107 protein-coding genes and 2 tRNA genes (2 of these 109 running past the window's edge) are annotated in these 114,412 nt (G+C 62.2%); 76 read left to right on the forward strand and 33 right to left on the reverse strand.

Annotation, left to right across the window (positions count from 1 at the left end; translation table 11 throughout):
• Positions 1-243, reverse strand: partial view of an HAD family hydrolase gene (locus Q1B16_RS01140; RefSeq protein WP_299784103.1) — the beginning only. 456 nt of this gene lie to the left of the window's left edge; only the first 243 of its 699 coding nucleotides appear in the window; the start codon lies at positions 241-243; the stop codon falls past the left edge of the window.
• An 85-nt stretch (positions 244-328) separates the two neighbouring features.
• On the opposite strand from Q1B16_RS01140, the gene clpS reads away from it, so the two are divergent.
• The 4 genes from clpS to hemF all read left to right on the forward strand — a co-directional run bounded on the left by clpS (position 329) and on the right by hemF (position 3,531).
• Positions 329-688 (forward strand): ATP-dependent Clp protease adapter ClpS, encoded by a 360-nt coding sequence (gene clpS, locus Q1B16_RS01145; protein ID WP_299784105.1) that lies wholly within the window; start codon positions 329-331, stop codon positions 686-688.
• Positions 689-709: 21 nt separating this feature from the next.
• A complete protein-coding gene (locus Q1B16_RS01150; RefSeq protein WP_299784107.1) occupies positions 710-1,732 on the forward strand; it encodes a methyltransferase in 1,023 nt (340 codons plus the stop codon).
• Between the two features lie 12 nt (positions 1,733-1,744).
• Positions 1,745-2,548, forward strand: a complete 804-nt coding sequence (locus tag Q1B16_RS01155) for an SDR family oxidoreductase (protein ID WP_299784109.1) — start codon at positions 1,745-1,747, stop codon at positions 2,546-2,548.
• An 89-nt stretch (positions 2,549-2,637) separates the two neighbouring features.
• Complete coding sequence (gene hemF, locus Q1B16_RS01160; RefSeq protein WP_299784111.1) at positions 2,638-3,531, forward strand: oxygen-dependent coproporphyrinogen oxidase; 894 nt, start codon at positions 2,638-2,640, stop codon at positions 3,529-3,531.
• Between the two features lie 3 nt (positions 3,532-3,534).
• On the opposite strand, the gene Q1B16_RS01165 is transcribed toward hemF, so the two are convergent.
• Both Q1B16_RS01165 and Q1B16_RS01170 read right to left on the reverse strand, forming a co-directional pair.
• On the reverse strand, positions 3,535-4,080 hold the full coding sequence (locus tag Q1B16_RS01165; protein WP_299784113.1) for a pseudouridine synthase: 546 nt from the start codon (positions 4,078-4,080) through the stop codon (positions 3,535-3,537).
• The gene (locus Q1B16_RS01170; RefSeq protein WP_299784115.1) at positions 4,077-4,535 is read right to left on the reverse strand and encodes a nucleoside deaminase; all 459 of its coding nucleotides are present in this window, start codon (positions 4,533-4,535) and stop codon (positions 4,077-4,079) included. Before Q1B16_RS01170 ends, Q1B16_RS01165 begins: the two co-directional genes overlap by 4 nt.
• Positions 4,536-4,598: 63 nt before the next feature.
• Here Q1B16_RS01170 and Q1B16_RS01175 point away from each other — a divergent pair, with 63 nt between their 5' ends.
• The 8 genes from Q1B16_RS01175 to Q1B16_RS01210 all read left to right on the forward strand — a co-directional run bounded on the left by Q1B16_RS01175 (position 4,599) and on the right by Q1B16_RS01210 (position 12,103).
• The gene (locus Q1B16_RS01175) at positions 4,599-5,423 is read left to right on the forward strand and encodes a pseudouridine synthase (RefSeq protein WP_299784117.1); all 825 of its coding nucleotides are present in this window, start codon (positions 4,599-4,601) and stop codon (positions 5,421-5,423) included.
• 53 nt (positions 5,424-5,476) lie between these two features.
• Positions 5,477-5,674 (forward strand): hypothetical protein, encoded by a 198-nt coding sequence (locus Q1B16_RS01180; RefSeq protein WP_299784118.1) that lies wholly within the window; start codon positions 5,477-5,479, stop codon positions 5,672-5,674.
• An 11-nt stretch (positions 5,675-5,685) separates the two neighbouring features.
• Positions 5,686-6,528: a hypothetical protein gene (locus Q1B16_RS01185; protein WP_299784119.1), complete on the forward strand. Its 843-nt coding sequence runs from the start codon at positions 5,686-5,688 to the stop codon at positions 6,526-6,528.
• A 172-nt stretch (positions 6,529-6,700) separates the two neighbouring features.
• Entirely contained in the window at positions 6,701-7,603 is a 903-nt protein-coding gene (locus Q1B16_RS01190; protein WP_299784120.1) for a 5-bromo-4-chloroindolyl phosphate hydrolysis family protein, read from the forward strand.
• Positions 7,604-7,632: 29 nt separating this feature from the next.
• Positions 7,633-8,832, forward strand: coding sequence for a toxic anion resistance protein (locus Q1B16_RS01195; protein ID WP_299784121.1), 1,200 nt, complete (start codon positions 7,633-7,635; stop codon positions 8,830-8,832).
• Between the two features lie 7 nt (positions 8,833-8,839).
• Positions 8,840-9,808, forward strand: coding sequence for a DUF2927 domain-containing protein (locus tag Q1B16_RS01200; RefSeq protein WP_299784122.1), 969 nt, complete (start codon positions 8,840-8,842; stop codon positions 9,806-9,808).
• 17 nt (positions 9,809-9,825) lie between these two features.
• Positions 9,826-10,947, forward strand: coding sequence for an SPFH domain-containing protein (locus tag Q1B16_RS01205; RefSeq protein ID WP_299784124.1), 1,122 nt, complete (start codon positions 9,826-9,828; stop codon positions 10,945-10,947).
• Positions 10,948-10,990: 43 nt separating this feature from the next.
• On the forward strand, positions 10,991-12,103 hold the full coding sequence (locus Q1B16_RS01210; RefSeq protein WP_299784126.1) for a TFIIB-type zinc finger domain-containing protein: 1,113 nt from the start codon (positions 10,991-10,993) through the stop codon (positions 12,101-12,103).
• A 3-nt stretch (positions 12,104-12,106) separates the two neighbouring features.
• Here the strand turns inward: Q1B16_RS01210 and fnrL are convergent, their stop codons facing one another.
• Entirely contained in the window at positions 12,107-12,853 is a 747-nt protein-coding gene (fnrL, locus tag Q1B16_RS01215; protein ID WP_299784128.1) for a transcriptional regulator FnrL, read from the reverse strand.
• 59 nt (positions 12,854-12,912) lie between these two features.
• Between fnrL and hemN (Q1B16_RS01220) the strand changes: the two genes are divergently transcribed.
• The gene (gene hemN, locus Q1B16_RS01220; protein ID WP_299784130.1) at positions 12,913-14,268 is read left to right on the forward strand and encodes an oxygen-independent coproporphyrinogen III oxidase; all 1,356 of its coding nucleotides are present in this window, start codon (positions 12,913-12,915) and stop codon (positions 14,266-14,268) included.
• Here the strand turns inward: hemN (Q1B16_RS01220) and Q1B16_RS01225 are convergent.
• The 5 genes from Q1B16_RS01225 to Q1B16_RS01245 all read right to left on the reverse strand — a co-directional run bounded on the left by Q1B16_RS01225 (position 14,265) and on the right by Q1B16_RS01245 (position 20,864).
• Complete coding sequence (locus Q1B16_RS01225) at positions 14,265-15,857, reverse strand: ABC transporter ATP-binding protein (protein ID WP_299784132.1); 1,593 nt, start codon at positions 15,855-15,857, stop codon at positions 14,265-14,267. The genes hemN (Q1B16_RS01220) and Q1B16_RS01225 overlap by 4 nt on opposite strands.
• Entirely contained in the window at positions 15,854-17,044 is a 1,191-nt protein-coding gene (locus tag Q1B16_RS01230; RefSeq protein WP_299784134.1) for an ABC transporter permease, read from the reverse strand. The genes Q1B16_RS01225 and Q1B16_RS01230 overlap by 4 nt, the downstream gene beginning before the upstream one ends.
• A 3-nt stretch (positions 17,045-17,047) precedes the next feature.
• Positions 17,048-18,205, reverse strand: coding sequence for an ABC transporter permease subunit (locus Q1B16_RS01235; RefSeq protein WP_299784136.1), 1,158 nt, complete (start codon positions 18,203-18,205; stop codon positions 17,048-17,050).
• Between the two features lie 7 nt (positions 18,206-18,212).
• Positions 18,213-20,162: an extracellular solute-binding protein gene (locus Q1B16_RS01240; RefSeq protein ID WP_299784138.1), complete on the reverse strand. Its 1,950-nt coding sequence runs from the start codon at positions 20,160-20,162 to the stop codon at positions 18,213-18,215.
• A gap of 186 nt (positions 20,163-20,348) precedes the next feature.
• The gene (locus tag Q1B16_RS01245; RefSeq protein WP_299784141.1) at positions 20,349-20,864 is read right to left on the reverse strand and encodes a c-type cytochrome; all 516 of its coding nucleotides are present in this window, start codon (positions 20,862-20,864) and stop codon (positions 20,349-20,351) included.
• Between the two features lie 125 nt (positions 20,865-20,989).
• Here Q1B16_RS01245 and Q1B16_RS01250 point away from each other — a divergent pair, with 125 nt between their 5' ends.
• Complete coding sequence (locus tag Q1B16_RS01250; RefSeq protein ID WP_299784143.1) at positions 20,990-21,823, forward strand: prephenate dehydratase; 834 nt, start codon at positions 20,990-20,992, stop codon at positions 21,821-21,823.
• 131 nt (positions 21,824-21,954) lie between these two features.
• On the forward strand, positions 21,955-22,584 hold the full coding sequence (locus tag Q1B16_RS01255; RefSeq protein WP_299784145.1) for a LysE family translocator: 630 nt from the start codon (positions 21,955-21,957) through the stop codon (positions 22,582-22,584).
• Between the two features lie 290 nt (positions 22,585-22,874).
• On the opposite strand, the gene Q1B16_RS01260 is transcribed toward Q1B16_RS01255, so the two are convergent.
• From Q1B16_RS01260 to ileS, 3 genes are read right to left on the reverse strand one after another with little or no spacing between them, the layout of a single operon-like run.
• A complete protein-coding gene (locus Q1B16_RS01260; protein WP_299784147.1) occupies positions 22,875-23,333 on the reverse strand; it encodes a methylated-DNA--[protein]-cysteine S-methyltransferase in 459 nt (152 codons plus the stop codon).
• Positions 23,330-23,566 (reverse strand): DUF3253 domain-containing protein, encoded by a 237-nt coding sequence (locus Q1B16_RS01265; protein WP_299784149.1) that lies wholly within the window; start codon positions 23,564-23,566, stop codon positions 23,330-23,332. The genes Q1B16_RS01260 and Q1B16_RS01265 overlap by 4 nt, the downstream gene beginning before the upstream one ends.
• Positions 23,550-26,549, reverse strand: a complete 3,000-nt coding sequence (ileS, locus tag Q1B16_RS01270; RefSeq protein ID WP_299784151.1) for an isoleucine--tRNA ligase — start codon at positions 26,547-26,549, stop codon at positions 23,550-23,552. The genes Q1B16_RS01265 and ileS overlap by 17 nt, the downstream gene beginning before the upstream one ends.
• 429 nt (positions 26,550-26,978) lie before the next feature.
• Between ileS and Q1B16_RS01275 the strand changes: the two genes are divergently transcribed.
• Positions 26,979-27,266: a hypothetical protein gene (locus Q1B16_RS01275; protein ID WP_299784153.1), complete on the forward strand. Its 288-nt coding sequence runs from the start codon at positions 26,979-26,981 to the stop codon at positions 27,264-27,266.
• Between the two features lie 50 nt (positions 27,267-27,316).
• Here Q1B16_RS01275 and Q1B16_RS01280 read toward each other — a convergent pair whose 3' ends face one another.
• From Q1B16_RS01280 to Q1B16_RS01295, 4 genes are read right to left on the reverse strand one after another with little or no spacing between them, the layout of a single operon-like run.
• Positions 27,317-28,039, reverse strand: a complete 723-nt coding sequence (locus tag Q1B16_RS01280) for a VIT1/CCC1 transporter family protein (RefSeq protein WP_299784155.1) — start codon at positions 28,037-28,039, stop codon at positions 27,317-27,319.
• 58 nt (positions 28,040-28,097) lie between these two features.
• Positions 28,098-29,105, reverse strand: a complete 1,008-nt coding sequence (locus Q1B16_RS01285) for a TIGR01620 family protein (protein WP_299784156.1) — start codon at positions 29,103-29,105, stop codon at positions 28,098-28,100.
• Entirely contained in the window at positions 29,102-29,545 is a 444-nt protein-coding gene (locus Q1B16_RS01290; protein WP_299784158.1) for a GNAT family N-acetyltransferase, read from the reverse strand. The genes Q1B16_RS01285 and Q1B16_RS01290 overlap by 4 nt, the downstream gene beginning before the upstream one ends.
• Positions 29,542-30,957, reverse strand: coding sequence for a YcjX family protein (locus tag Q1B16_RS01295; RefSeq protein WP_299784160.1), 1,416 nt, complete (start codon positions 30,955-30,957; stop codon positions 29,542-29,544). Before Q1B16_RS01295 ends, Q1B16_RS01290 begins: the two co-directional genes overlap by 4 nt.
• A gap of 111 nt (positions 30,958-31,068) precedes the next feature.
• Between Q1B16_RS01295 and truA the strand changes: the two genes are divergently transcribed.
• The 3 genes from truA (at position 31,069) to argF (ending at position 34,261) form a co-directional block, all read left to right on the forward strand.
• On the forward strand, positions 31,069-31,839 hold the full coding sequence (truA, locus tag Q1B16_RS01300; protein ID WP_299784163.1) for a tRNA pseudouridine(38-40) synthase TruA: 771 nt from the start codon (positions 31,069-31,071) through the stop codon (positions 31,837-31,839).
• A 304-nt stretch (positions 31,840-32,143) separates the two neighbouring features.
• Positions 32,144-33,325, forward strand: coding sequence for an aspartate aminotransferase family protein (locus Q1B16_RS01305; RefSeq protein ID WP_299784165.1), 1,182 nt, complete (start codon positions 32,144-32,146; stop codon positions 33,323-33,325).
• 9 nt (positions 33,326-33,334) lie between these two features.
• The gene (gene argF, locus Q1B16_RS01310) at positions 33,335-34,261 is read left to right on the forward strand and encodes an ornithine carbamoyltransferase (protein ID WP_299784166.1); all 927 of its coding nucleotides are present in this window, start codon (positions 33,335-33,337) and stop codon (positions 34,259-34,261) included.
• Here argF and Q1B16_RS01315 read toward each other — a convergent pair.
• The 4 genes from Q1B16_RS01315 to rpmH form a co-directional block, all read right to left on the reverse strand.
• Entirely contained in the window at positions 34,243-35,376 is a 1,134-nt protein-coding gene (locus Q1B16_RS01315; RefSeq protein WP_299784168.1) for a Hint domain-containing protein, read from the reverse strand. The two genes, argF and Q1B16_RS01315, sit on opposite strands and share 19 nt — an antisense overlap.
• Positions 35,377-35,451: 75 nt before the next feature.
• The gene (gene yidD / locus Q1B16_RS01320) at positions 35,452-35,670 is read right to left on the reverse strand and encodes a membrane protein insertion efficiency factor YidD (protein WP_299784170.1); all 219 of its coding nucleotides are present in this window, start codon (positions 35,668-35,670) and stop codon (positions 35,452-35,454) included.
• Positions 35,667-36,071: a ribonuclease P protein component gene (gene rnpA / locus Q1B16_RS01325; RefSeq protein WP_299784172.1), complete on the reverse strand. Its 405-nt coding sequence runs from the start codon at positions 36,069-36,071 to the stop codon at positions 35,667-35,669. Before rnpA ends, yidD begins: the two co-directional genes overlap by 4 nt.
• 28 nt (positions 36,072-36,099) lie before the next feature.
• Positions 36,100-36,234, reverse strand: a complete 135-nt coding sequence (rpmH, locus tag Q1B16_RS01330) for a 50S ribosomal protein L34 (RefSeq protein ID WP_005980833.1) — start codon at positions 36,232-36,234, stop codon at positions 36,100-36,102.
• A 498-nt stretch (positions 36,235-36,732) separates the two neighbouring features.
• On the opposite strand from rpmH, the gene Q1B16_RS01335 reads away from it, so the two are divergent.
• The 4 genes from Q1B16_RS01335 (at position 36,733) to Q1B16_RS01350 (ending at position 40,451) form a co-directional block, all read left to right on the forward strand.
• A complete protein-coding gene (locus tag Q1B16_RS01335; RefSeq protein ID WP_299784174.1) occupies positions 36,733-37,467 on the forward strand; it encodes a TVP38/TMEM64 family protein in 735 nt (244 codons plus the stop codon).
• A gap of 2 nt (positions 37,468-37,469) precedes the next feature.
• Entirely contained in the window at positions 37,470-38,888 is a 1,419-nt protein-coding gene (locus tag Q1B16_RS01340) for an FAD-dependent oxidoreductase (protein ID WP_299784176.1), read from the forward strand.
• 24 nt (positions 38,889-38,912) lie between these two features.
• Positions 38,913-40,304 (forward strand): HAMP domain-containing sensor histidine kinase, encoded by a 1,392-nt coding sequence (locus Q1B16_RS01345; protein WP_299784178.1) that lies wholly within the window; start codon positions 38,913-38,915, stop codon positions 40,302-40,304.
• 70 nt (positions 40,305-40,374) lie between these two features.
• Positions 40,375-40,451 (forward strand) — tRNA-Arg (locus Q1B16_RS01350).
• Between the two features lie 97 nt (positions 40,452-40,548).
• Here the strand turns inward: Q1B16_RS01350 and Q1B16_RS01355 are convergent.
• Genes Q1B16_RS01355 through Q1B16_RS01365 form a run of 3 tightly spaced genes read right to left on the reverse strand, consistent with a single transcriptional unit; the run spans position 40,549 to position 44,939 of the window.
• Positions 40,549-41,325, reverse strand: coding sequence for an enoyl-CoA hydratase/isomerase family protein (locus tag Q1B16_RS01355; protein WP_299784180.1), 777 nt, complete (start codon positions 41,323-41,325; stop codon positions 40,549-40,551).
• A 53-nt stretch (positions 41,326-41,378) separates the two neighbouring features.
• A complete protein-coding gene (locus Q1B16_RS01360) occupies positions 41,379-42,056 on the reverse strand; it encodes a GntR family transcriptional regulator (protein ID WP_299784181.1) in 678 nt (225 codons plus the stop codon).
• A 9-nt stretch (positions 42,057-42,065) separates the two neighbouring features.
• On the reverse strand, positions 42,066-44,939 hold the full coding sequence (locus Q1B16_RS01365; protein WP_299784183.1) for an FAD-binding and (Fe-S)-binding domain-containing protein: 2,874 nt from the start codon (positions 44,937-44,939) through the stop codon (positions 42,066-42,068).
• Positions 44,940-45,077: 138 nt separating this feature from the next.
• Between Q1B16_RS01365 and Q1B16_RS01370 the strand changes: the two genes are divergently transcribed.
• From Q1B16_RS01370 to Q1B16_RS01390, 5 genes are all read left to right on the forward strand, one after another.
• Complete coding sequence (locus tag Q1B16_RS01370) at positions 45,078-46,265, forward strand: aminotransferase class V-fold PLP-dependent enzyme (RefSeq protein ID WP_299784185.1); 1,188 nt, start codon at positions 45,078-45,080, stop codon at positions 46,263-46,265.
• Positions 46,266-46,300: 35 nt separating this feature from the next.
• Positions 46,301-47,281 (forward strand): TRAP transporter substrate-binding protein, encoded by a 981-nt coding sequence (locus tag Q1B16_RS01375; protein WP_299784187.1) that lies wholly within the window; start codon positions 46,301-46,303, stop codon positions 47,279-47,281.
• A 108-nt stretch (positions 47,282-47,389) separates the two neighbouring features.
• On the forward strand, positions 47,390-47,932 hold the full coding sequence (locus Q1B16_RS01380) for a TRAP transporter small permease subunit (protein WP_299784189.1): 543 nt from the start codon (positions 47,390-47,392) through the stop codon (positions 47,930-47,932).
• Positions 47,932-49,212, forward strand: a complete 1,281-nt coding sequence (locus Q1B16_RS01385; RefSeq protein WP_299784191.1) for a TRAP transporter large permease — start codon at positions 47,932-47,934, stop codon at positions 49,210-49,212. The genes Q1B16_RS01380 and Q1B16_RS01385 overlap by 1 nt, the downstream gene beginning before the upstream one ends.
• A gap of 200 nt (positions 49,213-49,412) precedes the next feature.
• Positions 49,413-50,567 carry a cation:proton antiporter gene (locus Q1B16_RS01390; RefSeq protein WP_299784194.1) on the forward strand — a complete coding sequence of 385 codons (1,155 nt, stop codon included), beginning with the start codon at positions 49,413-49,415 and terminating at the stop codon, positions 50,565-50,567.
• Between the two features lie 30 nt (positions 50,568-50,597).
• Here Q1B16_RS01390 and Q1B16_RS01395 read toward each other — a convergent pair whose 3' ends face one another.
• Entirely contained in the window at positions 50,598-51,776 is a 1,179-nt protein-coding gene (locus Q1B16_RS01395; protein ID WP_299784196.1) for a cytochrome c3 family protein, read from the reverse strand.
• A 188-nt stretch (positions 51,777-51,964) separates the two neighbouring features.
• Here Q1B16_RS01395 and Q1B16_RS01400 point away from each other — a divergent pair, with 188 nt between their 5' ends.
• The 14 genes from Q1B16_RS01400 to Q1B16_RS01465 all read left to right on the forward strand — a co-directional run bounded on the left by Q1B16_RS01400 (position 51,965) and on the right by Q1B16_RS01465 (position 64,009).
• Positions 51,965-53,164, forward strand: coding sequence for a Na(+)-translocating NADH-quinone reductase subunit A (locus Q1B16_RS01400; RefSeq protein WP_299784198.1), 1,200 nt, complete (start codon positions 51,965-51,967; stop codon positions 53,162-53,164).
• Entirely contained in the window at positions 53,161-53,943 is a 783-nt protein-coding gene (locus Q1B16_RS01405) for an RnfABCDGE type electron transport complex subunit D (protein ID WP_299784200.1), read from the forward strand. Before Q1B16_RS01400 ends, Q1B16_RS01405 begins: the two co-directional genes overlap by 4 nt.
• Positions 53,930-54,724 carry an FMN-binding protein gene (locus Q1B16_RS01410; RefSeq protein WP_299784202.1) on the forward strand — a complete coding sequence of 265 codons (795 nt, stop codon included), beginning with the start codon at positions 53,930-53,932 and terminating at the stop codon, positions 54,722-54,724. The genes Q1B16_RS01405 and Q1B16_RS01410 overlap by 14 nt, the downstream gene beginning before the upstream one ends.
• Before the next feature lies 1 nt (position 54,725).
• Positions 54,726-55,391 (forward strand): NADH:ubiquinone reductase (Na(+)-transporting) subunit D, encoded by a 666-nt coding sequence (locus Q1B16_RS01415; protein WP_299784204.1) that lies wholly within the window; start codon positions 54,726-54,728, stop codon positions 55,389-55,391.
• On the forward strand, positions 55,388-56,002 hold the full coding sequence (nqrE, locus tag Q1B16_RS01420; RefSeq protein ID WP_299784206.1) for an NADH:ubiquinone reductase (Na(+)-transporting) subunit E: 615 nt from the start codon (positions 55,388-55,390) through the stop codon (positions 56,000-56,002). The genes Q1B16_RS01415 and nqrE overlap by 4 nt, the downstream gene beginning before the upstream one ends.
• On the forward strand, positions 55,999-57,222 hold the full coding sequence (gene nqrF / locus Q1B16_RS01425) for an NADH:ubiquinone reductase (Na(+)-transporting) subunit F (protein ID WP_299784208.1): 1,224 nt from the start codon (positions 55,999-56,001) through the stop codon (positions 57,220-57,222). Before nqrE ends, nqrF begins: the two co-directional genes overlap by 4 nt.
• A 3-nt stretch (positions 57,223-57,225) precedes the next feature.
• Positions 57,226-58,194 carry an FAD:protein FMN transferase gene (locus Q1B16_RS01430; RefSeq protein WP_299784210.1) on the forward strand — a complete coding sequence of 323 codons (969 nt, stop codon included), beginning with the start codon at positions 57,226-57,228 and terminating at the stop codon, positions 58,192-58,194.
• A 13-nt stretch (positions 58,195-58,207) separates the two neighbouring features.
• Positions 58,208-58,387 (forward strand): hypothetical protein, encoded by a 180-nt coding sequence (locus tag Q1B16_RS01435; RefSeq protein WP_299784212.1) that lies wholly within the window; start codon positions 58,208-58,210, stop codon positions 58,385-58,387.
• The gene (locus Q1B16_RS01440) at positions 58,384-58,776 is read left to right on the forward strand and encodes a CBS domain-containing protein (protein ID WP_299784214.1); all 393 of its coding nucleotides are present in this window, start codon (positions 58,384-58,386) and stop codon (positions 58,774-58,776) included. Before Q1B16_RS01435 ends, Q1B16_RS01440 begins: the two co-directional genes overlap by 4 nt.
• 102 nt (positions 58,777-58,878) lie before the next feature.
• Positions 58,879-59,550 carry a DUF1045 domain-containing protein gene (locus Q1B16_RS01445; protein WP_299784216.1) on the forward strand — a complete coding sequence of 224 codons (672 nt, stop codon included), beginning with the start codon at positions 58,879-58,881 and terminating at the stop codon, positions 59,548-59,550.
• 170 nt (positions 59,551-59,720) lie between these two features.
• Complete coding sequence (locus Q1B16_RS01450) at positions 59,721-60,851, forward strand: MlaE family lipid ABC transporter permease subunit (RefSeq protein ID WP_299784218.1); 1,131 nt, start codon at positions 59,721-59,723, stop codon at positions 60,849-60,851.
• Positions 60,848-61,645: an ABC transporter ATP-binding protein gene (locus Q1B16_RS01455; RefSeq protein ID WP_299784220.1), complete on the forward strand. Its 798-nt coding sequence runs from the start codon at positions 60,848-60,850 to the stop codon at positions 61,643-61,645. The genes Q1B16_RS01450 and Q1B16_RS01455 overlap by 4 nt, the downstream gene beginning before the upstream one ends.
• A gap of 1 nt (position 61,646) precedes the next feature.
• The gene (locus Q1B16_RS01460; RefSeq protein WP_299784222.1) at positions 61,647-63,386 is read left to right on the forward strand and encodes an MlaD family protein; all 1,740 of its coding nucleotides are present in this window, start codon (positions 61,647-61,649) and stop codon (positions 63,384-63,386) included.
• Complete coding sequence (locus Q1B16_RS01465) at positions 63,383-64,009, forward strand: ABC-type transport auxiliary lipoprotein family protein (protein WP_299784223.1); 627 nt, start codon at positions 63,383-63,385, stop codon at positions 64,007-64,009. Before Q1B16_RS01460 ends, Q1B16_RS01465 begins: the two co-directional genes overlap by 4 nt.
• A 25-nt stretch (positions 64,010-64,034) precedes the next feature.
• Here Q1B16_RS01465 and gdhA read toward each other — a convergent pair whose 3' ends face one another.
• The 3 genes from gdhA to Q1B16_RS01480 all read right to left on the reverse strand — a co-directional run bounded on the left by gdhA (position 64,035) and on the right by Q1B16_RS01480 (position 68,817).
• Positions 64,035-65,381 (reverse strand): NADP-specific glutamate dehydrogenase, encoded by a 1,347-nt coding sequence (gdhA, locus tag Q1B16_RS01470; RefSeq protein ID WP_299784224.1) that lies wholly within the window; start codon positions 65,379-65,381, stop codon positions 64,035-64,037.
• A gap of 19 nt (positions 65,382-65,400) precedes the next feature.
• The gene (locus Q1B16_RS01475; RefSeq protein ID WP_299784225.1) at positions 65,401-67,050 is read right to left on the reverse strand and encodes an acetolactate synthase large subunit; all 1,650 of its coding nucleotides are present in this window, start codon (positions 67,048-67,050) and stop codon (positions 65,401-65,403) included.
• 114 nt (positions 67,051-67,164) lie between these two features.
• Positions 67,165-68,817, reverse strand: a complete 1,653-nt coding sequence (locus tag Q1B16_RS01480) for a thiamine pyrophosphate-dependent enzyme (RefSeq protein WP_299784226.1) — start codon at positions 68,815-68,817, stop codon at positions 67,165-67,167.
• Between the two features lie 136 nt (positions 68,818-68,953).
• Between Q1B16_RS01480 and Q1B16_RS01485 the strand changes: the two genes are divergently transcribed.
• From Q1B16_RS01485 to Q1B16_RS01570, 18 genes are all read left to right on the forward strand, one after another.
• The gene (locus Q1B16_RS01485) at positions 68,954-69,997 is read left to right on the forward strand and encodes a pyridoxal-phosphate dependent enzyme (RefSeq protein WP_299784227.1); all 1,044 of its coding nucleotides are present in this window, start codon (positions 68,954-68,956) and stop codon (positions 69,995-69,997) included.
• Entirely contained in the window at positions 69,994-71,154 is a 1,161-nt protein-coding gene (locus tag Q1B16_RS01490; protein WP_299784228.1) for a Xaa-Pro peptidase family protein, read from the forward strand. The genes Q1B16_RS01485 and Q1B16_RS01490 overlap by 4 nt, the downstream gene beginning before the upstream one ends.
• Positions 71,154-71,891, forward strand: a complete 738-nt coding sequence (locus Q1B16_RS01495; protein ID WP_299784229.1) for an Asp/Glu racemase — start codon at positions 71,154-71,156, stop codon at positions 71,889-71,891. Before Q1B16_RS01490 ends, Q1B16_RS01495 begins: the two co-directional genes overlap by 1 nt.
• 140 nt (positions 71,892-72,031) lie before the next feature.
• A complete protein-coding gene (locus tag Q1B16_RS01500) occupies positions 72,032-73,612 on the forward strand; it encodes an ABC transporter substrate-binding protein (RefSeq protein WP_299784230.1) in 1,581 nt (526 codons plus the stop codon).
• Between the two features lie 117 nt (positions 73,613-73,729).
• The gene (locus Q1B16_RS01505; RefSeq protein WP_299784231.1) at positions 73,730-75,295 is read left to right on the forward strand and encodes an ABC transporter substrate-binding protein; all 1,566 of its coding nucleotides are present in this window, start codon (positions 73,730-73,732) and stop codon (positions 75,293-75,295) included.
• Positions 75,296-75,345: 50 nt separating this feature from the next.
• A complete protein-coding gene (locus tag Q1B16_RS01510; RefSeq protein WP_299784232.1) occupies positions 75,346-76,326 on the forward strand; it encodes an ABC transporter permease in 981 nt (326 codons plus the stop codon).
• Entirely contained in the window at positions 76,326-77,270 is a 945-nt protein-coding gene (locus Q1B16_RS01515) for an ABC transporter permease (RefSeq protein WP_299784233.1), read from the forward strand. Before Q1B16_RS01510 ends, Q1B16_RS01515 begins: the two co-directional genes overlap by 1 nt.
• On the forward strand, positions 77,270-78,244 hold the full coding sequence (locus tag Q1B16_RS01520) for an ABC transporter ATP-binding protein (protein ID WP_299784234.1): 975 nt from the start codon (positions 77,270-77,272) through the stop codon (positions 78,242-78,244). The genes Q1B16_RS01515 and Q1B16_RS01520 overlap by 1 nt, the downstream gene beginning before the upstream one ends.
• Positions 78,244-79,206, forward strand: coding sequence for an oligopeptide/dipeptide ABC transporter ATP-binding protein (locus tag Q1B16_RS01525; RefSeq protein ID WP_299784235.1), 963 nt, complete (start codon positions 78,244-78,246; stop codon positions 79,204-79,206). The genes Q1B16_RS01520 and Q1B16_RS01525 overlap by 1 nt, the downstream gene beginning before the upstream one ends.
• A 260-nt stretch (positions 79,207-79,466) precedes the next feature.
• Positions 79,467-81,902, forward strand: a complete 2,436-nt coding sequence (locus Q1B16_RS01530) for an FAD-dependent oxidoreductase (protein WP_299784236.1) — start codon at positions 79,467-79,469, stop codon at positions 81,900-81,902.
• A 97-nt stretch (positions 81,903-81,999) separates the two neighbouring features.
• Entirely contained in the window at positions 82,000-83,139 is a 1,140-nt protein-coding gene (locus Q1B16_RS01535; protein WP_299784237.1) for an MHYT domain-containing protein, read from the forward strand.
• 111 nt (positions 83,140-83,250) lie between these two features.
• Positions 83,251-84,105 carry a xanthine dehydrogenase family protein subunit M gene (locus Q1B16_RS01540; protein WP_299784238.1) on the forward strand — a complete coding sequence of 285 codons (855 nt, stop codon included), beginning with the start codon at positions 83,251-83,253 and terminating at the stop codon, positions 84,103-84,105.
• A gap of 12 nt (positions 84,106-84,117) precedes the next feature.
• Positions 84,118-84,612: a (2Fe-2S)-binding protein gene (locus Q1B16_RS01545; protein WP_299784239.1), complete on the forward strand. Its 495-nt coding sequence runs from the start codon at positions 84,118-84,120 to the stop codon at positions 84,610-84,612.
• Entirely contained in the window at positions 84,609-87,035 is a 2,427-nt protein-coding gene (locus Q1B16_RS01550; RefSeq protein WP_299784240.1) for an aerobic carbon-monoxide dehydrogenase large subunit, read from the forward strand. Before Q1B16_RS01545 ends, Q1B16_RS01550 begins: the two co-directional genes overlap by 4 nt.
• Positions 87,036-87,102: 67 nt before the next feature.
• Positions 87,103-87,978 carry a MoxR family ATPase gene (locus tag Q1B16_RS01555; protein ID WP_299784241.1) on the forward strand — a complete coding sequence of 292 codons (876 nt, stop codon included), beginning with the start codon at positions 87,103-87,105 and terminating at the stop codon, positions 87,976-87,978.
• Positions 87,975-89,156 carry a VWA domain-containing protein gene (locus tag Q1B16_RS01560; RefSeq protein ID WP_299784242.1) on the forward strand — a complete coding sequence of 394 codons (1,182 nt, stop codon included), beginning with the start codon at positions 87,975-87,977 and terminating at the stop codon, positions 89,154-89,156. The genes Q1B16_RS01555 and Q1B16_RS01560 overlap by 4 nt, the downstream gene beginning before the upstream one ends.
• Complete coding sequence (locus tag Q1B16_RS01565) at positions 89,153-89,938, forward strand: XdhC family protein (protein WP_299784243.1); 786 nt, start codon at positions 89,153-89,155, stop codon at positions 89,936-89,938. The genes Q1B16_RS01560 and Q1B16_RS01565 overlap by 4 nt, the downstream gene beginning before the upstream one ends.
• Before the next feature lie 204 nt (positions 89,939-90,142).
• Positions 90,143-90,595, forward strand: coding sequence for a carbon monoxide dehydrogenase subunit G (locus tag Q1B16_RS01570; protein WP_299784245.1), 453 nt, complete (start codon positions 90,143-90,145; stop codon positions 90,593-90,595).
• A gap of 36 nt (positions 90,596-90,631) precedes the next feature.
• On the opposite strand, the gene Q1B16_RS01575 is transcribed toward Q1B16_RS01570, so the two are convergent.
• The 3 genes from Q1B16_RS01575 to Q1B16_RS01585 form a co-directional block, all read right to left on the reverse strand.
• Complete coding sequence (locus tag Q1B16_RS01575) at positions 90,632-91,039, reverse strand: cupin domain-containing protein (RefSeq protein WP_299784247.1); 408 nt, start codon at positions 91,037-91,039, stop codon at positions 90,632-90,634.
• A 144-nt stretch (positions 91,040-91,183) separates the two neighbouring features.
• On the reverse strand, positions 91,184-92,539 hold the full coding sequence (gene hemN / locus Q1B16_RS01580) for an oxygen-independent coproporphyrinogen III oxidase (protein ID WP_299785958.1): 1,356 nt from the start codon (positions 92,537-92,539) through the stop codon (positions 91,184-91,186).
• A gap of 374 nt (positions 92,540-92,913) precedes the next feature.
• On the reverse strand, positions 92,914-93,192 hold the full coding sequence (locus Q1B16_RS01585; RefSeq protein ID WP_299784250.1) for a hypothetical protein: 279 nt from the start codon (positions 93,190-93,192) through the stop codon (positions 92,914-92,916).
• Here Q1B16_RS01585 and Q1B16_RS01590 point away from each other — a divergent pair.
• From Q1B16_RS01590 to Q1B16_RS01645, 12 genes are all read left to right on the forward strand, one after another.
• Positions 93,191-93,502 carry a hypothetical protein gene (locus Q1B16_RS01590; RefSeq protein WP_299784252.1) on the forward strand — a complete coding sequence of 104 codons (312 nt, stop codon included), beginning with the start codon at positions 93,191-93,193 and terminating at the stop codon, positions 93,500-93,502. The genes Q1B16_RS01585 and Q1B16_RS01590 overlap by 2 nt on opposite strands.
• Positions 93,499-95,700, forward strand: coding sequence for a NosR/NirI family protein (locus Q1B16_RS01595; RefSeq protein ID WP_299784254.1), 2,202 nt, complete (start codon positions 93,499-93,501; stop codon positions 95,698-95,700). Before Q1B16_RS01590 ends, Q1B16_RS01595 begins: the two co-directional genes overlap by 4 nt.
• An 11-nt stretch (positions 95,701-95,711) precedes the next feature.
• A complete protein-coding gene (nosZ, locus tag Q1B16_RS01600; protein WP_299784256.1) occupies positions 95,712-97,652 on the forward strand; it encodes a TAT-dependent nitrous-oxide reductase in 1,941 nt (646 codons plus the stop codon).
• A 3-nt stretch (positions 97,653-97,655) separates the two neighbouring features.
• Positions 97,656-98,987, forward strand: a complete 1,332-nt coding sequence (locus Q1B16_RS01605) for a nitrous oxide reductase family maturation protein NosD (protein WP_299784257.1) — start codon at positions 97,656-97,658, stop codon at positions 98,985-98,987.
• On the forward strand, positions 98,953-99,849 hold the full coding sequence (locus tag Q1B16_RS01610) for an ABC transporter ATP-binding protein (RefSeq protein ID WP_299784258.1): 897 nt from the start codon (positions 98,953-98,955) through the stop codon (positions 99,847-99,849). Before Q1B16_RS01605 ends, Q1B16_RS01610 begins: the two co-directional genes overlap by 35 nt.
• Positions 99,846-100,670: an ABC transporter permease subunit gene (locus tag Q1B16_RS01615; protein ID WP_299784260.1), complete on the forward strand. Its 825-nt coding sequence runs from the start codon at positions 99,846-99,848 to the stop codon at positions 100,668-100,670. The genes Q1B16_RS01610 and Q1B16_RS01615 overlap by 4 nt, the downstream gene beginning before the upstream one ends.
• Entirely contained in the window at positions 100,667-101,233 is a 567-nt protein-coding gene (locus Q1B16_RS01620) for a nitrous oxide reductase accessory protein NosL (RefSeq protein WP_299784262.1), read from the forward strand. The genes Q1B16_RS01615 and Q1B16_RS01620 overlap by 4 nt, the downstream gene beginning before the upstream one ends.
• A 1-nt stretch (position 101,234) precedes the next feature.
• Positions 101,235-102,149 carry an FAD:protein FMN transferase gene (locus Q1B16_RS01625; RefSeq protein WP_299784272.1) on the forward strand — a complete coding sequence of 305 codons (915 nt, stop codon included), beginning with the start codon at positions 101,235-101,237 and terminating at the stop codon, positions 102,147-102,149.
• A 155-nt stretch (positions 102,150-102,304) separates the two neighbouring features.
• Positions 102,305-102,378 (forward strand) — tRNA-Gly (locus Q1B16_RS01630).
• A gap of 136 nt (positions 102,379-102,514) precedes the next feature.
• On the forward strand, positions 102,515-104,317 hold the full coding sequence (locus Q1B16_RS01635; protein WP_299784274.1) for an ABC transporter transmembrane domain-containing protein: 1,803 nt from the start codon (positions 102,515-102,517) through the stop codon (positions 104,315-104,317).
• Positions 104,318-104,418: 101 nt separating this feature from the next.
• Complete coding sequence (locus tag Q1B16_RS01640; protein WP_299784276.1) at positions 104,419-105,369, forward strand: NAD(P)-dependent oxidoreductase; 951 nt, start codon at positions 104,419-104,421, stop codon at positions 105,367-105,369.
• 46 nt (positions 105,370-105,415) lie between these two features.
• Entirely contained in the window at positions 105,416-105,901 is a 486-nt protein-coding gene (locus Q1B16_RS01645; RefSeq protein ID WP_299784278.1) for a hypothetical protein, read from the forward strand.
• Here the strand turns inward: Q1B16_RS01645 and Q1B16_RS01650 are convergent.
• Genes Q1B16_RS01650 through Q1B16_RS01660 form a run of 3 tightly spaced genes read right to left on the reverse strand, consistent with a single transcriptional unit; the run spans position 105,898 to position 108,835 of the window.
• Positions 105,898-106,629 (reverse strand): hypothetical protein, encoded by a 732-nt coding sequence (locus Q1B16_RS01650; protein ID WP_299784280.1) that lies wholly within the window; start codon positions 106,627-106,629, stop codon positions 105,898-105,900. The two genes, Q1B16_RS01645 and Q1B16_RS01650, sit on opposite strands and share 4 nt — an antisense overlap.
• Positions 106,629-107,168 (reverse strand): pilus assembly protein, encoded by a 540-nt coding sequence (locus Q1B16_RS01655; protein WP_299784282.1) that lies wholly within the window; start codon positions 107,166-107,168, stop codon positions 106,629-106,631. The genes Q1B16_RS01650 and Q1B16_RS01655 overlap by 1 nt, the downstream gene beginning before the upstream one ends.
• Positions 107,165-108,835 (reverse strand): TadE/TadG family type IV pilus assembly protein, encoded by a 1,671-nt coding sequence (locus Q1B16_RS01660; protein ID WP_299784284.1) that lies wholly within the window; start codon positions 108,833-108,835, stop codon positions 107,165-107,167. The genes Q1B16_RS01655 and Q1B16_RS01660 overlap by 4 nt, the downstream gene beginning before the upstream one ends.
• A 296-nt stretch (positions 108,836-109,131) precedes the next feature.
• Here Q1B16_RS01660 and Q1B16_RS01665 point away from each other — a divergent pair, with 296 nt between their 5' ends.
• The 4 genes from Q1B16_RS01665 to rpoD all read left to right on the forward strand — a co-directional run.
• The gene (locus Q1B16_RS01665) at positions 109,132-110,568 is read left to right on the forward strand and encodes a Glu/Leu/Phe/Val dehydrogenase (protein WP_299784286.1); all 1,437 of its coding nucleotides are present in this window, start codon (positions 109,132-109,134) and stop codon (positions 110,566-110,568) included.
• Between the two features lie 71 nt (positions 110,569-110,639).
• Positions 110,640-110,942: a hypothetical protein gene (locus tag Q1B16_RS01670; protein ID WP_299784287.1), complete on the forward strand. Its 303-nt coding sequence runs from the start codon at positions 110,640-110,642 to the stop codon at positions 110,940-110,942.
• Between the two features lie 75 nt (positions 110,943-111,017).
• Positions 111,018-112,964, forward strand: a complete 1,947-nt coding sequence (gene dnaG, locus Q1B16_RS01675; RefSeq protein ID WP_299784289.1) for a DNA primase — start codon at positions 111,018-111,020, stop codon at positions 112,962-112,964.
• 112 nt (positions 112,965-113,076) lie between these two features.
• Positions 113,077-114,412: the 5' portion of an RNA polymerase sigma factor RpoD gene (gene rpoD, locus Q1B16_RS01680; protein ID WP_299784291.1), read on the forward strand. Its footprint extends 650 nt past the window's final position; only the first 1,336 of its 1,986 coding nucleotides appear in the window; its start codon is at positions 113,077-113,079; the stop codon falls past the right edge of the window.

The raw sequence follows: 114,412 nt of genomic DNA on the forward strand, positions 1-114,412 counted from the left end.
GACGGCCCCCTCCGTGACGTCAATCGCGGTTTCGATCATCGAAAGGACAAAGCCTTTCACGCCATATCCATAATGACCGATATTGCGCCGCTCGGCTGCGATCAGCCGGTCGTGCAGAAGGGATTTGTCCGTATAATCAGATAGTAGCTCTTCAAAACGGTCCTGCGTCAGCTTGAAAAACCGTTCGTTGTGCCAGAGCGTGTCGTCGGCATCGAACCCGATTGTTTGCAGCTTTCGCGTCATGGCGTGGCACGCGCCTCTTTTCTCGCAGTCAGGACAGGTTATATAGAGCCATCAAGGATATGGAACCCGAGGTACAGTCCCACAGATGACACACGCGTTGGCCAAATTCACGTTATCCCGCCCTGTGGCAGGACCTCCGTCGAAAGAGGACAACGACACCGGAGTCGTCGTTGAAACACGTCCCAAGACGAAGCGCCCGCCGCTCTACAAGGTCATGCTTCTGAATGACGACTACACCCCGATGGAATTCGTGGTGCATGTGCTCGAACGGTTCTTCGGCATGACACACGCGCAGGCGTTCGAGATCATGCTGACCGTTCACAAGAAAGGTGTTGCGGTCGTCGGTGTCTTCAGCCACGAAATTGCAGAGACCAAGGTTGGACAGGTGATGGATTTTGCCCGCAGGCATCAGCACCCGCTGCAATGCACCATGGAAAAGGAATAACCGGGGAAACCCGGAACATTCATGACGTTAGCCCGACTTGCCCACGCCCTCGAGACAGGCGCCATCGACCTGTCATCGGACGCGCGTATCGTTCTACTGGAACCCGCGCCGGATGCCGATCTGGGCGTCATCCCCGCACGGGACGTGACGGTTCAGCACAGTTTCAAACCGACTTACGATCTTTTTGACACGCAAGGCGTTCCCGTCACGACCGATGCGACGGGCCCTGCCGATATCGTCCATGTCACCCTGCCACGCAGCCGTGAACTGGCGCGGGGTCTGATTGCTCAGGCCGAAGCGATTGCACCGGACGGGCAGATCATCGTCGACGGGGCCAAGACCGATGGCATCGACGCCATGTTGAAGTTCGCCAAGGACCGGGTCGCCATCGATGGTCAGCTCTCCAAAGCCCACGGCAAAATCTTCTGGTTCGGCGCCAGTGGTGCCTTCGCAGACTGTGCCTTGCCCGACCCGGCGCCGGTGACCGACGCTTGGATCACGCAACCCGGCGTGTTCTCGGCCGACGGGCCGGACGCGGGATCGGAAGCCCTGATCGCGGCTTTGCCGAAATCCCTCAAGGGCCGAGGGGCCGATCTTGGCGGCGGTTGGGGTTATCTCACGAAACACCTGCTCGATAATCCGTCGATCACCCATGTCGATCTGGTCGAAGCGGACCACCGCGCGCTGACCTGCGCCGGACTCAATTTGAAGAATTCTGCCGACGATCGGGTCGCGCTGCATTGGGCCGATGCGACGACTTGGGGTGTGGCGGGCAGTCTGGAATGGGTTGTCATGAACCCACCCTTCCATACCAGCCGCACACCAGACGCATCGCTGGGACAACAATTCATTCAATCCGCCGCGCGATTGCTCAAGCCGAAGGGCACGCTGATCCTGGTTGCGAACCGGCACTTGCCCTACGAAACCACGCTCTCCGCGAGCTTTTCGCAGGTGCAGGAACTGGCCGGAGACCCGCGCTTCAAGATCCTGCAAGCCGATCAACCGAAGTCGTCAGACAAACCCGGCCGCGCCAAGCGACGCTGAAGGAGACATCCGATGTCATTCTCTATCGAAGGTAAGACGGCCATCGTCACAGGCGCCGCCAATGGAGTCGGTTTGGCCATCGCCCGGCATTTCGTCGATCAGGGCGCGAATGTCATGTTCGCGGATATGGACGAGGCGCGTCTCGCCCACGAATGCGGCGAAATCCCCGAAGACGATGGCAACATCCGCTATTTCGCGGGGGATCTGCGGGAACGCCTGACGCTCGCGAATCTGCTTTCGGCCACGATCGACGCCTTCGATCGCGTGGACATACTGATCAATGGCAGCCGTCAGGTTCTTAGGTCAGACCCGTTGGACCTTGACGATACGACGCTCGACTCGCTCATGGTTCAGAACGTCACCAACACGTTCCGCCTGTCCCAGATGGTCGCCAAGCGCATGATCAAACAGGCCGCCGACAAGGAAGAGGGGCAGGCCGGTGCGATCGTCAACCTGTCGTCCATCGCGGCTCGGCGGACGCAACCGGAACTGCTCGCGTTTTCGGTTTCGATGTCGGCACTCGACCAACTGACGCGCTCAATGGCTGTGTCTTTGGCCGAGCACCGCATCCGGGTGAATTCGGTCGCCTTGGGTTCTGTGATGTCCGCAAGCCTCAAACAGGCGCTCAAGGATCACGACGGCTACCGCGAAGAGATCGAGGAAAACACCCCGCTTGCACGCATCGCCAGCCCCGCAGAACTTGCACAGGCGGTGCAATTCCTTGCCTCGGAAAGCGCGGGCTTCATCACCGGTGAGATCATTACGATCGACGGCGGGCGGACCTTGGTCGATCCGGTGAACGCGCCCGCGCATTGATCCAGCCCAACGGCTTCATCAAGCCTTTGGAGCGGCTTGTGATTCCCGTGTCGCGTTGTAGTGTCCTGCCACAAAGATAGGACAGTGACATGACGGACACCTTTGACACCGAAAAAGCCCGCGCCTCAGCGTGGTTCCGCGATTTGCGCGATCAGATCGTGGCAGCCTTCGAGGGGCTCGAAGACAGCCACGACACCGGTCCGCTCAGCGATGCGGCACCGGGACGGTTCGACGTGTCCGAAACCAAGCGGACCTCCGATGATGGCTCCGACGCGGGCGGCGGTTTGATGAGCGTCATGCGCGGCGGCCGCGTGTTCGAAAAGATCGGTGTCAATGTCTCGACCGTCTACGGCACACTTGGCGAACGCGCCCAGAACGCCATGGCGGCGCGCAAGGGTATTCCGGGGATGAAGGACGACCCGCGTTTCTGGGCCTCGGGGATCAGCCTTGTTGCGCATATGCAGAACCCGCATTGTCCGGCGGTTCACATGAACACGCGGATGTTTTGGACCCCTCATGCGTGGTGGTTCGGGGGTGGGTCCGACCTCAATCCGTGTATCGAATACGCCGAAGACACGCAGCATTTCCACGACACGCAGAAACAGCACCTCGATCCGCATGGAGCAGAGCATTACCCGCGCCTCAAGGAATGGGCGGACGAGTATTTCTATATTCCGCACCGCAATCGCGCACGGGGTGTCGGTGGCATCTTCATGGACGACCACAACACCGGCGATTGGGAAACCGACTTCGCCCTGACGCAGGATATCGGCCGCGCGTTCCTTCCCGCCTTCGTGCCGCTGGTCGAAAAGCGGCGCGTGCAGGAATGGTCGGACGCCGACAAGGAGGCGCAATTGGTCCATCGCGGTCTCTATGCCGAATACAATCTCGTCTACGATCGGGGCACCAAGTTCGGGTTGGAAACCGGACACGACGCAAATGCCGTTCTGATGAGCTTGCCGCCACTGGCCAAGTGGATCTGAACGTCAGGCGTCGCGCCAGTCACCCGGCGCGATCCCGTCCAGCGTCCATTCCCCCACCGACCAGCGCACCAGCCGCAAGCAGGGCAAACCGACATGCGCCGTCATGCGGCGGACCTGCCTGTTGCGGCCTTCGGTGATGGTCAGGCGGAGCCACGCGTCGGGAACCGTCTTGCGGTAGCGCACCGGCGGATCGCGGGGCCAAAGGTCGGGCGGGTCGATCTGGTCGACCTGCGCGGGCCGCGTCGGACCGTCCTTGAGCGTCACACCCGCTTGCAGAAGCTCAAGCTGATCCTCGGTCGGGGTCCCTTCGACCTGCGCCAGATAGGTTTTCGGAGACCGAAATTTCGGGTTGCTGATCTTGGCTTGCAGCTTCCCGTTGTCGGTAAGAACCATAAGCCCCTCGCTGTCCCGGTCCAACCGACCGGCGGGATAGACGCCCGGCACGTCGATAAACTCGGATAGGGTGCGGCGCGCGGTGCCTTCGGTCCCTTTGTCGGTGAATTGCGACAGAACATCGAACGGCTTGTTGAACAGGATGATGCGGGTCATGCGCCCTCCCGTTTTGCTGCGAAAAACGTGGTCAGGAGCGTTTCAGCTTCGCGCGCATTCACGCCGTCGTAGATCTCGGGCGCATGGTGGCATTGCGGGTGCGAAAACACACGCGCGCCATGAGCGACCCCGCCGGATTTGGCATCCTGCGCGCCGTAATAAAGCCGCCTGATCCGCGCGTTCGAAATCGCGCCCGCACACATCGGGCAGGGCTCCAGCGTGACGTAAAGATCATGGTTGGTCAGGCGTTCGGCGCCCAACCGCGCGCAAGCCTCGCGGATTGCCAGCATCTCGGCATGGGCGGTTGGGTCGTTGCGCTCCCGCGTGCGGTTACCAGCGGCAGCGACCACGGTCCCATCGGGGGCGACCACCACCGCGCCTACGGGGACCTCGCCCCGGGCGGCAGCATCGCGCGCCTCGTCCAGAGCGCGCGCCATATGGGAACGGAAGACCATAGACCCCTCATAGACCGCGCAATCGGCTTTCCCAAGAGCCTGAATTGGACTAAGCCGCAAGGCATGACACAGAACACGCCTCCCGGTGATCGCATCGCCAAAGTCATCGCCCGCGCGGGTCTCGCCAGCCGTCGCGAGGCCGAGCAGATGATCCTGCAAGGCCGTGTGTCGGTGAACGGCAAGACCATCGACAGTCCGGCGCTGAACGTGACGCCGTCCGACAAGGTGGTGGTCAACGGCAAGGTCGTGGGCACGCCCGACGAGCCGCGCATCTGGCTCTATCACAAGCCCGTTGGCCTCGTGACGACCACCAAGGACGAACAGGGGCGCGCGACGATCTTCGACAAGCTGCCCGAGGACATGCCCCGCGTGATGAGCGTGGGGCGTCTCGACCTCAATTCCGAAGGGTTGCTGCTTCTGACCAACGACGGTGGCATCAAGCGCAAGCTGGAATTGCCCTCTACCGGTTGGCTGCGCAGATACCGCGTGCGGGTGAAGGGGCAGCCCACCGACGAAAGCCTGGAGCCCTTGCGCAAGGGATTGGTGATCGACGGCGAGCGGTTCCAACCGATGATTGTGAACCTCGACCGGCAGCAGGGCGCAAATGCCTGGCTGACAATTGGCCTGCGCGAAGGCAAGAATCGCGAGATCCGCCGTGCATTGGCGGACCTCGGTCTGACGGTGAACCGTCTGATCCGAATCTCCTACGGTCCCTTCCAGCTGGGTCAGTTGAAGGCCGGTGCCGTTGAAGAGCTGCGTCGCAAGGTCGTGCGAGACCAGTTGGGCCTTGAAACCGTGCCCGATGCCAAGCCCGCCAAGCCCAAGACTGCAAAGGGAAATTCCCTCCGGCGCAAGCCGCGGCCGAACAAGGCGAAAAAGAGTCCCTGAACTTTCCTCTTGAGCGCCCATTTTCCGCCCGGATTCGCACCGAACGTGGCGGCATGTTGATCACATTCTTCACATCAGCCATCCTTGTGACCTCGGTCCTGCTTGTCCTGTCGAACCTGGGCACGGTTGCAGATGACACGTCCAAGGCGCTGCGCGGCGCGGTTCAGCGTATCCGTACGCAGGGGGGCGCGGCATCCTGGGTCGCCTTCGCGGTCATGTGGTTGACGATCTTCGCGTTGGGGTTGCTGTGATGGACATGCAGATGGACAACGTCATCGACATGAACCGCAGCGCCGCTCTTGGCCAGTCTGCGCCCGTCGATGACGTGCCGGTTGGTTTCATGGTTCTTGCCACCTGCCCATTGATCCTGTGGCTTCTCGACGGAACCGTTGCGGGCATCGCGTCAGCTCTTCTGATCATCACGCTTTTCGCGGTGGGTCTCGTCTTTCTGTCGTTCGGTCAGAAAAACCACCTGGCCTACGACGCGGCCGAGATTGCACCCCGCCCGAAAATTCCGTTCAAGCTGATCGGAAGCTGCATCGTGGCGCTCGTCATCGGGCTTCTGGCATCGACGAAAATTTCGGTTCCCGCGATTCCGCTCGTGATCGGAATGTCGATCTTTATTCTGTGCCTCGTGTCCTTCGGCCTCGATCCGATGCGCGACAAGGGTACGGACAACCCCGCGTTGCGGATGCGCTTCGTGAACCAGCGCGTTTATCAGGATTTCGACGACCGGTTCGAACGTCTTGCGATCACCCTGAGCGATCTCGACGATGACGAACTGTCCGAACGCACGCGGATCGCCACGAACAAGGTGATGGGTCTGCTTGGAACCGTTGATCTGAAAACACCGACGTTGCAAAAGATCGCGCCGTCCGTCTCCAAGATGCTGACCAAGATGGAGGCCGAAGTCGCCACCCTTGTGGACCGGACCGATGGCCTGCCAAGCCGCTTTGAACGCCGCAAGTTTCACATGAAGATGGTGGCGCTTGTCGACGCGTTCGAGGTCCGTGCACGGAAAAGCGGCATCGCCCGCGGGCGCAACAATTTCGAGCTTCAGACCGATGTCCTTTTCCAGCGGATGAACCGTAAAGACTCGGTCTGAGCGGATCTGCGCCGACTTCCCCCTAGTAAGCCTCTGACACATCCCCTAAGTTTCGAAGGACACTTGGGAAAGGGGTTTTCATGTCCGGTGCCGGCCTGCAACGAATAAGCTACGCGTTGCTTCTCGTCGTCCTGTTCGGGGTCACCAGCGGCTTGCTCGGAGGGCTCTGAGCATGGCCCAGCGCTATGGTGGCAAATACAGCCCGGATGGATCGTCGTCCGACCGCACGGAAACGCCCACCCCGAAAGGCTTTAAAGGGGCGACCGTTGATCCGGTTGGCGCACGCTCGAACATCCTGTTCATTCCGCCCATCATCCTCGCCTTCACGTCGATCAACGAAGGGGCCATCGGAATGGGTCTCGGGCTGGTTGGCGCGGGCGTCCTGCTGCTCGGGGCGTGGCTCCTGCGCGGAGGTTTGACTGCCGAAGCGGCCTACAACGCCCGCAAGGTGGCGCGTCGCCCGGCATTCCCGCGCAAGATGGCAGCGGCCCTGATGACCGGGGCTGGCGTGGGCATCGCGGCCTTTGCGAATGAACCGGGCTTGATCGCTCCCGTCATCTACGGCGTGGCCGCAGGCGCGCTTCATATCGGCGCTTTCGGCATCGACCCTTTGCGGAACAAGGGCATGGAGGGCATCGACACCTTCCAGCAGGACCGCGTTGCGCGTGCCGTGGACGAGGCCGAGGCGCATCTGGCCGCCATGCGCGATGCGATTGCGCGCTCGGGTGACCGCCGGATGATCGCACGGGTCGAACAGTTCCAGACCACAGCCAAAGACCTGTTCCGCACGGTCGAAGACGACCCCCGCGATCTGACCGGCGCCAAGAAATATTTGAGCGTCTATTTGATGGGCGCGCGCGATGCCACGATCAAGTTCGCCGATGTCTACGCCCGCACAAACGACCCGCAGGCGCGCGCGGATTACGAATCCTTGCTCGACGATCTGGAAAAGAACTTCTCGGCCAGGACCCGCAAGATGCTGCTCGATGACCGTTCGGACCTGACGGTCGAAATCGATGTGCTGCGCGACAGGTTGAAACGCGAGGGCGTTCGAATTGATCGCGACATGAAATAGAGTAGAAATGAGTTTTAGAGGGAACCTCGATGTCTGAAACAGTCCGTGCCAAAGCCCAGGATGCGCTTGCCTTGGTTGAAGAAGTCAACGCCGTCATCCTGCCCGAACCCAAGGCAGCCGACGCGGTCGTGCCGCTGGCAAAAGCCGACCCGGCCCTGAGCGAGGAGATCCGGTCCCGCATGGCCGAAATCGACATGAGCGATACGCAATCCATCGTGTCCTTCGGATCGAACGCCCAGGCGGAGCTTCAGGAAATCTCGCAAGCCATGCTGGCGGATGTGCGCAACAAGGACGTCGGCCCGGCAGGAGACAGCCTCCGTGGTATCGTGAGCACGATCCGGGGCTTCTCGGTATCCGAGTTGGATGTGCGCCGCGAACGCAGCTGGTGGGAAAAATTGCTGGGGCGCGCCGCCCCGTTTGCCAAGTTCACCGCGAAGTTCGAGCAGGTGCAAGGCCAGATCGACCGGATCACCGATGACCTTCTCAAGCACGAACACACGCTGCTCAAGGACATCAAATCGCTGGACTTGCTCTACGACAAGACGCTCCAGTTCTACGACGAGCTTGCGCTGTATATCGCTGCGGGCGAAGAAAAGCTGAGCGTCCTCGACAACACCGACATCCCGGCGAAAGAGGCCGAGGTGCAGGCGGCCGCCGAAGACGATCAGATGATGAAGGCACAGGAACTGCGCGATCTGAGGGCCGCGCGTGACGATCTGGAACGTCGCGTGCACGACCTGAAGCTCACGCGGCAGGTCACGATGCAGTCTCTGCCGTCGATCCGGTTGGTGCAGGAAAACGACAAGTCGCTGGTCACCAAGATCAACTCGACCCTGGTGAACACCGTCCCGCTTTGGGAAACGCAACTGGCGCAAGCCGTCACGATCCAACGCTCTGCCGAAGCCGCAGCGGCCGTCCGCGATGCGAACGATCTGACCAACGAACTGCTTACCTCGAACGCCAAGAACCTGCGCGACAGCAACAAGCTGATCCGCGAGGAAATGGAGCGCGGGGTCTTCGATATCGAAGCGGTCAAGCAGGCCAACGCGGATCTGATCGGCACCATACAGGAAAGCCTCCAGATCGCCGATGAAGGCAAGGCCAAGCGGGCTGCGGCGGAGGTCGAACTCAAGAAGATGGAGGCCGAACTCCGCGATACGCTGGCTTCCGCCAAGGCACGCAAGGATGGTCTGGGCGACACGACCGCTGCGTCCATGCCGGACCAGTAAAGCCGACATGCGGCGCTGGCGGCATATCCTGTGGTCCTGCGCCGCTCTTGCGGCCCTGTCGGCATGCGATCCGCTCTCCACCGATAACGTTCCGGCGGACACCAAACCGCAGGCACGGCCGGATCGTCCGGTCGCCGTGGCGGAACCGAAGCCGAAAGAACCTTCGGCTGAATCGATGTCGCTGCGCCGCTATTATGCCCGCGTTCAGGAAGACCTCTTGGCGCGTGGTCTCCTGCGGGTCGATGGTGGCGGCATCGACACGCCGTTTACCGACCAGATGCTTGCCCGCAACTTTGAACGCATCGCGTTGGCCGAGGAATACACCCGCGGGGCCGGGCTCCAACCGTCAAGCGGTGCGTTGGGCGAAATCAAGAAATGGGTGATTCCGGTCCGCGTCGAAGTGATCTTCGGTGACAGTCTGTCAGAAACCGATCAGGTGCAGGATCGCCAGAGCCTGACAAGCTACACGCGTCGCTTGTCGCGCGTCTCCGGGCATCCGATCTCGATGGTCTCGTCGCAGGCTAATTTCCACGTTTTGGTGATGGGCGAAGACGACAAAGATCAACTGCGCGCAACACTCGACCGCATCGCCCCCGGCATGGAGGCGTCCAGCCGTGCGATCTTCCTCAACCTGCCACGCTCCATTCATTGCCTTGTCGTCGCGTTCGCCGATTCCGCATCCGGCAGCGCCTATCGTCAGGCGGTCGCTCTGGTGCGGACGGAACACCCCGACCTGACGCGACGCGCCTGCTATCACGAGGAACTGGCGCAGGGCCTTGGTCTCGCCAATGACGATCAGAACGCACGCCCGTCGATTTTCAACGATGACGAGGAATTCGCGCTTCTGACCAGCCACGACGAGATGCTGCTGAAAATGCTCTACGATCCCCGCCTCACCCCCGGCATGACCGCCGACCAGGCCCGCCCCATCGTGCGGGCGCTCGCGCAGGAACTGACGGGCGGCGGACCAAGCTGACTTAACGGAGACTTCTGATGCCCATTTTCGACTTTCTCAGTGGCCAATTCATCGACGTCATCCAGTGGACCGACGACACGCGCGATACGATGGTGTGGCGGTTCGAACGCGAAGGCCACGAGATCAAGTACGGCGCGAAACTCACCGTGCGCGAAGGGCAGGCGGCCGTGTTCGTGCACGAAGGACAGTTGGCGGACGTGTTCACGCCCGGGCTCTACATGCTTGAAACCAACAACATGCCGATCCTGACATCGTTGCAGCACTGGGATCACGGCTTCCGGTCACCCTTCAAATCCGAGATCTACTACGTCAACACGACCCGGTTTCAGGATCTGAAATGGGGCACCAAGAACCCGATCATCTGCCGCGATCCTGAATTCGGCCCGGTTCGCCTTCGCGCCTTCGGCACCTATTCGGTGCGCGTCATCGACCCCGCGAAATTCCTGGTCGAGATCGTGGGCACCGACGGCGAATTCACGATGGACGAGATCAGCTACCAGATTCGCAACATCATCGTGCAGGAATTCTCCCGTACCATCGCGCGTGCCGGGATCCCGGTGCTCGACATGGCGGCGAACACACGCGAGTTGGGTATGCTTTTGGCCAAGGAAATCGCGCCGACTTTGGCAGAGTACGGTCTGGAACTGCCCGAGCTCTATATCGAGAACATCTCTCTGCCCCCCGCAGTCGAAGAGGTGCTGGACAAGCGGTCCTCGATGGGCGTGATCGGCAACCTCAATCAATACATGCAGTTTCAGGCCGCGGAGGCTTTGGGCAAGGACGGGGCAGGGGCCGCGGCCATTCAGGCGGGGCTTGGCGCCGGGCTTGGTATGCAGATCGGTCACGCCGCGGCCCAGTCGGGCCCGTGGGGCGGCACGCAGCACGTGCAGGGCGCTGCCCCCACCTCGCGCCAGATGCCGCCACCGCCCCCCGTCGAGCATGTGTGGCACGTAGCCGAAAACGGCGAAACCAAGGGGCCGTTTTCCAAGGCCGCGCTGGGACGCATGGCGACCGAAGGGGCGCTGACCCGCGAAAGCTATGTCTGGACCGCAGGGCAGGACGGTTGGAAGAAGGCCGAGGACGTGATGGAGCTCGCGCAGCTATTCACGGTCCTGCCACCACCCCCGCCGGGTGCGTGATCGCAGTGTGCATTTGAAAAGAGAAGAAGCAGGGGACACGGCCTTGTCCGAGCAGACGCGAACCGCACCCGTGGAAGAGCACCGCTTTCCCTGCGATCAATGCGGTGCCGATTTCCGCTTTGATCCGGAGCGCGGGCTATTGCTGTGCGACCATTGCGGCAACACAAGCGAGATCGCGGGCTCTGGCCCCTGGGCCGCAGGCGGCATCCGCGAGATCGATTTCGAAACCGCGATCGCGAACCGGCTTCCCGCACAGGAAATGGAAGAGACGCGAGTTTCGAAATGCCCCAACTGCGCTGCGCAGGTGGAATTCGATCCGGGCGTTCACGCCGCCGAATGCCCGTTTTGCGCGACGCCCGTGGTCGCCGACACGGGCAGCAACCGACATATCAAACCCAAGGGCGTCGTTCCCTTTACCCTCGACGAAAAAGCGGCGCGCGCCGCGATGACCGACTGGCTCGGTCGTTTATGGTTCGCGCCGAACGGTTTGCAGAACTACGCGCGCAAGGGCCGGCGGATGACGGGCATCTATGTTCCCTACTGGACGTTCGACGCGGACACGAAATCGACCTACCGAGGCGAGCACGGAACCGTCTACTACGAAACCCGCCGTGTCGTCCGCAATGGGAAGTCCGAAACCGTGCGCGTGGCGAAGGTCCGTTGGCGTCCCGCCTCTGGCCGCGTGGCGCGGTTTTTCGACGATGTGCTTGTCCTTGCGTCGCGGTCCCTGCCCAAGCGGCAGACCGATGCGCTCGAGCCTTGGGACCTGTCGCGGCTTGAGCCCTACCACCCGGAATACTTGGCGGGCTTTCGGGCCGAGGCGTACGGCGTCGAGCTGCGCGAAGGGTTCGTCGAAGCGCGGAGCTATATGGATCGCGTGATCCTACGAGACGTCAAGTTCGACATCGGCGGTGATCGTCAGCGCGTTCACAATGTCGACACGCGGATTTCGGATGTGACCTTCAAGCACATCCTGCTGCCGGTCTGGCTGGCCGCGTACAAGTACCGGGGCAAAAGCTATCGCTTCGTGGTCAACGGTCAAACCGGCGCGGTGCAGGGTGAACGTCCGTGGTCGGCGTGGAAAATCGCGTTTGCCGTGGTCATTGGTCTGATCCTCGCGGCTGTCGTGGGATACGTCGCCGCGATGAGTCAGTAGCGATCAGACCAGCATCCCGCCATCGGTGTCGTCGCCGGCCTCTTCGAGAAGAACGCTCATGTCCGGCACGGTGATGTGGCGCTTGCCTTCAAGCGTGATGACACCGTCCTTCTTGAGCGCCGATACCTGCCGCGACACGGTTTCGAGCGTCAGGCCAAGGTAGTCCGCCATCGCTTCGCGCGTGAGGGGCAGGTCAAAGGTCACCGGCCCGTCAAGCCCGCCAAGGTTCAGCGTCGCATCGCGGCGCGCGATGATTGACAGCAGCGACGCGATCTTTTCCCGCGCGGTCTTGCGCCCCAGAACGAGCATCCATTCGCGGGCGGCATCCAGTTCGTCCAGAGTCATCTGCAACAGGCGCTGCGCGATATGCGGGGTGCGCTCCATCAGGTCCTCGAACGGGGCCTTGCGGAAGCAGCACATGACCATGTCGGTGGTCGCGACCACGTCATAGGCTGCCGTGTTGCGACCGGGGCGGCCCACAAAATCGCTGGGAAGAAGCAGACCGACCATCTGCGTGCGCCCGTCTTCCATCGTCTGGGTCAGCGTCGCGATCCCCGAAACGACAGAGCCGACGAAATCCATCCGGTCGCCAGACCAGATCACGGTCTGACCGGCTTCGAATCGGCGGTAGTATTTGATGTCCTCGAGCCGATCGAGTTCATCGGCTTCGCACCGTGCGCAGACGGCCCGGTGGCGAATGGGGCAATCGGCGCAGTCTTGCGTGACGTTGAGGCTGGTTTCTTTCAACATGGGTCCGGTCTTGATCTGTATCAATGCTGCTCCCTCGCAACATACATAATGCTATGCATATGGTAGCGAGAACACAACTTTCCCGCTTGGGACTATTCGACGCGAAGGTGCCTCGATATACGAGTTACCCCACGTCGCCGCATTTCAAAAATGACGTGAAACCGGTGGATTTCTCGGGTTGGATCGAAGCGATCCCCGAAAATGCCAACATATCTCTCTATCTGCATGTGCCGTTTTGTCGCCGCCTGTGCTGGTTCTGTGCCTGCCGTACGCAAGGAACCGCGAGCGCTGAGCCAGTTACCGCCTATGTCGAAACGCTCAAGGACGAACTTTCGCTGCTCAAGCGGCATCTGCCGCGCGGCGTGCGGCTGTCGCGGCTGCACTGGGGGGGTGGAACGCCCACGCTGCTGACACCCGATCACATGCGCGATCTGACGGCCACGGTCCGCGAAGTGGCGGATTTCGCCGAAGACTACGAATTTTCCGTCGAGATCGATCCGAACGAGATCGACGCGGCACGGCTTGATGTGCTGTTCGAAGGCGGGATGAACCGTGCTTCCATCGGTGTTCAGGACTTCGACCCCGGCATTCAAAAGACCATCGGCCGCGAACAAAGCTTCGAAACCACGAAACGCGCCGTCGATATGATCCGCGAGCGCAGCATTCAAAGCCTCAACGCCGATATTCTCTATGGCCTGCCGGACCAGACACGCAGCAAGATCGTTGATTCGGTGCAGAAACTTCTGTCGCTTTCACCGGACCGTGTTGCGCTTTATGGCTACGCCCACGTCCCGTGGATGGCAAAGCGCCAACAGATGATTCCGTCCGACGCGCTGCCGCGACCGGATGAACGGCTCGATCTGTTCGAGACCGCGCGCAAGCTGTTCGTGTGGGACAATTACGACGAGATCGGCATCGACCACTTCGCGACCAAATCCGATGGCCTGTCGGTCGCTGCGCGCAACGGGACGCTGCGCCGCAATTTTCAGGGCTACACCGACGATACATCCGATGTGCTTGTCGGCCTCGGCGCCTCCTCGATATCGCGTTTCCCGCAGGGCTACGCGCAGAACGCCCCCGGGACATCGGCCTATACCAAGGCGATCCGCGCGCACGAGTTCTCGACGGTGCGGGGCCACAGCTTCACCGCGCAAGACAAGCTGCGCGCGCGCATGATCGAAATGCTTATGTGCGATTTCCGCGTCGATGTGGCCGAGCTTGTGGCCGGTTACGATACTACAGAAACCGAGATGCGGGACCTGCTCAAGCGGACGAACGATGCGTTCGAGAACATTCTGGTTTTGGATGACCGGGGTCTTTTCGTACCGCGTGAGGCCCGCCCGCTGACCCGCATCATCGCGCGCAGCTTTGATACCTACGAGCTGTCCTCAGCCGGGCACAGTTCAGCGATCTAGCTCGCCAGATCAAAGGCCGCGGCCATCAGCGTCTTGGTGTATTCCGTCTGCGGGTTCGTGAACACGTCCTGCGCCGATCCGTATTCCACAACGTCACCCGCCTTCATCACGATCACCTTGTGAGACATCGCCCGCACCACCTTCAGGTCATGGCTGATGAACAGATACGCCAGGTCGTATTTCTGTTGCAGATCGCGCAAGAGGTTCACGATCTGCACCTGCACGGTCATATCAAGCGCCGATGTCGGCTCGTCCAGCACCACCAGCTTGGGGCGCAGCACCATTGCGCGGGCAATCGCAATGCGCTGCCTCTGGCCGCCGGAAAACTCGTGTGGATACCGGTGCATCGTTGCGGGGTCGAGCCCGACCTCTGTCATCACCTCGGTGACCAGATCCCGCTCTGTCCGGCCATCGGGCGATCCGTGTACGCCAAGACCCTCCGCGATGATCTGCTCGCAGGTCATGCGTGGGCTCAGGGATCCGTAGGGGTCCTGGAACACAATCTGCATCTCGCTCCGCAGCTTCCGCAGCCGCTTGGTCGACCAGTCGCGCACGTTCTGACCGCGATAGGTGATCCCGCCCTCGGACTGGATCAGCCGCATGATCGCCAGCGCCAGCGTCGTCTTGCCCGACCCGGATTCGCCCACAATCCCCACGGTTTCACCCGCCCGCACCGCGATCGACGCGTCATTCACCGCCTTCACATAGCCGACGGTCCGCTTGAGAAAGCCTTTCTGAATCGGGAACCAGATCTTGACGTTGTCGGTCCGCGCAATCTCTTCCGCGTCGGCCTTGACCGGGTCAGGCGATCCGGTCGACTCCGCGCTCAGCAGCATCTGCGTGTAGGGGTGTTGCGGGTTGGCGAAGATCTCGTGCGTCGGGCCGGTTTCCACGATCTGCCCATCCTTCATCACGCAAACCCGGTCGGCGATCTTGCGCACGATGGCAAGGTCATGGGTTATGAACAGCAGGCTCATGTCCTCGGCCTCTTTCAGATCGGCCAGGAGTTGCAGGATCTGCGCCTGGATCGTCACGTCGAGCGCCGTTGTCGGCTCGTCCGCGATCAGCAGTTCCGGCCCGTTCGCCAGCGCCATCGCGATCATCACGCGCTGTCTCTGGCCGCCCGACAATTGGTGCGGATAGGCACCAAGCCGACTTTCGGGATCGCGGATCCCCACCTTGTTCAAGAGCTCGATAATCCGCGTCCGCGCCGCGGCACCGGTGAGGCCCTGATGCAGGGCCATGGATTCCTCCAACTGCTTTTCCAGCGTGTGCAGCGGATTGAGCGAGGTCATTGGTTCCTGGAAGATGAAGCTGATGTCGTTGCCCCGGATACGCCGAAGCTGCGCATCATCCGCGCCGACCATCTCTTCGCCATTGTAGAGGACCGATCCGTCCACCCGCGCGGAATCGCCCAAGAGCGACACGGTGGACAATGCCGTGACCGATTTGCCCGAACCGGATTCCCCAACCAGTGCGACAGTCTCACCCCGTTCGATGTGGAACGACACGCCGCGAACCGCTGGCACGGTCTGCCCGTCCTGCCTGAACCCAACGGTCAGGTTCTTCACCTCGAGGATGTGGCTCATGTAAACGTCTTTCTCGGATCAAACGCGTCGCGGACGCCTTCAAAGATGAACACCAGCAGCGACAGCATCAGCGCGAACACGAAGAACGCGGTGAAGCCCAGCCACGGCGCCTGAAGGTTCTGTTTCGCCTGAAGCGTCAACTCCCCCAGCGACGGGGCCGAGGACGGTAAGCCGAACCCGAGGAAATCCAGCCCCGCCAGCGTGCTGATCGTGCCGGTCACGATGAAGGGCAGCATGGTGAGCGTCGCCACCATCGCGTTGGGCAACATGTGCCGGAACATGATCGTCGCGTTCGACACGCCCAATGCCTTGGCCGCCCGCACGTATTCGAGGTTCCGTGCCCGCAGGAATTCGGCGCGTACCACACCCACCAGCGCGGTCCAGCCGAACAGCACTGTGAGAAACACAAGAAGCCAGAAACTTCGCCCCAAGATCGCGAACAAAATGATGATGATGTAAAGCGACGGGGTCGATGACCAGATCTCGATGACCCGCTGGAAGATCAGGTCCAACCAACCGCCGAAATAGCCCTGCAAGGCGCCGGCCACGATGCCGACAACGCTGGCCAGAACGGTGACGATCAACGTAAACAGGATCGACAATCGGAACCCGTAGATCACCCGCGCCATCACATCGCGCTTGGTGTCGTCCGTGCCCAGCCAGTTCTGTTCGTTGGGCGGCAGGGGGGCCGCACCGGGCCGGTCCACCGGCGTCTGGTAGTCGTAGGGGATCGGCGGCCAAAGCGCCCAGCCCCTGTAGAAATCGCCCTCCAGAACCATGCCCGCATCGACCTGTTCAACCAGGCCCTCGGGATCGTCGAAACACTCCTCCAGACCGCCCGTACGGATCAGGCACTGCACCTCGGGATCGCGATAGGCGGCCTCGGTTCGGAAGTCGCCGCCAAATTCGGTTTCGGCGTAAAAGTTGAAGATCGGCGTGTAATACTCACCGCGATACTGCACGAGGATCGGTTTGTCGTTGGCGATGAACTCGGCCAGCAACGACAACCCGAACAGCACGCAGAAGATCCAAAGCGACCAGAACGCGCGGCGATTGCGTTTGAAGTTGTTCCAACGCCGTTGGTTCAAGGGCGAAAGCGTGAACCGTTTTCGCACCGGCGCGACTGGCACCGCCGGGCTGGGTTCGGTCACGATATCGCGGTCGTTCGGTTCTGGATTGGCCGCCATGCGTCAGCCCTCCCGCCGCTCGAAATCGATGCGCGGATCGACCAGAACGTACATCAGGTCAGACAGAATCCCCACGAGCAGCCCGATAAGCCCGAACACGAACAGCGTTCCGAAGATCACCGGGTAATCCCGCGCCACCGCAGCCTCGAAGCCGAGCCGCCCCAGACCATCCAGCGAAAAGATCGTTTCGATGATGAGAGAGCCGGAAAAGAACACGCCGATGAACACGGCAGGAAAGCCTGCGATGACGATCAGCATCGCGTTGCGGAAGACATGACCGTACAGCACCTGCCGTTCCGAAAGACCCTTGGCCCGCGCGGTGATCACGTACTGTTTCTTGATCTCGTCCAGAAAGCTGTTTTTCGTCAGCAGTGTTAGCGTCGCAAAGGCCGAAATTGTCGAGGCGATCACCGGCAGTGCGATGTGCCAGAAATAGTCGGCCACCTTGCCCAGAAGGGAAAGGTCCTCGAAATTATCCGATGTCAGCCCGCGCAACGGGAATATCTGAAAATACGACCCGCCGGCGAACAACACCAGCAACAGGATCGCGAACAGGAACCCCGGGATCGCATAGGCCACGATGATCGCCGCCGAGGTGTAGGTATCGAACGGCGTGCCGTCCTTGACCGCCTTTCGGATGCCTAGCGGGATCGACACGATATAGGCGATGATGGTGGACCAAAGGCCCAGCGAAATGGACACCGGCATCTTTTCCAGCACCAGCTCCATCACCCCGATCGACCTGAAATAGCTTTCCCCGAAATCGAGCCGCAGGTAGTTCCACATCATGATGCCGAACCGTTCGATCGCGCCGATTTCTTCCTTGGTGCAGGCCGGATCGTCGAGATCGGGCTCTCCGACATAGCCGTCCTCACAGACGATCCGCGCGAAGCCGAACTCGATCTCCAGCGTCTCGATGAATTCCTTGGGCAGGCCGCGCGCGCCGATATAGTCGCTGTCCGATCCGAACGTCTCTTCCGCGTTCTGCCCGCCGCCATCGCCCGAGAACCCGGCAAATACGTCACCTTCGCCCTGAAAACGGGCAAGGGTTTGTTCGATCGGGCCGCCGGGCACGAACTGAGTCAGGGCGAAGTTGATGATCATGATTCCGAACAGTGTCGGAATGATCAGCAACAGGCGTCGAAGAATATAGGCTCCCAAGGGTCAATTACCTCAGCGCGCCAGCGGCCCTCAGGGCCTCGTACTTCTCTTCGTTGAACCACCAGAAATCCAGGATGCCCAGGCCGAGCGGCGGCAGGTTTTCAGGATGTTCGAACATATCGTAATAGGCGATCCAGTATTCGGGCACATAACCCGCATGGGCAATGACCCGTTCATAGCGCAGCGCGCGGTCAAGGGCCGTCATCGCAACCAGTTCTTCCTCGCGCGATTCCGCATCCAAGGCCGCTTCGATGATTGCGTCGACCATCGGGCTGCGCAGCGCAGAGGGGTTCCACGACGACACTTCGGCGGTCTCGGATCCGAACAGTTGCTTCAACCCAGTGCCGATGGTGGCGAAAGTCTGAATCGACGTCTGGATCATGTCGTAATCCTTGTCGAGGAACCGCTGTTGCCCTTGCGCAGAGTCCACAGCGTTCGCGTTCACCCGGATGCCCCAGTCGCGCAACGTGTTCACGTAGGTCTCGATCGTGGCCTGCCGCGTGTCGTCCCAGGTCGACAGGACAAGAAAATCAATCGTCATCTGCTCGCCGTTCTCGTTCACGAGACGGCCCTGATCGTCCACAGTCCAACCTTCATCGGCCAGAATGCGCAGCGCGGTCCGCTTGTTGCGGCGATCGACAGGAGAGTCCTTGTCCGAGGTATGCGCCATGACGACCGGTTCGGTCAGCATCTCTTCCGGCACCACGTCACCCAGGGACTGCAAAAATGCCAGCTCTTCGCCCTCCGGCGCGCCCTTGGCTTCCCATTCCTGCCCCTCGGCAAAGGAGTTCCGCTGCGTCGTCAGATCGAATTCCAGCGATTCCCGCGTCCATTCGAAATTGAAGGCCAGTGACAGCGCGTGGCGCACATTGCGGTTGTCGACCGGCGCACGCAGCGTGTTGAAGATCACGCCGGAATTGAGCGGTGCCGTCTGGTCGGGCAGCGCCTCCTTGACCACATGCCCGTCCTCGAGCGCCGGGAAATCATAGCCCGTCGCCCAGCGCTTGCTCGAACCTTCGGACCGGAAGGTGTATTCCCCGGCCTTGAACGCCTCGAACTCGGCGGTGGCATCGGCGAAATACTCGATGCGGATGCGGTCGAAATTGTGCCGCCCGACATTCACCGGGTGATCCCAGCCCCAGTAATTCGGGTTCCGTTCGTAGACCACGTAGCGGTTGAATTCGTAATCCGCGACCTGGTAGGGACCCGTTCCCATCGGCGACAGCACCGACGGCTCGTCCAGCCGTTCGCCGGTTTCCTTGTACCACTCCTCGGAGAGCACGATCATCCCGCCCACCTGGCTGATCAGCGACCGGCGCGAGATGTCGTCGGCAAAGGTATAGCGCAGGGTCAGGTCGTCGATCACCTCCACGCCAGTGACCCGTTCGCTGACCGACCGCGAGAACGACCGGATGCCCTGTTCGATGAAGAGGTTGAAAGTGAACGCAGCATCCTGCGCCCGCATCGGCGCGCCATTGCGGAACACCACGTCGTCCCGCAGGTGAAACACACACCATTCCTTGGTCGTCGGATACTCGACCTCCCTTGCGAGCAGACAATACTGGTCGGTGAGCGAATCCGCAGGCACCGGCGTGCCGAACGTGTCACCGGCCAGCAGCGATTCACCGACGACGTCGGAGTTCGTCTGCGGATTTCCGCGCCAGGCCCAGCGGTTGAACCCATCGAACGTGCCGCGCGCGCTCAGCGTGATCTGACCGCCCTTGGGGGCATTGGGGTTCACGTAGTTGAAATGCTCGAAATCGGGCGGATAGATCAGATCGCCGAAATAGGAGTAGCCGTGCGACCGGATGATGGTGTCCTCACCGCTGTGGCTCTCGGCAAAGGCCAAGCTGCCTGTGCCGCCTGCCGTCGCCGCGACGGCGCTGCCCCCGAGAAGCTTCAGGGTCTGCCGGCGATTGATGTCCGTGGTGTAGGGCCAGCCGCGTTTGTTGGGCATAGTAACTCTCCGTAGCTCATTCGGCGCGTCTTTGCACTATCATGTAAGCTAAAGAACCAATCTGCCCACATTCAAGGCGAGAATGCGTGAGCGGGGCGCAAATGCCGAGGGAAAAACGCGATTGTGAAAAAGAAAAACCGCCACCCGGGCGGGCAGCGGTTTCGGAATGCGTCAAGGTTGTTCGGATCAGTCGCCGATCGTGTCCAGATAGGCGATCAGGTTGGCCCGATCTTCGGCGTTGCTCAGGCCGGCGAAGCCCATCGTCGTGCCGGGGGCCCAGCCACGAGGGTTTTCGATGAACCCGTTGAGGTTTTCCGGGGTCCAGACATCGGCCACTTCCGACAGCGCGCCGGAGTAGTTGAAGCCGTCCGCGGCACCGACGTCACGGCCCACGATGTTGTAGAGGTACGGACCCGCCGCGTTTTCGCCCGCTTCGAGCTTGTGGCAGGCGCGGCACTTGCCGAACTGGCGCTCACCGGCACCCACATCGGCCGAGGCCAGCAGCGTCTCGAAGTCGACTTCTTCTTCGACTTCCGCAGTCTCTTCGCCTTCACCGGTGTCGATTACGTAAACCGCAACCTCTTCACCGTGGGCCCCGCCCACGTGATAAAGCGTCTCTGCGGCCCATTTGCCCAGAAGAAAGACCAGCAGCGCGCCACAAAAGCTGCCGACGATCTTTGTAAAGGTCATTGTATCCAACATTGTGTGCGTATCCGTCCGCTAGTGTTTCTTGCGTGTCGCGCGGGTATCTATTGCTTCCCCTTGGCCAAGGCAAGGTGTAGAAGCCGCGACCAAACGCCCGGTGGGCCACAAGGACCGGAATCCGCATGACCAATGCCATCGCTTTTCAGGGGGAACTCGGCGCCTATTCCCACGAGGCCTGCCGCGACGCCCGCCCTGACATGGACGCGCTGCCCTGCCGCACGTTCGAGGACGTGATCGCCGCCGTGCAGACCGGCAAGGCCGATCTCGCCATGCTCCCGGTGGAAAACACGATCTACGGCCGCGTTGCCGACATTCACCGTTTGCTGCCGAAAAGCGGGCTCAAGATCGTGGACGAAGCGTTCGTGCGCGTACACATCAACCTGCTCGGTGTGCCCGGTGCGCGCCTCGAAGATGTGACCGAGGCCCATTCCCACCTCGTGCTCCTGCCGCAATGCGCCACCTTCCTCGCGCAGCACGGCATCCAGGGCAAGGTGAACGCCGACAACGCCCGCGCCGCCCGCGAGATTGCCGAACGCGGCGATCCACACGCCGCCGCGCTGGCCAGCGAACTGGCAGGCGAAATCTATGGCCTCGACGTGCTGGCCCGCCATATCGAGGACACCGACAGCAACACCACCCGCTTCCTGCTCATGGCCCGCGAAGGCGACCAGACCCGCCGGGGCGATCATGGCATGATGACCACCTTCGTCTTCCAGGTCCGCAACATCCCCGCAGCGCTTTACAAGGCGATGGGGGGCTTTGCGACCAACGGCGTGAACATGACCAAGCTGGAATCCTACATGGTCGACGGCTCCTTCACCGCCACCCAATTCTACGCCGACATCGAAGGCCACCCCGACGACCCCGCCGTGGCACGGGCGCTCGAGGAACTGGATTACTTCACCGACATGCTGAACATTTTGGGCACCTACCCACGGGATCCGAGGCGGGATTAGACATCAACTGGGTGTCTGGCTTGCGGACGAAGCTGACGCCCAGGGACTGTTTGCAAATGGCCGCAATGAGAGTTTGACCATTTTGCTCGCAAGGCCTTAGCTTGCTGTGGCGCAACTGAAGGAATGCGATGATGGCGATAGAAACGTATTTGATCTATCTGGCAGCGGTTGCGGTTTTCTTCGCAACACCGCCGGACACCAGTCAGCTTCTCATCATTTCGAACAGCGTCAGACATGGGCTAAAGCGGAGCGCCTACACTATTGCCGGAGACCTGACTGCCAACAGCTTGCAAATGACCGGTGCAGCTTTCGGTCTCGCTGCAATCATCGCGACGTCAGCGAGCGCGTTCATTTGGATCAAATGGCTCGGGGTGGCCTATTTGGTGTGGATTGGCGTTCAGCTTCTTCTCTCAAAAGATCAAACAGATGACGTCGCCGCCGCTGAATCTGGCCAATCGTTTCGGTTGTTTCGTCAGGGCTTTGTGACGTCGATGGCAAACCCCTTTGCTGTCGTTTTTTTCGGGGCACTCTTTCCCCAGTTCATCGATCCGACATTGCCTGTGTTACCCCAGCTTCTGATTTTAGGTGTTACTTACCTGATCGTAGACGGAGCAATTTTGCTGGTCTGGGGATGGCTTGGAGTCCGCGCGGCAACGGCACTAAGGCGTTTTTCCTTTGGCTTGGTGAACAAGATTTGCGGCATGCTTATGATCGGCGCAGCGGCGTTGCTGGCAAGCAAAGACTTTCAGCCTCAGCGTTAGTAACTGGAACGCATTGCTGACATTTGTGGGTTGTGCAGCATCCGGTAGATCTGGTCTCTAAGCCGACATTCGGCAAGCCGCGGTAACTCGATCTTAACAGTTTGCAAACTCTAACGCGCCATTAACCGGGTTTGCAAAGTTAGGTCCGCTTCGGACCTAATGTTTCGCGCGCGAAACATTTCGAACCAGTGTCGCCTGGGGCGAACAAACGGTCCGGGGGACCGTTTGGGGCGAGAACGGGCGGAACCCTAGACCGTAGGGTGTGTGCTTGCACGCACCATGCTCCCCCCTCAAATCAGCAACCCCGCAGCCCCCTCGTGCCGCAAGAGCCAAACCTTGGTCTCGATGCCACCGTCGCCGGAATAGCCCCCCAGCCCGCTCGCGCCCAGCACCCGGTGGCAGGGGATCAGGATCGGCACCGGATTGCCCCCGCACGTCTGCCCGATGGCCTGTGCAGGCACGCCAAGCTGCTCGGCCAGATCGCCATAGGTCCGCGTCTCGCCGAACGGGATCGCCGACATCGCGGCGCAGACATTGCGTTGGAAGTCGGAACAGGTCAGCCGCACCGGCACGGTAAACTCCGTCCGTTCCCCTGCGAAATACTCGGCCACCTGCGCCGCCGCCTGCCGTAGGACCGGCGTGTCGTCCCGCCGTCCCGTCCGCCACTCCAACGCCGTGATCCCCACGGCATCCGCGATAAGCGTCAGGGGGCCGAACGGTGACGGCACCTCCTGTTCGAAGCGGCTCACCCGGGCAACCCCAGACGGATCGGCCCCTTCGCCGTGACCGGATCGACGGTCTCTCCCTTCTGCGTCGCCCGCAGATCGAGCGAGGCCGCCACGCGGCGGACCTCGGGCATCAGGGGGCGCCAGTCATCGGCCAAGCGCCGCGCGGCCTCGGACGGGCAAAAGGTTTTGCCGACCCCACGCTGATGCGCGAGGTCAAGGAGGACATTCGCGATCTCTTTATCCGAGCGCGTCATTACAGCGTTTGCACGTGCCCGGATGCTGGTGCTGACCGACATCGGGCAGGATCTTCCAGCAGCGCTGACACTTTTCGCCGTCGGCCTTTTCGAACACCACGCCGACACCGGCCACTTCTGGCAGGCGGAACGCCTCGGTCGGGGCCGGGTCGCCGGTCAGGGTGATCGCCGAGGTGATGCAGATGTCGTCGAAATTGACCGACTTCAGCGCGTCGAGCATCTCGGCATCGTCGATATGCACCACCGGAGCGGCCTCCAGCGACGCACCGATCACCTTGTCCGTCCGCTGCACCTCAAGCGCAGCCGTCACAGCCCGGCGGGCGCGGCGCACCTTGGCCCATTTCGCAGCAAGCGCCTCGTCGCGCCACGCGGCAGGCGTTTCCGGGATGTCCTGCAAATGCACCGACGACTCCTCTCCGGGGAAACGGTCGAGCCAGACGTCCTCCATCGTGAACACCAGCACCGGGGCAAGCCACGTCGTCAGGCGATGGAACAGGATGTCCATGACTGTGCGTGCCGCCTTGCGACGAGGTGTATCGCCGTCGCAATACAGGGCGTCCTTGCGGATGTCGAAGTAGAAGGCCGACAACTCCACGGTGCAGAAGTTGAACAATTGCTGGAACACGCCCTGGAAATCGTAGGCGTCATAGCCTGTGCGCACGACCTCGTCCAACTCCGCCAGACGGTGCAGGATGTAGCGTTCCAGTTCCGGCATGTCGGCAGGCTCAATGCGGTCCGACTCTTCGAAGTGGCTCAGAGCGCCCAGCATATAGCGCATCGTGTTGCGCAGTCGGCGGTACCCGTCCGCGACACCTTTGAGGATCTCCGGCCCGATGCGCAGGTCGGCGGTATAGTCGGCCTGAGCCACCCAGAGCCGCAGGATGTCGGCGCCGTATTGCTTGGTCACATCCTCGGGGGCGACGGTGTTGCCCAAGGACTTGGACATCTTGTTGCCCTTCTCGTCGAGCGTGAACCCGTGCGTCAGCACCCCGCGATAGGGCGCGCGGCCCATCGTGCCGCAGGCTTGCAGCATCGAGCTGTGGAACCACCCGCGATGCTGGTCGGTGCCTTCGAGGTAAAGGTCGGCCAAGCCGTCCTCGGACCCGTCCTCGCGGTCGCGCAGGACGAAAGCGTGGGTAGACCCGCTATCGAACCACACATCCAGAATGTCGAACACCTGTTCCCAGTCGTCCGGGTTGTAGTCGTTGCCCAGGAACCGCTCTTTCGCACCGGGCTTGTACCATGCATCGGCACCTTCGGCCTCGAACGCCTCCAGCACGCGTTGGTTCACCGTTTCGTCGCGCAACAGGAAGTCGTCATCCGTCGGCAGCGCGCCTTTCTTGACGAAACACGTGAGCGGTACACCCCACGCACGCTGGCGGGACAGCACCCAATCGGGGCGCGCTTCGATCATCGAATAAAGCCTGTTGCGCCCGGTCTGCGGCGTCCATTTGACCAGTTGGTCGATGGAAGTCAGCGCCCGTTCGCGGATCGTTTTGCCGTAGGTGTCCTGACCGTCGCGCACCGGCTTGTCGATGGCGGCGAACCATTGCGGCGTGTTGCGGTAGATCACCGGCGCCTTGGAACGCCAGCTATGGGGATAGCTGTGGGTCATGCGACCACGGGCCAGCAGGCCACCGGCCTCGACCAGCTTGTCGATCACGGCGGTGTTGGCCTTGCCTTCCTTGCCCTTGTGATCGAGCACCTTGAGGCCCGCGAAGAACGGAACATGCGGCAGGAACTCGGATTCCTCGCCCACATTATGCGTCATCCGGTCCATCCAGCCGCGCGCGACGAAGGCGTCGAAGTCTTCCTGACCGTGGCTTGGCGCGGTGTGCACAAACCCGGTGCCTGCGTCGTCGGTCACGTGATCGCCGTCGATCATCGGCACGTCGTAGTCCCAGAAACCGTCGGCACCTTCGAGGCCACGGAACGGATGGGCGAGGGTCATCGCGGCAAGCTGGTGCTGTGTGACATCGCCGATGCGGCGCCACATGCTGTCATCGAGCCGCGCCTTGCTCAGCACGTCCTCGGCCAGCGCGTCGGCCATGATGTAGCGGTCGCCGATGCGCGCCCAGCATTCCTCGGGGCGTCCGGTCACTTCGTAAAGCCCGTAGGCGATCTCCGGGTTATAGGCCACGGCCTTGTTGGACGGGATCGTCCAGGGCGTCGTTGTCCAGATCACCACCTTTGCGCCCTCAAAGCGCGACGCGGCGTTCAGCTTGGCCTCGGCCGCGGCTTCGCGGACCGCGTCGGTTTCTTCCTCCTCGGCCCATTCGGCATCGGGAAGATCAAAGGAGGTGACACGGAATGGCACCCAGATCGTGTGCGACTTGTGGTCGTGATATTCGATCTCGGCCTCGGCCAGCGCGGTTTTCTCAACCGGCGACCACATCACGGGCTTGGAGCCCTGGTACAAAGTGCCGTTCATCAGGAACTTCTGGAACTCCTCCGCGATGATCCGCTCGGCGCGGTAATTCATCGTCAGGTAGGGATTGTCCCACGTCCCGGTGATGCCAAGGCGTTTGAATTCATCGCGCTGAACGTCGATCCAGCCGGCGGCGAAGTCACGGCATTCCTTGCGGAACTCGACGACGTCGACCTTGTCCTTGTCGAGACCCTTGGCGCGGTACTTCTCCTCGATCTTCCATTCGATCGGCAGGCCGTGGCAGTCCCAACCTGGGATGTAGCGCGCGTCGCGCCCCATCATCTGCTGGCTGCGCACCACCATGTCCTTGAGGATCTTGTTGAGCGCGTGGCCGATATGCAGGTGACCGTTGGCATAAGGAGGGCCGTCATGCAGCGTGAAGGGCTTACGTTCCGCGGCCGCGTGCAAGGCCTTTTCGCGCAGGCGATCGTAGACACCGATCTTTTCCCATTTCTCAAGCCATTCGGGTTCGCGTTTGGGCAGGCCCGCGCGCATCGGAAAATCGGTTTTCGGCAGGTTCAGCGTATCTTTGTAGTCGGGTGTTTCGGCGCACATTTGGGGCGTCCTCGGGTGTTCGGATCAGGGGAATGTGAGAGGATCGGCGCGGGTGTCCATACGCCTTGTCCCGGCGGCTCGTGGTGTCAGAGCGCCGGGCATGTAATTCGAATAATGATCGCAACTGCAAACATCATGGGCGGGCTTATAGGGTTGCGCGCCCCATACGTCCAGAGGGGCGCGAACGGCCAATTCCCGCCCAAAACGGGCCGCCGCGATGGGAGGTTTTTCGCCGGTCGCCTGTACATCGGCGAAAGCCGCCGGAACGTGCCGAACAGTTCGGGCGAATTCGGCTGGAAATGGCCGGAATCGGCGGTTGCGGGATTTGCCCGTGGTCCGGCCCGTGACCGTTGTCATACTGCGTTTGGTTGGCCGGCGTGCCCGATGTCTGCGGCGCGCCGTGCCTGAGCAAACGGGAAAGGACACGTCATGTCTTACGAGTCTGACTATCGCTACCGACAGCAATCTGCCAAAGGCGCCAATCCGGGGGACCGGCTGCGTCCGATGGATCTGCCGTCATCGCAGGGATCGGGGAAGGGGCTTCTGATCGCCGCCGTCGCCATCGTGGGGTTCATCGCGTTCGTGGCGCTGATGTCCGTTGGCGGTGCACCCGAAAGCGGTGCCCCGGTGACGGACAATGGCACCACCCAAACCATCCCGAGCGATGGCACCGCCGGTGGGGCCGAGACCACGCCCGCTCCGGCCACGGGCCAGTGATCCGATAGGCGCTGACTGACGACACCGCCCGGCCCGAACGGTCGGGCGGTTCAGACGTTGAACAGGGTGCCGACGAAATAAGCGATGGCCGCCGCTGTTCCGCCTATGAGGAGAGTCTCGAGCCCGGATCTCCACCACGGGGCCAAGGACCATTTCGATTTATACGCCCCGATGGCGAAAAAGGTCACGAGTGTCGCGATGGTGGACAGGCGGAACGCGTCCTCCATGCCGAACAGAAACGGCAGCAGCGGGATCATCCCCGCCGCTAGAAAGGCCAGGAACGTGGCCCAGGCCGCGCGGAAGGGGTGGGGATCGACCGAGGCCAGACCGTATTCTCCTTCGAGCATCAGTTGCACCCATTGTTCGTGGTTTTGCGAGATCTGCTCGACCGCGCCGTCGAGCGCGTCGCCCGAAAGACCTTTGCGCCGCAGGATCTCGCGCAGCTCGCGACGTTCGCCCTCGGGGTACTTGCGAATGTGGCCTTCTTCGATCTGGCGCAGACGGCGGGCATCGTCGAGTTCGGCCTTCGTGCCGGAGTAATTGCCGGCCGCCATGGAAAACCCGTCGGCCAGCACGTTGGCGATGCCAAGCGCGATGATGACCCAAGGCGACAGACCCGCACCCGCAACGCCCGCGACGATGGCGAAGGTGGTGACCGAACCGTCGATGGCGCCGTAGACGATATCGCGCAGGTAGCCGCGCCCGGCGGGGGCGTCGATGCGGGCCTCGATTTCGGCCTGGCTGTGGCCGTGATCGCCGGGAGATGCTTCCATATCGCCTACCTTGCCGGCCTCGGTGACACGTTCGCCATGCGCTGGATCAAATGCGGCTTCACCGCGCCCTCTGGGGGATCAGACCGCTGAGCGATGTCTTCACGATCGAACGGACCGACGGGCGCTTGCCCTTGGCGAAGGGCAGGGGACGGCACACCTCGATCGCGGCAACGCCGACACGCGCGGTCAGTGCGCCGTTGACCAGACCCTCGCCGAACCGGCGCGACAGTTTGCCAAGGATTGACCCGCCAAGGATCGGTTCCAGCATGTCATCCCCAACCGCGACCGCGCCCGTGGCCACGAGATGCGACAGCACCGCGCGTGTCAGACGCCAGCTTCCCAACGTTCCGGAGCGCCCGCCGTAAATCTCGGCGATGCGGCGGATCATGCGGATGTTTGAGCCAAGTGCCGCCACCACGTCCGCCAGGGCCAGAGGCACCAGCGCGGTCACGGTCGCGACCTGCCGCGCGGCGGCCTCGACCTCGCGACGGGCAGCGGCATCGAGAGGGCCGAGCAATTCGTGATCGGCCAGCGCGATCAGGGCGGAGGCGTCGAACATATCGGCCTCGCGATCCTTCAGCCGGTCGCGGCCCCACTTGGTGTCGTCGCGCCCGCTGTAGAGCGCGGAGAGATCCTTGACCACGGCGCGGGCGGCAGTCTGGTCTTCGCTTACCAATGCGGCGTCGGCGGCGTGCTGGATCTTGTCGATCCGGCCAAGACGGGCGAAGGCCGACAGTTCCTTGACGATGATCATCAGCACAACCAACAGAAATAGCGCGAACAGCGCGGCCACCGCATACCCCAGGTAAAGGTTCTGATTGACGAGGTTCGTCACGAAGTTCCACGCCGCGACCGAGGCCACCGTGGTGATCAGGGCAAAAAGCAGCGACCAGAACCACCGCGCCAGACGCGACACCGGGCGCGCGGCAAGGGCGGCCGCGGTCGCCATCGCCTGACCCTGCGGGCCGGGCTCAAGCGTGTCGGGCACCGGCGGCGCTTCGGCAGGTGTGGGCGCGGGGGCGTCGTCGTCCAGATCGAACAGGACCGGGCCTTTGGCTTTGGTCATGAGGGCGTCCTTTGCCAGTGGTAGCGGATGTCGGGGAGGCCTTCGTCATTGCCCGACCCATCCGTGTGCTCGACCGGCGCGAAACCGTGGCGTTCGTAAAACGCCTGCGCACGCGTGTTGGCCTGGAAGGTCCAGAGGGTCAGGTGATCTTCGTGCTCCATCGCGCTGGCCAAGAGTACCGAGCCGATGCCCTGACCGCGCGCCTCCGGGTCGATATAAAGCGCATGGATGTCGTCACCGTCGCGGGCGATGAAGCCCAGAACGTCTTCGGCGGTTTCGGACACCGTGACCCAGCCGCGATCCACCATCATGTCGGCAAAGGCGATATCCTCGGCCCGGGTGTGCACGCGCGGCATCCACGGGGTTTCGTCGATCCACGCGGACAGGATCGCGCCGACACGGCCGGCATCGAGCGGATTGGCAGGGCGCAGAACGGTCACAGCCGGTCCCCGATCAGGAACTGGGCCGCGCGATCAAGGCGGATATGCGGCGGGCCCTCGCCCGGTTTCAGGCTGAGTTTCGCAGGGGCGAAGCGCATGATCTGGTAATCCTGATCCAGCCAGGCCTCGGCCCCGTCGCGGGCGGGCCCTAGCAGGTGAGTGGGATCCTGCGGCAGTTCTCCGGGGTAGAAAGCGGCCTGTTTGCCACTGTCGAGAAGCGTTCCGCGCACGCAGGCCAGTTCTGTCCCGTTGTGCGGGCGCATTTCCTCGACCGTGGCGCGCAGGGAGGCGATGGACATGGCGGCGGTCTTGGCGCCTGCGAATTGCGCGCGGTCACGGGCCTCGCGGGTCAACGCCTCCATGATCGCGGTCAGCCGGCCGTGTTGCGTATGGTGCAAATGGTCGGCCTTGGTCGCAGCGAACAGTATTTTCTCGACCCGCTTGCCCAGAAGGAGCTGGGTCAAAAAGGCGTTCTGGCCGGGGCGAAACGCGCTCAGAATATCGGACATCGCCTGGCGCATATCCTCGACCGCTTGCGGGCCTGCATGGATCGCACCCAAGGCATCGACCAGCACGACCTGTCGGTCGATCTTGGCGAAATGATCGCGGAAGAAAGGTTTGACGACCTGGGATTTGTAGGCCTCGAACCGGCGCTCCATCTCGCGGATGAGGGACTTGCGCGGCGGGCTGGCCTGCGGCGGCAAGGGTGCGAAGGTCAGAACCGGGCTGCCCGCCAAATCGCCGGGCAACAGGAAACGTCCGGGCGTGCAGTCGGAAAACCCGGCCTGCCGGGCGGCGGTCAGATAGGCGGTGAAGCTGGCGGCCAGCTTCTGAGCACGCGGTTCGTCCAGCGGCGCCGTCGCGTCCTCGGATCGCGCGAGCGCGATATAGCCCTGCGCGGCCTCACGGGTTTCGATGCGCTTAAGGGTTTCTTCAGACCATTGGGCGTAGGTTTTCTCGAGTAAGCCAAGATCGAGCAGCCATTCACCGGGATAGTCCACAATGTCGAGATGTATGGTTCGCGGGCCCTGAAGCCCGGACAAAAGGCCGGAGGGCCGCACCTTGAGCGATAGGCGCAGTTCACTGATGGTGCGCGTGCTGTCGGGCCAGCGCGGGTCGCGTGCGGTCAGGTCGCCCAGATGCGATTCGTAGTCGAAGCGCGGCAGCGTGTCGTCGGGCTGTGGTTGCAGGTAGGCTGACAGGATACGCCCTTCGCTTTGGGCCAGAAGCCCCGGCATCCGGCCGCGATCCATCAGGTTCGCCACCAGCGACGTGATGAACACGGTCTTGCCCGACCGCGCCAAGCCGGTCACACCAAGGCGGATCACGGGTTCGAAAAACGTCCCCGACACGGTGTCGGTGACGTTCTCGATGCCGCGGGTCAGGGTGTCGGCGATGGTAGAAATGACCAAGGGCGGCCTCTTTTCATTGCAGTGGCCCCACAGATAAAGCCGGAGGTTCCATGTTACCAGTGCCGCGCAAGGGGGATTGTTCGGCGCAAATCGTCAGGCTAAGCGGGGCGCATGCCCAGATATGCCCTGAAAGTCGAATATGATGGTGCGCCCTTTGCCGGATGGCAGCGGCAAGCGGACCAGCAGTCGGTCCAGGGCGCGATCGAGGCGGCGCTGTCGAAGCTGGAGCCGGGGGCGCATACGATTGCCGCCGCCGGGCGGACCGATGCGGGGGTCCATGCGCGCGGTCAGGTCTGCCACTGTGATCTGGTCAAGGACTGGTCGCCGTTCCGATTGTCAGAGGCATTGAATTATCACTTGAAGCCCTTGCCGGTGGCGGTTGTCGACGCGGCAGAGGTGAGCGGGGACTGGCACGCGCGGTTTTCGGCGGTCGAGCGGCGCTACCTGTTCCGGCTGGTCAGCCGTCGCGCGCCGCTGACGCTGGAGGCGGGGCAGGTCTGGCAGGTGAAAAATCCTCTGGCACTGGAGCCGATGCAGGACGCGGCGACGTCCCTGATCGGCAAACACGACTTCACCACCTTCCGGTCGACCCTGTGCCAGGCGGCCTCTCCGGTGAAAACGCTGAATGCGCTGGATATCCGAGAGGTGGAGACTGATTGGGGTACCGAATTCCAGTTCCGCCTGCGCGCACGGTCGTTCCTGCACAACCAGGTGCGCAGTTTCGTGGGAACGCTGGAACGCGTCGGTGCAGGGGCGTGGGCACCTGAGGACGTGCGCGAGGCGCTCGAGGCGCGGGACCGTGCGGCCTGTGGCCCGGTCTCACCTCCGCAGGGGCTGTATTTGATGGGTGTCGGATATCCGGAGGATCCGTTTCGCGGCTGACGGGTCTTGCGCTGCGCGGGGCGCATCGCCGAGGCGCAGATTTTTGGAAAAATCTGCTTGGGGCTCTGCCCCAAACCCCGGAAGTATTTGGAAAAAGAAGAAGATTGGGGATTGCTTTTCGGGTTGGTTTGAAAGTAAGCGGATCTCATGACAATGTTGACCAACATCCGACGAGACATCTGATCTTGCCCTGCCGCCCCTGATTGTGGGCGATCCGTCACCTTTTGTCTGAATTCACCATCCTTTCCGTTGACTTGGCCCGCGCCGCTTGGCACGGCTTGGGCTTCTTGAAATGAGGTTTCCTATGATCCCCTCCGTTCTGCCGACCTATTCCCGCGCGCCGCTTCATTTCGTGAAGGGCGAAGGCACCTGGCTGATCGAGGCGGACGGGCGACGCTTTCTCGACCTCGGCGCGGGCATCGCGGTGAACGCGCTGGGCCATGCGCATCCCGCACTGGCGCAGGCCTTGACCGATCAGGCGCAGAAACTCTGGCATGTGTCGAACCTCTACGAGATCCCGCAGCAGCAGGCGTTGGCTGACAAGCTGGTCGCGGCGAGCTTTGCCGATACGGTGTTCTTCACCAATTCCGGGACCGAGTCCTGCGAATTGGCGGTCAAGATGGCGCGGAAATACTGGTACGAGAAGGGCCACCCGGACAAGACCACGATCCTCACCTTCGAAGGGTCGTTCCACGGTCGATCCTCGGCCGGGATCGCGGCGGCCGGGTCGGAGAAAATGACCAAGGGTTTCGCGCCTCTGTTGCCGGGGTTCAGGCATCTGCCTTGGGGCGATCACGAGGCGCTGCATGCGGCCATCGACGATACGGTCGGCGCGATTCTGATCGAGCCGGTGCAGGGCGAGGGTGGTATTCGGCCCTTGCCGGACCAGTGCCTGAAGGGCCTTCGCGCACTGTGCGACGAAAAGGGTTTGCTGCTGATCCTCGACGAGGTGCAATGTGGCGTGAGCCGGACCGGAAAGCTGTTCGCGCATGAATGGGCCGGGGTGACGCCGGACATCATGATGGTGGCGAAAGGCATTGGCGGAGGGTTCCCGCTTGGGGCGGTCCTCGCGACCGAAGAGGCCGCGTCGGGAATGACCGTGGGCACCCACGGGTCGACCTATGGCGGCAACCCCCTAGCCTGCGCAGTGGGCTGCGCGGTGATGGATATCGTGGCCACGCCCGCCTTCCTGGACACCGTGAACGCGCGGGCGGGGTTCCTGCGGCAGAAGCTGGAAGGACTGATCGCGGCGCACCCGGACGTGTTCGAGGGCGTGCGCGGAGCGGGCCTCATGCTGGGGCTCAAGTGCAAGGTGGCGCCGATCGACGTGGTCAAGGCGGGGTACGAATGCGGTGTGATCACGGTGCCCGCGGCGGACAACGTGGTGCGCCTGCTGCCGCCGCTGAACATCAGCGAGGACGAGATTTCCGAGGCCGTGAACCGGCTTGATTTCGCAGCGGACGCGGTCCGCGAGGCGATGGGCTAGGGGAGGAACATGAAGCATTTTCTGGATATTCATAAAACCGATGCAGGCGATCTGCGGTCCGTGATCGACCAGGCGATCACGATGAAGAGCAATCGAAACGGCCGCCCCAAGGGCGCACCGGATGACGAGCAGCCGCTGTCGGGTCGGATGGTTGCCCTGATTTTCGAAAAACCGTCGACACGGACGCGGGTGTCTTTCGATGTTGGGGTGCGCCAGATGGGCGGGCAGACCATGGTGCTGTCGGGGTCGGACATGCAGCTTGGGCATGGCGAGACCATTGCCGACACCGCCCGGGTGATGAGCCGCTACGTCGATCTGATCATGATCCGCACCTTCGACGAGGCGGTGCTGGAGGAGATGGCCGAATATGCGACCGTTCCGGTGATCAACGGGCTGACGGACCGCACCCATCCCTGTCAGATCATGGCGGACGTGATGACCTTTGAGGAACATCGCGGGCCGATCAAGGGCAAGAAGGTCGTGTGGTGCGGCGATGGCAACAATGTTTGTGCGTCGTTCCTGCACGCGGCGGCGCAGTTCGGGTTCGATTTTACGTTCACCGGGCCGGTGCAGCTTGATCCCGAGATGGAATTCGTCGGTCTTGCGCGCAATGCCGGTGTGTCTGTCGCGATCGAGCGGGATCCGGTCAAGGCGGTCGATGGCGCGGACCTGGTGGTGGCCGATACCTGGGTGTCGATGCATGACGCGCAATCGGCGAAAGAGCGGCGGCACAATATGCTGCGCCCCTACCAGGTGAATGTCGAGTTGATGAGCCACGCCAAGCCGGATGCCCTGTTCATGCATTGCCTGCCCGCGCACCGAGGCGAAGAGGTGACGTCGGAGGTGATGGATGGTCCGCAATCGGTGATCTTCGACGAGGCGGAGAACCGTTTGCATGCGCAGAAGGCGATCATGCGCTACTGCCTTGAGGTTTGAGGGCGGGGACCTTGGCTGCTTGAGTGGATCGCGTTTGCAACGTTGCGCGTCATTGACAGACTGACAGGGTTTTCGGCCCCGGTCACCTTTTTGGACCTTCGGGATAACCGCAGCTCCGCGCGCGCCTCTTTCACGCTGAGGCAGGTGCGCGCGGCAGGTCCGTTCCATGGTGTGCCTTCGGCGAATGGCCCGGGGAACACGTGTTGCAGGACGTGAAACTCTTGTGGCGTGAGCGCCTGCGTGACCATCGGCCCGAGCAGCAGCGTCTCGGATAGGCATCCGTTCGCGGTGACGATCTCGTGTCGGCGGCAGGCGAAATGAACCCATGTGATGGATTTGCGGCCACGCATCTGGCGAATGCCCGGAAGCATGGTCAGTGATTTCGCTGGAATCAGGGCCTCCCGCGTGAATTCCCGTTTCAACTGTTGCCGACCGCCGACCAGAATGCGGTGCTGTGGCGAGACAACGAGGTCGTCGCTTGGGCGATCAGGGCCGAGGGCGCCTGCGCTGATCAAGACGGGCCTTGCGCCTTCTGTCGCTTCGTCGAGAGATTCGGTTCGCTGACGGGTCCAAAGGACTGGCTGCGCGCCGTGATCGAGGGTCGAGACCGGATCATCGGGCGCGAGATCCTCGACGGCGCGTGGTCCCGCCGGGGTGTCGATCAGCGTGCCTTCCGCGAAGCAGACGGTTTGGTAGGTTGCCGCGTTGTTCTGATCGGATGTCCAGAAGCCATTTGGTGTCGACGGTCCACCCCCATTGGTCCAGTACCAATTTTCGAGATCATGGCCGGGGGACCAGACGATCTGAACGGGATCCCCCGTGGCGCTATCGGTTCCCTCGAAAACCACAGCGCCTTGTCCCGGCCCGACGTAATCGCTGCGGATGACGGTCGCATCTTCAACGGAACGCGCGGTGCCGGCGTCCGACCAGGACAGGTCATAGGTGTCACCAATGCCGAACTCACGGGGAGAGGGATCCCCGGGGTTGGAGGTGATCACGAGATCCGTGGTGGCGTCGGGCGGATAGTCGAAATAGCTGTAATCCGGGGTCGCATTCACGTTGCTACCGCTTGCAGATGCGAATTCGTTATTGACCGCGTTGATGACGACGACCATGGCCCAGCTCCCTGTTCGGGGGCAGTTTCGGCCAAAATCGTTGACAGGTGTTTAAGTGCCGAACGCAGGTTCGTTCTAGGGCACGTCATCCACGCCAGACCCGCCCCAAGGGTGACAGCGCGCGATGCGTTTCGCGGCGAGCCAGCTGCCCTTAAGCCCGCCATGTTTTCTCAGCGCTTCGAGCGCGTAAGCCGAGCAGGTCGGGTGGTATCGGCAATTGTGGCCGACCCAGGGGCTGAAAATCAGACGGTAGGCCCGAACGGGCAGAGACAGTGTCCAGGCGAGGGGGGTCATCGCTGCGCGTGGATCTTGCGCAGGGCGTAGACGAGATCGCCCTTGAGCGCATCGAACGGCCGGTCGATGGTCACGCCCGGACGACCGATCAGGACGTAGTCCCATCCCGGTTGCGCACCGGGCAACAGCGCTTCGGCCGCAACGGCGCGCAGACGGCGCTTGGCGCGGTTGCGGGCAACGGCGTTGCCGATCTTTTTGGAGCAGGTGTAGCCGACGCGGATGGTCGGATCGTCGTCACCACGGTCGCGCGCCTGAACGAGCATGCCATCCGTGCCACGGCGCAGGGCGCGGGCGGCGCGCAGAAAATCGGCGCGGTGGCGCAGAACGGTGAGCTTCGGACATGACGACACCACCGGAGGCTTGGTTCCCCTTGTGTCCAAGGAGGCCTCCGGCGGTGTCATGTCAGATGTCCTGAAAGGTCGCGGGCGCTTATGCGCTCAGCGACTTGCGGCCACGGGCGCGGCGCGCGTTCAGAATCTTGCGGCCAGCCTTGGTGGCCATGCGCGCACGGAAACCGTGGCGGCGCTTGCGAACGAGGTTCGAGGGCTGATAGGTGCGTTTCATCGCGTCCAACTCCGTTTGATCGGGCCGGGCCGCGCGGATTCGGCGACCGGTCATGTTCGAAGCCCGTGCTATAGGCAGGTGCTTTTGCGTTGTCAAACACTGTGACCGGGATTTTCGGGGTTTTCGGGTCGGACGGGTGAGAAGATGCGATGACGCATCTTCTGCGTTCCATGATGGAACGCTGCCCCCGTCGCGCTGTCGGGGGCATCCGCCGAGATACTTGGACACCGAAGATGACCGGCGGTTCGGATATTGCGAAGGGCATTTTCTGCAACAAAGCCACACGGCCGCGTGTGCTGCTGACACAGACTGCAATAAATTTGCGGGCCGCACGGGCCCAATGTTTCAATTCCGGCGCGGGATGAAGGGATTCTCACGTAAACCACCGACCCCGTTCAAGCGGGCGTGAGGCGGGTGTTGCTGGTGGGCTGCAAGGGTCATGTTTTGGGGGACTGACACACATCACTTGAAGAGGCGGCCCGCCCCGGCCTGTATGACATGACCGATATGACAGACACTCAAGACACCCCGGCGTGGAAGCGATACGCGCCCATGATCGCGATCGGCGCCGTGGCGCTGGTCGGTGCGTTCACCTTGCGCGATTACCTGAGCTTCGAGACGCTGGCCGCGAACCGCGAGGCGCTGACGGCATTCAGGGATTCGAATTACGTGCTGACGGTCGGGGTGTTTATCCTGGCCTATGTCGCGATTGTCGGATTTTCCTTGCCCGGAGCCACCATCGCCACTTTGACGGGCGGGTTTCTCTTCGGCGTCTTCCCGGGCGCTTTGTTCAATGTTCTGGCGGCGACGCTGGGTGCGACGGTGATCTTCCTCGCGGCGCGTTACGGTCTTGGCGACAGGCTTGCCGCCAAGATGGAGGCCGGTGAAGGCACGGTGCGCAAGATCAAGGACGGGATCGATGAGAACCAGTGGTCGATGCTGTTCCTGATCCGGCTGGTGCCGGCGGTGCCGTTCTTCGTGGCGAATATCGTGCCTGCCTTGGTGGGCGTGCCGCTTTACAGATTCTTCGTATCGACCTTCCTTGGGATCATCCCCGGCGGTGTGGTCTACACCTCGGTCGGGGCTGGATTGGGCGAGGTGTTCGCCCGTGGTGAGACACCGAACCTCGGCATCATCTTCGAGCCGCAGATCCTCTTGCCGATCCTCGGCCTGTGTGTGCTGGCCGCGTTGCCGATCGTGTTGAAAGCCGTGCGCGGCAAGAAGGGGCTGTGATCGTGGAAAAGATCAAGACGGATATTCTGGTCGTCGGCGCAGGGTCCGGAGGGCTTTCGGTGGCGGCGGGTGCCGTGCAGATGGGGGCAAGCGTTGTCCTGCTCGAAGCGCACAAGATGGGGGGCGATTGCCTCAACTACGGCTGCGTTCCGTCAAAGGCGCTGATCGCCTCGGCCAAGACAGCCTATGCCATGCGCCATGCCGATCGCTACGGCATCGCGAGCGTCACGCCGCAGGTGGATTACGCCGCTGCGAAGGATCACGTGGCCGATGTCATCAGCCAGATCGAACCCGTAGACAGCCAGGAACGGTTCGAAGGCTTGGGGGTTCGGGTGATCCGCGAATACGGGCGCTTCGTGTCACCGACCGAGGTGGAAGCCGGTGACTACCGCATCAGCGCGCGCCGCATCGTCATCGCGACCGGGTCATCGCCCTTTGTCCCGCCGATCCCCGGTTTGGACAAGACCCCCTACATCACCAACGAAACGCTTTGGGAGTTGCGAGAGCAGCCCGAGCACTTGCTGGTCATCGGGGGCGGCCCCATCGGCATGGAGATGGCGCAGGCGCATCTGCGCTTGGGTTCGAAAGTGACGGTGATCGAAGGCGACCGCGCGCTGGGCAAGGACGACCCGGAAATGGCCGGGATCGTTCTGGACAGCCTGCGCGAGGAAGGGCTCGAGATCGCGGAAGGTTCGAACGCAAAGGAAGTGCGCGGCACCGAAGGTGCGATCGAGGTCGAAACCGAAGATGGCCGCGTGTTCAAGGGCACCCACGTCCTCGTCGCGGTCGGGCGCAAGTCTAACACAGCGGGTCTCGATCTGGATAAAGCCGGGATCAAGACCACCAAGTCCGGGATCGCCGTGGACGACATGATGCGCACGTCGAACAAGAAGGTTTACGCCATCGGCGATGTGGCCGGTGGACTGCAATTCACCCATGTGGCGGGATACCACGCCGGTGTGATCATCCGCTCCATGCTGTTCGGCCTGCCGTCCAAGGCCACCACACGTCATATCCCGTGGGTGACATATACCCAGCCCGAACTGGCACAGGTCGGGCTGACCGAGGCGCAGGCGAAAAAGGAACACGGGCCCAAGCTCGAGGTCGTGCGGTTCCACTACAGCCACAATGACCGTGCCATCGCCGAGCGCAAGACACGCGGGCTGATCAAGGTTATGGTGGTCAAAGGCAAGCCGGTGGGCGCGTCGATTGCCGGAGAACAGGCGGGTGAACTGATCAACCTGTGGGCGCTGGTCATCGCCAACAAGATGAAGATGAGCCAGATCGCCAACATGGTCGCGCCGTATCCGACGATCGGAGAGCTTAACAAACGTGCTGCGGGAACTTACTTCTCGCCTCGACTGTTTGAGAGTGAGTTGGTGAAGAAAGTTGTTGGATTTGTTCAGAAATGGCTTCCCTGATGTGACCGTCCCGAGGGCGATCGCATGATCAATTCGCTGTCGGGCCGTTTTCTGATCCTGACCACCGTCTTCGTAATGCTGGCGGAAGTACTTATTTTTGTGCCGTCCGTCGCCCGCTACCGCGAGGATTTTCTGCTCAATCGTCTCGAACGGGCGCAGATCGCGTCGCTGGCCTTGCTTGCCGACGACATGATCGATTCCGAACTCGAAGAAGAACTCCTGCTGAATGCGGGTGTCTTCAACGTGGTTCTGCGGCGCGATGAGGTGCGGCAACTGGTCCTGTCCTCGCCCATGCCCGGTGAGGTGGATGCGACCTACGATCTGCGCGAGGCCACGGCGCTGTCGTTGATCCGTGACGCCATGCACCGGTTGATCACGCCGGAGCCCGAGATGATCCGCGTGATCGGTAATCCGTTCCGCGACGGTGGGTTGCTGATCGAGATCACGCTTGAAACAAGCGAATTGCGCGCCGCCATGGTGGATTATGGCCTGCGCATCCTGGTTTTGTCGGCGGTGATCTCGATTGTCACGGCGGGTTTGTTGTTCCTTGCGGTGCGGGTGCTCTTGGTGAAGCCGATCAAGGGCGTCGTCGGCCATATGCAAAGCTATGCCAAAGCGCCGGAAGACGCGCGCCGGATCATCAAGCCGACGGCCAGCGTCACCGAGCTGCGCGAGGCGGAAGAGGCGTTGCAATCGTTGCAAACACAGTTGACGCAAGCGCTGAAGCAAAAAGAACGGCTGGCCCAACTGGGCGGTGCCGTTGCCCGGGTCAGCCATGACCTGCGCAATATCCTCACCTCGGCCCAGCTTTTCACCGACCGCATCGAGATGAGCGAGGACCCGGCGGTGAAACGCATGGCGCCCAAGCTCGTCAATTCGATCACGCGCGCCGTGTCGCTCTGCGAGAGCACGCTTGCCTTTGGTCGGGCCGAGGAGCCGGCCCCTGTGCTGACGCTTGTCAACCTGGCCCAGATCGTCGTCGATGTGCTGGACAGCGAACGGCTGGCCATCGGCGATTTCGACCTCAGCCTGAGCGAGGACGTCCCCGGAAGTCTCATGGTGCGCGCTGATCCCGAACAGATGCATCGCGTGCTGTCCAATCTCGTCCGAAACGCCCGTCAGGCCATCGTCGGATCCGGACAGCCGGGTGAGATCAATATCTCGGCCCGCGCGGGCGACGACGTGTGGTGCATCGACGTCACGGATACCGGCCCCGGTCTGCCGCCGAAAGCCAAGGAATACCTGTTTCAGCCTTTCCAGGGAGGCGCGCGCAAGGGCGGGAGCGGTCTTGGGCTGGCCATCGCGGAAGAGCTCGTGCGCGGCCACGGTGGGACGCTGACCCTGCTCAGCAGCGACGCGACCGGCACCAAGTTCCGCATCCAGTTGCCGATGGGCGAATTGACCCTAAGGAAGTGAACGGCCCCTCGGGATTTGTTGGAAATTTACGCTTGCATCGCCCTGACACTGCGTCTATCCCACGCCTCGTGGACCGATAGCTCAGCTGGATAGAGTACTTGACTACGAATCAAGGGGTCGGGGGTTCGAATCCTCCTCGGTCCGCCACTTTTCCTTAAATCATCAGATTTCATCGCCGATTACGCCTGATCCGGGACATTTCACGCTCCTGAAGTCGCCTGAATTTCAGACACGGGGCGCGCGTTTAAGTCCCGCTCCAGTCGGGTTTGGATTTTGCAAGAAACGCCTCAAGCCCGTGTTTGAAGTCATTGCTCATGTAGCACAGGGTGATGAGGTCGCTGTCCTCCACCGCCAGCGCCTCGCGATTGCGGCGCATCGCTTCTTTCGTGGCACGCAGGGTGAGCGGGGCCATGCCAGCGAGATGCTGCGCCAGCGCATCCGCGCGGTCCATCAGTGTGGCTTCATCGGGCAAGACCTCAGAAACCAGACCCGCTGACAGCGCCTCTTCCGCGCCCATCAGGCGGGCGGTGAAGATCATCTCGCGGACGCGACCTGCACCGATCAACTCGGTCAGGCGGGCAAGATTTCCAGCGTTCAGGCAGTTGCCCAGCGTGCGCGCGATCGGGAATCCGAACTTGAGCTGCGCGCTGCTGATGCGGATATCGCAGGCCGCCGCGATGGACGCCCCGCCACCGGTGCAGGCGCCGTGAATGGCCGCGACCGTCGGCAAGGGGCACTTGTCCACCTCGGTGAGAACGCGCGTGATTTCGTTTTCGTAATCCAGCGCATCCTGTGCCGTTTCGAACGCACGGAACTGCGTCATGTCAGTCCCGGCGGCGAAGGCCTTGCCGCCCGCGCCTTTGATGACGACCGCCTTGATTGATCCGTCCGTCGGCATCTCGGCGCAAATACGGGCCAGCTCTTCGTACATCGAGAAGGTCAGCGCATTCCGCGCCTCGGGGCGGTTGAGCGTGATCCAAAGCGTCGTGCCGTTTTGCTTTGTGATGATGTCGTCTGTCATTCGCGTCCCGTTTCCCGTCCGAGCGAACCCCGTGTCGTTTCAAACGCACGGCGTCAGTCGTCGGCTTCGCCCTCGGCATTAAGTGCCTGAATATGCGCCGCGTATTTGTTCATCATGTGCAGCTTCATGAGTTGACCAAGCCCGTCGGCATCCCGCGCGCGCAGGCGCTCCATCATCTTCTCGTGCTCTTCGATCGCTTGTGCCCAGCGTTCATCGGACAGGTTGACCATGAACCGTGCCCGGCGCACGCGCGCCGCCAGAAGCTTGTGATGTCCTTCGAGGATGTCGTTGTCGGCACCACGGATCAGGGCCTGATGAATGTCCTGATTGGCGAGGAAATAGGCCTGCCGGTCGCGATGCTCGTAAGCCTTCAACATCGCTTGATGGCGCTCTTCGATATACGCGATGCCTGTCGCATCCAGATGTTCGCAGGCCAGCTCACCGGCCAATTGTTCAAGCCGGGCGATGACCGGGAAGGTGTTTTCCAGTTCTCGTCGCGTGACCCGGGCGACGCGCGCGCCTCGATTGGCTTGCAGCACGACAAACCCTTCCGACGCGAGCACCTTGAGCGCCTCCCGGAGGGGCGTCCGTGAGACGCCGAAGGACTCGCACAGTTCTTTCTCGGGGACTTTTTCACCGGGCTTCAGCGCGTCCTCGACGACAAGGTCACGCAGCCGGTCGACCAGTTCTTCGTGAAGCGTCGGCCGTCTTATGGTTTCGGTCAGGTTCATATCGGCATCCTAGCTTTCAAGCGCCTGATCGAGCAAGCGTGCAACATGCATCGCGCGGCGGGGTGTGCCATCGGCGATCTGGTGACGGCAGGACGTACCGTCTGCTACGATCAGCGCATCTTGCGGGGCAGCATCGAGCGCCGGGAACAGATCGAGATTTGCCATTTGCAGGGAGACGTCGATCGTGTCCGGCGCATAGCCGAACGCGCCGGCCATGCCGCAGCAACTGCTTTCGATCATGTTTACCTGCGCATCGGGGATACGCTTGAGAAGATCGAGCATCGGGGTCACGGCATCGTGGGCCTTCTGGTGGCAGTGGCCGTGCACGTAGATCGGGCGGTCCACTGCCTTGAGCGGAAGCTCCGACCGCTGGCTCAGGAATTCTTCGAAGGTCTGCGTCGCTTGGGCAAGCGCTTCGGCCTCCGGCCCGGGGCAGAGCGCCAGGTATTCGTCGCGGAACGTCAGGATGGAGGACGGCTCGAGCCCCACCACCGGCACGCCGTTCGACACGGCCTCTTTCGTGGCGGCGATCACGCGGCGCGCCTCGATGCGGGCTTCGTCGACGCAACCGACCGCCAGTAAGGTGCGCCCACAGTCGAGGGCCTTTCCCGTGCCATCCCGCGCCACAGCGACGCGCAGGCCTGCGGCTCTTAGAACCCGAAGCGCGGCGCGCAGGTTTTCCGGTTCGAAATAACGGTTGAATACATCGGCGAAGAGAAGCACCTGCGGGTTCGCGTCCTGCGCCTCGTCGTCGCGGAACGGGTTGGACGACCAGACCGGCAGGTCCCTGCGATGAGACACGCCGGTGAGCGTTTCGGTCAGCCTTCGGACGGGTCCGATTTTGTTGCGCAGGTTCATGAGCCAAGCGACCTTGGACGCCTGCGGTGCGTAGCGCGGCAGATAAGCGACCAGCTTTTCGGCGAGGCTCAGACCGTTTTCCTTGCGGCGCGCGGCCAGCACCTCGATTTTCATGCGCGCCATGTCGACGCCGGTGGGACATTCGCGGCGGCAGGCCTTGCAGGACACGCAATATTTCATCGTGTCCGCCATCGCCTCCGACGTCAGCCCACCCGGCATCTGGCCGCTGATGGCAAAGCGCAATGTGTTGGCTCGCCCGCGTGTCGCGTCGCGTTCGTTGCGGGTGGCGCGGAAGGACGGGCACATGACGCCGCCCTTGAGCTTGCGGCAGGCGCCATTGTTGTTGCACATCTCGACCGCGCCCTGAAGTCCGCCCGCCGATCCGGGCCAGGCCGACCAGTCGAGCATGGTGTCGAATTCCGGCACTTCGTAATTCGGCCTGTAGCGGAAGATGCGGCGATCATCCATCGCGGGGGCGTGCACGATCTTTCCGGGGTTCATCAGTCCCTTGGGATCGAACCGCGCCTTGACCTCTTCGAAGGCCGAAACGATGCGCGGGCCGAACATTTTTTCGTGGAATTCAGACCGAACGATCCCGTCGCCGTGTTCGCCCGAATGCGACCCCTTGTACTGTTTCACGAGGTCGAACGCCTCTTCGGCGATGGCACGCATGGTCTTGACGTCTTTGTCCTGCCGCATGTTCAGGACCGGACGCACGTGCAGACAGCCGACGGAGGCGTGCGCGTACCAAGTGCCCTTGGTGCCGTGGCGGGTGAAGATGTCTGTCAGGCCCTGGGTGTATTCGGCCAGATCGGGCAGGGCGACGGCGCAATCCTCGACAAACGAGATCGGCTTGCCCGCCTCTTTCATCGACATCATCACGTTAAGACCGGATTTGCGATACTCTGCAATCGCGCCCTGCAAAGCGTTGTCGGTGACAGGGACCACACCGCCCCACGTCTCTTCCGTTCCGGAAAACGCAAAGCCCAGATCCCCCATGAGCTGTGACAGCTCGACCAGCTTGGCGGCGTTTCCCTCCGCGCTGCCTTCGGCAAATTCGACCAACAGCAATGCCGCCGGTTCGCCTTGAACAAAGGCTTCGATGGTCTTGCGGAAGAGCGGGATATCGCGCCCGAGGCCGATCATCGTGTCGTCGATCAATTCGACGGCCTGGGGGTTCAGTTTCACCAGATGCTGCGCCGCATCCATCGCGGCGTAGAAGGTCGGGAAATGGCACACGCCCGTGACCTTTTCACCGGGCAGATGCGCCAGGCTAAGCTCCAATTCCGTGAAATAGGCGAGCGTGCCTTCCGACCCGACAAGCAGATGCGCCATGTTGACTTCGTTGCCGGTCAGCGCGTCGATGTTGTAGCCGCCGACGCGGCGCTGCACCTTCGGGAACCTCGCGTCGATCTCATCGGCTTCGCGCCGCCCGAGCGCGCGCATATCGGCGACGAGATCGGCATACGCGCCCGGGTCCGGATCGGCGCCGTTGAACCGCGCTTTCGTGCCGTCCGGCAGAATGGCCGAGATCGCGCGGACGTTGTCGCGCATGATCCCGTAGCGCAGCGACTTGCCGCCTGACGAATTGTTCGCCGCCATTCCGCCCAGCGTGCAGCGGGATGCAGTGGAGGGATCGACCGGGAACCAAAGCCCGTGCGGCTTCAGCGCACGGTTCAGTTCGTCGAGAACCAATCCCGGCTCGACCCGGGCGGTGAGTTTTTCGGTGTCGATGTCGAGGATACGGTTGAGATGACGCGTGTTGTCCAGCACCACGGCGCGGTTCACGGTCTGCCCGCATTGCGACGTGCCACCACCGCGGGGAAGCACCGGAGTTTCCTCTTCACGCGCGACGCTCATGGTCGCCTCGATGTCTTCGATCGAGCGCGGAATGACCACGGCTTCGGGAATCATTTGGTAGATCGACGCATCCGTAGCGTAGCGCCCACGCGACGCGGCATCGGTCATGACATCGCCTGAGACCGCGCCGGTCAAACGGCTGGAAAGACGGGTATTCTCACGCATGAGGCTCTGATTTTCCTCCCCTGCCGGCACCGGCTTCCCGGCCCGATTTTTATGTTGACTGGATTATGAATTCATAATTACGCTTTATCAACAGCAAACCGCGTCGACTCAACGGCGCTCGAGGGAGGACCAGATTCGATGCGCCAGGCTGGCAGACATTTCTTGCAAATTCCGGGGCCAAGCGCGGTTCCCGACCGCATCCTCAAGGCCATCGGCCAGCAGACCATCGACCATCGCGGACCCGATTTCGCCGAAGTGGGCAAGAAGGCCCTCGATGGCATGAAGACCATCTTCAAGACGAAGCAGCATGTCTTCATCTTCCCATCCTCCGGCACGGGCGCGTGGGAGGCGGCGCTGGTCAACACGCTGTCTCCGGGCGACAAGGTACTGATGTTCGAGACCGGGCATTTCGCCACGCTCTGGAACAAGATGGCGCGAAAGATCGGGCTGGAGCCGGAGTTCCTCGAAGGCGACTGGCGCGGCGGGGCGGAACCCGACCGCATCGAGGCGCGGCTGCGAGAGGATAAAAACCACGAAATCAAGGCGGTCTGCGTGGTGCATAACGAAACCTCCACCGGGTCGGTGTCTCCCATCGCAGAGGTGCGCAAGGCCATCGACGCGGCGGGCCATCCGGCGCTGCTGATGGTGGATTCGATCTCGGGGCTGGCCTCTATTGATTTCCGCTTCGATGAATGGGGTGTGGATGTCTGCGTGTCCGGGTCTCAAAAGGGCCTGATGCTGCCGCCCGGGCTGAGCTTCAACGCGGTCAGCGACAAGGCGCTTGAGCACGCCAAATCCGTGACCATGCCGCGCAGCTACTGGGATTGGCACGACATGGTCGGGCCCAACGCGAATGGCTACTTCCCCTACACACCGGGGACGAACCTGCTTTACGGCCTGAACGAAGCGATCGACATGCTGCACGAGGAAGGGCTCGATCATGTCTTCGCCCGCCACGCGCGCCACGGCGCTGCGACGCGTGCGGCAGTGCGCGCCTGGGGGCTGGAGGTGCTCTGCGCACGGCAGGGTCAGGAATCGGGTGTGCTGACGGCGGTTCTCGTGCCGGAGGGCCATTCCGCCGACGCGTTCCGCGCGACGACGCTCAAGCACTACGACATCTCGCTCGGCAACGGCCTGTCGAAGGTGGCCGACAAGGTGTTCCGCATCGGGCATCTGGGCGATTTCAACGACCTGATGCTGATGGCGACGCTCTCGGGAGTGGAGATGGGGCTCGCCAAGGCCGGAATTCCGCACCAGTCTGGCGGGGCGCAAGCCGCGATGGAGCATCTCAAGGAAACAACAGAAGAGCGGGTGGCCGCTGAATAACGCCCCGGGAGGGGGCATTAAAGGGAGGAAGAACCATGAACGTCAAAGCAACTATTCTTGCGAGTGTGGCGGCAATCACGATGCCGCTGGCCGCAACAGCCGCAGACCTGACACTGCGCTTCGGCCATGTCGGCAATCCGGGCTCGCTGTTCGAGGCATCCGCGAACGCGTTTGCGGAATGCGCCAACGGCAAGCTGGGTGATCGTGCCGAGGTGCAGACCTTCGGCGCAAGCCAGCTTGGCAACGACCGCGAGCTCTTGCAGAAGCTGAAGCTTGGCCAGGTCCATTTCTCGCTGCCGTCGTCGGTGATGTCATCCGTCGCACCGGAATTCGGCGTGTTCGAGATGCCGTACATCGTGCAGGATCGCGACCACATGCGGCGTATCCAGGCCGAACTGGGCGACACGTTCCAGGAAGCCGCGCTTGGCGAAGGCTACCGGATCATCGGCTACTTCGAAAACGGCTTCCGCCATATCACCAATAATGTACGCCCGATCAACACGCCCGAGGATCTGCAAGGCATCAAGCTGCGCACGCCGAACGGCGAATGGCGGGTCAAGATGTTCCAGCTCTACGGCGCGAACCCGACGCCGATGGCGTTCTCGGAAGTGTTCACGGCGCTTCAGACCAACGTGATCGACGGGCAGGAAAACCCCTATGCCCAGATCGCCTCGGCCAAGTTCCAGGAAGTGCAGGACTACCTGTCCATCACCGGTCACGTCTATACACCGGGCTACGTTCTGGTTGCGGAAAGCCAGTGGCAGAAGCTGCCCGAGGACGTGCGCGCCGATCTCGAAGCCTGCGGGTCCGAGACGCAGGACTTCGTCTACGATCACGCCGCCAAGCTCGAGGAAGAGCTGTTGCAGGTGATCCGCGATGCGGGGGTCGAGGTCAACGAGGCCGACAACGCCGCGTTCATCGAAGCGTCAGCGCCGATCTACGAAGAGTTCGCGAACACGGTCGATGGCGGGGCAGACCTGATCGAGCGTATTCAGAACCTCGCCTCGGGGTCCTGACCAAACTCTGCGCAGGGGGCCGATCATGGCCCCCTGTCCTCTTTCAGAAAATCAACCGAACCTGCTTCTTCTGACATCACCGGGCTCTGAGCCCGGCGGGGGCCACCTATGCTCAATTCACTGCGCACATTCTTTGAGGTCGTTCTCGAATATTTCGTGATCTTCCTCATGGTGATCCTGACAACCATCGTCGTGGTTGCGGTGATCTACCGACTGATGGGATCCAGCCTCGCGTGGTACGATGAGGTCGCCGCGATCCTTCTGGCGTGGATCACCTATTACGGATCGGCACTGGCCGCCCTGCGACGGCGGCATATCGGTTTCGACACGGTCCTGCTTTCGATCCCGATGCCCCTGCGCATGTGGGCGGTGATGTTGGCCGAAGCGATCTCGGCCGGGTTCTTCATCCTGCTGGCATGGGCTGGCTACACGGTGATGACCATTCTTGGTGGCATGTCGCTCACCTCGCTCACATGGGTGCCGATCAGTTTCACGCAATCCGTCATCCCCATAGGCGCTGTCCTGTTCCTGATCTGCCAGGTGCTGAGCCTGCCCGAATACTGGCGCAAGACCGCCGCCGGTGTGTCGCTCGAACATGCCGAAATCGAGGAAGAAGTTGAAACCGAGCTGAAGAAAGCGGGGAACGCCTGATGCTGATGCTGGGTATCTTCATCGCCATGGTTGCGATGATCTGTCTGAACGTGCCGATCGGCGTGGCCCTGGCTGTGGCGGCTGTCATCGGTCTTTTGGTTCTCGAAGGTGCCGGGTCCTTGGTGAATGTCGCGCTGGATATGTATAGCGGGTCGACCAAGTTCTCACTGATAGCCATCCCGATGTTCGTGCTGGCCGGCGCGATCATGAATGCAGGCGGCATCACGGACCGGCTCATCAATTTCGTTGCCGCCCTCATCGGGTTCGTACGGGGTGGCCTTGCGCATGTGAACATCGGCGTTTCGCTTTTCTTTGCCGAGATTTCAGGCTCCGCGGTCGCGGATGTGGCCGCAATGGGGTCCGTCATGATCCCGCAGATGAAGAAACGCGGGTATTCCGCTGCGTTCTCTGCTGCGGTGACATCATCTTCGGCGTCGCTTGCGATCATCATTCCGCCGTCGATCCCGATGATCCTCTATGCCACCTCGGCCAATGTCTCGGTCGAGCAGCTTTTCGTCGCCGGACTGATCCCGGGGCTGATGGGCGCGGCCGGGTTGATGGGGGTGGCTTACTATTTCGCCCGCCGCTACGACCTTCCGCGCGAAGATGCCTTTTCCGGTCGCGTTCTATGGGTTGCGTTCGTCGATGCGCTGCCCACCTTCGCCCTGCCGGTCATCATCCTCGGAGGTATCTTCGGCGGCTACGTCACCGCGACCGAAGCGGCTGGGCTTGCCGTTCTGGCCGCCATCATCATCAGCTTCTATTATCGGCAGGTCGATCTGAAGCACCTGCAACGCTCCATGCTGGATGGCGGGATGCAGACGGCGGTGGTGATGCTGCTTGTCGCCGCGTCGGTCGTCATGGGTGGCTTCCTGACCCGCGCGCAATACCCGCAGGAACTGGCGCAGGGCATCCTCGCGATCACCGACAACAAATGGCTGGTGCTGCTGATCCTCAACTTCTTCTTCCTTGTGATCGGCTTCTTCCTCCACTCGGCGGCAGCGATCATCCTCGTGGTGCCGATCGTCATCCCGCTCATCGACGCGGTCGGGATCAACCCGATCCATTTCGGGCTGGTGGTGACGCTGAACCTTGCCATCGGTCAGCAGACGCCGCCCGTGGCCAGCGTCCTCATCACCGCCTGCGCGGTCGCTCGGGCGAACATCTGGGACGTGACCAAGGTGAACATCTATTTCATCGCGGTCCTTCTGACAGTGCTTTTGATGTGCACCTACATCCCGGCGATCCCGATGTTCCTCGTGGATTACTTCTACAATTGAACATCGGCCTGTCCGCTTTTTCTTCCGGCGGGCGGGCCGTCTGACATTTCTCTTTTGACAGTCGTTGTTCGTGCCGATTTGCCATAGTGCACACACAGCCTCTTCGGTCCGACATCTGGTGTTCGACGGGCGATCCCGTAGAGTGCCCAGCACGTTCAGTATCTTGACCAAGGGAAGAATGCCGCGTGGATGAGGGTGTCTTGATCACGACCTTGGGGTTCCTTTTCCTCGCAGGTCTCGTGGCGGACCAGCTTGGACATGCGACCCGATTGCCGCGGGTGACGATGCTTCTGCTTTTGGGGTTGCTGGTCGGTCAATCCGGGTTCGGTCTCTTGCCGGAGTCCTCGGCCGAGTGGTTCGAACCACTTTCGTTCATCGCGCTGACGATGGTGGCCTTTTTGCTGGGCGGAGAGTTGACGCGCGAAAATCTGGCGCGGCACGGACGGGCGATCTTCGCCATCTCGCTCTGCGTGGTTGCGGGAACAACGGTCATCGTCTGGGGCGGTCTTTCGCTACTGGGCCTCGATCCCGGTCTTGCGCTCTTGCTCGGCGCGATCGCGACAGCGACGGCCCCTGCTGCGATCGCGGACGTCATACATCAATCGGGCATTCGCAACGGATTTTCCGAAACTCTGAGCGGTATCGTCGCGATCGACGATGTCTGGGGTCTCATGGTGTTCAGCCTCTGCCTTGCGTTGGTGCACCCGTTCGATGGCTGGTCGGGGCCGTTGATGATCGTCGCGTTCGACATCGGTGGCGCTATTCTGCTTGGCGCGGCCATCGGGTTCCCGGCGGCCTATTTCACCGGGAGGCTCAAGCCCGGCGAACCGCTCCAAACCGAAGCCATCGGCGTGGTTTTCATTACGGCAGGTGTTTCGATCTGGTTGGAGGTGTCTTTTCTTGTGGCCGGGATGACCGCCGGGGCCATCATCGCCAATTTCGCACAGCATCACGAACGCGCCTTCAACGAAATCGAGCATATCGAATGGCCGTTCATGCTGCTTTTCTTCCTGCTCGCGGGCGCGTCGCTTGAATTGGACGCGCTTTGGTCGCTGGGCTGGTTGACGGCGGCCTATGTCTTTCTGCGTATCGTCTCGCGTCTCGTAGCGGGAGAGATCGGCGCGCGGTTGGGAGGTGTGCCAACCATAGAGAGGCATGTGTACGGGCCCGCGCTCCTGCCGCAGGCCGGGGTTGCGGTGGGGATGGCCCTGGTCGCGGCCGAGGCGATCCCACAATGGGGCGCGACGATCATGACGCTGACCGTCGCGGCCACGGTGGTCTTTGAAATCCTCGGGCCACCGGTCACGTTGATGGCCCTGCGACACGTCAGTGCCAAGGAAGCCGCCAAGCAGTGACCGGTCACACTGGACGGCCAGAGGCCGACCCTAGCGCAACAGGCCCAACGCCTGCATGTCGGTGCCGAGCGGACCGCTGAGATCCTCGATCGAGTCATAGAGCAACTCGAGCATGTACGGCGGGTTATGCGCGTAGTTGCCGGGATCCGCTGTGACCAGCTTCCAGTTGTAGGTGGCCCGCAAGCTGCGCGGGGTCCAGGCATTGTAGGCGACCGGCTGCCCATCGCTTTGATCGGCCACGCCATCGCCGTTGGCATCGGTAAAGAAATACGGATAGCGCGTCCCGTCATAGACGATCGGCGTGCCGGCGACGTCAGCTGCGTAGTCCTTGATCATGTCGAGAAGCGTCGCGGCGTTGGTCTGGATGTCAGACTTGATGCCTTTGTTCGTGTCACCGCTGCCATCGTAGCTCTGCCGCGCGATGCGGATGTCTTCGGGCTCGTTTGCCTGGTGGCAGGTCAGGCAGGGCTCGAACGCCACTTCGAGCGTGTGCGGTTCGTGGCACGAAACACAGCTCGACACCGGGCGGGCGTGGAAGAAGCGTCCGGAATAGTCCTTGCCGTCGTAGTGGTAGCCCGAACCGCCATAACCCCCAAGCCATGTGGCGGCGGCGGTCGCATAGTGCGGGTTGATGAACCGCAATTCGGAATTCGGCGTGTCGAGGTCTAGGTCGGCCATCGCCTTGACCACGGTGCTGCCCGCGGTACGCCCTTGGTGGCAGGTCATGCAGGAGGCTTCGACACCCTGAACCGGGTGCATCAGGCCGCTTGGGAAGGCCACTTCCTCGATCTCGGCCAGTCCTGCATTGTGACAGGTGCCGCAATCGACGACGCCGCCGGTGTTGATCGGGCCTTCGACGCTTCCCGCAGCGGTGCCGTCCAACCCGTGATAATCGCGGAACCCCTCGCCAGAGTGACACGTCGCGCAGACAGCGGTGATTTCCTCTTCCTCGTCCCAATGACGAAACGCCTCGGCCGCCGCGTCGGCATGGGCCGAACGGAACCAGTCGCTGATGGATTGGTCATTCTTGATCTCGATGTCGGCGGGATTGAACGGGCCGGATTTCGGCAATGCAAAGGGCACCGTGTCCTCGGTTTCATCAGGACTTGCGGCTTCGTCCTGGCCCAGAACGGCATGCGTTCCGGCAAGGAACATCGCAAGTGATGCGACGGCGATCAGGGACGAGGTGGTCTTGAGGTATCTGGGCATCGTGTCAACTCCGGTGTCTGTGGCAACGGGGAACTCGGTTGTCAGATTACCATGGCACGCGGTCTTGCGGATTGCGGTAGATCAAACGCCCTTGCCTGATGTCGTGCTACCCATGCCCCATGCTTCAGTTCGGTTTTCGCTCAGGCCTCACGTTATCCTTCCCATCTCCGCCGCGCGCAGCGCCCGGCGTGGAAGACGTTATCACCGAAGAGGCAGGAATCCGCCCGCCACACGGCACCGCACCTCGCGTGACGTTGGAGGTGGAGGACGGCGCAGCGGTCGCGCAGGGCGCGCCGATGGCACGTCTGCGGGACGCGCCGGACGTTTGTTTCGTATCACCGATGCCGGGCCGCGTCGCACGAAGCGTGCTTTTGCAGGGGCACAGGCTGTCCGAAATCGTGATTTTCGGCGAAACCGGCGGTGATACCGTGACCCACCCGACCTCGGACGCGGAAACCGAGCCGGGCCTGCGCCGCCTGATGCAACGCGCCGGTTTCTGGCCGTGGATCAGGCGCCGTCCCTTTGGCGGGATGCCCGCCTCCGATGAACGTCCGGCTGCCATTTTCGTCATGGCGACCGATACCCGGCCCTTCGCCCCCGATCCGATCGAGGCACTTGCCGGGCTCGAAGAGGCGTTCTCGCGCGGTCTTCGGGCGTTGTCGATGTTGACGGACGGCACCGTTTTTGTGTGTCAGCACCCAGGGCCCGCGCTGATCGACCGCTCTGGCGCGGATCGAATTCGCACCGTCCAAAGCGGGCGACGCCACCCGCAGGGTGCGCCGGGGCTGCGCATCCACGCGCTGTGTCCTGCGGGGCTCGACACTCCGGTCTGGGACATCCACGCCGAGGACGTCGCATTGCTGGGTACGCTGATCGAAACCGGTCAATTGCCGATGACGCGGCTTGTGGCTGTCGAAGGAACCGCTTTGCGCGAAAGCCGTCTGGTGCGGACGCAAGTCGGGGCAGACCTGCGCGGATTGACCCATCGCATCGTCCATCCGGGTCAGCACACCTTGCTGTCAGGATCACCCCTGGACGGGCATCCCGCGCACTGGCTCGCTCCCAGTGATCGTCAGATCACCGTTCTGCCACGAGAGACGTCTGGCGCTCCATCGCATTGGCTGGTCGCCGCGCTGACCCGCTCGGCCACGCCAAAGCCAATGATCCCGAGCGCGGCACTGGACCAAGCATTCGGCGGCATGATCCCGGCGGCAGCCTTTGTTCGGGCGCTGAGTTCGGGCGACGACGAGACAGCGATGAAAATGGGGGTACTGTCGTTGCTCGAGGACGACATCGCACTGGCCGATTACGTGCTGGGCGGAAACGCGCACCTGTCAGAGCTTTTGCGTGGCATGTTGGACCGGATCAGGACGGAGTTCGCGGCATGATCCGGGGCCTTTGGACACGAGAGACCGTGGCGATCGTGCTCCTGGCGGCGTATCTGCCGCTGGCGCTTTTCTGGCTGTGGTTCGGCGGCATGGAAGAGGTGCAGCGCCTTGCACTGGCGGCGCTGGTTCTTGCGATCTGGCACCTTGTCTTCCTGCTGGCCCGCGCGCAGCCGATCTCTCTGTCGGCGGTGATCACAGCACTGGCGGTGGCGATGCTCGCGCCCGAGGGGCTGGGGCCGTTCCGTCTGATTCTCGGAATCAGTTTCGGTGCCGTGATGGGCGAATTGGTCTTTGGCGGCTGGGGTCGCAACGTGGTCAATCCGGCGACCGTGGCGCTGTCCTTTCTGGGCTTTGGGTTCCCCGGCTTTCCATGGCCCGAGATCATGACGCCAGTGGCCTGGGCCGCGATCCCGACCGCGGTGATTGGCGTCTTCATGGGCGTTTTGCCCGGAGGCGTCATTTTCGCTGCAACGTTAGGCGCGACCGGCGCGGTCGCGTTGGGCGTGTTGCCCTCATTTGCGCTGCCCGCGGCGGGCGTCGTGCTTGTCCTGCTCGTGGCCGATCCGGTCACGAGTGCCACGACGATGCTGGGCCGCTGGCTCAATGGTCTGCTCTACGTCGCGTTGGTGATCCTCTTCGCGACGGGTTGGCAGGACGCTGCGCCGGTGCAATTCGCAGTCGCCGCCGCCCTTCTGACATCGCTTGCGGCACCCGTCCTCGACGAGGTGGCACTGGCACTCTGGTATGCTCAAAGACGGAGGCGACATGGCCGATCCTGACCGCAACCCGTGGCGGCGCTTCCTTGCCCTGCCGAATGAAAGCCGGACCAAGACGCTCGTCATGGCGTTTCTCGTGGCGGCGGTCTGTGCCCTGATGGTCAGCGGCGCGACTGTGCTGCTGCGGCCGATCCAGGCCGCCAACCGCGCCGCCGAGGAACAGGCCCGGATCGAGGCGCTGGTGCGCGGCATTCCCGGCATGGCCGACCTGCTGGAACAATCCGGCGGCACGTTGTCGACCGTGGTGATCGACCTCGACGACGGGCGTGCGGCGCAGGACGTGACGACTGACACTCTGGACACCGCTCTGGCCGATACCGGCAACTGGACGGCGCTCGATGCCGGTGCGGACCTAGCCGATCTGGGTCAGCGGCCCGATTATGCGCAGATCTTCCTGCTGCGTCAGGGCGACGCGATTTCCCTCGTCCTGCTGCCGATGACAGGGCAGGGCTATGGCGGACGCATCGACGCGATCCTCGCGCTTGAAGGCGACATGAATACCATCGCAGGCATCGCCATCACCAGCCATTCCGAAACCCCCGGCCTTGGCGGGCGGATCGAGGACCCGTCCTGGCAGGCCAGCTTCCCGGGCACCGAGATACGCGACGACAGCGGTGAGCTGCGTTTCAACGTGGCGCGGGGCGATGCGTCGGGACCCTACCAGGTGGACGGCATTACCGGGGCAACGCGCACGGGGCGGGGGATTTCGAACATGGTGCGCTTCTGGCTTGGCTCAGACGGTTACGGCCCGCTGATCCGCGCCATCGAACGCGGGGAGTTCTGACATGCCCGCGCGTTTCGACATCTGGACAACGCTGACCGAGCCACTGATCCGGCAGAACCCGGTGACGCTGCAAATCCTCGGCATCTGTTCGGCGCTGGCGGTGACAACCTCTCTGGCGACGGCGCTGACCATGTCGGTGTCGCTGACCGTGGTGCTGACGCTGTCGGCAATCCTCATCAGCCTGATCCGTCGCCACATCCCCGACACGATCCGTCTGATCGTGCAGATCGTCATCGTCGCGTCGCTAGTGATCGTCATCGACCAGGTGCTGCAAGCCTATCTCTCCGAAATCAGCCGCGCGCTGTCGATCTATGTCGGCCTGATCACCACCAACTGCCTCGTGCTGGGCCGTACCGAAGCCTATGCGCGCCACCATGCGCCGTTCCCGGCAGCGGTGGACGCGTTTGGCAACGGGCTGGGCTATTCGCTGATCGTACTGGTCATCGGTGGGGTGCGGGAGCTTTTCGGGCGCGGGCAACTTTTCGGCTGGCAGGTGCTGCCGCTGACGGATGCGGGCGGATGGTTCACGCCGCTCGGCCTGATGCTGCTCGCGCCGTCGGCGTTCTTTTTGCTGGGCGGTCTGGTTTGGGCGATCCGGTCAGTCCAGCCCGAGCAGGTCGAGGCCCCCGAACACGTGCCACCCGCCGACGTGAGGCCAGCGGAATGACCGAGCTATGGGCCCTTTTCCTGTCGGCGGCTTTTGTCGACAATATGCCGCTGACGCTGTTTCTGGGTCTGTGCACCTTCCTCGCTCTGTCCAGACGCCCCGAAAGCGCCATCGGTCTTGGCATCGCGATGACCGGCGTGCTGGGTGTGACGGTGCCGCTCAACTGGCTGATCTACGAGGGGCTTCTGGCTCCGGGCGCATGGGCCTGGGCCGGATTGCCCGAACTTGACCTGTCCTACCTGGCGCTGATCGCCTTTATCGGCGTGATCGCGGCGACGGTGCAGCTGCTGGAAATGGTGCTTGACAGGTTCTTCCCGACGATCCACGCGGCCTTCGGGGTCTTCCTGCCGCTTCTGACGGTGCAATGCGCGATCCTTGCAGGCAGCCTCTTCATGGTGGAACGGGCCTACACTCTGGCGGAGTCGGCTGTCTTCGGGCTCGGCAGCGGGCTGGGTTTTGCCATCGCGGTCGGGATGCTGGGTGCGCTGCGTACGCGATTGGCCTATGCCGATTTGCCTGCCGGGTTGCGGGGTCTGGGCATCGCGTTTGTCCTGACCGGGCTGATGTCGCTGGGCTTTGCGTCCTTCGCGCAGATGGCGGTGTCGCCATGACGGAAATCGCGCTGGGCAGTTTCGTGATCGTGGCGCTGGTCCTTGGATTGGCGACCGGGTTGCTGGTCTTGCGGCGGCGGTTGATCCCGGCCGAGGCGCTGGACATCGACGTGAACGGCGCGCGGCACATCACGGCGCAGCGAGGGGACAAGCTGCTCGATGCGTTGCACAACGCCGATATCCCGATCCCTGCGGCCTGTGGCGGCAAGGGCACCTGCGGGCTGTGCCGTGTCACTGTTACCGGAGAGGGGGCGGGCGAACCGCAAGCGACCGAGCGGGGTGTTTTGTCGCCGAAGGAGCGGCGCGATCACGTGCGCTTGGCCTGCCAGACCAGCCTGCGCGGCGATTGCGCCGTCGAAGTGCCCGAAGGCATCCTGAGCGCAGGCGGGGGCTTCGTCTGCACCGTCGCCTCGACCCGGATGCTGGCACCGCTGATCCGCGAGATCGTGCTCGACCTGCCCAAAGACCGGCCGAGCGACTTTCACGCGGGGGATTTCATGCAGATCACCGCACCGCCCTATCAACTCGACTTCGCGACACTGGATGTGCCTGACGCCTTCCGTGACGCGTGGGAGATCGCGGGCTGGCGCAAAATGCGGGTTTCCTCCGACACTGACGTGACCCGCGCCTATTCGCTTGCCAGCCGCCCCGAGGACGCAGGCACCGCCGTCTTCAACATCCGCCTCGCCGTGCCGCCCGCCGGGCGCGAACACGACATTCCGCCGGGGATCGTCTCGTCCTGGCTTTTCAAACTGGAGCCGGGGGATGCCGTCACCCTTTCGGGCCCGTTCGGAGAGTTCCACGTCCAGCCCACCGACTGCGAAATGGTCTATGTCGGTGGCGGCGTCGGCATGGCTCCGCTGCGGGCGATGATCCATCAGGAACTCGGTCGCGGCACCACCCGCCGCATCCGCTACTTCTACGGCGCGCGGACGGCCTCCGATCTGTTCTACGCGCGGGAGTTCGAGGCTCTTGCGCATGACAACAGGAATTTCAGCTGGACACCCGCGCTGTCCGACCCGGCCCCCGGCGACAGATGGACTGGCGCGACCGGGTTCATCCACGAGGTCCTGCGCGCGGAAATGGCCAGCCACCCCGCGCCCGAGGAGTGCGAATACTACCTCTGCGGCCCGCCGGTGATGATTTCGGCGGTTCTTGGCACGCTGGAACGGTTGGGCGTTGAGCCCGACTCCATCTTTTACGACGATTTCGGAGCCTGAGACATGCAAAGCCACTTTCCATCACGGCGCGATTTCATGATCGGTCTGGGCGCGATCCTCGCCGCTCCGCCCCGTCTCCACGCGGCCACACCCGAACTTCTCGAAGGTGCCGCTTTTGGCACGCATTGGCAGATCACGGGCCCCGAGGGAGCTGACCTTGGCACTCTTCGGCCTTCACTTGATGCCCTCTTCCAAGACATCGACAGCGAGATGTCGCCGTGGCGAACCGACAGCGTCATCAGCCATTTCAACGCCAGCGCCTCAGGTCTGTCCGTCAGCGAGGAGATGATCGGAGTGGCACAAGCTGCCTTGCACCTGGCGCGCCAAAGCGAGGGCGCGTTCGATCCAACGGTGGGACCGCTGGTGGCGCGATGGGGGTTCGGGCCGATCGAACGCGGAGGTTCGCCCGACTGGCGGAGCCTCTCGGCTCAGGGCAGTCGCCTTTCCAAGTCGCAAGGCGACCTCACGTTGGATCTCTGCGGTATCGCAAAAGGGCGGGCGCTGGATCGGGCCGTTGAACTGGCACAAGGGGCAGGTTTGGACAACGTCCTGTTCGATCTCGGAGGAGAGTTGCGGGCGTTGGGGCGCCACCCCGAGGGTCGCGACTGGCGGCTTGCGATCGAGCATCCAAACCCATTGCAGCCTCCTGCTGCCCACTTGAATTTGCCTGCGGGGCTGGCCGTCGCCACCTCCGGCCTCAGCGCGCAGAGCTATATTCTCAATGGTCGCACCTGGGGACACATCATTGACCCCAAGCGCGCCGAGCCGGTTCAGGGCGCGTTACGCTCTGTCACGGTGCTCGCTTCCGACGCGATGACGGCGGATGGCTGGGCGACTGCGTTGTTTGCCGCCGGCGATGATGCGGGTCCTGCACTTGCACGCGCAAACGACATCGCCGCGCTCTTTCTTTACGAGTCCGGGACGGCGCTGCGCAGGGTCGAGACCGGCGGCATCGGCGAGGTCCTGACATGAAGGGAAGACGTCAATGATGGAAGTTGTCATCGCTGTCGCGATCATCGGATTGTCCGCCGTAGGACTGGGGCTCGGCCTCATGCTGGGTCGAGGACCGGCCCTGACCACTTGCAGTGCCGCTGCGAACCGGCCCGAAGGCCGCTGCGCCGATTGTCCATTGCGCGCGCGCCGCGATGCCGAGGTGACGGAATGAGCAAGAAACCCATCGCCACCATCATGCGGACGGAGTTTCCGACCCTGACCGCGGACACGCCGATCCGACGGGCGGCGGCTCAATTGGTCGACGCCCGCGCTGCTGCGGCCCCTGTGCTGACCGAGGATGGTCGCCTGGCGGGGCTGATCACACAGAAGGACTGTTTCCACTCGGCACTTCACGCCAGCTACTACCGCGAATGGACGGGCAAAGTGGGCGATCACATGAGCCGTGACGTCGTCACTGCGAATGCACAAGACGACCTTATCAAGGTGGCCGAGATGTTTCTGACCTATCCGCACCGCGTGTTTCCGGTCTTGGATGGGCGACAGGTGGTGGGCGTCATCCACCGCTCGGACATCCTGACCGAGCTGGTTCGGCTGGGATGAACCCCAGCCTTTTGAGGACGGAATGATCTTGGTCCGTGCGCTTTTCCAATGCCTTTGTTATGCAACGAACAAACGCTTTGCACCGCACCAAGACGAGACGCCGTGTCCCACAGACGATACGCCATCTACTACGTCCCGCCCTCCGGCGTGTTCGCCCGGTTCGGGGCGGAGTGGTTGGGCTGGGATATCGACACCGGCAAAACCACATCGCAACCTGACCTGCCGGGGCTTGCACAGATCACCGAACGCCCGCGCCGATACGGCTTTCACGCGACGCTGAAGCCGCCCTTCCGGTTGGCCGACGGCGCGGATATCCGGCAATTGCGCGACGCAGTGGCCGAGGTGGCGTGCGATGTGGCACCGGCGTCATGCGACGGGTTGGAGCTCTCCCGTCTTGGTCGCTTCCTTGCTTTGACAGCCGTCGGCGATGCTGCGGCCGTGTCGCAGGTGGCGTCGGACTGTGTGGCAAAGCTTGATGGGTTTCGTGCGGCCTCAACCGAAGCGGAATTGGCCGCACGCCAGAAATCGCGGTTGAGCGACCGACAACAACGCACTCTCGAACGATGGGGTTATCCCTACGTCATGGAGGATTTCCGCTTTCACATGACCCTGACCGGACAGCTGCCGAAAGCCGACATCGCATTCTGGACGGAAACACTCCGCGCGCGGATGCCTGATCTGCCGTCCCCGTTTGTCCTCGACGCGATCACCTTGGTCGGTGAACGTGAGGATGGGCATTTCGAAGTGATCCAACGGTATCCCCTGACGGGCTGAGAGACCGCTCACAGGATCGGGCGGAATCCTTGGATCACACTCGCGCCGCGCATCACAGCTGCGTCCCAATAGCGGCTTTCCCATTCCGTTGCGCCAAGATAGCGTGCGCGCATGACAGCAGGTCGAAACAGATCGGGAAATGCACGCATCACGCGTGCGAACACACGGACATGACAGGTCGCGACGCAGCCGGATTTTCCCTTCGACCGGGTGAGACATCCGGCGAGATGCACCTGTCCGGGCCGTTGACCATCTACACCGTGACCGCGGCCCGCACCGAATTGCAGGCGCTCGCGCCGGATGACGTCAGCACACTCGACATCTCGGCGCTCGATCGGCTCGATACGGCGGGCGCTTGGGCGCTGGTGCAACTGCAAACACGATTTGCAGACGCGGGCCGGGACGTGTCGATCACCGGTGCCAGCAGCGAGGCCGCCAGCCTGCTCGAAAGCGTTGAACAGGCCATGCCGGAAAAACAGGCCGTGGCCGAAGAACGGCTGACTTTCAAAGCCTGGCTCGACAGGTTTGGCCGCAAGGTCATGTCGGGCGTCGCTTTCTTGCGGGCCTTGACCGCGTATCTTGGCATGTTCCTGCACCGCCTCGGGCGGGCCATACGCCACCCGAGCGAATTCCGCCTGACGTCGCTGGTACACCATTGCGAAGAGGTCGGTCTGAAAGCCGTGCCGATCGTGGCGCTCATGGCCTTTCTCATCGGCGTCGTACTGGCCTTTCAGGGTTCGACCCAGCTGCGCCAGTTCGGTGCCGAGGTTTTCGTGGTGGACCTGATCGCCATCTCCGTCCTGCGCGAGTTGGGCATCCTTCTGACGGCGATCATCGTCGCCGGGCGCACCGCCTCGGCGTTCACGGCGGCCATCGGCTCCATGAAGATGCGCGAGGAAATCGACGCCATGCGCACGCTTGGCCTTGATCCGGCGATGAACCTCTTTGTGCCTCGGATACTGGCGCTGCTCATCATGTTGCCAATCCTCGGGCTGATCGCAAACCTTGCAGGTCTCTTCGGCGGTGGGCTGATGTCGTGGATCGACCTTGGCATTTCGCCTGCCATGTTCATGACGCGTCTTGTCGAAGGCACATCGGTCGACCACGTCTTTGTCGGGCTCGTCAAAGCGCCGTTTTTCGCGCTCATCATCGGGGTCGTCGGCTGTCATGCCGGCATGCAGGTCCAAAGCAATGCGGAGTCACTGGGCCGCATGACCTCCAACGCTGTGGTGACGGCGATCTTTGCCGTGATCGTGGCCGACGCGGTGTTCTCGATCTTCTTCGCGCGGATCGGCATATGACCGAGCGGGAGGTGGTCATCAAACTGCGCGGCATTCGCAACCAGTTCGGGTCGCAGGTCGTGCATGAGGATCTGGACCTCGACGTCTATCGCGGCGAGATCCTTGGGGTTGTCGGCGGTTCGGGCACCGGGAAATCGGTGTTGCTGCGCACCATTGCCGGGTTGCAGAGACCGGCGGCGGGCAGCGTCGATGTGCTTGGCACGGATGTTCTCAACGCCGATGAGGACACCCGACAGGCGTTGGAGAACCGCTGGGGCGTGATGTTTCAGGATGGCGCGCTGTTTTCGTCGCTGACCGTGCGCGAAAACATCGAAGTGCCGATGCGGGCAATTCCCGGGCTCGACCCTGCGATCCGAAGCAACCTTGCCGATCTGAAAATCTCGATGGTGGGTCTGCAATATCTTGCCGGTGACAAATACCCCTCCGAGCTTTCGGGCGGCATGCGCAAGCGCGCGGGCCTTGCGCGGGCACTCGCGCTCGATCCGGACATCGTGTTCCTGGACGAACCGACAGCCGGGCTTGATCCGATCGGGGCCGCGGCCTTTGATCAGTTGATCCGGGGCTTGAGCCACTCGCTTGGTCTGACTGTGTTTCTGGTCACGCATGATCTCGACACGTTGCACGCGACCTGTGATCGCATCGCAGTGCTTGCGGAACGAAAGGTGCTGGTGACTGGCACGATGCAAGATATGCTGGACGTCGATCACCCGTGGGTCCACGAGTATTTCCACGGACCGCGCGCGCGGGCTGCGGCTCAGGCCGAACCGCGCGCGTCCGAAAAGAAAGGCGACTGACTTGGAGACCAAGGCGAATTTTGTCCTGATCGGAGCCTTCACGCTTGCCGGGTTGGTGGGAATCCTCGGGTTTTTCCTGTGGTTTGCCCAAGTCGAACTGGACCGCCAATTCGATTACTACGACATCCGCTTCTCGTCGGTCGCGGGATTGAGCAATGCCTCGGACGTGCGGTTCAGCGGTTTGCCCGTAGGGCAGGTTGTGGATGTAAGACTATCGCCCAATCAAGACGGCACGATCCTCGTCCGGGTCGAGGTCGATGCCGAAACCCCTGTCAGAACCGATAGCGTCGCCACGATCGAGGCGCAGGGCGTCACCGGCGTGTCCTTCGTCGGGATCGACCCCGGAACACCCTCGGCCGATCTGCTCGAGCCGACCGAGGAAGAGCCCGTCCCCGAGATCACCGCTGGCCGATCCACCCTGCAGAGCCTGTCCGAAGACGCCCCGCGCCTTTTGGAAGAGGCGTTGACGCTGGTCAACGATATCGGTGAATTGCTGGGCGGTGAAAACCGCGAGCGGATCAACAGCATCATCGTCAATGTCGAAACCGCTTCGGCCGATTTTGCCGACACGCTCGAGGGGTTCGCCGGGATCAGCACCACGGTCAACGACTTTGCCGAACAGATCAATTTGTTCAACGAAACGCTCAACACCTTGACGGGCGACCTGACCGATGTCCTCCGCACTGCGGATACCACTCTGGTGTCGATCGGTGAACTGTCCGAGCAGGGCAAGGGCGTGCTGGCCGCAGGCTCCGACACGCTGGCCAGCGCGCAATCGGCCATCACCCGCACCGAGGAATACGTGGCATCGGACCTCAGCCAGACCACGGAAGAGCTGCGTGCGACCGCGACGGCGCTGCAACAGGAAATCACCGCGCTCTCCGCCGATGCGCGCGCGCTTATGGCGACGCTCAACACAACGGGCGAAACCGCCACCGCGCGGCTGCAAGAGGCGCAAGCGACGCTGACAGCCACCGATGCCCTGATCGCACGGTTGGACGGGGCCGCCGCCATCGTCGGTGAGACGGCAGGAAATATCGACACCCTGGTCCGCGAAGAGGGTACGCCCCTGCTGGCCGAGACCCGCGCGATGGTAGCGGACGCGGACCGCGCCATTGCTTCGGTTGCGACCATCGCGAACGAAGACCTGCCCGTCATCATCGAGGACATCCGCCAGACCGCCGAGACCTTCCGCACCGTGGCGACCGAAGTTGGCGATAACCTCACGGCGTCCAGCGCGTCGGCCGAAGCCGTTCTGGAAACCGCCCGCGTCACACTCGAGGACGCGCGTGTATCCTTTGCCAACGCCAACGAAACCCTGTCGGCGATAAACGGCGCTTTGGAAACCGGCGACCGGGCGCTGGGCGCTGCGGAACGCGCCTTCACCGGCGCGGACCGGGTCATCAACGAAGACCTGTCGGGCATCATTGCGGGGCTGGAGCAATCGCTCGAAAGCCTGAACGGCGCCATCGGGCAGGTGTCCGACGAAATACCGGGCATGTCGGCGGATCTGCGCGCGGCCAGCCAATCGGCGTCCGCCACCTTTGCCGAATTGCGCCGCCTGACCGATGCGTCCTCTCCGTCGATTCAGGAATTCACGACAACAGCGTTGCCGCTTTATTCCCGATTGGCGCAGGAAACGCGCGCCTTGATTGCAAATCTGGATCGTTTGACCGATCAGATACAGCGTGACCCAGCGCGGTTCTTCCTCGACCGCGAAACGCCGGAGTTCAGACGATGAAAATGCTCACCCTGCTGCGCAAAGCGATTGCCTTGGCTGCCCTGACGGCCCTGTCGGGATGCGCCGCCATTTCCGCCGTGAGCGACGCCGCAACGCCTTTGGACGTCTACGAATTGCGCGCGCCCGATACGATCACCGCGACACGCGGGGCACCGGCACCAAGCGATGTCATTATCGAGCTGCCAACCACCAGCGGCGCCTTGTCCACCGACCGCATCATGATCCGCCCGAACGCGTTGCAGGCGCAATACCTACCAGATGTACGGTGGAGCGATCCAACGCCGGTGATGGTTCAAACGCTGATGCTGCGGTCCATCGAAGCGACGGGGGCCGTGCGCTATGTGGGCCGCGAGCCGCTCGGGGTCAGCGGCGACTATGCCATTGTGACCGAAGTCATCGATTTTCAGGCGCAGGTGACGCCGGACGGGGAAAGCGCCGTGGCGAATATCACGCTTCTGGTGCGGATGGTGCGCGAACGCGACGCACGCATCGTGGCCAGTCGCCGGTTCACCGCCAGCATGCCTGCCACCTCTACGGAAACCAATGCCGTGATCGACGCCTTCAGCGGGGCGTCGGATCAGGTCTTTGCCGAATTCGCCGCGTGGGTGCAGAGCGCGATCTAGGGCTCCTCTCTGGTCACGCCGATTGTCACGCGATTCCGGCTGCGCACATCGCATCGGCCACCTTCTTGAAGCCCGCGACATTGGCCCCCGTCGTGTAGTCGACACCGTCTCCGGTCTTGCCCGCCTCCGCGCAGTTGTCGTGGATGTCCTGCATGATGTCCTTCAGCGCCTCGGCCAGATCATCGCGGGACTGGCTGCGGCGCTGGCGGTTCTGGCTGATCTCCAGCCCGGACACCGCAACGCCACCAGCATTGGCGGCCTTGCCGGGCGCAAACAGCACCCCGGCCTCGCGAAACGCATCCTTCGCCTCGGTCGTCGTCGGCATGTTGGCGCCTTCGACGATCACCTTGCATCCGTTGTCGATCAGCGCCTTGGCGCCATCCTCACCAAGTTCGTTCTGCGTGGCACAGGGCAGGGCAGCATCGCAGGCAACATCCCAAGGCGTCTTATCGGCATGCCATGTGGCGTCGAATTCGTCGGCATAGGCCTCAAGGCTCGCACCCGGTTTCGACTTGTGATCGCGCACCCAGTCGATCTTGTCCTGCGTCAGCCCATTCTTGTCGTGGATGAACCCCTTGCTGTCCGACAGCGTCACGACCTTGCCGCCGTTGCAGACAGCCAGCTCAGCCGCGAATGTCGCCACATTTCCGGCGCCCGAAATGACAATGGTCTTGCCGTCGATCTGATCGTTATGCTCGGCCAGCATGTGACAGAGAAATTGCACGACACCATAGCCTGTGGCCTCGGTCCGCATCTCGCTGCCGCCAAAGGCCAGCCCTTTGCCGGTCAGCACCCCAGCGAACCTGTTGGTGATGCGACGGTACTCGCCGAACATCCATCCGATCTCGCGCGTGCCGACATTGATGTCTCCGGCGGGGATGTCGATATCCGGGCCGATATGGCGGTGAAGCTCCTGCATGAAGGACTGGCAAAAGCGCATGATCTCGTCGTCGGAGCGCCCTGACGGATCGAAATCCGCGCCGCCCTTGCCGCCGCCCATCGGCAGGCCGGTCAGCGCGTTCTTGAACGTCTGTTCGAAGCCAAGGAATTTCAGGATCGACTGGTTCACCGACGGGTGAAAGCGCAGCCCGCCCTTGTAGGGTCCGATGGCCGAATTGAATTGCACGCGGTAGCCGCGGTTGACGTGGGCGACATTGTCATCGTCGCGCCATTCGACGCGGAACGACACGATGCGGTCGGGTTCGGTCAACCGTTCAAGGATCGCCGCATCGCGGTAGGCCGGTGTTTCGTTGACGACCGGGATCAGGTCGGGGATCACCTCGTTCACCGCCTGGTGAAAGGCATTCTCGCCCGGGGTGCGGTCCTTGAGGGTGGAAAGAAAACCGTCGAGGTCGATCTTGCTGCTGCTCATGAAGCCTGTCCTTTTTTGATTAGAGGCTGACCGTCAACTCTCCCAAGCGTTCCGTCAGCTTCATGTTTTCGCGGTAATCCACCGGCATCACCACAAGTGACGGTCCAGCGGTATCGAGAGCAACGGTCAGATGGGTTCGCAGGTCTTCGGCACGGGTGCAGGTGCTACCGTGCCAGCCAAAGCTCTTGGCCAGATCCATCCAGTTCGGATTGCCGAAGGACAGATCGGTGTGACTGCCGAACTCCTGCTCCTGCTTCCAGGCGATCAGACCGTAGGCCTTGTCCTCCCAGACCAGCATCGTGATGTCGGAATTGAGCCGCCGCGCGGTTTCCATTTCCTGCACGTTCATCAAGAAATCCGCGTCACCCACCAGCCCAAGCACCTTGCGCCCCGGGCAACTAATTGCGGCACTGATGGCACCGGGCAGCGGCATCCCCATAGAGCAAAACCCGTTCGAGATGATGCACGTCCCCGGCTCGTGGCATTGGTACTGGCGCGCGACCCACATCTTGTGCGCGCCTACGCCACACAGCAGAATATCGTTAGGGCCAAGGCAGGCGCGGACATCGGCAATCGCTTTCTGCGGCGTGATCGGGCCTTCGCCGGTTTCGTCGGCATGCATGGCGAACTCGGCCTGCATCTTGTCGCGCAGCGCCACTTGGGCCGAGACATCGTAGTCAAGCTGCGCGACCTTGGCGCGATCCTCCAGAGCAGAGATCGCCGCCGCGAGGTCCCCGACGATCTCCACCTCCGGAATGTAGGTGTTGTCCACTTCGGCGGGCAGGAAGTCGATATGCACGATCTTGGTGTCGCCCTTGGGATTCCAGCTGCTCGGCGGGTATTCGACCATATCGTAGCCCATTGTGATGATGAGATCGGCATCCTCGACCATAGGCATCGGGAAATCGCGCTGTCCCATCCCAATGGTGAACAGGCATCGCGGATCGTCCAGATCCAGCGCGCCTTTCGCCATGAAGGTCATCAGCGCCCCGATGCCCGTGGTGTCGCAAAACGCCCGAAGCGCGGCACTGGCACGGGTGCGGATGGTGCCGTTGCCCGCGATGATCAGCGGCCGCTTGGCCGCCGCGATCAAGTCCCATGCCTGATCCAGCGCCTTGCTGTCCGGTGCCGATCGGCGCACCGGCACGACCTTGAGAGGTTTGGCGTCGGTCTCCGTCGCGGCCACGTCCTCGGCCAGTTCGATATGTACCGCGCCGGGCTTTTCCGCCTCGGCCAGCTTGACCGCCTTGCGCACGATTTCCGGAATGGCATCGGGGGACAGGATCGCCTGCGACCACTTCGTGACCGATTTGAACATGCCGACCACGTCCATCACCTGATGGCTTTCCTTGTGCTGCCGTGTGGTCGCGGCCTGACCCGTGATCACGAGCAGCGGCGCGCGGTCCATGTTCCCGTCAGCGACCCCGGTCATCAGGTTCGTGGCCCCCGGCCCAAGCGTGCCAAGGCACACGCCGACCGATCCGGTCAGACGGCCATGCACGGCCGCCATGAATGCCGCCCCCTGTTCATGGCGACACAGGACGAACTCGATCGACGAGTTTTGCAGCGACATCAGCATGTCGGCGTTTTCTTCGCCCGGCACGCCGAAGATGCGTTTGACGCCTTCCGCTTCGAGGCATCGCACAAACAGGTCGCTGGCTTTGGTCACGTTGGTCTCTTCCTTGTATGGGCTCTGCTCGTAGATAGGCTTGCGCCCTCGGATGGCGAGCGGAAGAGGAACCCCGGTAGGGGTGATACGTTCCCGTGGCCTTTCGGACCGGCGTCACTCCAGGCGTTTGCCGGGCGACAAATAGGACGGGTCGGCCTTTACCTCGATCAGGTTGACACCACCCCGGTCACGCGCTGCAGCGACGGCGGCGACAAAGCTGTCGAAATCCCGTGCTTTCTCGGCATGGGCCCCGAAGGATTGCGCGAAGGCGCAGAAATCGGGATTGGTCAGCGCCGTGCCCGACACCCGGTCGGGGTATTCGCGTTCCTGATGCGCACGGATCGTACCGTAGCGGGCGTTGTCGATGATGATCACGGTCAGGTTCAGGTCGTGATGCACCGCCGTGGCCATTTCCTGACAGGTCATCATGAAACACCCGTCGCCCGCAATGGCGAACACCTCGCGCGTCGGTTCACAGATCGCGGCGGCGACGGCGGCGGGAAGGCCATAGCCCATCGACCCCGATGTGGGCGCAAGCTGCGATCCCGGCGCGCGGTAGCGGTAGAAGCGGTGCAGCCACCCGGCGTAGTTTCCCGCGCCATTGCACAGGATCGCGTCGTCGGGCAGCGTGTCCGCCAGATGCGCGAAATAGGGCGCCAGAGGATCGTCGGGCACCGACGCGGGATCGCTGAACGAACCGTACGTTTCGCGCAGGTCTTTCGTACGGTTCACGAACCGCTCCGGCGCGATGGCGTCCCAAGACGCCACCTCCACGCAGAAGCTTTCGGTATCCGCCACCACCGCGATTTCAGGCTCGAAGACGCGCCCGATTTCTTCGGGTTCGGGAAACACATGCACCAGCGATTGATCCGGCACCGGGGGCGTCAGGATCGTATATCCGGCGGTCGTCATTTCCCCCAGGCGGGGGCCGATGGCGATGAGCAGATCGGTCTCTTCCATGATCTGCCGCAGATAGGGCGGCGTGCCGACACCGTAGTGACCGATGTAGTTCGGGTGGCGGTTGTCCATGAGGCCCTGACAGCGCAGGGACACCGACACGGGCAGGCCCTGTGTCTCGGCAAACCGCGCAAGCGCCGCGATGCCGGTTTTGGTCCACCCCCCGCCACCTGCCATGACCAGCGGAGCCTTCGCTTCGGCGATGCGCGCCTTCAGCGACTCCAAAATTTTACCGGATGGTAAAAAACGCGGAGCCTCGATCCGGGCGGGTGGTGTCGGCGGGGTGATCTCGTCGTAAAGCATGTCCTCGGGCAGGGCGAGCACCACTGGGCCGGGGCGACCCGACATCGCCACGCGAAAGGCGCGGCTGACATATTCCTGAAGCCTGGAGGCATCGTCGATCTGCGCGACCCACTTGGCCATCTGCCCGAACATGCGCCGGTAGTCGATTTCCTGGAACGCCTCGCGATCAATCATGTCGCGTGCGACCTGGCCCAGGAACAGGATCATCGGGGTCGAGTCCTGATAGGCCACATGCACCCCCGCGCTCGCGTTTGTTGCACCCGGCCCGCGCGTCGCGAAACAGATGCCCGGACGCCCCGTCAGTTTGCCATAAGCGTCGGCCGCCATCGCGGCGCCGCCTTCCTGTCGACATGTGATGAAGCGGATGTCGGTCTCGCGGCCGTAGAACGCATCCAGCACCGGCAGATAGCTTTCGCCCGGCACTCCAAAGGCGGCGGTGGTGCCTTGGGCGACCAGAAGATCGACAAGATGGTCTGCGGCGCGGAGCGTATGGTTCGTGCGGGTCATGATCTGCGGGGCCTTCGGGTTGTTTGCCCAAACGCTAGACAGGTTCGCGGGACAGGGCAAACAGATGGTCGGTCGTGGTGTCGCGGATGTCGGCTCTGAGGTGACACGCGCGCCTGCGCACTGTCAGTATCGGGACATGAGACTTCTGCACAAAACCCATGAACACGCGAACGCGATCCTGACGGCGCTTTCCGATGTGCCTTTTCCCAGCACCGATGCAGAGCGGCCCAAGGCACTGCTGACCCGGTGCCCTGCGGCTGCGGTCACGCCGCTCGAGGACGTCCCTGAACTGGCGCGGGCGGCGGGCGTGGCGAAGGTGTACGTCAAGGACGAACGTAGCCGGATGGGGCTGGGCAGCTTCAAGGCGCTGGGCGCGGCCTATGTGATCGCGCGCGATGCCGAGGACGGGCGTGCCAAGGGCCGGACCTATGTGACCGCCAGCGCCGGCAATCATGGGCTGTCCGTCGCTGCCGGCGCACAGGCGTTCGGCGCGCGCGCGGTGGTGTACCTTGCGCAGACCGTGCCAGAGAGCTTCGCCGACCGGCTGCGTGCTTTCGGTGCCGAGGTGACGCGCCACGGCGCGATCTACGAAGAGGCGATGGCAGGTGCCGCACAAGCGGCAAAAGACCACGACTGGGCGTTGCTGTCGGACAGTTCATGGCCCGGATACTTCGACCGGCCGCATACCTTGATGGAGGGATATCTTGTCCTGATGCAGGAAGCGGTCGCGCAGATGCCCGCGCCTCCGACGCACATTTTCCTTCAGGCTGGGGTGGGGGGGCTTGCCGCCGCCTGCGCGGCCTACGCGCGGCTTGCCTGGGGGGAGGCTCCCCGCATCGTAATCGTCGAACCCGAGGCGGCGCCTGCGTTGTTCGAGTCGATCAAGGCCGGATTCGCGCAAGTGACCGAAGGACCGGACTCGGCGATGGGGCGGCTCGATTGCAAGGAGCCGTCGCTGATCGCCTTGAAGGGACTGGCACGGGATGCCGACGATTTCCTTCTGATCACCGAAAACGAGGGCGCGGCGGGAAGCGACGCCTGTTTGGGCGCGGGCTATGCAACAACGCCATCGGGCGGCGCAGGTCTGGCGGGTTTGCTGGCCGTGCGGGGCCACCAACAGGCGCTTGGTCTCTCTGCCGTCTCGCGAGTTCTCGTGATCCTGAGCGAGCAGGCGTCATGACCCAACCGCCGCGCGGATTTCCGGTTTCGGAGTTTCGGACCCGCACCCGCGCGGCACAGGCGCTGATGGCCGAGCACGCGCTGGACGCGTTGTTGCTGACGACCGAGCCGGAAATCCGCTACTACACCGGCTTCCTTACACGGTTCTGGGAAAGCCCGACGCGTCCGTGGTTCGTGGTCCTGCCCGCGCTGGGCGATCCGATTGCGGTGATCCCCTCTATCGGGGCGCATCTGATGCGGCAAAGCTGGATCGTTGACATCCGCACATGGGCAGCTCCGGATTACGACGATGACGGGATTGGTCTTCTGGTCGACACGCTGGCCGAGATCACGCCCGCGGGCGGGCGGATCGGCCTCGCGGATCACCTGGAAAGCCATGTGCGTATGCCGCTCGCCGACTTGCGGCGCTTGGAAAAGTGCCTGTCGCCGCGCCAATTGCTTGGGGATGCCACGATCACCCGCCGTCTGCGGCTGGTGAAATCCGAACATGAGATCGACAAGATCCGCCATGCCGCGCAGATCGCGACCCGCGCCTTCGACCGGGTGCAGGGTACAGTTCGTGCGGGAATGCTCCTGTCCGAGGTGTTCCGCCGCTTCCAGATGCTTTGCCTGGAAGAGGGCGCGGATTGGGTGCCTTACCTGGCGGGCGCTGCCGATCTTGGCGGGTATGGCGATGTTATTTCTCCGGCGACCGACGCGCCTCTGGCCGAAGGTGATGTATTGATGCTCGATACCGGTCTGGTCTGGGACGGGTATTTTTGCGATTTCGACCGCAATTTCAGCGTTGGCCCACCGGAGCCATCGGTCGAAAGCGCCCATTCCCGCCTCATCGACGCGGTTCACGCAGCGATGGAGGTGGCCCGACCGGGAAAGACCATCGCCGACCTGTTCCACGCCATGAACGCCGTTGCCAATCCGGGCGGCGACGTCATGGAGGCCGGACGGCTTGGGCACGGTCTGGGGATGCAGCTCACCGAATGGCCGTCGATCATCCCGCAGGATCACACCGTTCTCGTGCCGGGCATGGTGCTGACGTTGGAGCCATCGGTTACCGTCGGACCTGGCAAGCTCCTCGTTCATGAAGAGAACATCGTGATCCGCGACGGCGCGCCCGAGGTGCTGTCATCCCTGCAATCGCGCGACATGCGGGTGATCTGATGCCGCTTCCCTATTCGATCGACACACATCGTCCAACGCAGATCGGGCTGATCACGCTGCAGAGCGACGAAACCATCGAGCGCGATTTCCGAAGGCTTTTGCCCGACAACGTCGAATGCCTCGTGTCCCGCGTTCCCTCCGGTGCGACAGTGTCGCTCGACACCCTGCGCGGGATGGAGGCCGATTTGACGCGATCCGCGTCGCTCTTGCCGAGGGGTGCTGCGTTTTCGGCGGTGGGGTACGGGTGCACGTCGGCCAGCGCCGCCATCGGGGCGGATCGGGTGGCGCAGCTGATCAAGGCCGGTGTCGAGACACCGCATGTCTCTGATCCACTGACCGCCCTGACCGCCGCCTGCAAGGCCGCCGCGATCCGCCGGATCGGCCTTGTCAGCCCCTATGTCGCCTCGGTCAGTGATGCGTTGATCCGGGGGTTGGAGGCCGAGGGGATCACGGTCGCGTCTTTCGGGAGTTTCGACGAACCTCTCGAAGAACACGTCGTTCGCATCACCCCGGCTTCGATCCGCGATGCGGCAATCCATGTCGGCCGCAATGGGCCATGTGACGCCGTTTTCATGTCCTGCACGAACCTTCGGGCGCTCGAAGTCATCGAAGAGGTCGAGGCGATACTGGACATGCCGGTTCTATCCAGCAACCAGGTGCTTGCCTGGCATTTGGGCACTCTGGCCGGGTTTTCCAATCAGATCCAGAAGGTCGGACGGCTGTTTGCAGTCGTGTGACAGGGCCGCGCGGACAGTGCTTCTGTTGCTCCACGACACCCGGAAAATTGACGTGGGAGAAGACTTGCCAACGGGGCCGGTCTTGGCGAAGACTGTGGGCTCGACAAATCACCAACGATAACAAACGACAGGGAAGTCTCATGAAGACGACATTTGCTTTATCCATGGCTGCCGCGCTGTTGGCGACAACTGCGACGGTGAGCGCGGAGACGCTGCGCTGGGCGCGGTCCGGGGATGCGTTGACGCTGGATCCGCACGCGCAGAACGAAGGCCCGACCCACACGATCCGCCACCAGATGTATGAGCCGCTCATCATCCGTGACACCACCGGCGCGTTCGAGCCTGCCTTGGCGACCGACTGGGCGCCCAAGGAAGACGATCCGAACGTCTGGGTGTTCAATCTGCGTGAGGGCGTCAAATTCCACGATGGGGCGGATTTCACCGCCGAAGACGTCGTGTTCAGCTTCGAACGCGCCAAGCAGCCGAACTCGGACATGAAAGAACTGATCGGGTCGATCACCGAAGTGCGCGCGGTGGATGACTACACGATCGAAATGGTCACGGACGGACCGAACCCGATCCTTCCGTCGAACCTCACCAACCTGTTCATCATGGATAAGGGTTGGGCCGAAGCGAATGACACAGTCAATGTGCAGGACTTCGAGGGTGGCGAGATCACCTATGCCACGACCAATGCGAACGGAACCGGACCGTATGTGCTGACAAGCCGCGAGCCCGATGTCCGCACGGTCATGACCAAGAACGAGAACTACTGGGGCATCGACCAGTTTCCGCTGGAAGTCACGGAAATCGTCTACACCCCGATCCAGAACGCGGCGACCCGTGTCGCGGCGCTGCTGTCGGGTGAGATCGACTTCCTTCAGGACATGCCGGTGCAGGATCTGGAACGTGTGCAGAACGCGGACGGGCTGACCGTCAAGAAGGCACCGCAGAACCGTGTGATCTTTTTCGGCATGAACATGGGCGCGGACGATATCGAAGCCGATAACGTCGACGGTAAGAACCCCCTGGCGGATGTCCGTGTGCGCGAGGCAATGTCGAAGGCGATCAACCGCGATGCGATCCAGCAAGTCGTCATGCGCGGACAGTCCGAACCCGCGGGCATGATCGCACCGCCCTTCGTCAACGGCTGGACTGAAGAGATGGATGCCGAGTCCTCGACCGATATCGAAGCGGCCAAGGCTCTGATGGAAGAAGCAGGCTACGGCGACGGATTCTCGATCCGTCTGGACTGCCCGAACGACCGCTATGTCAACGACGAGGCGATCTGCCAGGCGGCTGTCGGTATGCTGGGCCAGATCGGCGTCACGGTGAACCTCGATGCGAAACCCAAGGCACAGCACTTCCCGCTGATCACCGATGGTCAGACGGATTTCTACATGCTGGGCTGGGGCGTTCCGACCTATGATTCCGAATACATCTTCAATTTCCTTGTGCACGGTCGGGAATCCGATATCGGCACATGGAACGGCACCGGCTATGACAATGACGAGCTGGATGCGAAGATCAAATCGCTCGCGTCGAACACGGATCTGGAAGCACGCAACGCCGATATCGCCGAGATTTGGCGGGTCGTTCAAGACGAGCATCTCTACATCCCGATCCACCACCAGGTTCTGAATTGGGGCATGGCCGAAAAGGTCGGCATCGAGGTGGATCCTGAGGATCAGCCGAAGATCAAGTACTTCACAATGAACTGATCGCACGGGCGCGCCCTTGTGGCGCTCCCGTCCTTCGTGGTCTGGTGATACCTGCCAAAATGTCGCGGCCTTCTGCTTTGGCCGCGACATCGCTTATTACATCCGAAGGAAAAACTCATGAGACGTTCCATTCAGCTTGCGGTTATTCTTGCCGCACTCGCGCCTGCGGCCCAGGCCGAAGACTTCATGTGGGCCGTGAATACCGATCCCCAGACGATGGACCCGCATGCCGTCAACTCAACCCCGGTGCTCGGGTTCTTGAACAATGTGTACGAAGGGCTCGTGCGGCGCGGCAAAGACATGACTGTCGAACCCGCGCTTGCTACGTCGTGGGAACCGATTGGCGAGGGCGAAGGCTGGCGTTTCATTCTGCGTGAAGGCGTGACATTCCACGACGGTGCGGAATTTACCGCGGAGGATGTGCTCTTTTCCTACCAGCGCGCGTCGGACGAGGCCTCGGACACGCGCAGTTGGTTCGCACCGGTGTCGGAAGTCGTTGTCGTCGACGACTACACTGTCGATTTCATGACCACGGCACCGAACCCGATTTTTCCCGGCTCGATCGCGAACTGGATGATCATGGACAGCGGTTGGGCCGAGGTGAACGATGCGACGTTGCCGGATAAGGAAAACGGCAATTACGCCACGCTGAATACGAACGGCACTGGAGCCTTCAAGGTCACGGCCCGCGAACCGGGGCTGCGGACGGTGCTGGAACCTTTCGAGGGCTGGTGGGGCGAGGTGGAACACAACATCACCCGCGCCGAACTGACCCCGATCCAGAACCCGGCGACCGCTTTGGCGGCGCTGCTGTCCGGGGATGTGGATTTCATCAACCCCGTGCCGATTCAGGACGTGGCCCGTTTGAAAGAAAATCCCGACGTCGAGGTCATCCAGGGCATCGAAGCCCGTGTGATCATGCTGGGGTTCCCGCACGAGGCTGACACGCTGAAATATTCGTCCGAGACGACCGATGCCAACCCCTTTGCCGATGTGCGGGTCCGTCAGGCGGTGGCACATGCGATCAATGTGCCCGCGATCCTTCAAACCATCATGCGCGGCAATGCCGAAGCGGTGAGCCAGTTGGTCAGCGCGGCCATGCAGGGATATGTGCCGGAACTCGAGGCACGGCCGGCCTACGATCAGGATCGCGCACGCGAATTGCTTGCCGAAGCGGGGTATCCCGATGGCTTTTCCTTCGGTCTGAAATGCCCGAACAACCGGTATCTGAACGACGAAGCGGTGTGTCAGGCGATCACCGGGATGCTGGCGCAAGTTGGTCTCAACGCGACGCTGGATGCGATGCCGGTGCAGAACTACTGGCCGGAACTTCGGGCGGACAATTACGATATGTTCCTTCTGGGCTGGTCGCCCGGCACGTTCGATGCCGAGCATCCGATCCGTTTCCTCGCCGCGACACCGAACGAGGAATTGCGTGTCGGAAGCTGGAATTTCGGAGGCTACTCGAACGCGCGGGTGGATGAGTTGTTGCCGTTGATCCAGTCCGAGATCGATCCGGTTGCACGTCAGGCGATGATCGACGAAACAGCCAAAATTCTACAGGACGAGATGGCCTATGTTCCGATGTATGTGCAGCCTCTGGTATGGGGCATCCGCAACAATATCGAACTGACACAGCGTCCGGATGATTTCTTCATCCTGCGTTGGGTGACCGTTAACTGAAGCCTTTCGGGGACCAGCCTGGCCCCCGGACACAGACCACCGGGGGCGACATGCTCGCATATATCATTCGGCGTATCGGACAATCGGCGCTCGTGCTGCTGATCGTCGGGCTTGTCGCCTTTTCGATGTTCCGCTTCGTCGGCGATCCGATCGACAACATGCTGGGGCAGGAACGCACGGCCGAAGATATCGACCGCCTGCGCGCGCAGCTTGGTCTCGATCAGCCGTTTGTGGTGCAATACTTCAAATTCCTCGAAGGTGCCGTTCAGGGCAATTTCGGCGTGAGCTACAGGCAGGGACGGCCCGTCGCCGAGATCCTGCTCGAACGCGCGCCTGCGACGCTCGAACTTGCGGCGGTGTCCGGCATTCTGGCGATCCTCTTTGGCATCGCGCTGGGTGTCTTCACAGCGATCCGAAGGGACGGGGTGCTGGCCAATTTCATCATGTCCGCATCTCTGATCGGGGTGTCTTTGCCGACCTTTCTCATTGGGATCCTGTTGATCTACCTGTTCTCGGTCGAGTTGGGCTGGCTGCCCAGTTTCGGGCGGGGCGAGACCGTGGACCTTGGGGGGTGGTCCACCGGGTTCCTTACTGAAAGCGGGCTCAAGGCCCTGATCCTGCCCTCCATCACGCTTGGTCTGTATCAAATGACGCTGATCATGCGGCTCGTCCGCTCCGAGATGCTCGAGGTGCTGCGGCAGGATTACATCCGCTTTGCGCGGGCAAGGGGACTGCGCGACCGGGCGGTCAATTTCCGCCATGCGCTCAAGAACACGATGGTGCCGGTGATCACGGTCATCGGCCTGCAATTGGGGGCCATCATCGCCTTTGCGATCATCACCGAGACGGTGTTCCAGTGGCCGGGCGTCGGCCTGTTGTTCATCAACGCGATCCAGTTCGTCGATATCCCGGTGATGGCCGCGTATCTGATGCTGATTTCCGTGATGTTCGTCGGGATCAACCTACTGGTGGACATCCTTTATTTCTTCATTGATCCGCGCCTGCGGGCGGACCGGTCAGGAGGCCACTGATGTCGGATTTCCCAATTCCCTCAGCGCCCAAGTCCCGTTACCGGCGGGCGGTGGAGAGCGACCTGTTCTACACGTTCAAGCGGTCGCCCGTGGCAATGGTCTCGGCGGCAGTGGTCCTCATCCTCGTGCTGGCGGCCGTGTTCGCGCCGCTGATCGCGCCGACCAATCCGTTCGATCCGTCGTCGCTCAACCTGATGAACGGGTTTACGCCGCCGATGGCCCCGAACGCGTTTACCGGCGACACGTTCCTTCTGGGCACCGACGACCAGGGACGCGACGTGTTTTCCACCATCCTTTACGGCATGCGCATCTCGCTTTTCGTCGGCGTCGCGGCGGTGTTTCTGGCGATGGTTCTGGGCATCACGCTTGGACTGATTTCCGGCTATGTCGGCGGCTGGACCGAGACGATCATCATGCGCACAGCCGACGTTCAACTGACCTTCCCGTCCATCCTTGTCGCCATGCTGATCTTCGGCATCGCCAAGGGCGTGACGCCGGTGGAGTATCGCGACCAGATGGCGATCTGGGTGCTGATCCTCGCCATTGGCCTGTCCGACTGGGTGCAATTCGCGCGTGTGGTGCGGGGCGCAACGCTTGTCGAGAAGAACAAGGAATACGTCCAGGCCGCGCGGCTGATCGGACGCACGCCGGGGGCAATCATGCTGCGGCACATCCTGCCCAACGTCCTGTCACCGGTCCTGGTGATCGCGACGATCTCGCTCGCACTGGCGATCATTGCCGAAGCGACCTTGAGTTTCCTTGGCGTGGGGGCACCGCCGACGCAGCCTTCGCTCGGAACGCTCATTCGGATCGGGCAGGGGTTCCTGTTCTCGGGCGAGTGGTGGATCCTGCTCTTCCCTGCGGTGACGCTGCTGGCGCTGGCGCTGAGTGTGAACCTGCTGGGCGACTGGCTGCGCGATGCATTGAACCCAAGGCTGCGCTGATGACACATCCAGTTCTATCGATCCGCGACCTGTCGGTCGAAATACCCACGCGCCACGGCGTCGTGCGCCCGGTGGACGGTGTCAGCTATGACATCGCGGCGGGAGAAATCCTCGGCGTGGTCGGGGAAAGCGGTGCAGGCAAGTCGATGGCCGGGAATGCGGTCATCGGGTTGCTGACGCCCCCGGCTCATATCTCGACGGGTGAAATCTGGCTGAACGGTCAGCGTATCGACCAGTTGACCGGCGACGCGATGCGTCGGTTGCGGGGCAAGGAGATCGGGATGGTGTTCCAAGATCCGCTGACCTCGCTCAATCCGCTGCTGCGGATTGGTGACCAGTTGACCGAAACCATGCTGACCCACCTGCCGATCAGCCGCTCGGAGGCCGAGAAACGCGCGGTTGCCGCCTTGGATGAGGTGGGCATTCCCGGCGCCGCGGAGCGGGTGAACAGCTACCCGCACGAATTCAGCGGCGGGATGCGGCAACGCGTGGTGATTGCACTGGCGCTCTGTGCGGAGCCGTCACTGATCATCGCGGATGAACCGACGACGGCGCTCGACGTGTCGGTGCAGGCGCAGATCATCGCGCTTTTGCGCAGGCTGTGCCGCGATCGGGGGACGGCTGTCATGCTCATCACCCATGACATGGGGGTGATCGCAGAGGCCACGGATCGCGTGGCGGTGATGTATGCAGGACGTCTGGCCGAGCTTGGTCCGGTGCGGGACGTGCTGACTCATCCGCAGCATCCCTATACGCACGGGCTGATGGCCTCCACACCACTGGCATCACAGGGAAAGAGCCGCCTGCATCAGATCCCCGGCGCGATGCCGCGTCTGGATGCGGTGCCCGAGGGCTGCGCCTTCCATCCGCGCTGCCCCTATGCGACCGACAAATGCCGCCAGCCTCCGGTGCCGCGTGTGACCGATGGTCAGGCCGCCTGTTGGTATCCTCTAGTCGATGAGAAGGTCATCTGATGGCGCTTGTACGGGTCCGAAAGCTCAGCCGATTGTTCGATGTGTCGAAGCCCTGGTTGAACCGTGTGATCGAACGCCGGTCCAAGGCGTTTCTGACGGCCGTGTCAGAGGTGGATTTCGATGTCGAAGCCCGCAGCACCTACGCGCTGGTCGGCGAAAGCGGGTCGGGCAAATCGACGATCGGCAAGATGCTGGTCGGGCTTCTCAAGCCGACCTCGGGTGTGGTCGAGATCGAAGGCGTCGATCTGGCAAGCGAAACCGATGCCGCCAAGATCGATGCGATCCGCTCTGACATCCAGATGATCTTTCAGGACCCCTATGCCTCGCTCAATCCGCGTTGGCGGGTGCGTGATATCATTGTTGAACCGGTTGCGTCACGCGGCGGGAATACGGATGGTCTGGCCGAAAAGCTGCTCGAACAGGTGGGATTGTCGAAGCAGGACGCCGGAAAGTTTCCGCACGAGTTCTCCGGTGGCCAGAGGCAGCGGATCTGTATCGCGCGGGCGTTGGCTTCCGAGCCGAACCTGATCGTCTGCGATGAACCCACATCCGCGCTCGACGTGTCGGTGCAGGCGCAGGTTCTGAACCTGATGAGCGACCTCAAGGACGATTTCGGTCTGACCTATGTCCTGATCAGCCATGATCTGACCGTGGTACGCCACATGGCCGACAAGATCGGTGTCTTGTATCTGGGTCGGCTCGTCGAGGAAGCCGCGCCGGATGCGCTGTTCGACACGCCCAAGCATCCCTACACCCAGATGCTGCTCGAGGCGGCGCCGCAAATGGACGGGTTCGGACGCGAAGTTCAGCCGCCCGAGGGCGAGATCCCCGACCCGATCAATCCACCGCCCGGCTGCGCCTTCCACCCGCGCTGCCCCATCGCGCAAGACATCTGCCGCAAGGAACGCCCCGAAATGCGCAAGCTCGGAGAGACGCGGGTGGCGTGCCACATGGCCGAGTAGGGCCGCGCAGGTCGAGGCGTTACCGCACATGCCGATGTCGTCCATCGAACAGGTCTTGCCTTGTCCTTGGGCATACCTGCCGGGTTTTCCGGTCATTTCGGGAAAGTGGGGAAGCTATTTGCCAGTCTTACTCGAAAACGACTGGCACATTCTTCCGAAAACGCAAAGGATGTGCTTCGATCCATTCCGAATGACGAACAATCGGATGTGATCAGGCGATCCTGCGCCCGGTTGCAGGCGAGCATCGGCGGAGAGAGATCATGAAATCACGCACCAAGGTCGTTGTCATTGGCGGTGGTATCGCCGGGTGCTCGACGCTTTATCATTTGACGCAGGAGGGGTGGAGCGATGTGGTTCTGATCGAACGTGATGAGCTGACATCGGGCACCACCTGGCATTCGGCGGCGCAGGTGACGAATTTCGGGATGAACCAGACGATGGTCGGCCTGAAGTCCCATTCGATCCAGCTCTACAAAAAGCTGCGCGACGATCCGGATTATCCTGTCGGCTATCATCACGGGGATGGGGGCATTCGTCTGGCCAATACCGAGGCGCAGATGCAGGGCTATCGGCATTTCGCCTCGATGGCGCGGGGGATGGGCGTCGAATTCGAAGTGATTGACGCAGAAGAATGCGCCCGTCGCCACCCGCTCATCTCGACGGAGAACCTTCTCGGCGGGCTTTGGGACGGCGAGGATGGCGATATTGATCCCGCGCAACTGTGTCAGGCGCTGGCCTTTCATGCACGCAAAGCCGGGGCCGAAATCTACCGCCACACGCCGGTGACGGGGCTGACGCAGCACAGCGACGACACCTGGACTGTCGAAACGGAGAAGGGCAATATCGACGCCGATATCGTCGTCAACGCCTGCGGCTACCGCGTCAACGAAGTGGGTGCGATGATGGGCGTGCATCACCCCGTCGCGTCGATGGAGCACCAGTATTTCGTCACCGAGGATATCCCCGCCATCGTCGAGGCCGGTCATCGCATGCCGCTTCTGCGCTGTCCGATCAGTGATTATTACTCACGCCAGGAAAAGAACGGGCTGCTGGTCGGGTTCTACGAACAGGACTGCAAGACGTGGGGCATGGACGGGATCAGCCCGGACTTTTCCAACGATCTTTGCCCCGATGACCTTGAACGCGTCATGGACGTGCTCGAAGGCGCGTTCGAGCGGATGCCGGTGCTGATGGAGGCAGGGATCAAGCGCGTGGTCAATGGCCCCATCACCTACACGATAGACGGCGCCCCTTTGGTCGGCCCTATCCCGGGCAAGCGCAATGCGTTCTGCATCATCGGCCTGCGCGCCGGTATCGGCGAAGGGGGCGGGCATGGCTGGCTTTTGGCGCAGCAGATCATTCACGGGGAGGCGTGCTATGACACGTGGTGCCTCGACCCGCGGCGCTTTGCCGGGCATGCGAATGTCGAACTGACGGCGCTGAAGGCCATCGAGGATTACCAGAACGAATTTCGCTTCCACTTCCCGCACGAACATCGACCGGCAGGTCGTCCCGCCAAGACAACTCCATTGACCCCGATCCTAGCTGCCGAGGGTGCCGAGTTCACGGTCGTGAATGGCTGGGAGCGGGTGGATTACATCAAGCCGACCCGCGATTTTCACCCCACGCCAAGCTTTCATTTCGACGGAACCTTCGATGTGATCGCAGCCGACGTGAAAAACGTGCAGGACAATGTGGGCCTGGCCGAGGTCAACGGGTTTAACCGGATCGAGATCACCGGGACAGACCGCCACGCGCTCCTTGAACGGATGATCTGCGGAACCGTCCGCAGACGCGACGGGCGCGTCGGGCTGGGCTATCTGCTGAACCATCACGGCATGATCAAAGGCGAGGCGACCATCGCCAATCTGCCCCCGTCGGATCGTGGCCCGGCGCGCGTCTGGTACGGGTCCGCCGCCGCGTCAGAGGTGCACGACATGGATTGGCTCAAGGCGCATATCGGCAAGGATGAGGATGTCCACCTGAGATCATTGACCAACGATCAGACGATCCTTGTTCTGGCTGGGCCAAAGGCGCGTCAGGTGATGCAGGCGGTCAGCCGGGACGATTGGTCGAAAGACGGTTTCCCGTGGTTGTCGGTGCGCGACTGCTTCATCGGCATTGCGCCTACAACGGTGATGGGCGTCAGCTTTTCCGGCGAGTTGGCCTACGAAATTCACGTCCCCAACGCATCACTCTACGCGGCCTATCTCGCCCTGCGCGAAGCGGGTGAAGCACATGGCCTCAGGATTTTCGGCGCGCGGGCGGTCGAGTCGATGCGCATGGAGAAAGGCTATTTGCACTGGAAGGCCGATCTGATCACCGAGTTCACACCGTTCGAGACATCGCTCGACCGTTTCGTCAAACTCGACAAGGGCGATTTCATCGGTAGGGACGCGCTGCTTCGTCGACACGAGGCCGGTCTGCGCAAGAAGCTGGTGACTCTCCGCGTCGACGCCACTCATGCCCCGGCCCATGGCGGCGCGTCGGTGATGAAGGACGGGAAGGTCGTTGGAACGGTCACGTCGGGGGATTGGGGACACCGCGTCGGGCTGAATCTGGCATACGCGTTTGTGGATACCGCTGTAATGGAGGTCGGGAGTGAGATGGAGCTCGACCTTTGCGGCGACATCGTGCCCGTGCAGGTGATCGAGCCCTCGCCATACGATCCGGGCAACACACGGATGCGCGCGTAAAACGTCTTTAGTTGGTCTGCCTTTATTTCTACTGGCTTGAGCACCGCCGCTTGTGCAAGGTTTGCCAATATCGGGGCTTTGGGTCACTTTACTTCTCATGGACATTCTTCAAGCAGATCATGATGCGCTTCTTGTCATCATGTCAGGGGTGGTCGCGCTGGTTGCGGGCTTTACCGGGCTGTCTTTGACACGGGACCTGTCACGCAAGCCGGTTCTCCAAAGGCAGATCTCCATCGCGCTGGCGTCGATCGCGTTGGGCGGTGGCATCTGGTCGATGCATTTCGTGGCGATGTTGGGTTTGGAACTGCCTGTCCTCTTTTATTACGATGCGGCAATCACCTTGGTGTCTGCGCTGACTGCGATCCTGATCGTGGGGGCCGCGCTGCTTTTGCTGCATTTCGTGAAGCGTACGGCGCTTGTCATCACCGCAGCCGGAGGGCTTGTCGGTGTCGGTATCCTTGGGATGCACTACATCGGCATGGCCGGCTTGCAGCTTTGTCGCCCGATCTACACGCCGTTTGGGATCATCTTCTCGTCCGTGGTTGCGATTTGCCTTTGCATCGCGGCGTTCTGGATTGCTTACGGACGACGGCAGAATCGCAACATCGTTCTGGGAACGATCTGTTTCGCCGTCGCGGTCGTGTCGGTCCATTTCCTTGCGATGGCGGGGACGAGTTTCGTCGCGGTGCCAAGCCGGAACGAATTTGGGCCGACGATGAGCAACGAGGTCCTCGCCCTTGGGGTGATCCTGTCCAGCTTTGTCCTTTTCGGCACCTTCCTCTGGGTCAGCGTGACTTACCTTGTCGGAGATCAGGGAGACGCCGAGCCGATTGCGCAAACCGAGCCTGCGCCCGCGCCGGATACGCCTGAGCGTGCGCCTCGGGGTCTTCAGGTCCCCTGCGAACGCGATGGCACGCGGGTCTTCATTTCGCCTGCCGACGTCGCTTTGGTGCGGGCCGATGGGCATTACACTCAAATCTATACCGAGCAGGACCGCCTGTTCTGCGTCTGGCCGATCACCGAGGCAGCCAAGCGGCTTGTCCCGGCCGGATTTCTTCAGACTCACCGCAGTTATCTGGTCAATCCTGGCAAGGTCTCGCGCTTCGAACGGGAGAAGGACAAGGGGCGTTGCATCTTCGCGGCCTATGAATTGCCGCCCGCGCCGGTGAGCCGTTCGAAGCTGAAGATCATTCAGGACGCGCTGAGCGCGCAGCCCGGCGCAGTTCATGCAGGCTAAGGCGCATTTCGTGCAAAACGCCTACTATTGATGAGATTTCGCAAGCGGTGGCGTTCCGTCGCATGCATGTTCCCTCCCAGTCAGAACATTCGCTTTTTGGGAGGAGAGCCGATGATTCCAGCGGCATTCGAATATCACCGTCCTCAGGACATGGCCGGGGTCTTGGCCGTGCTCGAGGAGCACGGTGATGACGCGCGTGTCATGGCGGGGGGGCACAGCCTGATCCCCATGATGAAACTGCGCATGGCCGACGTGCCTCACTTGATCGATCTTCAGGATGTCGGCGGTCTGTCCGATATCGAGATCGGCGATGACAGCATCCGTATCGGCGCGATGGTGACCCAAGCGGCCATCATCGACCATGACGGACTCGCTTCGGCGGCACCGATCCTGCGCGAGGCGGCGCTGCAAATCGCCGATCCGCAGGTGCGCTACATGGGCACTGTCGGCGGCAATGTCGCCAACGGCGATCCCGGCAACGATATGCCCGGTCTGATGCAGTGTCTTGACGCGGTGTTCACTGTCGTTGGCCCGGATGGGGAACGCGACATCCCGGCGCGCGACTTCTACGAGGCGGCGTACATGACCGCGCGGGAAGATGACGAGGTTCTGACGCGCGTTACCATCCCACTTCCGAAGGGCGGTTACGCTTACGAAAAGCAGAAACGCAAGATCGGGGACTACGCCACCGCTGCCGCTGCCGTTCAGATCGTGAAGGAGGGGGGCACCTGTGCCTCTGCCGCCATTGCGATGACGAACCTGAGCGACACGCCGGTCTTCTCCGAGACGGCCGGTGCCGCTCTGGTCGGAACATCGGTGGACGATGCCGCGCTAAAGGCCGCCGTCGCGGCGATGTTGGACGATATCGACCCGACCGAGGACAACCGTGGACCGATTGCGTTCAAGAAACACGTGGCTGGCGTGATCCTGCGCCGCGCCATCGAGCGCGCCTGGTCGCGCGCGTAAGGGAGGGATCACATGTCAAACAAGATGCACATCAAGCTCAAGGTGAATGGCAAGGACGAGGAATTCCTCGCCGAACCGCGTGAGTTGCTGATCTACACGCTGCGCGAGCGGCTCAACATCACCGGGCCGCATATCGGGTGCGAGACCTCGCATTGCGGCGCCTGCACCGTGACCATCGACGGCAAGTCGGTCAAAGCCTGCACGATGTTCGTAGCCCAGGCCAGCGGCAAGGACATCACGACCATCGAAGGTCTCGGTGGGCCGGACGACCTGCACCCGCTGCAAACGGCGTTCAAGGAACACCACGGGCTGCAATGCGGCTACTGCACGCCGGGCATGATCACCCGTGCGGCCAAGCTGCTGGAAGAGAACCCGAACCCGACCGAAGACGAAATCCGTTTCGGCATGGCCGGCAACATCTGCCGCTGCACCGGGTATCAGAACATCATCAAATCGATCCAGGCCGCTGCGGCCGAGATGAATGCATCCAAGGAGGCCGCGGAATGAAGGACGAAGTCACACGTGAAGACCGCGTCGCCAACCTCAAGGGGATGGGCTGTTCGCGCAAGCGCGTCGAGGACGCGCGGTTCACCCAGGGCAAGGGCAATTACGTCGACGACATCAAGCTCGACGGGATGCTGTTCGGCGACTTTGTTCGTTCGCCCTACGCCCATGCGCGGATCAAGAGCATCGACACCTCCGCAGCGCTTGAAGTGCCGGGCGTTCTTGCGGTCCTGACCGCCGATGATCTGCGTCCGCTCGGCCTGCATTGGATGCCGACGCTGGCCGGTGACAAGCAAATGGTGCTCGCCGATGGCAAGGTTCTGTTCCAGGGACAGGAAGTGGCCTTCGTCGTGGCTGAAGACCGCTATGCCGCCGCCGATGGCATCGAACTGGTCGAAGTGGACTACGAAGAGCTGCCCGTCATCGTCGATCCGTTCGAGTCGCTGAAATCCGACGTGGTCCTGCGCGAGGATCTCGTGGCCGAAGACGGCTCCATCCCGGCAGGGGCGCACGGTCCCCGCAAGCACCACAACCATATCTTCACGTGGGAAGCCGGCGACAAGGACACCACCGATGAGGTGATCGCAAATGCCGAAGTCGTCGCCGAAGAGTCGATGTACTATCATCGCACCCATCCGTGTCCGCTGGAAACCTGCGGCTGTGTGGCGTCGATGGACAAGGTCAACGGCAAACTGACGCTTTGGGGCACGTTCCAGGCACCGCATGCGATCCGCACGGTGGTGTCCTTGATCTCGGGTATCGAGGAACACAACATCCGTGTGATTTCGCCCGATATCGGCGGTGGGTTCGGCAACAAGGTGGGCGCTTATCCGGGCTATGTCTGCTCGGTCGTCGCCTCCATCGTGACGGGCAAGCCGGTCAAATGGATCGAAGACCGGATGGATAACCTCATGACCACGGCCTTCGCCCGCGACTACTGGATGAAGGGTCAGATCAGCGCCACCAAGGAGGGCAAGATCACCGGCCTGAAGTGTCATGTCACGGCCGACCACGGCGGCTTCGACGCCTGCGCCGACCCGACGAAATTCCCGGCCGGGTTCATGAACATCTGCACCGGGTCCTACGACATCCCGACCGCGCATCTCGAGGTCGATGGGGTCTACACCAACAAGGCACCGGGCGGGGTCAGCTATCGTTGCTCCTTCCGCGTGACCGAGGCGGTGTACTTCATCGAACGCATGATCGAAGTGCTTGCGATCAAGCTGAACATGGACGCGGCTGAGCTGCGGAGGATCAATTTCATCCGCAAAGAGCAGTTCCCCTACACTGCCGCATTGGGTTGGGAGTATGACAGCGGTGATTACCACACTGCCTGGGACAAGGCGCTGAAAGCCGTCGACTATGACGGGCTGCGGGCCGAACAGGCCCAACGGGTCGAGGATTTCAAGGCTGGCAAAACCCGCAAGCTCATGGGCATCGGTCTCAGCTTCTTTACGGAGATCGTGGGCGCCGGGCCGGTGAAGAACTGCGACATCCTCGGGTTGGGCATGTTCGACAGCTGCGAGATCCGTATTCACCCAACGGGGTCGGCGATTGCACGGCTTGGCACGATCTCGCAGGGGCAGGGCCACGCCACGACCTTCGCGCAGATCCTCGCCTCGGAAATCGGCCTGCCCGCTGATAGCATCACCATCGAGGAAGGCGACACCGATACCGCGCCTTATGGTCTTGGTACCTACGGATCACGGTCCACGCCTGTGGCTGGGGCAGCCACGGCGATGGCCGGTCGCAAAATCCGCGCGAAAGCACAGATGATCGCGGCCTACCTGCTCGAAGTGCACGACAATGACGTGGAATTCGACGTGGATCGCTTCGTGGTCAAAGGCGCGCCGGAGAAGTTCAAGACCATGAAGGAGATCGCCTTCGCGGCCTACAACCAGGCCATACCGGGCATCGAGCCAGGTCTGGAGGCCGTGAGCTACTACGATCCGCCGAACATGACCTATCCCTTCGGGGCCTATGTCTGCGTGATGGACATTGACGTCGATACCGGCGTTCCGGAAATCCGCCGCTTCTATGCGCTGGACGATTGCGGTACGCGGATCAACCCGATGATCATCGAAGGGCAGGTTCATGGCGGCCTGACCGAGGCGCTGGCCGTGGCTTTGGGACAGGAAATTGCCTACGACGACATGGGCAACGTCAAGACCGGCACTCTGATGGACTTCTTCCTGCCGACCGCGTGGGAAGTGCCAAATTACGAGACCGACTTCACCGTCACACCCAGTCCGCATCACCCGATCGGGGCCAAGGGCGTGGGCGAAAGTCCGCATGTCGGCGGTGTGCCATGTTTCTCGAACGCGGTGCAGGATGCGTTCCGCCCGTTCGGCAACACGCACACCAACATGCCGCACGACCACTGGCGGATCTGGCGCACGGCCAACGAGCTTGGCCTGCACGACTAGGTAAAAGCGGCGCGCACCCGGCCGACCCAAGCGTTTGGTCGGGTGCCCGCCCTTGCAGGATTGTGACATGACCTGGACTGACCTTCAGACGGCCCTGGCCGCCGATGGATATGTGGCCTCTGACGATTTGAGTGTCGCGCTGCATCTCGCGCTGACGCTCGGGCGTCCCTTGCTGCTGGAAGGGGCTGCGGGTGTCGGCAAGACGCAATTGGCCGCCAGCCTTGCAACCCAGCAGGAGACCAAGCTGATCCGGTTGCAGTGTTACGAGGGCCTGGACGCCGCGCAGGCGATCTACGAATGGAACTACCAGCGACAGCTTTTGACCATCCGTGCGGCGGCAGAGGATGGCGAAACCGGCAAAAGCGTCGAAGACCGGATTTTCTCACGGGATTTTCTGCTGGAGCGGCCTTTGCTGGCTGCCATCACCCAAGACACGCCGCCAGTCTTGTTGATCGACGAGATTGACCGGGCGGACGAGGAATTCGAAGCGTATCTTCTTGAAATACTCTCGGAGTTCCAGATCACGATACCCGAATTGGGCACCGTCACGGCGACCACCAGACCGATCGTGATCCTGACCTCCAATGGGACGCGCGATCTGTCGGACGCGCTGCGCCGCCGGTGCCTGTATTCCTACGTCGATTATCCCGACAGGCATACCGAATTGGCTATCCTCAAAGCCCGTCACACCGGTATCGAGGCACGTCTCGGAGCGCAGATCGTGGGTTTCGTCCAGAGGCTGCGCGAGGAAGAGCTCGAGAAGGTCCCCGGCGTTGCCGAGATGCTCGATTTCGCGGCGGCTGTCATGGGGCTCGGGATTGCGGATCTGACGTCCGATCCTGCCGCGCTTCAGCACACGCTAAGCACGCTTCTCAAGACACAAGGCGACCGCGCCCAGATCACGCCAGAGGTCGCAGGCCGCATCGCAGGGCGGGCCGCATGACCCGTGTCACCCGATTTGCCGCACGGGACCCCGGGCCAGCGGCGCGGGTTGCGGGTTTCATGGCACATCTGCGCGAGAACGGTCTGCGTCTGGGTGTCTCGGAAACCGAACTGGCCCTGGCAGCTTTGTGCGAGGTAGACGTCGCCCGGCCAGATGCGACCCGCCGGGCGCTGAAGGCCGTTTGCACCGGCTGCAAGGATGAGGCGGATCGTTTCGACGCGCTTTTCGACAGCTACTGGATGGACGCGGGCCGCGTACGGCAGAAAGTCGTGCAAAGCCCGCCGGGAAAAGGCGATGAGAACGTGCATTCGTCGCGCGATGCGCAAGGCGAGGAGACCGGGGGCGCGGGCACATCCAGCACGCCTGACGGCGGTGACGGAGAGGCCGAAAGCGACGGCGAAGGGCGTCTGATCGCCACCGAAGTGCGGAATCTGATGCGCAAGGACCTCCGCGATCTGGTGCGCCCCGAGGATATCGCAGAGGCCGAGGCTGTCGCCCAACGTCTGGGTGCCGCGCTGCGCGACCGCCGTTCGCGCCGCCGCATCGCCGCGCGCAAGGGCGACCGGCTGCATTTCCGCAAAACCATCCGCGCCAGCCTCGCAACTGGCGGTGAACCGCTGCGTCTGATGCGCAAGCATCGCCCCGACCGTCCGCGCAAGATCGTTGCCCTCTGTGACGTCTCGGGGTCGATGACTGTCTATGCGCAGGTGTTCCTCGCCTTTCTGGCTGGCCTGATGCGCAGCGACACAACTGCCGACGCGTATCTCTTTCACACCCGCCTCGTGCGTATCACCGAAGCGCTGCGCGATAAGGATACGATGCGCGCCATCGGGCGGATGTCGCTGATGGCGGACGGCTTTGGCGGCGGCTCCGAAATCGGACCCTCCATCGCGCGATTTGCCAAAACCTATGCAAAACGCTTTGTCGACGGGCGCAGCGTCGTGCTGATCCTCTCGGATGGCTATGACACCGCGCCTCCGGCCGTTCTTGACGGCGCCCTGGCGGACCTTCGGAAACGCGGCTGCAAGATCATCTGGCTCAACCCGCTGAAGGGCTGGCGCGATTACGCCCCTGTGGCGGATGGCATGGCGGCGGCCCTGCCGCATCTCGATCTCTTTTGCGCCGCGAACACCCTGGCCGATCTGGCGGCGCTCGATCGCGAGGTGATGACGCTATGACCCCTGCCGAGTTCCTGTCAGACGAATTGGCCGATGTGGCCACCGCGTTGCGCGCGAAGGAAGAAGCCTTTGCCTTTGCCACCATCGTGCGCACAGCGGGTGCGACCGCCGCAAAACCGGGGGCGAAAGCACTGCTCGGCGCGGATGGCACGATCCTGCATGGCTGGCTTGGCGGCGGCTGCACGCGAGGGGCGGTCAAAAAGGCCGCGCTTGCGGCTTTTGCGACCGGGCAACCTCAACTGGTTTCGGTCGCGCCGGAAGAGTTCCTTGCCGAAAAGGGCGTCACCGCAGGTGACGAAGTCGAAGGGGTCCGGTTCGCGCGGAACGGATGTCCGTCGAAGGGCAGTGTCGACATATTCATCGAGCCGTGCCTGCCGATGCCGCAACTGATCGTTCTGGGCGCATCGCCCGTGGCGCGGGCCCTCGCGAACCTGGCCCCGCAATTTCACTGGGCCGTTGTCAGGGATCTGCCGGAAAAACAGCCGCCTGCGCATCAACTCCGTGTCATCGTGGTTGCCACGCAGGGCCAAGGCGACAGCGACGCATTGCAGGGCGCATTGAGTTTGCGCGCGCAGCATGTCGCCTTCGTCGGTAGCGCGCGCAAGTTCGAGACCTTGGCTGCAAGGCTGATCGAAAATGGCATTGCCCCTGATCGGGTCAACGCGGTCAAGGCTCCCGCCGGGCTGAAGCTCGGCGCTGTCACGCCCGAGGAAATTGCGCTGTCGATCCTCGCGGACCTCATTCAGGTGCGCCGTGCGCAAGCAGGGGTGATCCATGCATAGCAGTCTCGTCTTCGGCAAACGGGGCCGTTCGGCCAAAGCATTGCGCCTTTTTGGACAGCACATGCCGCCAGCGCTCACGTAGAGGAACACGTCACATGAAAAAGCTTATCACGATGATCGGCAGCCTTCGTAAAAAATTGGCTCTGACACCTGAACAGGCCGATCAGATCAGATTCCCTTGTTGCTAGGAAAAGGACGACTCGCATGGAACTTTCAGACGAAATCATCATCAACGCGCCGAAAGAGCAGGTCTACGCAGCCCTCAACGATCCGGACGTGCTGCGGCAATGTATTCCGGGGTGCGAAGAATTGGTCAAACACTCCGACACCGAGCTCGAGGCGAAGGTTGTGCTGAAAGTCGGGCCGGTCAAAGCAAAGTTCAGCGGCGACGTGCAACTCGATACCGCCGGGGCGCCGGACGCGTTTTCGCTGACCGGTCAAGGCAACGGTGGGGCGGCCGGACATGCCAAGGGCGGGGCCGACGTGACATTGACGGCTGACGGAGACCGGACAATCCTGCGCTACGACGCGAAGGCCGAGATCGGCGGCAAACTCGCGCAGTTGGGAAGCCGTTTGATCCAGAGCACGGCCAAAAAGCTCGCCGCAAAATTCTTCAAGTCTTTCGCGGAGGTCGTGAACGAGAAGACACCAGCGTGATCTGCTGAGAGACACAGTCTGCGGGTCCGACCGCAATCAGCTTTCACGCGGGCCGTTGTAATCCACGTCCGCCACGTGCTCCATCCAGTCGGCCGTCTTGCCATCGACGGCCGTTTGCACCGCGAGATGGGTCATCGCGCAATCCGGTGAGGCGCCGTGCCAATGTCGCTCGCCCGGCTCGAACCAGACCGTGTCACCCGGTCGTAGAACCCTGACGGGTTTACCCTCGGACCCGGCCAACCCAAAGCCCGACACGACGTGAAGCGTTTGTCCGGCAGGGTGGGTATGCCAGGCGGTCCGCGCACCGGGCTCGAATGTCACCGACAGGATCTTGACCGGAGAGGGATCGTCAGCCGACACAATCGGATCGAACCGAACCGTGCCGGTGAAATAGTCACTGTTCGGGGCTTGCGACGGCCGGTCCCCAGCGCGGTGGATCTTCATGGCGAACTCCTTTGTGTTGACCTGCAAGGGTCATAGCAGAATTCCGGCTGCAAACCCATACGACGGAAAGACCGTAAGGGTTTGCAGGACGATGATCTTTGGCGGTTAAACCGGTGTGGTTGAAGCTGTCCTTTTCAGAAGCGGTCAAGAGGCGCGCGAATACCGCACACCCTCGGGCACATGCTGGTCCAACACAGACGCGATGATCCGGGTCAGAGGTCGACCGTCTTGCGCTATGTCCAAACGCGTGTCGTCAAGCGTTGCGTAGGGTGCGAAACGGTTGGCCATCTCGGCCAGCGCGGGGGCCAGCGCATAGGCGGCGGGGCCGAATTCGGCGCCGAGATCGTGCAGGTCGAGGGTGAAGTCGCACATCAGCCGTTCGATCGCGCGGGCGCGCAATTGGTCCTCGCCCATCATGTGATAGCCGCGCGCGCCGGGGAATTCGCCGGCCGTAATCCGCTGGATATACGCAGCGGTCGCGGGAGCGTTCTGCACGTAGCCTTCTGGAAAGCGCGAGATTGACGACGCGCCCAGCCCGATCAGGGTCTGGCAGGTGTCGGCGGTGTAGCCCTGAAAGTTCCGGCGCAGGTGGCCGTTGGACTGCGCCTCGGCAAGGTCGTCGCCGGGGCGGGCGAAATGGTCGATGCCGATGGCGGTCAGGCCTGCATCCACGAACCGCTCCGCCGCGCGGGTGGCCAGCGTATAGCGCGCCAGATCATCGGGCAATGCCTCCTCGGGGATCAGTTTTTGCCGCTTCGACACCCAGGGCACATGCGCATAGCCAAAAAGCGCGACGCGGTCGGGGGCGAAGGTCAGCACCTTGTCGATGGTATCCTCGATCCGCGCGAGCGTCTGATGCGGCAGGCCGTAGACCAGATCGGTGTTGAGCGAGGTGATGCCCGCCGCACGCAGATCGTCGACGCAGGCGCGCGTCACCTCGAACGGTTGCAGGCGACCGATGGCCTGCTGCACCTCGGGGTCGAAATCCTGAATGCCGATGGAGGCGCGGGTCAGCCCTTCAGCGGCCAGCGCGTCGATCTTGGCGCGGTCAACCATCGTCGGGTCGATCTCGACCGAGAATTCGTATTGCTCGGCCTCGGGAAAGACAGAGCGGATCGCCTTGGCCAGCCGATGGATCAGCGGCGGCGGCAGGATCGTTGGCGTGCCTCCGCCCCAATGCAGACGGCCCATGCGCAGGCCGGAGGGCAGGGTCCGGCGCAGCAATTCAAGCTCCGCTTCGAGCGTGCCGATATAGCTTTCGACCGGGCCGAGCGTCTGCGTGCCTTGCGTGTGGCAGGCGCAGAACCAGCAAAGCCGTTCGCAAAAGGGGATGTGGATGTAGACGGAAACCGGGTCCGCCGGATCGAGCCCTTCCAGCGCCGCTTTCTGAAACGCGCCGCCGGTCTGCGGCGAGAAGACCGCCGCAGTGGGATAGGATGTATAGCGCGGCACGCGCGCATCGAAGAGGCCAAGCGCCTTGAGGGTGTCTATATGTTCCATGACCCCCATATGCGCGGGTTTGGAAAAGCTGACTTTGCAGTAGATCAAATTCAGCAACAAAAAATGTACCCGGCTGTCAGGTTTCCTCTTGAGGGACGTGCCGGGTAGCAGCTTTCTCCTGATAGCGCCTAATGTGCTCGGCGGATTTTGGCTCCATCGCCATGGCGAAACGCGGCTTTTGCGGCGGGATCGGACAATCCTTGCGCCAAAGCGTCCGGTTCTGTTAGGCCTGAGTCGTGCACACGGTGTCGCGTTCAGGAGTGTCGGTTCATCGACAACGGGCAACCGAGCGATCGTGTGCAGGTGTCGCGCGGACTTCAACCGATGCGCGCGATGAGGGAGCAACGCGAATCCCTTGGTGCGTTGGCTTTTTGTTAAGTTTGACAAGCACTTGAATCGAACGAGATGAGCGCCACGCTGATGCGGCTTGGTCTTTGCAGATCGATTCCGATGCGGTCGGGGTGCCTCTTGTCAGCCGTTTCTGAATGACCTCGGGTCAGAAGGCAGATCTTAAATGTTTCTATTTGCGCTAGATCAAACTTGGCGCGCTTGAGACCGAATAAAGAAGGCGTCATGCGAACCGTCGTCTCAACTTTTCTTCTGGCATGTCTGTCACTGTCGCTCGTCTTTTCGGGCCCGGCAGCGCGTGCCATGGCGATGCCTGACACGACGATGGTGGAGCTGTGTCTCGATGGTGAGGTGCAAACGGTGCGGCTTGGGCGGAATGGTCAGCCGGTCACGCCAACGGACGATTGCGACCGCTCCCATGCCTGCTGCATCATGGCTGGAGTCCTGTCCGTGGCGGCCGTAGCCCCCGACATGACGACCCCGCTTCTCGAACAGGCGGCTTCGGTCATCGCAACTGGAGTGTTAATCCCTCGAATTGAATACCTTTCTGCCGATCAGCGCGGCCCTCCGGCAGCGCAGCGTGGGCAGATTGACCAAACGGAAATCCGCTCATGATCTTTCTTCGCTCCCTTCTCAGGGTATCGCTTTTGTGCCTCGCGACGCTGCTCTTCACGCAGTCGGTGCAGGCGCAGTCCGAACTGTCCCGGCTCCTGCCCGATATCGCCGCCGGAGACGTGGTCGAAGGGGCGACAGGCTTTGGGCGCGTTCACGACGATCTGCCGGTCGTACAGGTGCTTCGCGACCAAGAGCAGATCGGCTGGGCCTTCATCACGTCGGATTTCGTTTCGACAACGGGCTATTCCGGCAAACCGATCCATACGATGGTCGCGGTTGATGATGCGGCCCAAGTGATCGGTGTCGAACTTGTCAAACACTATGAACCGATCGTTCTGATCGGGATACCGGATGCCAAGGTCAAGGCGCTGGTGGCGAACTATCGTGGTCTTGATCTGGTGGCCGAGGCCGAATCCGGCGGGACGGCGCATGAGCTCGACATTATTTCGGGCGCGACCGTGACGATCATGGTGATCGACGACTCAATCATCCGCGCCGGCCTGAAGGTCGCGCGGCAGCTGGGGCTTGGCGGGCTCGCCGTGGAGGTCGAAACCGGACCGCAGTTCGAGATCGACCCCGACGCCATCGCTGCCGACGACTGGATGACGCTGGAAGGCGACGGCACGCTGCGGCGGTTGTCGCTGGATGTGGGGCAGGTCAACGCCGCCTTCGCCGCGATGGACGATCCCCGCGCCGACGACCGCGCGCTGACCGAAGCGCCGGAAACCACTTTCATAGAGATGCAGGCCACCCTGATCTCGCACCCCGCGATTGCGAAGGCGATCCTGGGCGATGCGCGCGCCGACAACCTTCAATCGTGGCTGGACGAGGGCGATCACGCGGTCGCGATCTTTGGCCGTGGGCTTTATTCCTTCAAAGGCTCCGGCTACGTGCGCGGCGGGATTTTCGACCGGATCGTTCTCATTCAGGACGATATCTCGGTGCGCTTCCGTGACCGGATGCACCAGCGCATCAACGGCATCGACGCCGAGGGCGCGCCCCAGTTCAACGAGGCGGACCTGTTCAAGATCCCCGCAGACAGCGGCTTCGATCCGACCGAACCGTTCCGCATCCAGCTTCTGGTGCAGCGCGAGGTGGGTGCGATCGAAAAAATCTTCACCACCTTCGATCTGGGCTACCGTCTGCCGGATCAATACCTGCGGTCCGTCGCGCCAGCCCCCACGCCCGAGGTTCCGGCGGCCGTGACCACTGTCACCACGCAATCCGAAGATCAGGCGCATCAGGCTCTCTGGAAACGCATCTGGGCTGACAAGACTACGGAAATCGCCGTGGTTGGCGGGATGCTCGCGCTGCTGACGCTGGTGTTTTTCTTTCAGGGCATCGCCACCCGCAACGAGCGCGTTTTCTTCTGGTTCCGTATGACGTTCCTGACGGTCGTCCTCGTCTATCTTGGTTGGTACGCGAATGCGCAGCTGTCCGTCGTGAACCTTATCGCGTTTTTCAACTCGTTGACCTCGGGCTTCAGTTGGCAGGCGTTCCTGCTCGACCCGCTGACCTTCATCCTGTGGTTCTCGGTCGCCGCAGCACTTCTGTTCTGGGGGCGCGGGGCCTATTGCGGTTGGCTGTGCCCGTTCGGCGCCTTGCAGGAATTGCTCAACCAGATCGCGCGTGCGCTGCGGATCCCGCAATGGACGCTGCCCTGGGGCCTTAACGAACGGCTCTGGCCGGTGAAATACATGATCTTCCTCGGGCTGTTTGGCGTTTCGCTGATGAGCATCGAACAGGCGGAACGGCTGGCCGAAGTGGAGCCGTTCAAGACCGCGATCATCCTGAACTTCGTGCGCGCCTGGCCCTTTGTCGCCTACGCCGCCGCACTGTTGATCGCAGGTCTCTTCGTCGAACGGTTCTTCTGCCGTTACCTCTGCCCGCTAGGCGCGGCGCTGGCGATCCCGGCGCGGTTGCGCATGTTCGACTGGCTCAAGCGCTATCACGAGTGCGGCAACCCGTGTCAGACCTGCGCGCACCAATGCCCGGTTCAGGCGATCCACCCCACGGGTGAGATCAATCCGAACGAATGCATCAACTGCCTGCACTGCCAGGTGCTGTACCAGTCCACAACCCAATGCCCGGTCGTCATCAAGAAGATCAAGCGGCGCGCCAAGGTCGGGGCCGCTCCCGATCTGAGCCGCGACATCTCCGGGCATCCGAACCAACCCAAGACTCACCCTGCAACCTGAAAGGATATTTTATGTCTGAGGGAAAGAAACTGCCAATCACACGCCGGGGCCTTCTGGGCGCCACGGCCGGGGGCGCGGCACTTGCCGGAGCGTTCGGCTCTCGCGCGATGCTGACGGGAACCGCCGCGGTAGGCGCGGCCACCGTTGCCGGCACGACAAGCGCACGCGCCGCGACCGGTGCCGAAGTGGCCCCCGGTCAGCTTGACGAATATTACGGCTTCTGGTCCTCGGGCCAGTGCGGTGAGATGCGCATTCTGGGAATCCCGTCGATGCGTGAATTGATGCGCGTGCCGGTGTTCAACATCTGCTCGGCCACCGGCTGGGGCATCACCAACGAATCCAAGAAAATCTTGACCGAGGGCCTGACCGAAAAGACTAAGGCCTATCTGGCTGCCAACGGTCATGAATTCCCGCCCAACGGCGATTTGCACCACCCGCATATGTCCTTCACCGAAGGCACCTATGACGGGCGCTATCTGTTCATGAACGACAAGGCCAACACCCGCGTCGCCCGCGTGCGCTGCGACGTGATGAAATGCGACAAGATCATCGAGATTCCCAACGCCAAGGCGATCCACGGCCTGCGTCCGCAAAAATGGCCGCGCACCAACTACGTATTCGCCAACGGCGAGGACGAAGTGCCGATGGTCAATGACGGGCAGATCCTCGATGAGCCCGACAAGTACGTAAACTTCTACACCGCCATCAATGCCGACGAAATGACGGTCGCATGGCAAGTGATGGTGACGGGCAACCTCGACAACACCGATTGCGACTACGACGGCAAATACGCCTTCTCAACATCGTACAACTCGGAAATGGGGATGACCCTGCCCGAGATGACCGAGAAGGACATGGACCACGTCGTTGTCTTCAACATTGCCGAGATCGAGAAAGGCATCGAGGCGGGGGATTACCAGGAACTGAACGGCGTCAAGGTTCTGGACGGACGCAAGGGGCAGAACAACAAGTACACCCGCTACATCCCGATCCCGAACAACCCGCACGGCATCAACATGGCGCCGGACAAGGTTCACCTCTGCGTTGCGGGCAAGCTGTCGCCGACCGTGTCCGTGATCGACGTGCGCAAGCTCGACGCGGTGTTCAACGAAGACGCGGATCCGCGCAGCGTCGTGGTGGCCGAACCGGAACTGGGGCTTGGGCCGCTTCACACATGCTACGATGGCAAGGGCAACGCCTATACGACGCTCTTCCTCGACAGCCAGGTGGTGAAGTGGAACATCGAGAAGGCGATTGAACTGTATAACGGTGCAGACGTGGATCCGATCATCGTCAAGAAGGACGTGCATTACCAGCCGGGCCACAACTCGACCGTGATGGGCGAAACGCTTGACGCGACCGACAAGTACTACCTGACGATGAACAAGTTTTCCAAAGACCGGTTCCTCAATGTCGGGCCGCTCAAGCCGGAAAACGAACAGTTGTTCGCAATCGACGGGGACGACCTGACGCTGATCCACGACGGCCCGACCTTCGCCGAGCCGCACGACTCGATCATCGTCGATCCGTCCAAGGTCAGCCCGAAATCGGTCTGGGATCGGAATGATCCGATGTGGCAGGACGCCCGCAATCAGGCCGAGGCCGACGGTGTCGATCTCGACGATTGGCAGGACACGGTGATCCGCGAAGGCAACAAGGTGCGTGTCTATATGTCGAGCCAGGCGCCGAACTTCTCACTCGAGTCGTTCACGGTTCAGCAGGGGGATGAAGTGACCGTCTATGTCACCAACCTCGATGACATCGACGACCTGACCCACGGCTTCACCCTTGGCAACCACGGTCTCGCGATGGAAGTCGGGCCACAGGCAACCTCGTCTGTGACCTTCACCGCGGCGCAGCCGGGTGTTTACTGGTATTACTGCCAGTGGTTCTGCCACGCGCTCCACATGGAGATGCGCGGCCGGATGTTCGTCGAACCGCGGGCGAGCTGAGCCATGATGCGTGCCCTGACCCTTGTGCTGACGTTGCTTGTCGCGCTGCCCCTTTGGGCGGCCGAGATCGCCGTGCCGGCGGGGCAGGGCACGCTTGCCAAAGCCATCGCCGGGGCCCAACCCGGCGATGTGCTGATGCTTTCCGAAGGACGCTACGAAGGTGCCATCACCATCGACCGACCCTTGACCCTGACCGGCCCCGAAGGCGCGGTGATTGACGGCATGGGGCAGGGCACGGTCGTGACCATCGACGCACCGGATGTCACAGTGAGCGGCCTTACCGTGACCGGATCGGGCATGGACAGCGAGGCGCTCGATGCGGGGGTGAAGATCCTCAAGGGCGCGGATCGCGCCGTGGTCGCGGACAACCGGGTGATCGGCAACCTGCACGGCGTGGATGTGCATGGCGGACACGACGCGCAGGTGCTGCGCAACACCATCGAGGGCACGCGGCAGGCCCGGGTCAATGACCGGGGCAACGGCATCTATGTCTGGAACTCTCCCGGCACGCTGGTCGAGGGCAATTCGGTGCGCTGGGGCCGCGATGGCATCTTTTCCAATGCGTCGCGCACCGGCATCTATCGCAACAACCTTTTCCGCGACCTGCGCTTTGCCGTGCATTACATGTATACCAACGATTCCGAAGTGTCGGGCAACGTGTCCATCGGCAACGGGTTGGGCTACGCGATCATGTTTTCGAACAACATCATCGTGAAGGACAACCTGAGCCTGTCCGACATCAGCCACGGCGTGATGCTGAACTACGCTAACAATGCCGAGGTGTCGGGCAACCTCGTGCGCGGCGGCGCGAACCGCTGCACCTTCATCTACAACGCGCACAAGAACCTGATCTACAACAACCGCTTCGAGGGCTGCGAGATTGGCATCCATTTCACCGCCGGGTCCGAACGCAACGTACTGACCGGCAATGCCTTTATCGGCAACCGCGAGCAGGTGAAATATGTCGGCACTCGCGATATCGAATGGAGTTTCGAGGGGCGCGGCAATTACTGGTCTGATCACCCCGGCTTCGATCTGGGCGGCGACGGCATCGCCGACAGCCCGTTCCGGCCCAACGACCTGATGGACCATATCCTCTGGTCGCAACCCGCCGCGCGCCTGCTGACCGGCGCACCCGCTGTGCAACTGATCCGCTGGGCGCAATCGAGCTTTCCGGCGACGCTGCCCGGCGGTGTCGTGGACAGCGCGCCCCTGATGACCGCACCGCAGATCGCGGTGCCCGAAGATTACGCCGCGATGGAGGCCGAAGCCGCCACGCGCCGCGATGAAAGCGATATGAATGACATCGACGTTAACGATCTCTCGTCTCACTAAGAGCTTCGGCGGGGTGCATGCCCTGACCGATGTGTCGCTGACCGTCACCCCCGGCGAACGGGTGGCGCTGCTGGGCCATAACGGTGCCGGCAAGTCGACGCTGATGAAGATCATCCTCGGTCTGATTTCGCCCGACAGTGGCGAGATCTCGGTCTGCGGCGCGACGCCCGGCGATGCGGAGGCGCGCGAGCGCGTGGCCTATCTGCCCGAGAACGCCGCCTTCCATTCCGCACTGACCGGGCTGGAACAGATCACCTTCTACATGCGCCTGCGCGGCGTCGATCTGAAAGGCGCGCGCGACCTGCTGGGCCGGGTCGGTCTGGGCGATGCCGCGACGCGCCGGCTCGGCACCTATTCCAAGGGGATGCGGCAGCGCGTCGGACTTGCGCAGGCGCTGATCGGACATCCGCGCCTTCTGGTGCTCGATGAGCCGACCAGCGGGCTCGACCCGGTGTCACGGCGCGATTTCTACGAACTGCTCGACGGGCTTGCCGCCGAAGGGGCCGCCATCCTGCTGTCGAGCCATGCGCTGACGGAAGTGGAGGCGCGCACCGACCGGTTGCTGATCCTGTCGGGCGGCCGCATGGTGGCCGAAGGCTCGCTCTCCGATCTGCGCAGCGAGGCGGCGCTGCCGGTGGCGCTGCATGTGACAGCGATCAACGGCTACGCGTCCGAATTGATGGAAGCGTTCCCAAATGCGATCCAGACCAAGGAAGGCCTGCACCTGACCTGCGCGCAGGATGACAAGCTGGCCACTCTGGCGCGGATTTCCGAGATGCGCGGCAAGGTCGCCGATCTGGAGGTAATCCCGCCCAGCCTCGAAGACATCTACAGCCATTTCAGCCGGAGGGACGGCCAATGATCGCGCGCATCCTCGCCACCGCCCGGATCGAGGCGAACATCGCCCGGCGCAACCGCTGGGTGCTGATCGCGGTGCTGCTGATGGTGGTGTTCTCGCTCGTCCTCTCCGCCGCAGGCTCCGCTCCGACCGGCGCGCTGGGGGCGGACCGTCTGTCGGTGGTGGTCGCCTCGCTCACCTCGCTCTCGGTCTATCTGGTGCCGCTGGTGGCGCTGCTCATGTCCTTCGACGCCATCGCCGGAGAGGTCGAGCGCGGCACGCTGCCGCTCCTGCTGACCTATCCGGTGGCCCGGTGGGAGGTGCTGGCGGGCAAGCTGCTGGCGCATGTGGCGATCCTGATCGTGGCGCTTGTCGCCGGCTATGGATCGGCCGCCCTGATCGCCATCCTGAACGATGCGGAGGCGGTCGCCGGTCTGGGCGCGCTCTGGCGGCTGACATGGACCTCGGTGCTGCTCGGCGCGACCTTCCTCGGCATCGGCTACGCGGTCTCGGCCTTGTCACGGCGTGCATCGGGGGCGGCGGGGCTGGCCATCGGCGTCTGGCTCGGGCTTGTCGTGCTTTACGATCTGGGGCTGCTGGCGGCGGTCGTCGCCGACGATGGCGGGTTCTTCACCACGCAGGTCTTTCCTGCCGCCCTTCTGGCCAATCCCGCCGACGCCTTCCGCCTGTTCAACCTGAGCGCCGCCGAGGCCAGCGCCGCCGCCTCGGGCGTGGCGGGTGCGGCGGGCGCGATCCCGCAATGGCAATCCTTGGGCTCGGTGGTGATCTGGCCCTTCCTCGCGCTGGCCCTAGCCGCGCTGACCTTCAGAAAGGTGGACGCATGAAACGCCTCTCGCTTGTCCTGTTCTGTCTGGCTCTGGCTGCCTGCAAGGAAGAGGTGGCGCAGGATGTCACCCCGGTTGCGCTCAGCCCCGATGCGGTCGGGCATTACTGCCAGATGACCCTGCTGGAACATGACGGGCCCAAGGCGCAGGCACACCTGGCCGGATTGCCCGGCGCGCCGCTTTTCTTCAGCCAGGTGCGCGACGTGGTGGCCTATCTGCGGATGCCCGAACAAAGCCACGAGGTCGTCGCCGTCTGGGTCAACGACATGGGAGCCGACGGCGCAAGCTGGGACGCCCCCGGTGCGCAGAACTGGATCGACGCGCAGGACGCGCTTTTCGTTGTCGGCGCGGATGTTGTCGGCGGCATGGGCGCGCCCGAACTGGTGCCCTTCTCCGACCCCGACGCGGCGCAGGGCTTTGCCGCGACCAATGGCGGCGCGGTGATGACGCTCGACGAGATCCCCGACGCGGCGGTGCTGGCGCCGGTGGATCTGGTTCACGACACTGACGACAGCGTGTTTCAGGACCGCCTCCGCGCGCTGTCCGACAAGATGGGAGACTGAGATGACAACGATATCCCGACGCCGGATGCTGACCATCCTCGCCGCCGCGACCGCCTTTCCCGCCTCGGCGATGGCGCGCGCGGAAGTGCACACGTGGCAGGGCAGGGCGCTTGGCGCGCGCGCGACGCTGCGGCTGGCCCATCCCGACGCCGCGGCCATCTCGGCCCGCGTCGCGTCCGAGATCGACCGGCTGGAGAATGTGTTCAGTCTCTTCCGCCCCGAAAGCGCGCTGGCGCGGCTCAATCGGGACGGCATGCTCACCGCGCCGCCGTTCGAGCTTCTGGAATGCCTGTCGCTGGCGGGGCGCGTTCATGCGGCAACCGAAGGCCGGTTCGACCCGACAGTTCAGCCGCTCTGGCGGGCCTATGCAGACGCCGCCATCGCCGGACATGCGCCGAAGGACGCAGACCTCAGCCGCGCCCGCGCGCTGATCGGGTGGGACGGCGTGCAGGTCGCGCCCGACCGGATCACGCTGCGGCCCGGCATGGCGCTGACACTAAATGGCATCGCGCAGGGCGTCATCGCGGATCGCATCGCAGATCTGCTGGCGGGTGAAGGGCTCGACAACGTGCTGATCGATACCGGCGAATTCCGTGCCTTGGGCGGTGCTCCCGACGGCGACGCTTGGCCCGTGCGTCTTGCTGCCGGGGGAGAGGTGCCTCTCAAGGCCCGCGCCTTGGCCACGTCGGCACCGCGCGGTACGACCTTCGGCGAGGGAAACAGCGGGGAAAGCCATATCCTCGATCCCAAGAGCGGCACGCCGATCGCCGCCATGTGGTCCGAAATTTCCGTGTCGGCGCAATCCGCAGGTTTGGCCGATGCTCTTTCGACTGCCGCCTGCCTCATCCCGACCGGATCCGAGATCGTGAGTTGTTTGCAGAAATTCAGGGAGTGTCGTTTGGAAAAAATCTCCTGAAGTCTTGTGCAGGACGACCAGAGCCAACGGGTTTACGGTATTCGATGACGGTTGGCGCCCCCGACGTAGTCCCAGAGAGCAAACAAATTTCCTCATCTCACAATCGGCAGATACTTGACCTCCGAACGTGCATGAAATACCTCCCAAGGCGTTGAGCGGGCGTTGTGTAATGGTAAGACCTCAGCCTTCCAAGCTGATGATACGGGTTCGATTCCCGTCGCCCGCTCCAAATTCCGCGAAATGATCCGTGAGACACGTTCCTGCCGCGGTTTTTGTCGCGTCAAAACGGCCTGCCGCCTTGGTTCGGCTTGACCCGCCCTGCATCGCCACGGTTTAAGCAGTGCCAATCAGAACGTAAGGTACTCATGGCGGACACTCAGACCATTCCACCGACGAAAAACGAAGAACGTCAGAAGTCCAAGAAGATCGGCTCGCTTCGGGCGCTATGGCCGTTCATCATGCCGTATCGCAAGTTGATGATGGCGGCGTTGTTCGCGTTGACCGCGACTGCAATGATCTCGTTGATCCTGCCGCTGGCGGTGCGCCGCGTGGTGGACAATTTCAACACGGAAGACGATGCGCTTCTGAACCAGTATTTCGCCGCCGCGCTTGGCATTGCCGCCTTGCTCGCCATCGGTACGGCGCTGCGCTATGCGCTTGTGACCCGGCTGGGCGAACGGGTGGTCGCGGACATCCGCAAAGCGGTGTTCGACCGGGTTATCGGGTTGAGCCCGAGCTTCTTCGAAAAGGTGATGACGGGCGAGGTTCTCAGCCGGATCACCACGGATACCACACTCATCCTGAGCGTCATCGGATCGTCCATTTCCATCGCGCTCCGAAACGTCCTGATTTTCTTCGGTGGCATGATTCTCATGCTGTTCACCTCGGCCAAGCTGACCGGGATGGTGCTTTTGATCGTCCCGGCTGTCGTGGTGCCGATCCTCGTGCTCGGGCGAAAGATGCGCGTGCTGAGCCGCGAGAACCAGGACTGGATCGCGGCCTCATCGGGTAGCGCGTCGGAATCGCTCTTGTCGGTGCAGACGGTGCAGGCGTTCACGCATGAGACCATTTCCCGACGTGCGTTTTCCGATGTCACCGAAAAGAGCTTCGATGCAGCGCGACGGCGGATCTGGACGCGGGCGCAGATGACGGCGATCGTGATATTCCTCGTCTTCACCGGCATCGTGGGGGTGCTCTGGATCGGCGCGACGGATGTGCGCGAAGGCAGCATGACGGCAGGGGCGCTTGTGCAGTTCGTGATCTACGCCGTGATGGTGGCGGGCTCTGTCGCGGCGTTGTCCGAGATTTTCGGCGAATTGCAGCGCGCGGCCGGTGCGACCGAACGTCTTGTGGAACTGCTGCATGCCGAAGACACGGTAAACGACCCTGACAACCCGGTCACCCTGCCCGTACCGGTGCGGGGCGAGATCACCTTCGAAGATGTCCATTTCGCCTATCCGGCCCGACCGGGCGTCGCCGCTTTGGACGGCGTGAACCTGCGGATCGAACCCGGCGAAACGGTTGCCGTGGTCGGCCCGAGCGGCGCGGGCAAGACGACAATCATCCAATTGATCCAGCGCTTCTACGACCCGGATTCCGGCGCCGTGTGCATCGACGGCATGCGGATCGACGCGTTGAACCGGGATGCCTTCCGCAAGCATATCGCCTTGGTGCCGCAGGACCCGGTGATCTTTGCCGACACGGCGCGCGAAAACATCCGTTTCGGCCGCCCCGATGCGTCCGATGCCGAAATCGAAGCCGCTGCCAAGGCTGCCGCCGCGCATGACTTCATCATGGCGCTACCCGATGGCTATGACAGCTGGCTCGGCGAGCGTGGGGTGATGTTGTCGGGCGGGCAAAAGCAACGCATCGCGATCGCCCGCGCCATTCTGAGGGACTCTCCGATCCTGCTTCTGGACGAGGCGACCAGCGCGCTGGATGCCGAAAGCGAGCGCGCCGTGCAGAGGGCCGTTGACGAACTCTCTGAGGGCCGCACGACCGTCATCGTCGCGCACCGCCTTGCCACGGTCAAGAAAGCCGACCGCATCATCGTCATGGAGCATGGCCGCATCGTGGCAACCGGGGCGCATGATGCGCTTGTCTCGGAAGACGGTCTCTACGCACGGTTGGCACGGCTCCAATTCACCGACGGTATCGCCGCCGAATAGTCGCCTTTAGCCCTTCCGACACGTCCGATGTCGGTTTTGGCTCTGACAGCGCCAGAGCCGTCGCTCCACATTGTCCCTGAAATCGATGAATGGAGCGGGACATGCAGGTTGGATTTGTGGGGCTGGGCGCGGTGGGTGCCAAATTGGCGGGAACCCTTGCGCGCAACGGCGTCGATCTACAGGTCCACGACCTTGATCCCGCGCGTGTCGATTTGCTTGTTGCCCAAGGCGCGAAAGCCGGCGAGGGACCGGCGCAGTTGATGCGCGACTGTGACGTCGTGATCACGAGCCTTCCCAGCCCGGCAGCGTCGCAAGCCGTTCTGGACCTCCTGCTGCCCGAGATCGGGCCCAGCAAGACCTGGATCGAGATGTCGACCACCGATCCCGAAGCAATCAAGGCTCAGGCGGTCGCCGTTGCCGCACGCAGCGGACGCGCAGCGGATTGTCCGGTCTCAGGCGGGTGTCATCGTGCGGCGACGGGCAACATCTCGATCTTCGCGGGGTGTGATCGCGCCACGTTCGAGGATATTCTCCCGATTCTCACCTTCATGGGACGCCGGGTGCTGCACACAGGCGATGTGGGCAGCGCGTCCGTGCTCAAGGTGATGACAAATTACCTTGCCACCATCCACCTTGCCAGCCTGTGCGAAGCGATGACGACCATGGCAGCACACGGGATCGACCTGGCCACGACTTACGAGGCAATCAAGGCGTCGTCGGGTAATTCATTTGTGCACGAAACCGAAAGCCAGCTGATCCTGTCCGGCAATCGCGACGTGGATTTCACGCTCGATCTGGTCCTCAAGGATATCGGTCTGTTTCAATCCCTGGCGGACGCGAAGCAAGTGCCGCTGGAGCTTTCGCCCAAACTGATCGAGATCGTGAAGGATGGACAGGCACGTTATGGCGACCGGGCGCAATCGGATCGCCTCATCGAACGTCTGGAAGAGGTAACAGGCCTGTCGATCACCGCGCCCGGTTTCCCGACCGAGCTTATTGACGACGAACCCGAGGAGCGCGGGCGCGAGGTCTCCAGACAGCACTCGTATTGAGATCGGGAATGCGCTATCGGCGTCCCTGCGAAACAGGAGAGACGCCATGCATGACGATGATATCCTTGCCGTGGTCGACCCGCGTGGCCCCAGGCGGATCATCGGGATCTCCATGCTTCTCGCGCTGGGGGGCCTGGTTCTTTACCTCGCATTTGTCCAGCCACCCGCCAACCTGCTGTGGCAGGCGTTTCTGATCGGAATGGGGCTGGTCTCCCTGTGGTTCGCCTACCGGATGCAGGAGGCGACGACACGCAAGCTCTTCCTCACAGAAACCGCGCTCACGGACAGCGATGGAGCCGTGCTTGCCCGGGTCGAGGATATCGTCGCGGTGCATCGCGGAGCGTTCGCGATCAAGCCGTCCAATGGATTCACGCTGACATTGAAAAACCCGGCCCCACGAGAGTGGCAGCCGGGTTTGTGGTGGCGCCTCGGGCGCCGGGTTGCTGTGGGCGGGGTGACACCTGGGTCTCAGGCCCGCCCGATGGCCGACATCATCGCAGTGATGATTGCGCGGCGCGAGGGAAAGGCTTAGGCGCTGTTCTTCTTGCCCTTGCCGTTGCCGCCTGTGCTGGAACCATCACAGTTGGTGGCGTTCTCAGCGTTGTTGTTGCAGAGAGAGCCGCCCGGAGCGTCTTGGTCGCCATTCCCCCAACCGTTATTTTCCCACTTCTTCCCTGATCCGTCATTCACACCTTCGAAAATAAGTTGCGGAGCGAAACGCGGGCGGTTGAAAGAATAGGTGCCAATATCGAAGGCTTCGAGACCGGCCAGATCCAGAGCTGGTTGATACCAGTCGCGAGTCTCTACCAAAATCGACTGATCGCCTGGTGCGAGAACCGGCATCTGCGGGGTATAGGCCGTGATGTCGGCTTGCGTGAGCGCAGACCAGTCGCCCCGTGCTTCAGACCAGACCAATTCATACGAACCGGTGTTTCCCGAACCATTACCGTTCTTATTGAATTGAACAACGGTAATGCGCAGGTCAACATTGTCGCCCTGATCCTGCGTCAAGTGAAACAGCAGGTTACGGGCATTGTCGATATAGGCGTCATCGATCATTTCAGTTTCACGCGAGAGCATGTCACCGATCGTGTAGTTGGCTTTCTGGCTAATGGAATGTTGGCGCATCACGTCGAAGTACACCCAACTCGCCGCCAAGATAACCAGCAGGGCCGGCAGAACGATCATCGCTTCAAGCGTGATGTCGCCCTGGTCGTCGCGGGTGAACCGCGACATGAGGTTTTTGATACGAGCGGACATTAGTATGGCTCCTGTACAAAGGCGGCGAAGGAAACGATAGCCGTGTAACCCTGGTCGTCCTTCGGCATGGATTGCGCGAGCGCACCGGCCGGAGTGATCGGCTTGTACTTGAAACAAGCACGCAACATCATCAATTCGTTCGGCTGGCCGGGATCGAACTGACGCAATGGCCGAACTTCATCGGGCTTGTCGACACAGTCGGCGTCGCGCGTCGGCTCGGTCCAGTTGCGCAGGTCAAGCGGGATCATCTCGAGACGCAACATCTTGTCACAATCCGCCAGTAGAATGGCGTTGTCGCAGATCATGGTCTTGAGCGTGTCGTGGCTCAGGTTTTCACCCGTACCAAGACGTACCTCACGAACCGTCAGATCCAATCCACGTTCCAGCTGCGTGTGCCGGATCGAGAGGGCGCCGACTTCGAGTCCCGCAATGATCACAGTGAGGAACAGCGGCAACCAGACTACGAAGGGGAGCAGATAAGTCGCGCCGCTTTCGTCCCGCAGGAAGCTGCGGAGTTTTTTGCTTTGGAACCGCATCATTGTGTCAACCTCAACTGATTAATCGTGCGAGCAATGGACATGAACGCATCGGAAATCTCGATACCCTCGACCGGGAAGTAGTGGGCCGGAGAAGAGGCACAGTCGCGCATCGCTGCTTGACCTTCCTCGGGGGCTTCGAAACCCACGGCAAAGACCGTGATGTCTGCGTTACGTGCTTCAGAGCAGATCGTGGACAACCGAGCGTCTGCCTCGCTACCGCTGACGATGGGCTCGTACGCGTAATAGGCATTGTAGTAGTCGCTGTAGGACACCCAACCATCTTGATACGGCTTGCGGAAGAACTTCTGCCCGAAGGCGCGCGTGCCCCACCGTGCAAAGACCTCGGCATTCGACATACGACGTGCATCGCTGCCACCATCCGGTGAGGTCCTGTAGCGATCGTTCCAGTCGGAATTTTCGAAACGCTCACGGAAGTAGACATCATTGCTCGAACCGCTGTTGTCCCGAACGCGATGTGAGAACCTGTCATTGGTCGGATCATTGTCGCCACGATCGTCAATCCAGATATTCGACATACCGCTCGCGTATTCAGGGGCCAGGTCGTACTGGGTTGTGTTCATCCCGTCCGTCATGACCACAGCGATCTTGAGCGCATCGACTGCGTCATAATCCATAGGTCTACCAGCCGCTTCAGAAACAACCTTGCCATCGGCAATAAGCGCGTTCACGACCGGCCGTGCCGAAGGATCCAGCAACGCAACGCCCCACTTCATCCCGAGATCGATCGCGGTGTTGCCACCGGCACCCAGGCTTTCGATGTGGCTGATCAACTCTGCTTCGTCAGAACTGTGCGCGATGATGGAACCATACTCTCCGACTGGACACCATGAAGCCGGTGTCACGGTCGTGTTTTGGTCCATAGTATATGGGTCGAAATGCGCCAGACGTTGAAGCGTGTCATTCGGCGAAATAGCGCGCGAATAGAAGGCACTGTCCGGGAAGATCGCACAGGCAGATATATCGTGCTCGTCCGACAGGGCGTAGAGTTCTGAGAGGGCTGGTCCCAGATTCACCGTCGCGTTGTAGGGGATGATACTGACTGTTGTCAGTCCGGTATCGTTGGTATCGATGACGGCCTGGACGAACTCGATTGCAGCAGCGCGTAGGTTTTCGATTTTATAGTCCGATCCCATCGAACCGGAAATATCGAGAATGAGTGAGATCTCGATGTTCGAAATACGTTCCTCAGCTTCCGAAGAACCGGCTGCCTGTAGATCGCTGACCCCGAGCAATTTCAGGAAGTTCGTCGGAAAGGTCCGCAGCGCTTCAGCTGATACGGTCCGATAGTTCAGACCTTCATCCACCGAAATTTCGACGGTTGCCAAGGCATCTTCCAACTTCATTTTGGTGAGATAATCCTCGACGAGGGTGGTCGCATCGAGCTGTTGTTCGAGATCAGCCGCGGCGAGAACGGCACGGTCGAGTGTGCCTTGAAGTCGGGCGCGCTCCAATTCGGTATGGATCATGTCGATCCCGATGCCGCCGTAGACCATCATGATGAACGCTCCGAGCATGGCCAGGAACGACATGTTGCCATCGGTTTCCCGGGCGTATCGGTAGATCGAGGTCGCAGCGCTTGAGCGCAGCAACGACTTTTTCCGTTTCCCGACCGGCAGCCTTGGCAGAAGGTTGCTTAATCCGATCATTTGTTACCTCTTTCCCGCCCCTTCAGGACGGACTGACACCCCACTTAGATTTTGGGAGATGTGAAGGCGAAACACGGCGGGAATACGGCCTGAAATGTGGAAAAAATGTGGAGTATACTGATATTCCTGAATAATTCCCGGCCTTTCGGCTTGATTGATGTTCCTTCCGAAACAGTTCGCCACAGTCTCGGACTTCGTGCCAAAAAAGATCACACGACAATTCCGTGCCAAATTAATCAACTTGTCATAGGCTGGTGCCAAACAGGGGCGAAATGCCTGAACCACCGGAGGGATGGATGAGCACAATACCAGCAACTGAGCCGAGTTTTCGGGAATCGGTCGACCTGATGTTCAATCGCGCCGTGGCGCTGATGGAGCTTTCGCCGGGGCTCGAGGAGAAAATCCGCGTTTGCAACGCGACCTACACCGTCCGGTTCGGGGTGCGCCTGCGCGGTCAGATCAAGACGTTCACCGGGTACAGGTCCGTTCACTCGGAACATATGGAGCCGGTCAAGGGTGGCATCCGTTTCGCTCTCACCGTCAATCAGGACGAGGTGGAGGCGTTGGCTGCCCTGATGACCTACAAATGCGCGCTTGTCGAAGCGCCGTTCGGCGGGTCGAAGGGTGGGCTGCGGATCGATCCGCGCGAATACGACGATCACGAGATGGAACAGATCACCCGGCGCTTCGCCTACGAGCTGATCAAACGCGACATGATCAACCCCGCGCAAAACGTCCCGGCCCCCGACATGGGCACCGGCGAACGCGAGATGGCCTGGATCGCCGATCAATACGCGCGGATGAATACGACCGACATCAACTCACGCGCCTGCGTGACCGGCAAACCGCTCAACGCGGGTGGTATCTCGGGCCGGGTGGAGGCAACGGGTCGCGGCGTGCAATACGCGCTGCGCGAGTTCTTCCGTCACCCTGAAGACGTGAAGGCCGCCGGAATGACGGGCAAACTGGATGGCAAGCGCGTCATCGTGCAGGGTCTGGGAAACGTGGGCTACCATGCTGCCAAATTTCTCCAGGACGAAGACGGCGCCCGGATCGTCGGGATTATCGAGCGGGATGGCGCGCTTTTCAGCGAAAGCGGCCTCGATGTCGATGCAGTCCGCGACTGGATCGTGAAACACGATGGCATTACTGGCTTCCCGGACGCCGTTCACACCGCCGACGGGGCTCGCGTATTAGAAGAGGAATGCGACATCCTCATTCCCGCTGCTCTGGAAGGTGTGATCAACCTGTCGAATGCCGAACGCATCAAGGCGCCGCTCATCATCGAAGCGGCGAACGGTCCGATCACCGCCGGGGCGGACGACATTCTGCGCGAGAAGGGGACGGTCATCATCCCCGATATGTATGCCAACGCAGGCGGTGTCACCGTGTCCTACTTCGAATGGGTCAAGAACCTAAGCCATATCCGGTTCGGCCGAATGCAGCGCCGCCAGGAGGAATCCCGTCACGAGCTGATCGTTCAAGAGCTGGAACGGCTGAGCAATCATCTGGGCGACCAATGGTCGATGACCCCGGATTTCAAATCGAAATACCTGCGCGGCGCGGATGAGCTCGAGCTGGTCCGATCCGGCCTCGATGACACGATGCGGATCGCCTATCAGTCGATGCGCAATGTCTGGCACTCGCGGGAGGACGTGCACGACCTGAGAACGGCGGCCTATATCGTCTCCATCGAAAAGGTCGCGGCAAGTTACCGGGCAAAAGGTCTCTGACGGATGACAATTGGCGTGGGCTGGGCTAGGTCTGCCCAAAGACCTGACCTGCCCACTCCATGAGGACGCCCATGATCCGCACCGTGCTTGCTGCAACTGCCCTGACCTTCGGATTGTCACTCCCCGTGGCCGCGCAGGACAAGGAGGCCGAGTGCCGAAAAATCGGGCAGATTGCCACGAACATCATGACCGAACGCAAGAACGGGACGAACATGCGCCGGGCAGAACGGCGGATCATCCGGGCCATCCCGAACAAGTCAAAAAACGATGAGGTCCTCGCCGTTCAACTCGTGAACTGGATCTATTCCCTGCCCGAAGAGCGGCTGACCCCCGAGGTCAGCAATACGCTCTACCAGACATGCCTGTCGCAGTAACCAACGGCTGAAAATCCCCGACCGGGCGGATCCGCCCCACTGGACTCTTGCCGGGCGAAACCCGATATTCTTGGCATGAGCCTGCCACCCAATTTTCTGGACGAACTGCGCACCCGCACCAGCCTGTCACAGGTGGTGGGGCGCAAAGTGATGTGGGACACCCGCAAGTCCAATCAGGCCAAGGGCGATATGTGGGCGCCATGCCCGTTCCACCAGGAAAAATCCGCCAGTTTCCATGTCGATGACCGCAAAGGGTACTATTACTGCTTCGGCTGTCAGGCCAAAGGTGACGCCATTTCCTTTGTTCGCGAGACCGAGAATGTCGGTTTCATGGAAGCGGTCGAAATCCTGGCCGCCGAGGCAGGGATGCAGATGCCCGCCCGCGACCCCAAGGCACAGGAAAAGGCCGATCACCGCACTCAGCTTGTCGAGGTCATGGAACAGGCCGTGCGCTTCTACCGGCTGCAATTGCGCAGTGCTGCGGGGACCGACGCGCGCGATTACCTGACCCGCAGGGGGCTGGACGAGGCGACGCAGGACAAGTTCGGCATCGGTTTTGCACCTCCCGGCTGGCAAACGCTCTGGGATCATCTCACCGCGCAGGGGATTGCGCCCGAGCAGATCATCGAAGCCGGTCTCGCGAAACCGTCGCAGAAGGGCGGCAAGCCCTACGACACGTTCCGCAACCGGATCATGTTCCCGATCCGCGACGCGCGCGGACGCGCCATCGCCTTCGGCGGCCGCGCGATGGACCCCGACGACAACGCCAAGTACCTCAACAGCCCCGAAACCCCGCTCTTCGACAAAAGCCGGACGCTCTATAACCAAGGCCCCGCGCGAGAGGCCGCAGGCAAGGGCCAGCCTCTGATTGTGGCCGAAGGTTACATGGATGTGATCGCGCTGGCCTCCGGCGGGTTCGAAGCGGCGGTGGCGCCTCTTGGTACTGCTGTCACGGAAACGCAAATCCAGATGCTTTGGCGCATCACCGACGAGCCGATCATGGCATTGGACGGCGATAAGGCAGGGCTCAAGGCGGCCTACCGCGTGATCGACACGGCCCTGCCGCTACTGGAGGCCGGGAAATCGCTGCGCTTCGTGCTGTTGCCAGAGGGCAAGGACCCGGACGATCTGATCCGCTCCGAAGGTCGTGACGCCATGCGCGCCCTCGTCGACGCAGCACAGCCGATGGTGCAACTTCTCTGGCGACGCGAAACCGAAGGGCGCGTGTTCGACAGCCCGGAACGCAAGGCGGCTTTGGACAAGACCCTGCGCGAACGCATCCGTACGATCCAGGATCCGTCCCTGCGCAGCCACTACGGTGAAGAAATCAAACGCCTCCGCTGGGAACTGTTCCGCACGCCGTCAAAGCCGGGCAACGGTCCATACCGCCGCTCGAACGCCTCAGCGCAGGGCAAACCCTCCGAAGGCACACGCGCGTCGCTGCTGGCATCCGGCGGCAAGGATGTCGAACTCCGCCTGCGCGAAGCTGTGATCCTCGCCGCGCTCATTTCGGTGCCGGACTTGATTTCTGAATTCGAGGCGCAGATTGAAGAGATGTCCTGCATTGACCCGGATCACGCCACTTTGAGAACGTGTCTTTTGCAACACGCTGGCGACGCACCCGAAGTGGTGCAGGCCGCAGCGGACGCGGCTCTGGGAGAGGCCGCACTTGAAAAGCTGTGCCGCGCACGCCATGTGGCGATTACGCCGTGTCTCCGCAACCCGGGTGACCGTGAACTGGCCCGATTGACGATCGCCGAAGAGCTTGCAAAGCTTGAAGCAGGGATCGGACTGGACGCCGAAATCGCGGAGGCGGCAGAGGATTTGTACGGTGCCGCCGATGAAACGCTCACATGGCGGCTTAGCCAGGCCGCCGCGGCACGGCAATCTGCGCAACGGGCGCAGTCCGAAGACAAGGCAGAATACGATCTTGGTCCCAACGGGGCCGCGATCAACCGAGATGAACGCAGCGCATTTGCCGCTTTGATGGAAACCATTCGCTTCGACAAACCCCGGAGTTGACGGTGTTTTGCTAAGGAAAGCGTAAACGAAACAGGGTAAACGGGTGTGCGAATCACGATTTCGCGCTAATGATTCGGGTCAATCGAATCGCCCCGCCTCGACAGGAGCATCCATGGCCGCCAAAGATAACGACGACGCCAAGACCGAAGACCGCGAGGACGATGTCAGCCTCGATATGAGCCAGGCTGCGGTCAAGAAGATGATCGCCGAGGCTCGGGAACGCGGCTACATCACATACGATCAGCTGAACGAAGTGCTGCCGCCCGATCAGGTCAGTTCCGACCAGATCGAAGACGTCATGTCGATGCTGTCGGAAATGGGCATCCAGGTCACCGAGGAAGACGAGGAAGCCGACGAAGACGACGACAAGGGCACCACCGACCTTGTTCAGACGTCGAAACCCGGCGAAGTCACCCTGTCGTCGGGCACGTCGGAAAAGCTTGACCGTACCGATGATCCGGTGCGCATGTACCTGCGCGAGATGGGCAGCGTCGAACTGCTGTCGCGCGAGGGCGAAATCGCAATCGCGAAGCGGATCGAGGCTGGTCGCAACACGATGATCCTGGGGCTGTGCGAAAGCCCTCTGACATTCCAGGCGATCACGATCTGGCGCGAGGAACTTCTGAGCGAAGACATCCTCCTGCGCGATGTGATCGACCTCGAGACCACGTTCGGCAACCAGATGGGCGACGAAGAAGACGTCGCCTCCACCGTCGTTGCCGGTGGCGATACCACATCCGAAAAATCGTCCGACGACACGCAGGAACTCGATGCCGACGGCAACCCGATCAGCACCGATGAAGATGAGGACGAGGACGAACAGGCCAACATGTCGCTCGCCGCGATGGAGGCCGCGCTCAAGCCGCGCGTTCTCGAAACGCTGGATCGCATCGCTCAGGACTACGAAGAACTGGCGAGCATGCAGGACAGCCGCATCTCGGCCACGCTGAACGAGGACGGATCGTTCAGCAAAGGCGACGAAGAGCGGTATCAGAAGCTGCGCTCCGAGATTGTGGTTCTGGTGAACGAACTTCACCTGCACAACAATCGTATCGAAGCCCTGATCGACCAGCTCTACGGCATCAACAAGCGCATCATGTCCATTGACTCCGCGATGGTAAAGCTGGCCGACCAAGCCCGCATCAACCGCCGCGAATTCATCGACGCCTATCGTGGTCGCGAGCTTGACCCGAACTGGCTTGACGAAATGGCCGAAAAATCGGGCCGCGGCTGGCAGATGTTCATCGAACGCTCGCTCGACAAGGCCGAAGAACTGCGCGCCGACATGGCGCAGGTCGGTCAGTATGTCGGCCTCGACATCAGCGAATTCCGCCGCATCGTGGCACAGGTCCAGAAGGGCGAAAAAGAAGCGCGGCAGGCCAAGAAGGAAATGGTCGAAGCCAACCTGCGCCTCGTGATCTCGATCGCCAAGAAGTACACCAACCGCG

It is taken from the genome of uncultured Marivita sp., from assembly GCF_947488135.1.
Classification (GTDB): domain Bacteria; phylum Pseudomonadota; class Alphaproteobacteria; order Rhodobacterales; family Rhodobacteraceae; genus Marivita.

Coding starts and splice junctions, on each gene's coding strand:
- clpS (WP_299784105.1), top strand. CDS start 329: ATGACACACGCGTTGGCCAAATTCACGTTATCCCGCCCTGTGGCAGGA.
- Q1B16_RS01150 (WP_299784107.1), top strand. CDS start 710: ATGACGTTAGCCCGACTTGCCCACGCCCTCGAGACAGGCGCCATCGAC.
- Q1B16_RS01155 (WP_299784109.1), top strand. CDS start 1,745: ATGTCATTCTCTATCGAAGGTAAGACGGCCATCGTCACAGGCGCCGCC.
- hemF (WP_299784111.1), top strand. CDS start 2,638: ATGACGGACACCTTTGACACCGAAAAAGCCCGCGCCTCAGCGTGGTTC.
- Q1B16_RS01165 (WP_299784113.1), bottom strand. CDS start 4,080: ATGACCCGCATCATCCTGTTCAACAAGCCGTTCGATGTTCTGTCGCAA.
- Q1B16_RS01170 (WP_299784115.1), bottom strand. CDS start 4,535: ATGGTCTTCCGTTCCCATATGGCGCGCGCTCTGGACGAGGCGCGCGAT.
- Q1B16_RS01175 (WP_299784117.1), top strand. CDS start 4,599: ATGACACAGAACACGCCTCCCGGTGATCGCATCGCCAAAGTCATCGCC.
- Q1B16_RS01180 (WP_299784118.1), top strand. CDS start 5,477: ATGTTGATCACATTCTTCACATCAGCCATCCTTGTGACCTCGGTCCTG.
- Q1B16_RS01185 (WP_299784119.1), top strand. CDS start 5,686: ATGGACAACGTCATCGACATGAACCGCAGCGCCGCTCTTGGCCAGTCT.
- Q1B16_RS01190 (WP_299784120.1), top strand. CDS start 6,701: ATGGCCCAGCGCTATGGTGGCAAATACAGCCCGGATGGATCGTCGTCC.
- Q1B16_RS01195 (WP_299784121.1), top strand. CDS start 7,633: ATGTCTGAAACAGTCCGTGCCAAAGCCCAGGATGCGCTTGCCTTGGTT.
- Q1B16_RS01200 (WP_299784122.1), top strand. CDS start 8,840: ATGCGGCGCTGGCGGCATATCCTGTGGTCCTGCGCCGCTCTTGCGGCC.
- Q1B16_RS01205 (WP_299784124.1), top strand. CDS start 9,826: ATGCCCATTTTCGACTTTCTCAGTGGCCAATTCATCGACGTCATCCAG.
- fnrL (WP_299784128.1), bottom strand. CDS start 12,853: ATGTTGAAAGAAACCAGCCTCAACGTCACGCAAGACTGCGCCGATTGC.
- hemN (WP_299784130.1), top strand. CDS start 12,913: ATGGTAGCGAGAACACAACTTTCCCGCTTGGGACTATTCGACGCGAAG.
- Q1B16_RS01225 (WP_299784132.1), bottom strand. CDS start 15,857: ATGAGCCACATCCTCGAGGTGAAGAACCTGACCGTTGGGTTCAGGCAG.
- Q1B16_RS01230 (WP_299784134.1), bottom strand. CDS start 17,044: ATGGCGGCCAATCCAGAACCGAACGACCGCGATATCGTGACCGAACCC.
- Q1B16_RS01240 (WP_299784138.1), bottom strand. CDS start 20,162: ATGCCCAACAAACGCGGCTGGCCCTACACCACGGACATCAATCGCCGG.
- Q1B16_RS01245 (WP_299784141.1), bottom strand. CDS start 20,864: ATGTTGGATACAATGACCTTTACAAAGATCGTCGGCAGCTTTTGTGGC.
- Q1B16_RS01250 (WP_299784143.1), top strand. CDS start 20,990: ATGACCAATGCCATCGCTTTTCAGGGGGAACTCGGCGCCTATTCCCAC.
- Q1B16_RS01255 (WP_299784145.1), top strand. CDS start 21,955: ATGGCGATAGAAACGTATTTGATCTATCTGGCAGCGGTTGCGGTTTTC.
- Q1B16_RS01265 (WP_299784149.1), bottom strand. CDS start 23,566: ATGACGCGCTCGGATAAAGAGATCGCGAATGTCCTCCTTGACCTCGCG.
- ileS (WP_299784151.1), bottom strand. CDS start 26,549: ATGTGCGCCGAAACACCCGACTACAAAGATACGCTGAACCTGCCGAAA.
- Q1B16_RS01275 (WP_299784153.1), top strand. CDS start 26,979: ATGTCTTACGAGTCTGACTATCGCTACCGACAGCAATCTGCCAAAGGC.
- Q1B16_RS01280 (WP_299784155.1), bottom strand. CDS start 28,039: ATGGAAGCATCTCCCGGCGATCACGGCCACAGCCAGGCCGAAATCGAG.
- Q1B16_RS01285 (WP_299784156.1), bottom strand. CDS start 29,105: ATGACCAAAGCCAAAGGCCCGGTCCTGTTCGATCTGGACGACGACGCC.
- truA (WP_299784163.1), top strand. CDS start 31,069: ATGCCCAGATATGCCCTGAAAGTCGAATATGATGGTGCGCCCTTTGCC.
- Q1B16_RS01305 (WP_299784165.1), top strand. CDS start 32,144: ATGATCCCCTCCGTTCTGCCGACCTATTCCCGCGCGCCGCTTCATTTC.
- argF (WP_299784166.1), top strand. CDS start 33,335: ATGAAGCATTTTCTGGATATTCATAAAACCGATGCAGGCGATCTGCGG.
- Q1B16_RS01315 (WP_299784168.1), bottom strand. CDS start 35,376: ATGGTCGTCGTCATCAACGCGGTCAATAACGAATTCGCATCTGCAAGC.
- yidD (WP_299784170.1), bottom strand. CDS start 35,670: ATGACCCCCCTCGCCTGGACACTGTCTCTGCCCGTTCGGGCCTACCGT.
- rnpA (WP_299784172.1), bottom strand. CDS start 36,071: ATGACACCGCCGGAGGCCTCCTTGGACACAAGGGGAACCAAGCCTCCG.
- rpmH (WP_005980833.1), bottom strand. CDS start 36,234: ATGAAACGCACCTATCAGCCCTCGAACCTCGTTCGCAAGCGCCGCCAC.
- Q1B16_RS01335 (WP_299784174.1), top strand. CDS start 36,733: ATGACCGATATGACAGACACTCAAGACACCCCGGCGTGGAAGCGATAC.
- Q1B16_RS01345 (WP_299784178.1), top strand. CDS start 38,913: ATGATCAATTCGCTGTCGGGCCGTTTTCTGATCCTGACCACCGTCTTC.
- Q1B16_RS01355 (WP_299784180.1), bottom strand. CDS start 41,325: ATGACAGACGACATCATCACAAAGCAAAACGGCACGACGCTTTGGATC.
- Q1B16_RS01360 (WP_299784181.1), bottom strand. CDS start 42,056: ATGAACCTGACCGAAACCATAAGACGGCCGACGCTTCACGAAGAACTG.
- Q1B16_RS01365 (WP_299784183.1), bottom strand. CDS start 44,939: ATGCGTGAGAATACCCGTCTTTCCAGCCGTTTGACCGGCGCGGTCTCA.
- Q1B16_RS01370 (WP_299784185.1), top strand. CDS start 45,078: ATGCGCCAGGCTGGCAGACATTTCTTGCAAATTCCGGGGCCAAGCGCG.
- Q1B16_RS01375 (WP_299784187.1), top strand. CDS start 46,301: ATGAACGTCAAAGCAACTATTCTTGCGAGTGTGGCGGCAATCACGATG.
- Q1B16_RS01380 (WP_299784189.1), top strand. CDS start 47,390: ATGCTCAATTCACTGCGCACATTCTTTGAGGTCGTTCTCGAATATTTC.
- Q1B16_RS01385 (WP_299784191.1), top strand. CDS start 47,932: ATGCTGATGCTGGGTATCTTCATCGCCATGGTTGCGATGATCTGTCTG.
- Q1B16_RS01395 (WP_299784196.1), bottom strand. CDS start 51,776: ATGCCCAGATACCTCAAGACCACCTCGTCCCTGATCGCCGTCGCATCA.
- Q1B16_RS01405 (WP_299784200.1), top strand. CDS start 53,161: ATGATCCGGGGCCTTTGGACACGAGAGACCGTGGCGATCGTGCTCCTG.
- Q1B16_RS01410 (WP_299784202.1), top strand. CDS start 53,930: ATGGCCGATCCTGACCGCAACCCGTGGCGGCGCTTCCTTGCCCTGCCG.
- Q1B16_RS01415 (WP_299784204.1), top strand. CDS start 54,726: ATGCCCGCGCGTTTCGACATCTGGACAACGCTGACCGAGCCACTGATC.
- nqrE (WP_299784206.1), top strand. CDS start 55,388: ATGACCGAGCTATGGGCCCTTTTCCTGTCGGCGGCTTTTGTCGACAAT.
- nqrF (WP_299784208.1), top strand. CDS start 55,999: ATGACGGAAATCGCGCTGGGCAGTTTCGTGATCGTGGCGCTGGTCCTT.
- Q1B16_RS01430 (WP_299784210.1), top strand. CDS start 57,226: ATGCAAAGCCACTTTCCATCACGGCGCGATTTCATGATCGGTCTGGGC.
- Q1B16_RS01435 (WP_299784212.1), top strand. CDS start 58,208: ATGATGGAAGTTGTCATCGCTGTCGCGATCATCGGATTGTCCGCCGTA.
- Q1B16_RS01440 (WP_299784214.1), top strand. CDS start 58,384: ATGAGCAAGAAACCCATCGCCACCATCATGCGGACGGAGTTTCCGACC.
- Q1B16_RS01450 (WP_299784218.1), top strand. CDS start 59,721: ATGACAGGTCGCGACGCAGCCGGATTTTCCCTTCGACCGGGTGAGACA.
- Q1B16_RS01455 (WP_299784220.1), top strand. CDS start 60,848: ATGACCGAGCGGGAGGTGGTCATCAAACTGCGCGGCATTCGCAACCAG.
- Q1B16_RS01465 (WP_299784223.1), top strand. CDS start 63,383: ATGAAAATGCTCACCCTGCTGCGCAAAGCGATTGCCTTGGCTGCCCTG.
- gdhA (WP_299784224.1), bottom strand. CDS start 65,381: ATGAGCAGCAGCAAGATCGACCTCGACGGTTTTCTTTCCACCCTCAAG.
- Q1B16_RS01480 (WP_299784226.1), bottom strand. CDS start 68,817: ATGACCCGCACGAACCATACGCTCCGCGCCGCAGACCATCTTGTCGAT.
- Q1B16_RS01485 (WP_299784227.1), top strand. CDS start 68,954: ATGAGACTTCTGCACAAAACCCATGAACACGCGAACGCGATCCTGACG.
- Q1B16_RS01490 (WP_299784228.1), top strand. CDS start 69,994: ATGACCCAACCGCCGCGCGGATTTCCGGTTTCGGAGTTTCGGACCCGC.
- Q1B16_RS01495 (WP_299784229.1), top strand. CDS start 71,154: ATGCCGCTTCCCTATTCGATCGACACACATCGTCCAACGCAGATCGGG.
- Q1B16_RS01500 (WP_299784230.1), top strand. CDS start 72,032: ATGAAGACGACATTTGCTTTATCCATGGCTGCCGCGCTGTTGGCGACA.
- Q1B16_RS01505 (WP_299784231.1), top strand. CDS start 73,730: ATGAGACGTTCCATTCAGCTTGCGGTTATTCTTGCCGCACTCGCGCCT.
- Q1B16_RS01510 (WP_299784232.1), top strand. CDS start 75,346: ATGCTCGCATATATCATTCGGCGTATCGGACAATCGGCGCTCGTGCTG.
- Q1B16_RS01515 (WP_299784233.1), top strand. CDS start 76,326: ATGTCGGATTTCCCAATTCCCTCAGCGCCCAAGTCCCGTTACCGGCGG.
- Q1B16_RS01520 (WP_299784234.1), top strand. CDS start 77,270: ATGACACATCCAGTTCTATCGATCCGCGACCTGTCGGTCGAAATACCC.
- Q1B16_RS01525 (WP_299784235.1), top strand. CDS start 78,244: ATGGCGCTTGTACGGGTCCGAAAGCTCAGCCGATTGTTCGATGTGTCG.
- Q1B16_RS01530 (WP_299784236.1), top strand. CDS start 79,467: ATGAAATCACGCACCAAGGTCGTTGTCATTGGCGGTGGTATCGCCGGG.
- Q1B16_RS01535 (WP_299784237.1), top strand. CDS start 82,000: ATGGACATTCTTCAAGCAGATCATGATGCGCTTCTTGTCATCATGTCA.
- Q1B16_RS01540 (WP_299784238.1), top strand. CDS start 83,251: ATGATTCCAGCGGCATTCGAATATCACCGTCCTCAGGACATGGCCGGG.
- Q1B16_RS01545 (WP_299784239.1), top strand. CDS start 84,118: ATGTCAAACAAGATGCACATCAAGCTCAAGGTGAATGGCAAGGACGAG.
- Q1B16_RS01550 (WP_299784240.1), top strand. CDS start 84,609: ATGAAGGACGAAGTCACACGTGAAGACCGCGTCGCCAACCTCAAGGGG.
- Q1B16_RS01555 (WP_299784241.1), top strand. CDS start 87,103: ATGACCTGGACTGACCTTCAGACGGCCCTGGCCGCCGATGGATATGTG.
- Q1B16_RS01560 (WP_299784242.1), top strand. CDS start 87,975: ATGACCCGTGTCACCCGATTTGCCGCACGGGACCCCGGGCCAGCGGCG.
- Q1B16_RS01565 (WP_299784243.1), top strand. CDS start 89,153: ATGACCCCTGCCGAGTTCCTGTCAGACGAATTGGCCGATGTGGCCACC.
- Q1B16_RS01570 (WP_299784245.1), top strand. CDS start 90,143: ATGGAACTTTCAGACGAAATCATCATCAACGCGCCGAAAGAGCAGGTC.
- Q1B16_RS01575 (WP_299784247.1), bottom strand. CDS start 91,039: ATGAAGATCCACCGCGCTGGGGACCGGCCGTCGCAAGCCCCGAACAGT.
- hemN (WP_299785958.1), bottom strand. CDS start 92,539: ATGGAACATATAGACACCCTCAAGGCGCTTGGCCTCTTCGATGCGCGC.
- Q1B16_RS01590 (WP_299784252.1), top strand. CDS start 93,191: ATGGCGATGCCTGACACGACGATGGTGGAGCTGTGTCTCGATGGTGAG.
- Q1B16_RS01585 (WP_299784250.1), bottom strand. CDS start 93,192: ATGGCACGCGCTGCCGGGCCCGAAAAGACGAGCGACAGTGACAGACAT.
- Q1B16_RS01595 (WP_299784254.1), top strand. CDS start 93,499: ATGATCTTTCTTCGCTCCCTTCTCAGGGTATCGCTTTTGTGCCTCGCG.
- nosZ (WP_299784256.1), top strand. CDS start 95,712: ATGTCTGAGGGAAAGAAACTGCCAATCACACGCCGGGGCCTTCTGGGC.
- Q1B16_RS01605 (WP_299784257.1), top strand. CDS start 97,656: ATGATGCGTGCCCTGACCCTTGTGCTGACGTTGCTTGTCGCGCTGCCC.
- Q1B16_RS01610 (WP_299784258.1), top strand. CDS start 98,953: ATGACATCGACGTTAACGATCTCTCGTCTCACTAAGAGCTTCGGCGGG.
- Q1B16_RS01615 (WP_299784260.1), top strand. CDS start 99,846: ATGATCGCGCGCATCCTCGCCACCGCCCGGATCGAGGCGAACATCGCC.
- Q1B16_RS01620 (WP_299784262.1), top strand. CDS start 100,667: ATGAAACGCCTCTCGCTTGTCCTGTTCTGTCTGGCTCTGGCTGCCTGC.
- Q1B16_RS01625 (WP_299784272.1), top strand. CDS start 101,235: ATGACAACGATATCCCGACGCCGGATGCTGACCATCCTCGCCGCCGCG.
- Q1B16_RS01635 (WP_299784274.1), top strand. CDS start 102,515: ATGGCGGACACTCAGACCATTCCACCGACGAAAAACGAAGAACGTCAG.
- Q1B16_RS01640 (WP_299784276.1), top strand. CDS start 104,419: ATGCAGGTTGGATTTGTGGGGCTGGGCGCGGTGGGTGCCAAATTGGCG.
- Q1B16_RS01645 (WP_299784278.1), top strand. CDS start 105,416: ATGCATGACGATGATATCCTTGCCGTGGTCGACCCGCGTGGCCCCAGG.
- Q1B16_RS01650 (WP_299784280.1), bottom strand. CDS start 106,629: ATGTCCGCTCGTATCAAAAACCTCATGTCGCGGTTCACCCGCGACGAC.
- Q1B16_RS01655 (WP_299784282.1), bottom strand. CDS start 107,168: ATGATGCGGTTCCAAAGCAAAAAACTCCGCAGCTTCCTGCGGGACGAA.
- Q1B16_RS01660 (WP_299784284.1), bottom strand. CDS start 108,835: ATGATCGGATTAAGCAACCTTCTGCCAAGGCTGCCGGTCGGGAAACGG.
- Q1B16_RS01665 (WP_299784286.1), top strand. CDS start 109,132: ATGAGCACAATACCAGCAACTGAGCCGAGTTTTCGGGAATCGGTCGAC.
- Q1B16_RS01670 (WP_299784287.1), top strand. CDS start 110,640: ATGATCCGCACCGTGCTTGCTGCAACTGCCCTGACCTTCGGATTGTCA.
- dnaG (WP_299784289.1), top strand. CDS start 111,018: ATGAGCCTGCCACCCAATTTTCTGGACGAACTGCGCACCCGCACCAGC.